General features: G+C 67.2%; 109 protein-coding genes (2 of these 109 cut by a window edge). 37 read left to right on the plus strand and 72 right to left on the minus strand.

Annotation, left to right across the window (positions count from 1 at the left end; genetic code table 11):
- The 3 genes in view from ACI3KT_RS09190 to iolC are tightly spaced (at most 10 nt apart) and all read right to left on the minus strand, a layout consistent with a single transcriptional unit that may run on beyond the window.
- Positions 1-145, minus strand: partial view of a CoA-acylating methylmalonate-semialdehyde dehydrogenase gene (locus ACI3KT_RS09190; RefSeq protein WP_307292848.1) — the 5' portion only. It extends 1,409 nt beyond the left edge of the window; only the first 145 of its 1,554 coding nucleotides appear in the window; it begins with the start codon at positions 143-145; its stop codon lies beyond the left edge, outside the window.
- Positions 146-155: 10 nt separating this feature from the next.
- Positions 156-1,055: a deoxyribose-phosphate aldolase gene (locus tag ACI3KT_RS09195; protein ID WP_292904586.1), complete on the minus strand. Its 900-nt coding sequence runs from the start codon at positions 1,053-1,055 to the stop codon at positions 156-158.
- Between the two features lies 1 nt (position 1,056).
- Positions 1,057-2,013, minus strand: a complete 957-nt coding sequence (iolC, locus tag ACI3KT_RS09200) for a 5-dehydro-2-deoxygluconokinase (protein WP_404903774.1) — start codon at positions 2,011-2,013, stop codon at positions 1,057-1,059.
- Positions 2,014-2,172: 159 nt separating this feature from the next.
- Between iolC and ACI3KT_RS09205 the strand changes: the two genes are divergently transcribed.
- Together ACI3KT_RS09205 and cycA are read left to right on the plus strand one after the other, a co-directional pair.
- Positions 2,173-2,934 carry a GntR family transcriptional regulator gene (locus tag ACI3KT_RS09205; RefSeq protein ID WP_292904582.1) on the plus strand — a complete coding sequence of 254 codons (762 nt, stop codon included), beginning with the start codon at positions 2,173-2,175 and terminating at the stop codon, positions 2,932-2,934.
- Positions 2,935-3,040: 106 nt separating this feature from the next.
- On the plus strand, positions 3,041-4,489 hold the full coding sequence (gene cycA / locus ACI3KT_RS09210; RefSeq protein ID WP_404903776.1) for a D-serine/D-alanine/glycine transporter: 1,449 nt from the start codon (positions 3,041-3,043) through the stop codon (positions 4,487-4,489).
- A 10-nt stretch (positions 4,490-4,499) separates the two neighbouring features.
- Here cycA and ACI3KT_RS09215 read toward each other — a convergent pair whose 3' ends face one another.
- The 3 genes from ACI3KT_RS09215 to ACI3KT_RS09225 form a co-directional block, all read right to left on the minus strand.
- On the minus strand, positions 4,500-4,934 hold the full coding sequence (locus ACI3KT_RS09215; protein ID WP_404903778.1) for a DUF2871 domain-containing protein: 435 nt from the start codon (positions 4,932-4,934) through the stop codon (positions 4,500-4,502).
- A 76-nt stretch (positions 4,935-5,010) separates the two neighbouring features.
- Positions 5,011-5,634 (minus strand): response regulator, encoded by a 624-nt coding sequence (locus tag ACI3KT_RS09220; protein ID WP_404903780.1) that lies wholly within the window; start codon positions 5,632-5,634, stop codon positions 5,011-5,013.
- Positions 5,631-6,899, minus strand: coding sequence for a sensor histidine kinase (locus ACI3KT_RS09225; RefSeq protein WP_404903782.1), 1,269 nt, complete (start codon positions 6,897-6,899; stop codon positions 5,631-5,633). Before ACI3KT_RS09225 ends, ACI3KT_RS09220 begins: the two co-directional genes overlap by 4 nt.
- Positions 6,900-7,022: 123 nt before the next feature.
- Here ACI3KT_RS09225 and ACI3KT_RS09230 point away from each other — a divergent pair, with 123 nt between their 5' ends.
- The 7 genes from ACI3KT_RS09230 (at position 7,023) to ACI3KT_RS09260 (ending at position 13,466) form a co-directional block, all read left to right on the plus strand.
- On the plus strand, positions 7,023-8,009 hold the full coding sequence (locus tag ACI3KT_RS09230; protein ID WP_404903784.1) for an aldo/keto reductase: 987 nt from the start codon (positions 7,023-7,025) through the stop codon (positions 8,007-8,009).
- A 150-nt stretch (positions 8,010-8,159) separates the two neighbouring features.
- Positions 8,160-8,813, plus strand: coding sequence for an IMPACT family protein (locus ACI3KT_RS09235; RefSeq protein ID WP_404903786.1), 654 nt, complete (start codon positions 8,160-8,162; stop codon positions 8,811-8,813).
- A gap of 142 nt (positions 8,814-8,955) precedes the next feature.
- On the plus strand, positions 8,956-9,870 hold the full coding sequence (locus ACI3KT_RS09240) for a J domain-containing protein (protein WP_292904568.1): 915 nt from the start codon (positions 8,956-8,958) through the stop codon (positions 9,868-9,870).
- A 91-nt stretch (positions 9,871-9,961) separates the two neighbouring features.
- Positions 9,962-10,426, plus strand: coding sequence for a heme-degrading domain-containing protein (locus ACI3KT_RS09245; protein WP_404903788.1), 465 nt, complete (start codon positions 9,962-9,964; stop codon positions 10,424-10,426).
- Positions 10,423-11,301 (plus strand): TolB family protein, encoded by an 879-nt coding sequence (locus ACI3KT_RS09250; protein ID WP_404903790.1) that lies wholly within the window; start codon positions 10,423-10,425, stop codon positions 11,299-11,301. The genes ACI3KT_RS09245 and ACI3KT_RS09250 overlap by 4 nt, the downstream gene beginning before the upstream one ends.
- 186 nt (positions 11,302-11,487) lie before the next feature.
- Entirely contained in the window at positions 11,488-11,910 is a 423-nt protein-coding gene (locus ACI3KT_RS09255) for a Fur family transcriptional regulator (protein WP_404903792.1), read from the plus strand.
- 71 nt (positions 11,911-11,981) lie between these two features.
- Positions 11,982-13,466: a catalase gene (locus ACI3KT_RS09260; protein WP_292904560.1), complete on the plus strand. Its 1,485-nt coding sequence runs from the start codon at positions 11,982-11,984 to the stop codon at positions 13,464-13,466.
- A 141-nt stretch (positions 13,467-13,607) separates the two neighbouring features.
- On the opposite strand, the gene ACI3KT_RS09265 is transcribed toward ACI3KT_RS09260, so the two are convergent.
- On the minus strand, positions 13,608-14,021 hold the full coding sequence (locus tag ACI3KT_RS09265) for a winged helix-turn-helix transcriptional regulator (protein ID WP_404903794.1): 414 nt from the start codon (positions 14,019-14,021) through the stop codon (positions 13,608-13,610).
- Positions 14,022-14,101: 80 nt separating this feature from the next.
- Between ACI3KT_RS09265 and ACI3KT_RS09270 the strand changes: the two genes are divergently transcribed.
- A complete protein-coding gene (locus ACI3KT_RS09270; protein WP_404903795.1) occupies positions 14,102-14,467 on the plus strand; it encodes a DoxX family protein in 366 nt (121 codons plus the stop codon).
- A gap of 83 nt (positions 14,468-14,550) precedes the next feature.
- On the plus strand, positions 14,551-15,351 hold the full coding sequence (locus tag ACI3KT_RS09275) for an alpha/beta fold hydrolase (RefSeq protein WP_307292869.1): 801 nt from the start codon (positions 14,551-14,553) through the stop codon (positions 15,349-15,351).
- Positions 15,352-15,502: 151 nt separating this feature from the next.
- Here ACI3KT_RS09275 and msrA read toward each other — a convergent pair whose 3' ends face one another.
- A complete protein-coding gene (msrA, locus tag ACI3KT_RS09280; protein ID WP_307292871.1) occupies positions 15,503-16,039 on the minus strand; it encodes a peptide-methionine (S)-S-oxide reductase MsrA in 537 nt (178 codons plus the stop codon).
- Positions 16,036-16,512 carry a peptide-methionine (R)-S-oxide reductase MsrB gene (msrB, locus tag ACI3KT_RS09285; RefSeq protein WP_292904550.1) on the minus strand — a complete coding sequence of 159 codons (477 nt, stop codon included), beginning with the start codon at positions 16,510-16,512 and terminating at the stop codon, positions 16,036-16,038. Before msrB ends, msrA begins: the two co-directional genes overlap by 4 nt.
- A 143-nt stretch (positions 16,513-16,655) precedes the next feature.
- Here msrB and ACI3KT_RS09290 point away from each other — a divergent pair, with 143 nt between their 5' ends.
- Both ACI3KT_RS09290 and ACI3KT_RS09295 read left to right on the plus strand, forming a co-directional pair.
- Complete coding sequence (locus tag ACI3KT_RS09290; protein ID WP_404903797.1) at positions 16,656-17,471, plus strand: hypothetical protein; 816 nt, start codon at positions 16,656-16,658, stop codon at positions 17,469-17,471.
- A 57-nt stretch (positions 17,472-17,528) separates the two neighbouring features.
- Complete coding sequence (locus ACI3KT_RS09295; RefSeq protein WP_404903799.1) at positions 17,529-18,437, plus strand: DUF808 domain-containing protein; 909 nt, start codon at positions 17,529-17,531, stop codon at positions 18,435-18,437.
- On the opposite strand, the gene ACI3KT_RS09300 is transcribed toward ACI3KT_RS09295, so the two are convergent.
- A complete protein-coding gene (locus ACI3KT_RS09300; protein ID WP_404903801.1) occupies positions 18,431-19,414 on the minus strand; it encodes a Gfo/Idh/MocA family protein in 984 nt (327 codons plus the stop codon). The genes ACI3KT_RS09295 and ACI3KT_RS09300 overlap by 7 nt on opposite strands.
- 271 nt (positions 19,415-19,685) lie before the next feature.
- Here ACI3KT_RS09300 and ACI3KT_RS09305 point away from each other — a divergent pair, with 271 nt between their 5' ends.
- Positions 19,686-20,918, plus strand: coding sequence for a hypothetical protein (locus ACI3KT_RS09305; RefSeq protein WP_307292882.1), 1,233 nt, complete (start codon positions 19,686-19,688; stop codon positions 20,916-20,918).
- 94 nt (positions 20,919-21,012) lie between these two features.
- Here ACI3KT_RS09305 and ACI3KT_RS09310 read toward each other — a convergent pair whose 3' ends face one another.
- Positions 21,013-21,903 carry a serine hydrolase domain-containing protein gene (locus ACI3KT_RS09310; RefSeq protein WP_366821219.1) on the minus strand — a complete coding sequence of 297 codons (891 nt, stop codon included), beginning with the start codon at positions 21,901-21,903 and terminating at the stop codon, positions 21,013-21,015.
- Between the two features lie 132 nt (positions 21,904-22,035).
- Between ACI3KT_RS09310 and ACI3KT_RS09315 the strand changes: the two genes are divergently transcribed.
- Together ACI3KT_RS09315 and pnuC are read left to right on the plus strand one after the other, a co-directional pair.
- Positions 22,036-22,545 (plus strand): GNAT family N-acetyltransferase, encoded by a 510-nt coding sequence (locus ACI3KT_RS09315; RefSeq protein ID WP_404903803.1) that lies wholly within the window; start codon positions 22,036-22,038, stop codon positions 22,543-22,545.
- Positions 22,542-23,249 (plus strand): nicotinamide riboside transporter PnuC, encoded by a 708-nt coding sequence (pnuC, locus tag ACI3KT_RS09320; protein ID WP_404903805.1) that lies wholly within the window; start codon positions 22,542-22,544, stop codon positions 23,247-23,249. Before ACI3KT_RS09315 ends, pnuC begins: the two co-directional genes overlap by 4 nt.
- 164 nt (positions 23,250-23,413) lie before the next feature.
- Here the strand turns inward: pnuC and ACI3KT_RS09325 are convergent, their stop codons facing one another.
- The 6 genes from ACI3KT_RS09325 to ACI3KT_RS09350 are packed head-to-tail and all read right to left on the minus strand — an operon-like array spanning position 23,414 to position 29,075.
- A complete protein-coding gene (locus ACI3KT_RS09325; RefSeq protein WP_292904534.1) occupies positions 23,414-24,169 on the minus strand; it encodes an amino acid ABC transporter ATP-binding protein in 756 nt (251 codons plus the stop codon).
- On the minus strand, positions 24,166-25,032 hold the full coding sequence (locus ACI3KT_RS09330; protein ID WP_404903807.1) for an amino acid ABC transporter permease: 867 nt from the start codon (positions 25,030-25,032) through the stop codon (positions 24,166-24,168). The genes ACI3KT_RS09325 and ACI3KT_RS09330 overlap by 4 nt, the downstream gene beginning before the upstream one ends.
- Positions 25,029-25,871 carry an ABC transporter substrate-binding protein gene (locus ACI3KT_RS09335; RefSeq protein WP_292904530.1) on the minus strand — a complete coding sequence of 281 codons (843 nt, stop codon included), beginning with the start codon at positions 25,869-25,871 and terminating at the stop codon, positions 25,029-25,031. Before ACI3KT_RS09335 ends, ACI3KT_RS09330 begins: the two co-directional genes overlap by 4 nt.
- Before the next feature lie 32 nt (positions 25,872-25,903).
- The gene (locus tag ACI3KT_RS09340; protein WP_307292896.1) at positions 25,904-26,356 is read right to left on the minus strand and encodes a cupin domain-containing protein; all 453 of its coding nucleotides are present in this window, start codon (positions 26,354-26,356) and stop codon (positions 25,904-25,906) included.
- On the minus strand, positions 26,353-27,645 hold the full coding sequence (locus ACI3KT_RS09345) for an amidohydrolase family protein (protein ID WP_404903809.1): 1,293 nt from the start codon (positions 27,643-27,645) through the stop codon (positions 26,353-26,355). Before ACI3KT_RS09345 ends, ACI3KT_RS09340 begins: the two co-directional genes overlap by 4 nt.
- Positions 27,642-29,075 (minus strand): adenosylhomocysteinase, encoded by a 1,434-nt coding sequence (locus ACI3KT_RS09350; RefSeq protein ID WP_404903811.1) that lies wholly within the window; start codon positions 29,073-29,075, stop codon positions 27,642-27,644. Before ACI3KT_RS09350 ends, ACI3KT_RS09345 begins: the two co-directional genes overlap by 4 nt.
- Before the next feature lie 291 nt (positions 29,076-29,366).
- On the opposite strand from ACI3KT_RS09350, the gene ACI3KT_RS09355 reads away from it, so the two are divergent.
- A complete protein-coding gene (locus ACI3KT_RS09355) occupies positions 29,367-29,573 on the plus strand; it encodes a hypothetical protein (RefSeq protein WP_404903813.1) in 207 nt (68 codons plus the stop codon).
- 10 nt (positions 29,574-29,583) lie between these two features.
- On the opposite strand, the gene ACI3KT_RS09360 is transcribed toward ACI3KT_RS09355, so the two are convergent.
- Entirely contained in the window at positions 29,584-30,345 is a 762-nt protein-coding gene (locus ACI3KT_RS09360) for an N-acetylmuramoyl-L-alanine amidase (RefSeq protein ID WP_404903815.1), read from the minus strand.
- A gap of 34 nt (positions 30,346-30,379) precedes the next feature.
- Positions 30,380-31,048 (minus strand): nucleoside/nucleotide kinase family protein, encoded by a 669-nt coding sequence (locus tag ACI3KT_RS09365; protein ID WP_404903817.1) that lies wholly within the window; start codon positions 31,046-31,048, stop codon positions 30,380-30,382.
- Between the two features lie 45 nt (positions 31,049-31,093).
- Between ACI3KT_RS09365 and ACI3KT_RS09370 the strand changes: the two genes are divergently transcribed.
- The gene (locus ACI3KT_RS09370) at positions 31,094-31,318 is read left to right on the plus strand and encodes an RNA-binding S4 domain-containing protein (RefSeq protein ID WP_404903819.1); all 225 of its coding nucleotides are present in this window, start codon (positions 31,094-31,096) and stop codon (positions 31,316-31,318) included.
- Positions 31,319-31,333: 15 nt separating this feature from the next.
- Here ACI3KT_RS09370 and ACI3KT_RS09375 read toward each other — a convergent pair whose 3' ends face one another.
- Positions 31,334-31,855, minus strand: coding sequence for a hypothetical protein (locus ACI3KT_RS09375; RefSeq protein ID WP_404903821.1), 522 nt, complete (start codon positions 31,853-31,855; stop codon positions 31,334-31,336).
- A 38-nt stretch (positions 31,856-31,893) separates the two neighbouring features.
- Positions 31,894-32,460: a dihydrofolate reductase family protein gene (locus tag ACI3KT_RS09380; RefSeq protein WP_404903822.1), complete on the minus strand. Its 567-nt coding sequence runs from the start codon at positions 32,458-32,460 to the stop codon at positions 31,894-31,896.
- Positions 32,461-32,663: 203 nt separating this feature from the next.
- Here ACI3KT_RS09380 and ACI3KT_RS09385 point away from each other — a divergent pair, with 203 nt between their 5' ends.
- Positions 32,664-33,347, plus strand: a complete 684-nt coding sequence (locus ACI3KT_RS09385; RefSeq protein WP_404903823.1) for a histidine phosphatase family protein — start codon at positions 32,664-32,666, stop codon at positions 33,345-33,347.
- A gap of 37 nt (positions 33,348-33,384) precedes the next feature.
- Positions 33,385-34,170, plus strand: coding sequence for a DNA/RNA non-specific endonuclease (locus ACI3KT_RS09390; RefSeq protein WP_404903825.1), 786 nt, complete (start codon positions 33,385-33,387; stop codon positions 34,168-34,170).
- A 15-nt stretch (positions 34,171-34,185) separates the two neighbouring features.
- Here the strand turns inward: ACI3KT_RS09390 and ACI3KT_RS09395 are convergent, their stop codons facing one another.
- The 12 genes from ACI3KT_RS09395 to idi all read right to left on the minus strand — a co-directional run bounded on the left by ACI3KT_RS09395 (position 34,186) and on the right by idi (position 43,909).
- On the minus strand, positions 34,186-34,359 hold the full coding sequence (locus ACI3KT_RS09395) for a hypothetical protein (RefSeq protein WP_404903827.1): 174 nt from the start codon (positions 34,357-34,359) through the stop codon (positions 34,186-34,188).
- Positions 34,356-35,336 carry a zinc-binding dehydrogenase gene (locus tag ACI3KT_RS09400; protein ID WP_404903829.1) on the minus strand — a complete coding sequence of 327 codons (981 nt, stop codon included), beginning with the start codon at positions 35,334-35,336 and terminating at the stop codon, positions 34,356-34,358. The genes ACI3KT_RS09395 and ACI3KT_RS09400 overlap by 4 nt, the downstream gene beginning before the upstream one ends.
- Positions 35,333-35,770 carry a MarR family winged helix-turn-helix transcriptional regulator gene (locus ACI3KT_RS09405; RefSeq protein WP_404903830.1) on the minus strand — a complete coding sequence of 146 codons (438 nt, stop codon included), beginning with the start codon at positions 35,768-35,770 and terminating at the stop codon, positions 35,333-35,335. Before ACI3KT_RS09405 ends, ACI3KT_RS09400 begins: the two co-directional genes overlap by 4 nt.
- A 78-nt stretch (positions 35,771-35,848) precedes the next feature.
- Positions 35,849-37,186 (minus strand): cryptochrome/photolyase family protein, encoded by a 1,338-nt coding sequence (locus ACI3KT_RS09410; RefSeq protein WP_404903832.1) that lies wholly within the window; start codon positions 37,184-37,186, stop codon positions 35,849-35,851.
- A gap of 16 nt (positions 37,187-37,202) precedes the next feature.
- A complete protein-coding gene (locus ACI3KT_RS09415; protein ID WP_404903833.1) occupies positions 37,203-38,381 on the minus strand; it encodes a ferrochelatase in 1,179 nt (392 codons plus the stop codon).
- Between the two features lie 21 nt (positions 38,382-38,402).
- On the minus strand, positions 38,403-39,263 hold the full coding sequence (locus ACI3KT_RS09420; protein WP_404903835.1) for a prenyltransferase: 861 nt from the start codon (positions 39,261-39,263) through the stop codon (positions 38,403-38,405).
- A complete protein-coding gene (locus tag ACI3KT_RS09425) occupies positions 39,253-39,555 on the minus strand; it encodes a lycopene cyclase domain-containing protein (protein WP_404903837.1) in 303 nt (100 codons plus the stop codon). The genes ACI3KT_RS09420 and ACI3KT_RS09425 overlap by 11 nt, the downstream gene beginning before the upstream one ends.
- Positions 39,552-39,899, minus strand: coding sequence for a lycopene cyclase domain-containing protein (locus tag ACI3KT_RS09430; RefSeq protein ID WP_404903839.1), 348 nt, complete (start codon positions 39,897-39,899; stop codon positions 39,552-39,554). The genes ACI3KT_RS09425 and ACI3KT_RS09430 overlap by 4 nt, the downstream gene beginning before the upstream one ends.
- Positions 39,896-41,443: a phytoene desaturase family protein gene (crtI, locus tag ACI3KT_RS09435; protein ID WP_404903841.1), complete on the minus strand. Its 1,548-nt coding sequence runs from the start codon at positions 41,441-41,443 to the stop codon at positions 39,896-39,898. The genes ACI3KT_RS09430 and crtI overlap by 4 nt, the downstream gene beginning before the upstream one ends.
- Positions 41,440-42,309 carry a phytoene/squalene synthase family protein gene (locus ACI3KT_RS09440; RefSeq protein WP_404903843.1) on the minus strand — a complete coding sequence of 290 codons (870 nt, stop codon included), beginning with the start codon at positions 42,307-42,309 and terminating at the stop codon, positions 41,440-41,442. Before ACI3KT_RS09440 ends, crtI begins: the two co-directional genes overlap by 4 nt.
- Positions 42,306-43,355, minus strand: coding sequence for a polyprenyl synthetase family protein (locus ACI3KT_RS09445; RefSeq protein ID WP_404903845.1), 1,050 nt, complete (start codon positions 43,353-43,355; stop codon positions 42,306-42,308). The genes ACI3KT_RS09440 and ACI3KT_RS09445 overlap by 4 nt, the downstream gene beginning before the upstream one ends.
- Positions 43,352-43,909: an isopentenyl-diphosphate Delta-isomerase gene (gene idi, locus ACI3KT_RS09450; protein WP_292904490.1), complete on the minus strand. Its 558-nt coding sequence runs from the start codon at positions 43,907-43,909 to the stop codon at positions 43,352-43,354. The genes ACI3KT_RS09445 and idi overlap by 4 nt, the downstream gene beginning before the upstream one ends.
- Positions 43,910-43,988: 79 nt before the next feature.
- On the opposite strand from idi, the gene ACI3KT_RS09455 reads away from it, so the two are divergent.
- The gene (locus ACI3KT_RS09455) at positions 43,989-44,561 is read left to right on the plus strand and encodes a MarR family winged helix-turn-helix transcriptional regulator (protein WP_404903846.1); all 573 of its coding nucleotides are present in this window, start codon (positions 43,989-43,991) and stop codon (positions 44,559-44,561) included.
- 6 nt (positions 44,562-44,567) lie between these two features.
- Here ACI3KT_RS09455 and ACI3KT_RS09460 read toward each other — a convergent pair whose 3' ends face one another.
- Positions 44,568-46,109, minus strand: coding sequence for an SDR family oxidoreductase (locus tag ACI3KT_RS09460; RefSeq protein WP_404903848.1), 1,542 nt, complete (start codon positions 46,107-46,109; stop codon positions 44,568-44,570).
- A 172-nt stretch (positions 46,110-46,281) separates the two neighbouring features.
- Here ACI3KT_RS09460 and ACI3KT_RS09465 point away from each other — a divergent pair, with 172 nt between their 5' ends.
- From ACI3KT_RS09465 to ACI3KT_RS09480, 4 genes are read left to right on the plus strand one after another with little or no spacing between them, the layout of a single operon-like run.
- A complete protein-coding gene (locus tag ACI3KT_RS09465) occupies positions 46,282-47,631 on the plus strand; it encodes an MFS transporter (protein ID WP_404903850.1) in 1,350 nt (449 codons plus the stop codon).
- A gap of 2 nt (positions 47,632-47,633) precedes the next feature.
- The gene (locus ACI3KT_RS09470; protein WP_404903851.1) at positions 47,634-48,419 is read left to right on the plus strand and encodes an SDR family NAD(P)-dependent oxidoreductase; all 786 of its coding nucleotides are present in this window, start codon (positions 47,634-47,636) and stop codon (positions 48,417-48,419) included.
- Positions 48,419-48,859, plus strand: coding sequence for an RbsD/FucU domain-containing protein (locus ACI3KT_RS09475; protein ID WP_404903853.1), 441 nt, complete (start codon positions 48,419-48,421; stop codon positions 48,857-48,859). Before ACI3KT_RS09470 ends, ACI3KT_RS09475 begins: the two co-directional genes overlap by 1 nt.
- Before the next feature lie 7 nt (positions 48,860-48,866).
- Positions 48,867-49,628 (plus strand): IclR family transcriptional regulator, encoded by a 762-nt coding sequence (locus ACI3KT_RS09480; RefSeq protein ID WP_404903855.1) that lies wholly within the window; start codon positions 48,867-48,869, stop codon positions 49,626-49,628.
- Between the two features lie 48 nt (positions 49,629-49,676).
- Here ACI3KT_RS09480 and ACI3KT_RS09485 read toward each other — a convergent pair whose 3' ends face one another.
- From ACI3KT_RS09485 to ACI3KT_RS09510, 6 genes are all read right to left on the minus strand, one after another.
- Positions 49,677-50,330, minus strand: coding sequence for an MBL fold metallo-hydrolase (locus tag ACI3KT_RS09485; protein ID WP_404903856.1), 654 nt, complete (start codon positions 50,328-50,330; stop codon positions 49,677-49,679).
- Between the two features lie 44 nt (positions 50,331-50,374).
- Positions 50,375-51,241, minus strand: a complete 867-nt coding sequence (locus ACI3KT_RS09490) for a carbohydrate ABC transporter permease (RefSeq protein WP_404903858.1) — start codon at positions 51,239-51,241, stop codon at positions 50,375-50,377.
- Between the two features lie 56 nt (positions 51,242-51,297).
- Positions 51,298-52,185 (minus strand): carbohydrate ABC transporter permease, encoded by an 888-nt coding sequence (locus ACI3KT_RS09495; RefSeq protein WP_404903860.1) that lies wholly within the window; start codon positions 52,183-52,185, stop codon positions 51,298-51,300.
- Positions 52,185-53,495 carry an ABC transporter substrate-binding protein gene (locus ACI3KT_RS09500; protein WP_404903862.1) on the minus strand — a complete coding sequence of 437 codons (1,311 nt, stop codon included), beginning with the start codon at positions 53,493-53,495 and terminating at the stop codon, positions 52,185-52,187. The genes ACI3KT_RS09495 and ACI3KT_RS09500 overlap by 1 nt, the downstream gene beginning before the upstream one ends.
- Positions 53,496-53,665: 170 nt before the next feature.
- The gene (locus tag ACI3KT_RS09505; RefSeq protein ID WP_404903864.1) at positions 53,666-55,462 is read right to left on the minus strand and encodes a glycoside hydrolase family 35 protein; all 1,797 of its coding nucleotides are present in this window, start codon (positions 55,460-55,462) and stop codon (positions 53,666-53,668) included.
- Positions 55,459-56,703 carry a Gfo/Idh/MocA family protein gene (locus ACI3KT_RS09510; RefSeq protein ID WP_404903866.1) on the minus strand — a complete coding sequence of 415 codons (1,245 nt, stop codon included), beginning with the start codon at positions 56,701-56,703 and terminating at the stop codon, positions 55,459-55,461. Before ACI3KT_RS09510 ends, ACI3KT_RS09505 begins: the two co-directional genes overlap by 4 nt.
- Positions 56,704-56,818: 115 nt before the next feature.
- On the opposite strand from ACI3KT_RS09510, the gene ACI3KT_RS09515 reads away from it, so the two are divergent.
- Positions 56,819-57,934, plus strand: a complete 1,116-nt coding sequence (locus ACI3KT_RS09515; RefSeq protein WP_404903868.1) for an ROK family protein — start codon at positions 56,819-56,821, stop codon at positions 57,932-57,934.
- A gap of 46 nt (positions 57,935-57,980) precedes the next feature.
- Here ACI3KT_RS09515 and ACI3KT_RS09520 read toward each other — a convergent pair whose 3' ends face one another.
- The 7 genes from ACI3KT_RS09520 to ACI3KT_RS09550 form a co-directional block, all read right to left on the minus strand.
- A complete protein-coding gene (locus ACI3KT_RS09520) occupies positions 57,981-60,470 on the minus strand; it encodes a discoidin domain-containing protein (protein WP_404903870.1) in 2,490 nt (829 codons plus the stop codon).
- A 174-nt stretch (positions 60,471-60,644) separates the two neighbouring features.
- Positions 60,645-61,397, minus strand: coding sequence for a sugar isomerase domain-containing protein (locus ACI3KT_RS09525; protein WP_404903872.1), 753 nt, complete (start codon positions 61,395-61,397; stop codon positions 60,645-60,647).
- Positions 61,398-61,416: 19 nt separating this feature from the next.
- Complete coding sequence (locus ACI3KT_RS09530) at positions 61,417-62,676, minus strand: hypothetical protein (protein WP_404903874.1); 1,260 nt, start codon at positions 62,674-62,676, stop codon at positions 61,417-61,419.
- The gene (locus tag ACI3KT_RS09535) at positions 62,670-63,623 is read right to left on the minus strand and encodes an N-acetylglucosamine kinase (RefSeq protein ID WP_404903876.1); all 954 of its coding nucleotides are present in this window, start codon (positions 63,621-63,623) and stop codon (positions 62,670-62,672) included. The genes ACI3KT_RS09530 and ACI3KT_RS09535 overlap by 7 nt, the downstream gene beginning before the upstream one ends.
- Complete coding sequence (locus ACI3KT_RS09540; protein ID WP_292904478.1) at positions 63,620-64,435, minus strand: carbohydrate ABC transporter permease; 816 nt, start codon at positions 64,433-64,435, stop codon at positions 63,620-63,622. Before ACI3KT_RS09540 ends, ACI3KT_RS09535 begins: the two co-directional genes overlap by 4 nt.
- Before the next feature lie 89 nt (positions 64,436-64,524).
- Entirely contained in the window at positions 64,525-65,451 is a 927-nt protein-coding gene (locus ACI3KT_RS09545; RefSeq protein WP_292904477.1) for a carbohydrate ABC transporter permease, read from the minus strand.
- On the minus strand, positions 65,448-66,725 hold the full coding sequence (locus ACI3KT_RS09550) for an ABC transporter substrate-binding protein (RefSeq protein ID WP_292904475.1): 1,278 nt from the start codon (positions 66,723-66,725) through the stop codon (positions 65,448-65,450). The genes ACI3KT_RS09545 and ACI3KT_RS09550 overlap by 4 nt, the downstream gene beginning before the upstream one ends.
- Before the next feature lie 190 nt (positions 66,726-66,915).
- On the opposite strand from ACI3KT_RS09550, the gene ACI3KT_RS09555 reads away from it, so the two are divergent.
- Positions 66,916-67,701, plus strand: coding sequence for a GntR family transcriptional regulator (locus ACI3KT_RS09555; RefSeq protein ID WP_292904473.1), 786 nt, complete (start codon positions 66,916-66,918; stop codon positions 67,699-67,701).
- A gap of 99 nt (positions 67,702-67,800) precedes the next feature.
- The gene (locus ACI3KT_RS09560) at positions 67,801-70,788 is read left to right on the plus strand and encodes a beta-N-acetylglucosaminidase domain-containing protein (protein WP_404903878.1); all 2,988 of its coding nucleotides are present in this window, start codon (positions 67,801-67,803) and stop codon (positions 70,786-70,788) included.
- Positions 70,789-70,895: 107 nt separating this feature from the next.
- Here ACI3KT_RS09560 and ACI3KT_RS09565 read toward each other — a convergent pair whose 3' ends face one another.
- From ACI3KT_RS09565 to ACI3KT_RS09610, 10 genes are all read right to left on the minus strand, one after another.
- Positions 70,896-72,131, minus strand: coding sequence for a serine hydrolase domain-containing protein (locus ACI3KT_RS09565; RefSeq protein WP_404903880.1), 1,236 nt, complete (start codon positions 72,129-72,131; stop codon positions 70,896-70,898).
- Between the two features lie 26 nt (positions 72,132-72,157).
- A complete protein-coding gene (locus tag ACI3KT_RS09570; protein ID WP_307293013.1) occupies positions 72,158-72,967 on the minus strand; it encodes an SDR family oxidoreductase in 810 nt (269 codons plus the stop codon).
- Between the two features lie 70 nt (positions 72,968-73,037).
- Positions 73,038-73,253 (minus strand): hypothetical protein, encoded by a 216-nt coding sequence (locus tag ACI3KT_RS09575; protein ID WP_307293014.1) that lies wholly within the window; start codon positions 73,251-73,253, stop codon positions 73,038-73,040.
- Between the two features lie 67 nt (positions 73,254-73,320).
- Positions 73,321-74,829: a sulfatase gene (locus ACI3KT_RS09580; RefSeq protein ID WP_307293016.1), complete on the minus strand. Its 1,509-nt coding sequence runs from the start codon at positions 74,827-74,829 to the stop codon at positions 73,321-73,323.
- 25 nt (positions 74,830-74,854) lie between these two features.
- Positions 74,855-76,507 (minus strand): sulfatase, encoded by a 1,653-nt coding sequence (locus ACI3KT_RS09585; protein WP_404903882.1) that lies wholly within the window; start codon positions 76,505-76,507, stop codon positions 74,855-74,857.
- A complete protein-coding gene (locus ACI3KT_RS09590; RefSeq protein WP_404903884.1) occupies positions 76,504-78,261 on the minus strand; it encodes a sulfatase in 1,758 nt (585 codons plus the stop codon). The genes ACI3KT_RS09585 and ACI3KT_RS09590 overlap by 4 nt, the downstream gene beginning before the upstream one ends.
- Before the next feature lie 19 nt (positions 78,262-78,280).
- Positions 78,281-79,147 (minus strand): ATP-binding cassette domain-containing protein, encoded by an 867-nt coding sequence (locus ACI3KT_RS09595; RefSeq protein ID WP_404903886.1) that lies wholly within the window; start codon positions 79,145-79,147, stop codon positions 78,281-78,283.
- Entirely contained in the window at positions 79,144-80,952 is a 1,809-nt protein-coding gene (locus ACI3KT_RS09600; RefSeq protein WP_404903887.1) for a dipeptide/oligopeptide/nickel ABC transporter permease/ATP-binding protein, read from the minus strand. The genes ACI3KT_RS09595 and ACI3KT_RS09600 overlap by 4 nt, the downstream gene beginning before the upstream one ends.
- Positions 80,949-81,890 (minus strand): ABC transporter permease, encoded by a 942-nt coding sequence (locus ACI3KT_RS09605; RefSeq protein ID WP_404903889.1) that lies wholly within the window; start codon positions 81,888-81,890, stop codon positions 80,949-80,951. Before ACI3KT_RS09605 ends, ACI3KT_RS09600 begins: the two co-directional genes overlap by 4 nt.
- A gap of 54 nt (positions 81,891-81,944) precedes the next feature.
- On the minus strand, positions 81,945-83,504 hold the full coding sequence (locus tag ACI3KT_RS09610) for an ABC transporter substrate-binding protein (RefSeq protein ID WP_404903891.1): 1,560 nt from the start codon (positions 83,502-83,504) through the stop codon (positions 81,945-81,947).
- A gap of 179 nt (positions 83,505-83,683) precedes the next feature.
- Between ACI3KT_RS09610 and ACI3KT_RS09615 the strand changes: the two genes are divergently transcribed.
- From ACI3KT_RS09615 to ACI3KT_RS09635, 5 genes are all read left to right on the plus strand, one after another.
- Positions 83,684-84,280, plus strand: coding sequence for a helix-turn-helix transcriptional regulator (locus ACI3KT_RS09615; protein WP_404903893.1), 597 nt, complete (start codon positions 83,684-83,686; stop codon positions 84,278-84,280).
- A gap of 199 nt (positions 84,281-84,479) precedes the next feature.
- Positions 84,480-85,289 carry a formylglycine-generating enzyme family protein gene (locus ACI3KT_RS09620; protein WP_404903895.1) on the plus strand — a complete coding sequence of 270 codons (810 nt, stop codon included), beginning with the start codon at positions 84,480-84,482 and terminating at the stop codon, positions 85,287-85,289.
- Positions 85,286-85,648, plus strand: a complete 363-nt coding sequence (locus ACI3KT_RS09625; protein WP_404903897.1) for a YidH family protein — start codon at positions 85,286-85,288, stop codon at positions 85,646-85,648. The genes ACI3KT_RS09620 and ACI3KT_RS09625 overlap by 4 nt, the downstream gene beginning before the upstream one ends.
- On the plus strand, positions 85,645-85,995 hold the full coding sequence (locus ACI3KT_RS09630) for a DUF202 domain-containing protein (protein ID WP_404903899.1): 351 nt from the start codon (positions 85,645-85,647) through the stop codon (positions 85,993-85,995). Before ACI3KT_RS09625 ends, ACI3KT_RS09630 begins: the two co-directional genes overlap by 4 nt.
- Before the next feature lie 39 nt (positions 85,996-86,034).
- Positions 86,035-87,195 carry an alpha/beta hydrolase gene (locus ACI3KT_RS09635; RefSeq protein ID WP_404903901.1) on the plus strand — a complete coding sequence of 387 codons (1,161 nt, stop codon included), beginning with the start codon at positions 86,035-86,037 and terminating at the stop codon, positions 87,193-87,195.
- A gap of 6 nt (positions 87,196-87,201) precedes the next feature.
- On the opposite strand, the gene ACI3KT_RS09640 is transcribed toward ACI3KT_RS09635, so the two are convergent.
- Entirely contained in the window at positions 87,202-88,506 is a 1,305-nt protein-coding gene (locus tag ACI3KT_RS09640; RefSeq protein ID WP_404903903.1) for an MFS transporter, read from the minus strand.
- A 134-nt stretch (positions 88,507-88,640) separates the two neighbouring features.
- Between ACI3KT_RS09640 and ACI3KT_RS09645 the strand changes: the two genes are divergently transcribed.
- The 3 genes from ACI3KT_RS09645 (at position 88,641) to ACI3KT_RS09655 (ending at position 91,892) form a co-directional block, all read left to right on the plus strand.
- Positions 88,641-89,909: a TetR/AcrR family transcriptional regulator gene (locus ACI3KT_RS09645; protein ID WP_404903905.1), complete on the plus strand. Its 1,269-nt coding sequence runs from the start codon at positions 88,641-88,643 to the stop codon at positions 89,907-89,909.
- A 22-nt stretch (positions 89,910-89,931) separates the two neighbouring features.
- Positions 89,932-90,765, plus strand: a complete 834-nt coding sequence (locus tag ACI3KT_RS09650; RefSeq protein WP_404903907.1) for an SDR family NAD(P)-dependent oxidoreductase — start codon at positions 89,932-89,934, stop codon at positions 90,763-90,765.
- Positions 90,766-91,022: 257 nt separating this feature from the next.
- Positions 91,023-91,892: an aminoglycoside phosphotransferase family protein gene (locus ACI3KT_RS09655; RefSeq protein WP_404903909.1), complete on the plus strand. Its 870-nt coding sequence runs from the start codon at positions 91,023-91,025 to the stop codon at positions 91,890-91,892.
- Between the two features lie 388 nt (positions 91,893-92,280).
- On the opposite strand, the gene ACI3KT_RS09660 is transcribed toward ACI3KT_RS09655, so the two are convergent.
- From ACI3KT_RS09660 to ACI3KT_RS09705, 10 genes are all read right to left on the minus strand, one after another.
- On the minus strand, positions 92,281-93,051 hold the full coding sequence (locus tag ACI3KT_RS09660; protein WP_292904467.1) for an SDR family NAD(P)-dependent oxidoreductase: 771 nt from the start codon (positions 93,049-93,051) through the stop codon (positions 92,281-92,283).
- Positions 93,052-93,097: 46 nt separating this feature from the next.
- Positions 93,098-95,350, minus strand: coding sequence for a glycoside hydrolase family 3 C-terminal domain-containing protein (locus tag ACI3KT_RS09665; protein ID WP_404903911.1), 2,253 nt, complete (start codon positions 95,348-95,350; stop codon positions 93,098-93,100).
- A complete protein-coding gene (locus ACI3KT_RS09670; RefSeq protein WP_404903913.1) occupies positions 95,347-97,845 on the minus strand; it encodes a family 78 glycoside hydrolase catalytic domain in 2,499 nt (832 codons plus the stop codon). Before ACI3KT_RS09670 ends, ACI3KT_RS09665 begins: the two co-directional genes overlap by 4 nt.
- 64 nt (positions 97,846-97,909) lie before the next feature.
- The gene (locus tag ACI3KT_RS09675) at positions 97,910-99,268 is read right to left on the minus strand and encodes an MFS transporter (RefSeq protein WP_404903915.1); all 1,359 of its coding nucleotides are present in this window, start codon (positions 99,266-99,268) and stop codon (positions 97,910-97,912) included.
- A 183-nt stretch (positions 99,269-99,451) separates the two neighbouring features.
- Positions 99,452-100,453, minus strand: coding sequence for a LacI family DNA-binding transcriptional regulator (locus ACI3KT_RS09680; RefSeq protein WP_404903917.1), 1,002 nt, complete (start codon positions 100,451-100,453; stop codon positions 99,452-99,454).
- Between the two features lie 373 nt (positions 100,454-100,826).
- Positions 100,827-101,789 (minus strand): alpha/beta hydrolase, encoded by a 963-nt coding sequence (locus ACI3KT_RS09685; RefSeq protein WP_292904461.1) that lies wholly within the window; start codon positions 101,787-101,789, stop codon positions 100,827-100,829.
- 63 nt (positions 101,790-101,852) lie between these two features.
- The gene (locus tag ACI3KT_RS09690) at positions 101,853-103,058 is read right to left on the minus strand and encodes a family 1 glycosylhydrolase (protein ID WP_404903919.1); all 1,206 of its coding nucleotides are present in this window, start codon (positions 103,056-103,058) and stop codon (positions 101,853-101,855) included.
- Between the two features lie 17 nt (positions 103,059-103,075).
- The gene (locus ACI3KT_RS09695; RefSeq protein ID WP_292904457.1) at positions 103,076-105,409 is read right to left on the minus strand and encodes a glycoside hydrolase family 3 N-terminal domain-containing protein; all 2,334 of its coding nucleotides are present in this window, start codon (positions 105,407-105,409) and stop codon (positions 103,076-103,078) included.
- Positions 105,410-105,522: 113 nt separating this feature from the next.
- Positions 105,523-106,875, minus strand: a complete 1,353-nt coding sequence (locus tag ACI3KT_RS09700) for an MFS transporter (protein ID WP_292904455.1) — start codon at positions 106,873-106,875, stop codon at positions 105,523-105,525.
- 186 nt (positions 106,876-107,061) lie between these two features.
- Complete coding sequence (locus tag ACI3KT_RS09705; RefSeq protein ID WP_404903921.1) at positions 107,062-108,078, minus strand: nitrilase-related carbon-nitrogen hydrolase; 1,017 nt, start codon at positions 108,076-108,078, stop codon at positions 107,062-107,064.
- A gap of 284 nt (positions 108,079-108,362) precedes the next feature.
- On the opposite strand from ACI3KT_RS09705, the gene ACI3KT_RS09710 reads away from it, so the two are divergent.
- Complete coding sequence (locus ACI3KT_RS09710) at positions 108,363-109,283, plus strand: helix-turn-helix domain-containing protein (protein ID WP_404903923.1); 921 nt, start codon at positions 108,363-108,365, stop codon at positions 109,281-109,283.
- 85 nt (positions 109,284-109,368) lie between these two features.
- On the opposite strand, the gene ACI3KT_RS09715 is transcribed toward ACI3KT_RS09710, so the two are convergent.
- The 4 genes in view from ACI3KT_RS09715 to ACI3KT_RS09730 are tightly spaced (at most 57 nt apart) and all read right to left on the minus strand, a layout consistent with a single transcriptional unit that may run on beyond the window.
- Positions 109,369-110,220, minus strand: a complete 852-nt coding sequence (locus ACI3KT_RS09715; RefSeq protein ID WP_404903925.1) for an ATP-binding cassette domain-containing protein — start codon at positions 110,218-110,220, stop codon at positions 109,369-109,371.
- Positions 110,217-112,019, minus strand: a complete 1,803-nt coding sequence (locus ACI3KT_RS09720; RefSeq protein WP_404903927.1) for an ATP-binding cassette domain-containing protein — start codon at positions 112,017-112,019, stop codon at positions 110,217-110,219. The genes ACI3KT_RS09715 and ACI3KT_RS09720 overlap by 4 nt, the downstream gene beginning before the upstream one ends.
- A complete protein-coding gene (locus tag ACI3KT_RS09725; protein ID WP_292904445.1) occupies positions 112,016-112,957 on the minus strand; it encodes an ABC transporter permease in 942 nt (313 codons plus the stop codon). The genes ACI3KT_RS09720 and ACI3KT_RS09725 overlap by 4 nt, the downstream gene beginning before the upstream one ends.
- A gap of 57 nt (positions 112,958-113,014) precedes the next feature.
- Positions 113,015-113,163, minus strand: partial view of an ABC transporter substrate-binding protein gene (locus ACI3KT_RS09730; RefSeq protein WP_404903929.1) — the final stretch only. 1,372 nt of this gene lie beyond the right edge of the window; the window shows 149 of its 1,521 coding nt (coding positions 1,373-1,521); its start codon lies off the right edge, out of view; the stop codon is at positions 113,015-113,017.

The following is a 113,163-nucleotide window of genomic DNA, read 5'->3' on the forward strand; positions in this document are numbered from 1 at the left end:
CGATCACGGCTCCGGTCGCGGGGTTGAAGACGTCGGCCGTGCGGCCGCTCCTCGAAGGCCGCGGCGCCCCGTCGATCCAGTGGCCGATCTGCGGCGCATCCGTGATGGCGGCGGTCGTGTCGGCGTTCGTCGTCTCGATGGTCATGGCGTGCTCCTCAGATCAGTGCGGGGTGGACGAGTCGGGCCGCGATGTCGACGGCCGCAGCGACGTCGCCGTCGGGCGGGTAGAGAAGGGTGCGACCGGCGGTGAGCCCGCGCACTCCGGGGAGGGACAACGCGTCCTCCCATGCGGCGAAGGTCTCGTCGGGGTCGTCGGGCGAGTCGCCGCCGAGCAGCACAGTCGGCATGGTCGTCGCCGCCATCACACGCTCCATGTCAGCGACGACGGGCAGCTTCATCCAGGTGTACGCGCTGCTGCCGCCGAGGCCGGCGGCGATCGCGATCGAGCGGATGACAGCGTCCGGGGTGAGGTCGTTGACGACGTGGCCGTCCTTCCACTCGCTCACGAAGGGCTCCAGCATGATGGGCAGACGAGCGGCGGCCGCCTGAGTGACGGCACGCGCGGTGGCCTCGAGCGTCGCCGAGGTCCCCTCGTCGTCGAAGTTGATGCGCATGAGCGTCTTCGCGAAGTCGAGGCGGGAGTCGATCAGGCTCTGCACGTCGTAGCCGGTGAAGCGGTCGTCCATCTCGAAAGATGCGGAACGGAGGCCGCCCCGGTTCATCGAACCGACCACGACCTTGCCGTCGAGCAGACCGAGGGCCGCGAGATCGTCGATGATGTCGGGTGTGCCGAGCACGCCGTCGACCCCGGGGCGGGAGAGTGCCGTGGCGAGACGGTCGAGCAGGTCGTACCGGTCGGCCATCGCCGTCGCGTCGGGTCCGACCGCGAGCGCGCCCCTGGCCGGGTGATCGGCGGCGACGATGAACATCCGGTCGTCATCGCCGAGGATCTCGCGTCTCGTGCGCGCACGCAGCGCGTCGACGATCTCGTGAGGGCGTCGGGAGCGCACCTCGCGCAGCCGGGCGAAGTCGGATGCGGTCAGCATGCCGCCCATGTCAGTTCTCCCCTGCCATCACCGCGTCGACCTCTGCCGTCGTCGGCATGGCCGTGGAGCATTCGAGGCGCGAGGCGACGATCGCCCCGGCCGCGTTCGCGAACCGGATGATCCGCTCGAGTTCCCAGCCGCTCAGCAGCCCGTGGCACAGCGCTCCGCCGAAGGCGTCGCCCGCGCCGAGGCCGTTGACGACGTCGATGATCACCGGAGGAACTTCCACCTCTTCCTCACGGGTTTTGGCGAGCACGCCTCGGGGCCCCTGCTTCACGATCGCGAGCTCGATCCCGCGATCCAGCAGCGCGTCGGCGGCGCGATGCGGGTCGGTCTCGCCCACCGCGATCTCGCACTCCTCGCGATTTCCGACGGCCACCGTGACATGATCGAGCACGGCGTCGACCTGAGCGGATGCCGATGCTGGATCGCTCCAGAACATCGGCCGGTAGTCGAGATCGAGCACCGTGTGCTTGGCGCGGCCTCGCGCCGCGAGCGCTGCGAGGTGTGCGGAACGGCTCGGCTCCTGACTGAGGCCAGTGACCGTCAGCCACAGCAGATCGGCCGCACGCACGGCCTCGAGGTCGAGCTGGTCTGTGTCGATGTTCAGGTCGGGCGCTTTCGGATCCCGGTAGAAGTAGAGCGGGAAGTCGTCGGGTGGGAAGATCTCGCAGAACGTCAGCGGCGTCTTCAGCAGTGGATCGACGGCCACGCCGGCGCGATCGACACCGAGACGGTCGAGCTCGCGGTGCAGATAGCGGCCGAAAGGATCGTCTCCCACACGGGAGACGAGGGCCGGCCGGCGACCGTGCCGAGCGGCTGCGACTGTCACGTTCGCCGCGCTGCCGCCGAGGTACTTGCCGAAGCTCGCCACGTCTTCGAGGCCGACCCCGCTCTGGAGCGGATAGAGGTCGACTCCAAGGCGTCCCAAGGCGATGATCTCGGGTGCATCCTGCGTCTCGGTCATGAGCCCGAACACCTCTCTGTACGACGGCATCCGCTTCGATGCTCGAATGTCCTAACAATAGCACATGGGCCCTTCGATGCAAGGGATTCGGCGATGGCACATGCGGACGTAAGATTGTCGGAACATGACCCCGTGAACGCGCGGGGCGGGGAGGGAACGATGGCCGGCGAAGAGCCCCATTGGCCGGACGAGCTGTTCGCCGACCTCGATCGCACCGGCCCCGTGCCGCTGTATTACCAGGTGTCCAGCCGCCTCGAAGCCGCCATCCACTCCGGGGCGATCCCCGCCGGCGCGCGCCTCGAGAACGAGATCGCGATCGCCCAGCGCCTCGGCCTGTCCCGGCCGACCGTCCGCCGCGCGATCCAAGAGGTCGTCGACAAGGGCCTGCTCGTGCGACGGCGCGGCATCGGCACGCAGGTGGTCCAGGGCCAGGTCACGCGTCAGGTCGAGCTCACGAGCCTCTACGAGGATCTGCAGGGCTCGCATCACGAACCGGGAACACGCGTGCTCGCCCACGAGGTCGTCCCCGCGACGGACGCGGTCGCGATCGGCCTCGGAGTCGCCGTCGGTGCGGACGTCGTCTACATCCGCCGTCAGCGCAGCACCGACGGGCTGCCTGTCGCCGTGCTGGAGAACTACCTCCCCCCGGAGTTCCGCGACATCACCACCGACGACCTCGGCACCCGCGGGCTGTACCAGATCCTCCGCGCGCGCGGAGTGACGATCAGGATCGCGAAGCAGAAGATCGGCGCCCGTCGTGCCGAGGGCGACGAGAGCGAGCTGCTCGACATCGACGACGGCGGCCCCGTCCTCACGATGGAGCGCATCGCCTTCGACGACTCTGGCAGAGCCATCGAGTACGGCCACCACTGCTACCGCCCCGACATGTACAGCTTCGAGACCACCCTCGTCGCGAAGTAGCCGATCCGGCTGACCTTCGGCGGATCACCCCGGTGACGGCATCCGCGTGCATTAGCCTGCACACCGTGCCCGCTCGCGGGCTGCAGCCGACGACCGGAGGACGACAGTGACGAATCAGCAAGCAGGGGGAACGGCGACGGGAGCGGGCGAGGAGGAGCACCTGCGGCGAGCGCTGAGCAACCGTCACATCCAGCTGCTCGCGATCGGCGGAGCGATCGGCACCGGCTTGTTCATGGGCAGCGGAAAGACCATCTCGGTCGCCGGGCCCTCGGTGATCTTCGTCTACATGATCATCGGGTTCATGCTCTTCTTCGTGATGAGGGCGATGGGCGAGCTGCTGCTGTCCAACCTCAAGTACAAGTCCTTCAGCGACTTCGCGAGCGATCTGCTCGGTCCGTGGGCCGGGTTCTTCACCGGCTGGACCTACTGGTTCTGCTGGGTCGTCACCGGCGTCGCCGACGTGATCGCGATCGCCGGATACACGGATGCCCTGATCCCCGGCATCCCGCTGTGGATACCCGGGCTGCTCGTCATCGTCATCCTGCTCGCTCTGAACCTGCCAACGGTCGCCGCGTTCGGCGAGATGGAGTTCTGGTTCGCGCTGATCAAGATCGTGGCGATCGTCGCGCTGATCATCACGGGTCTCGTGATGATCTTCACGGGCTTTCAGCACGACGCGGGCACGGCATCCTTCGCCAACCTGTGGGATCACGGCGGCATGTTCCCGCACGGCTTCATGGGCTTCGTCGCCGGCTTCCAGATCGCGGTGTTCGCGTTCGTGGGCATCGAGCTCGTCGGCACGGCCGCGGCCGAGACCAAGGATCCGGAGCGCAATCTGCCCAAGGCGATCAACGCGATCCCGATCCGCGTGCTGCTGTTCTACGTCGGCGCGCTGATCGTGCTGATGGCGGTCACCCCATGGACCGAGTACGTCGCCGGGGAGAGCCCTTTCATCGCGATGTTCGCCCTCGCCGGGCTCGGGATCGCCGCGACCGTCGTCAACCTCGTGGTGCTGACCTCGGCGATGTCGAGCGCGAACTCCGGCATCTACTCGACCTCGCGCATGGTGTTCGGCCTCGCGCAGGATGGCGACGCCCCGCGCATGTTCGGTCGGCTGTCGCGGCGCAAGGTGCCGCAGAACGCATTGTTCCTCTCTTGCATCCTGCTGCTGTCCGGCGTCGTCCTGCTGTACGCGGGCAAAGACATCGGCACGGCCTTCGACATGGTGACCACGGTCTCGGCCGTGTGCTTCATGTTCGTCTGGACGATCTTCCTGATCAGCTACATCGTGTACCGCCGCACTCGGCCGGAGAAGGCGGCATCCTCGAGGTTCCGGATGCCGGGCGGACTGTTCATGCCCTACGTGGTGCTCGCGTTCTTCGTGTTCATCCTCTGGGCGCTGACGACGCAGCCCGACACGCTGACCGCACTGCTCGTGACGCCGATCTGGTTCGCGCTGCTCGTGGTCGCCTGGCTGTTCGTGCGCAGGTCTCCGCACCACATCTCCCGCCACGAGGCGCATATCGCGCACCTGCGCGACGACTCGACGGAGTAGCGGCGCGGGATCAGGCGGATGCCGCGACCGCAGGCTTCGCGGCGAACAGGCGTGTGCGCAGGGCGAGGAACAGCAGCACCATGCCCGCTGAGAGGAGGATGTGCCCGGTGCCGGCGATCCCGGAGATCATGGCGGACGAGTCCTGACCCAGCACGGTCAGGCACCCGTGCCACACGAGCATGGCCGACGTGAGCACGAGTCCGGCGTTGTAGATCCAGAAGAACCAGCCGAACAGGCGGCTCTCGCTCAGCGCGAACGCCTTCTCGAGCAGCAGCACGATCAGCAGCACGACGAAGCCGAGCACCAGCAGGTGCGTGTGCACGAGTCCGAGCTGTGTCGCCTGCCCCTCCGGGAAGCCGTTGGCCTTGGTGAACTCGCGATAGAAGAGTCCGGAGAGCACGCCGGCGAGCATGTAGGCGAACGCGGCGTAGAAAAGCTTGCGCATGAGGGGTGTCCTTTCGAGGCTGATTCCAGACTCGCCGGACTCGCCCGCGCCCGGATCCATCGAACGGTTGACCCGATCAGAGGATGCCGGTGTCGCGCGCGATCGCGATCGCACGGGCGCGGCTGTCGGCGCCCAGCTTCTCGAAGACGTGCACGAGGTGCGTCTTCACGGTGGCCTCGGTGACGAAGAGGGTCTTCGCGATCTCGCGGTTCGACGATCCGGTGTCGAGCAGCCGCAGCACGTCGAGCTCTCGATCGGTGAGCCGCACCCGAGGCGCCCGCATGACCTCGACGACGCGCTCGCTGAGCTCGGGAGTGAGCACGAGCCCGCCCGCCGCCGCCTGACGGATCGCCTGCACGATCGCCTCCGGTGCGACGTCCTTCAACAGGTATCCGGCAGCGCCCGCCTCGATCGCTCCGAGGATCTCGGCATCGCGATCGAAGGTGGTGAGGATGATGACGGCGGGAGGCGGATGCTGCGCCCGCAACGCCGCCGTCGTCTGCACGCCGTTCATACCGTCACCGAGGCGCAGATCGCACAGCACGACGTCGGGATGGAGATGCCGGGCGAGCGCGAGCGCCTCCTCGCCCGACGCCGCTTCCCCCACCACGTCGACGTCGTCGCGCCGGTCGAACAGCGAGCGCACTCCTGCGCGGACGATCGGATGATCGTCGACGAGCAGCACGCGCACGGCGGTCATGATGCGTCCCCGTCATCCGGGCGATCCGGTCGCCCGGGCGCCGAGCTCCTGGGTCCGAGCGGCACGTACGCCGAGAGCGCGGTGCCGTCACCCGGCGCGCTCTCGACGTCGAGTCCGCCGCCGAGTTCGCGCAGCCGGGCGCGCATGGCTCGCAGACCGTAGCCGCCGCCGAGCCCTCCGGCTTCGAGTCCCGCGGGATCGAAGCCGCCTCCGTCGTCGACGACGTCCAGACGAACGGCGTCACCGGCGTCCGCCAGCGTCACCACCACCCGGGAGGCGGCCGAATGCGAGCGCACGTTCGCGAGGGCCGACTGCGCGGTGCGCAGCAGCGCGACCTCGGCGTCGAGGCCGAGAGCCGGCAGATCGTCCGCCTGCAGGGTCGCCGTGATCCCTGCTTCCTCCGACAGCCGCACCAGCATCCTCTCGAGCGCGTCTCCAAGCGCGGTCTGCTCGAGCTCCGCCGGCATGAGATCGTTCACGATGCGGCGGGCGTCGGCCAGCCCTTCCGCGGCGAGCGCCGCGATCTGCTCGAGCGCGCGGGCGGTGTCGGCATCCGCCTCCCTCGCCATCCGCGCCAGCATTCCGATCGACGCCATGCTCTGAGCGACCGTGTCGTGGATGTCGCGCGACACCCTGGTTCGCTCGGCGCTCGCCCCTGATTCGCGCTGCGTGCGTGCCAGCTCGTCCTGCAGCGCGGCCATCTCGTCCTGCGTGGCGACCAGCGAGGCGATGAGCCGGCGTCGTTCGCGCGCGTCGCGCATGAGTTCGAGGTAGCCGCGCGAGATGCCGAGCGCGAAGACTCCGCCCACGAGGGGCCCGATCACGTTCGCGTAGCTGGTCGTGCCGTGATGCAGCACCGGGGCGGCGATGACGACCGCCAGGATCAGGATGCTCAGGGCCGCAGCCCACCGCATCCGCAGCACGAATCCGGCGAGCAGCCACAGGGCGAAGGCGAGCCAGACGTACTCCGGCGACAGCGCCACGGCGCCGAACCAGATCAGCGTGAGTCCGAGCAGCCAGCCGGCGGCGAGGCGCCGGTCGTCGGTGCGATCGCTGAGCAGCAGCCCGCCCCCGTACCAGCCGAGGAAGACGAGGCTGATCGCGAGCACCCACGGCAGCGGCACGCCGTCGAGGGCCGCGCGCCACGACCCGATCGCGACGAGCACCACCGTGATCCCAGCCTGGCCGATCCGCACCGAACCGATCAGCCCGGCCCAGGTGCGCACGCGCACGGGCTCGACGGCGGAACGATCGTCAGACGGCATCCTCACATTCTTCCCCCGCGCGGGTCGACGCGCCTCCATCGATCGGTTGAGGGGTTCCATCAGCCCCTCCCACGAGCCGGTGCACCGGGCGTAGCGTCGACTCACACGACGAAGGGACAGTTGATGCACACACGCACACTCGGACAGGGCCTCGAGGTCTCGGCGGTCGGGCTCGGCTGCATGGGGATGTCGCAGAGCTACGGACCGAACCCCGGCGACCGCGGAGAGATGATCGCGGTGCTGCGCTCGGCGCTGGACCTCGGCGTCACGTTCTTCGACACCGCTGAGGTCTACGGCCCCTACGTCAACGAGGAGCTTGTCGGCGAAGCCCTCGAACCGGTGCGCGACCAGGCGGTGATCGCGACGAAGTTCGGCTGGCGCATCGAAGGCGGCAAGAGCACGGGCCTCGACAGCCGCCCTGAGCAGATCCGCCGCGTCGCCGAGGAGTCGTTGCGGCGCCTGCGCACCGACGTGATCGATCTGTTCTACCAGCACCGGGTCGATCCGGCGGTGCCGATCGAAGACGTCGCCGGCACCGTGGCCGAGCTGATCGCCGAGGGCAAGGTGCGGCACTTCGGACTCTCAGAGGCCTCGGCTGAGACGATCAGGCGAGCGCACGCCGTGCAGCCGGTGACCGCGCTGCAGAGCGAGTACTCGCTGTGGACCCGCGACCCCGAGGAGACCGTGCTGCCCGTGCTGGGCGAACTCGGGATCGGCTTCGTGCCGTTCAGCCCGCTCGGCAAGGGGTTTCTCACCGGAACCGTCGACCAGAAGACGCCCTTCGCGGACGGCGACATCCGCGGCACGATCCCCCGCTTCAGCGAGGAGAACCGCGCAGCCAACCAGGCGCTCGTCGACCACGTCGCCGGGCTCGCGACGGCCAAGGAGGCGTCACCGGGGCAGATCGCACTCGCCTGGCTGCTCGCCCGCGAATCGTGGATCGTGCCGATCCCCGGCACACGACGCACGGCGCGCATCGCTGAGAATGCGGGGTCGACGGGCGTCGCGCTCTCGGCCGACGAGGTCTCCGACCTCGACCGACTGGCCGCCACGATCGGCGTGCACGGCGACCGTTACAACCCGCAGCAGATGTCGTTCGTCGAGCGCTGACGCGACAACGCCCGGGTGCGTCGCCCGGTTGCGTCGACGTCACGTGAACTCGCCGAGCGCACGAGATCTCGACGTCGACAGATCGTGCGCTCGGCGAGGTCGCGTGCAATCGGCGCGGACCGCGGCATCCCGCGGCGGTAGCGTGGCCGGGTGAGCACAGACCGCCGGTATCCCGCCACGATCGCCGCGGCCGTCGAGAACGAGCTGATCGTCAAGAAGTCCCGCTTCATCGCCCGCATCGAGCCGGTCTCGGATGCGGCGGACGCGGATGCCGTCATCGCCGGCATCCGCAAGAGGTTCTGGGATGCCAGGCACAACTGCAGCGCGATGATCACGGGTCTGCTCGGTGACCAGGCGCGGTCCTCGGATGACGGCGAGCCCTCGGGCACGGCCGGCATGCCGATGCTCGAGGTGCTGCGGCGGCGCGAAATCACCGACGTCGTGGCGGTGGTCACCCGGTACTTCGGCGGAGTGAAGCTCGGCGCAGGAGGCCTGGTGCGCGCCTACTCCACGGCGGTCTCGGAGGCCCTGGATCTCGCTAACCTCATGCGCCGCGAATCGCTCACGCAGGTGAGCGTCGACGTTCCGCACGGGGATGCCGGGCGCTACGACAATCTGCTGCGCGACTGGGCGGGCCACCACGGCGCCATGCCGGGCGAGCCGCGATACGCGGCGGCTGCCACTCTGGAGCTGTGGGTTCCCGCGGCGGAACTCTCGGCCCTCGCAGACGAGCTCGCGGCAGCATCCGCCGGTGCGGTCGCACCCGTGGTCGGAGTCGAGCGCATCGTCGACGTCGCGGTGTGAGAGTGCTCGACGTGCCGAGTGCACGGCCGGGCGCCGAGTGCACGGGTTCCTGACGTCACCAGGGGGTGCGCTCGACAGCATCCCGTGCACTCGGCACCGAAGATCGCCGGATACGCTGGATTCCGCGGTCGGAAGGAGCGAGATGTTCGACAGCCCGCTCTCGGCCTCGGCGTACGAGGTGCTCGGCGTCGACCCCGCGGTCGACCACGACGAGCTGCGACGCGCGTACCGGCTGCGCCTGCGGCAGACGCACCCCGACACGGGCGGCGACGCCGCCGTGTTCATCCAGGTGCAGCACGCGTGGGAACTCGTCGGCACGCCCGAGAGCCGCGCGGCGTACGACCGCGGGCACGGCTTCGCGGAAGAGAACGAATGGAGCGGATGGCGCGTGCAGACCGTGCGCGCCGACACCCGCCCCCGCGCACGTTCGTATGGGCAGCCCGGCGGATGGCGCAGGGAGCGCTATCTCACCCTCATCCGCGAGTGGGCCGGGATCGGCGCCGAAGTGCCGGACCCTTACGACCCGGCGCTCGTGCGCCAGGCGCCACGGGAGCTGCGGCGACTGCTCGCCGATGCACTCGCCGAGGAGGCCACGGCCCGCACCGTCGCCGACCTCGGCATGGGCTTCACGGTCTGGCACGACGTCGCCGCCGGATCCGACCCCGAGGAGAAGCTCGACCATGTCGTGCTCAGCCCCTCGGGCCTGTACGGCGTGATGTCCGAGGACTTCGGCGGAGTCGTCGGCTTCCGCCGCGGCGAGATCACGGGTCCGAGCCTGGGAGTCCGCGCGCCGATCACCGCCCTGCTCGCGCGCATGCGCGTCACCGCACGTGCCGCACGCGTGCGGTTCGGCGGCGCGATCGTCGTGCTCCCCGATGACGACCTCGTGCAGGCCGTCACGCCGATGGGCACGGTGCGCGGCGTCCCGGTCGTGGTCGTGCGCCGCAGTGCACTCGGCATGGTGCTCCGCCAGGGCGTCCCCGGAGTGCGGGCGATCGGCGGCAACGAGCTGTTCGACGTGCGCACACGCCTGCAGCAGACCGTGCGCTTCGTCTGAGCGCTGCCCGGCATCCGCCTTCCCCCCACTCTTCCGCCTTGCGCACCCGACGCGATAGCGTGCGCTGACGACGTTCGCCGAGGAGGCATCGATGACCGATCTGATCAGCGTGTTCGAGCAGCAGGAGCGGGAGCTCGTCTTCGACGGCTTCGACCACGCCGACGCCTGGCGGCTGGGCACGCGCATCACCGAGATCGCTCAGGCGGCAGGTCACGGCGTCGGCATCGACATCCGCCGCCCCGGGCTCATCCTGTTCCGCGCGGCGCTGCCCGGGATCACGCCCGACCAGGAGGTCTGGATCGCTCGCAAAGCGGCGCTCGTCCTGCGGATGGAGACGAGCAGCGCTCTCGTGGACGCCCGATTCACCGCGGCCGGCATCGACGCGGCCGGATCCGGCTGGCTGGGAGACGACTACGCCATCACGGGCGGTTCGGTCCCGATCCGCGTGCGCGGCGTGGGAGTCGTCGCGGCGGCGACCGCGTCGGGCCTGTCCTCGCAGGACGACCACGACCTCATCGTCGAAGGCATCCGCTCCCACCTCGCGGAGCGGGCATGAACCGCGGGCGCGAGCTCCGACCGGGCCAGACGTGCCGCATCCGCGTGTGGGAGCGGGAGACCGGCGGCATCCGCACCGTCTTCGAGTCGAGCGATCTGCTCTACGAGGCGCCGAACTGGACCGACGACGATCACCTGCTCGTCAACGGCGACGGCAGGCTGTGGCTGCTGCGCGTGGACGGATCGACGGCGCCCGAGGAGATCAGAGTCGACGGCCTGCCCGACGCGAACAACGACCACGTGCTCGCGCCGGATGGCGAGACGGTGTTCGCCTCGGCGAACGACTGGCATATCTGGCAGGTTCCGGTGGCCGGAGGCGCGGCGCAGCGCGTGACCGCCGACGACGGGGCGATGCACTTCCTGCACGGGGTGAGTCCCGACGGTCGCCGGCTGGCGTACGTGCGGCTGCAGCCGGAGGGCGAGAACTGGTGGGCGTCGGCGACGATCCACACGATCGGCGTCGACGGGCGGGATGACAGGGCGGTCACGACGCATCCGGGTCCGGCGGACGGATGCGAGTGGACGCCCGATGGCGAATGGATGCTGTTCAACACCGAGCAGTTCTCGCCCGGCCACGCCCAGATCGCACGAGTACGGCCCGACGGGTCCGAATTGACGCAGCTCACCTTCGACGAACGGGTGAACTGGTTCCCGCACACCTCCCCCGACGGCGAGGTGGCGGTTTACCTGAGCTATCCGCCGGGCACGACTGGGCACCCCGCCGACCTGCTCGTCGAGCTGCGGCTGGTGTCGACCGACGACTGGGGCACGCCGAGGATCCTCGCCGCGCTCGAGGGCGGACAGGGAACGATCAACGTGCCGAGCTGGGCGCCCGATGGTTCGGCGTTCGCCTTCGTGGACTATCCGATCGGCTGATCCTTCCGCTCCTCGGAGCACTGGGGCGACGAATCACGGTCCCGGTGACGATCCACGGATTGATTCGGCGAGAGCATCCGCTTTTCGTCACCCCGTCCGTGATTCGTCGACTCTCGGATCCCCCGTCCCCAACCGACATGCCGATACTTCTTTTGAACGGCTAAAAATAACGTGTACAGTCGAGACATGGACACCGACCTCGACACCGCGCTTCGCGACGCGGGACTGAGGGCGACCGCAGGCCGGGTCGCCGTTCTCGAGGTCCTCGATTCCATGGCCCACACGGATGCCGAGCGGGTCTACCGCGCGGTGTCTGACTTGCTGCCGACCACGTCGATCCAGTCGGTGCACAACATCCTCGCGGACCTGACGACGGCGGGTCTCATCCGCCGGATCGAACCGGCAGGTTCCGCGGCGCTCTACGAGCGACGCATCGGAGACAATCACCACCACGTCGTCTGCACCTCCTGCGGGGCGATCGGCGATGTGGACTGCGTCACTGGAGTCGCGCCGTGCCTCACCCCCTCGGACACGGGGGGATTCACCGTCCAGACAGCAGAAGTCACCTTCTGGGGCCTGTGCCCCAGTTGCCAGAACGTCGCCCGGTAGCGTGACGCCCGCCACCCGCCCTCCCCAGAAGGGCAGGGGTGTTCGTCGCGCCCGTGCGCAGAAGGAGAATCATGACCGAGCCCACCACCACCCAGACCGGCACCCCGGTCGCGAGCGACGCGCACTCGCTCACGGTCGGCGCAGACGGCCCCACCGTTCTGCATGACCGATACCTCGTCGAGAAGCTCGCCTCGTTCAACCGCGAGCGCGTGCCGGAGCGCAACCCGCACGCCAAGGGCGGCGGCGCGTTCGGCACGTTCACCGTGACTGAAGACGTGTCGGCCTACACCCGCGCCGCGGCGTTCCAGCCGGGTGCCGTGAGCGAGACGCTGCTGCGCTTCTCGTCGGTCGCCGGCGAGCAGGGTTCCCCCGACACCTGGCGCGATGTGCGCGGCTTCGCGCTGCGCTTCTACACGAGCGAGGGCAACCTCGACATCGTCGGCAACAACACTCCGACCTTCTTCCTCCGCGACGCGATGAAGTTCCCCGACTTCATCCACTCGCAGAAGCGACTCGGCGACTCGGGTCTGCGCAACGCCGACATGCAGTGGGACTTCTGGACGCTCTCCCCCGAGACCGCCCACCAGGTCACCTACCTCATGGGCGACCGTGGTCTGCCGGCATCCTGGCGTCACATGAACGGCTACGGCTCGCACACCTATCAGTGGGTCAACGCGGCGGGCGAGCGCTTCTGGGTGCAGTACCACTTCCTGTCGAAGCAGGGCGTGGAGCGGATGGATGCCGCCGAGGCCGAGAAGCTCGCGGGCTCCGATGCCGACTACTACCGCCGCGACCTCTTCGACGCGATCGCGCGGGGCGACAACCCGTCGTGGGACGTCTTCGTGCAGGTCATGCCGTACGAGGAGGGCAAGACCTACCGGTTCAACCCGTTCGACCTCACCAAGACGTGGTCGAAGAAGGACTACCCGCGAATCAAGGTCGGCACGTTCACGCTCGACCGCAATCCGGAGAACTTCTTCGCCGAGATCGAGCAGGCGGCGTTCTCACCGGGCAACCAGGTTCCCGGCACGGGCATCTCGCCCGACAAGATGCTGATGGCGCGCGTCTTCGCGTACTCCGACGCACAGCGGTACCGCATCGGCGCGAACTACAACCAGCTGCCGGTCAACCAGCCGCACGCAGCCGAGGTGCGCAACTACATGCACGAGGGCCAGATGCAGTACCGGTTCAACCCGGCCGAGCACCGCGTGTACACGCCGAACTCCTTCGGCTCGGCCGGCGGCCCCGTTGCGGATCCGGTCGCCGGTGCAGAGGCGAGCTGGGAGTCCGACGGCGAGCTGATGCGCGCCGCCGCGACGCTGCGACTCGATGACGACGACTTCGGCCAGGCCGGCACGCTGTACCGCACCGTCTTCGACGACGAGCAGCGCGCCCGCTTCCTGGAGACGCTCACCGGTCAGGGCCGCAGCATCACGATCGATGCGATCCGCGAGCGTTTCTTCGAGTACTGGACGAACGTGGATCCGGCGCTCGGCGAGTCGCTGCGTCAGACGGTTCCCGCCGGCGACCTCGATCCCGAGCTCGCCGGGGTCTGAGTCCCGGCCGTTCCTGCCGCAACCACATCGGGGGACGGCACGCCACATCGGGGGATGTTTCTACGGATTCGTCCCCCGATGCGGCGTGCCGGCCCCTTGGGTGCGAACACATGCCGGCCGGGGAGGCCCCCGACCCACGCCCTACGGCCGCGCATCGTACTCGGCCCGCGCCTCTTCGATCGCCGGGTGATTGGCGAGCGCCCAATCCCCGATCGTACGAGCCATCGGGATGAGCGTTCTGCCGAGTTCGGTCAGCTCGTACTCCACGCGCGGCGGAACCTCGGCGTACACCGTGCGGTTGATGAGACCGTCGCGCTCGAGCTGGCGGAGCGTGAGCGTCAGCATCCGCTGAGAGATCCCGGGAATGTGCTTGAGCAGCTCGCTGAACCGCAGGCGATCGCCGCTCAGCGTCGCGATGAGCAGCAGCGACCACTTGTCGCCCACCCGGTCGAGCACGTCGCGAATGGCACGGCCGGCGCCGTCATCGACCGAGCACGAGCTCTCGTAGGCGGGGAACCCCGCAGTGTCGCACCCATCGCTGTGCGTCAGTGACATCGATGTGCCTTTTGCACGCGTCATCCGATTGCTCCATTCTTGGTTACTGATCGTAACAAAGAAACAGAACGGAACCTCGGATGCTGATCGCACTCTGGATCGTCAACGGACTGCTCGCCCTCGCCATGCTCGGCGGCGGCGTCATGAAGGTCCTCACCCCGAAGGCCGCCCTCGCCGAGAAGGGCATGGCCTGGACCGAGGACTTCTCGGCCGGCAGCATCAAGGCCATCGCGACCCTCGAGGTCGTCGGCGCACTCGGCCTTGTCCTCCCCCTGCTCACCGGCATCGCTCCGATCCTCACGCCGCTCGCGGGCACCGGCCTCGCCATCATCATGGTCGGCGCGACCGTCGTGCACCTGCGCCGCAAGGAGCCCTTCGCTCCCGCCCTTGTGCTGGCCGTGCTAGCCGTCGCGAGCGCCGTGCTCGGTTTCATCGTCGTGCTCTGAGTCGAACTCGACGCACCGCGGCGGATCTGCGGCAGGAGGCCCGGCGCAGAACCGGAGACCGGATGCGGGGGCATGATGGATCCGTGGCCGTTCCTCTCGCAGACCTCACCTCCATGCCCGCACCCCAGCAGGTGTACGCCGCCGATGGCACGAGCCTCGCGACGTACACGTGGGGCGATCTCGACGCTCCGGTCGTGGTCGCCGTGCACGGCTTCGCCTCGAACGCGCGCGACAACTGGGTCCTCACGGGGTGGGTCCGTGAGCTCACCCGCGCGGGCTATCGCGTCCTCGCGCTCGACCAGCGCGGCCACGGCCTCAGTGAGAAGCCGCACGAACCGGGCGCGTACGGCATCCGCACCCTCGTGACCGACGTCGAGTCCGTTCTCGACACCTACCTCGTCGACGATGCCCTCTACGTGGGGTACTCCCTCGGCGCACGCGTCGGCTGGGAGGTCGTGCGCGATCTACCGCACCGCATCGGCCGTGCAGTGCTCGGCGGCGTACCCGACGGCATCCCCCTCGCCCGGCTGAACCTCGACCAGGTGCGCGCGTACATCGCCGACGGCACGCCGGTCAGCGACCAGACCACGCAGAACTACATCGCCCTCACCGAGCGCGTCCCCGGCAACGACCTGCAGGCGCTCGTCGCGCTGGCCGAGGGCATGCGGGCCTCGGGAACGATCGATCCGGACCCGGCGGATGCTCCCGCGCGCCCCATCCTGTTCGCGACGGGCTCGAAGGACGCGATCATCGAAGGATCGAAGGCACTCGCATCCGCCGCACCGAACGGCACGTTCTTCGAGATCCCGGATCGCAACCACTTCAACGCCCCGGGATCGCGGGCCTTCAAGGAGGCCGCGCTCGCGTTCCTCGCCGAGGCCTGACCCTTCGGAGCGTGCGCAGAACCTCGCGCACGCGCCGAAGGAGATCACGCGTTCAGAAGGAGCCCTCAGCCGAATCGGTCCTTCCGAACGTGCGATCTCCTTCCGAACGCGGGGGCGGCCCGCGGCGGAATTCCTCCGGCGCCCGCCGAGATCAGACCTCGGCGCGCTTCGGCAGCACCCATCCCGCACGCGGGAAGTGGCACGTGTAGCCGTTGGGGTAGCGGATCAGATAGTCCTGGTGCTCGGGCTCGGCCTCCCAGAACGCGCCGGCCGGCTCGATCGTGGTGACGGCCTCGCCCGGCCACAGCCCGGAGGCGTCGACGTCGGCGATGGTGTCGCGGGCGACGGTCTCCTGCTCGGGAGAGAGCGGGAAGATCGCCGAACGATAGCTCGACCCGATGTCGTTGCCCTGACGGTTCAGGGTCGACGGATCGTGGATCTGGAAGAAGAACGCGAGGATGTCGCGGTACGTCGTGACGGCGGGGTCGAAGACGATCTCGACGGCCTCGGCGTGACCGGGGTGGTTGCGGTAGGTCGCGTGGTCGTTCGATCCGCCCGTGTAGCCGACCCGGGTGTCGAGCACACCGGGCTGGCGGCGGATCAGGTCTTCCATGCCCCAGAAGCAGCCTCCGGCGAGGACGGCGGTCTCGGTGCCTGGTGTGCGGGTGATGGTTCCGGTGTCGGTCATGACTGCTCCTCAGAGATGTCGGAAGTGGTGTTCGTGAACAGGCCGCTGTATCGACCGTAGCCCTCCTCTTCCAGGCGGGATGCCGGGATGAAACGGAGCGCGGCGGAGTTCATGCAGTAGCGCAGGCCGCCGTCTTCGACCGGTCCGTCGTCGAAGACGTGCCCGAGGTGGCTGTCTGCGCCGGTGGAGCGCGCCTCGGTGCGCGTCATCCACAGCGTCCGGTCGGTGCGGGTGGTGACGGCGTCCGCGTCGATCGGCTTCGTGAAGCTCGGCCATCCCGTTCCGCTGTCGAACTTGTCGAGGGAGGAGAACAGGGGCTGGCCCGAGACGACGTCGACGTAGATGCCGTCGTCGTGGTTGTCCCAGTAGGCGTTGCGGAACGGCGGCTCGGTGCCGTCGCGCTGCGTGACCGTGTACTGGGAGTCGGTGAGGGCGGTGACCGCCTCGGGCGTCTTGCGGTACTCGTTCGACATGATGCTCCTTGTCTGACGCAGCTGGCTGCGGCGTCATAGAGAAGAACGGATGCCGGTGCCGTTTTGGTCCCGCGGGACTGGGAGCGCGCTGTGAGTTTCGGCGGGTCGCTGGCTGAAGACCTCGGCGTGAGACGATGCCGGGGATGGATGCCGCACTCGACGACGAACTCCGTGTGCTCCGTGCACGCGCCTACGGCCCGGCCGCTGACATCGCCGGCGATCCTGCCGCAGCCATGCGGCTGCGAGAACTCGAGGATCTCCGCGCGCAGGCGCAGAGCGCGGTGCAGATCGAGACGGCACCGCCTCCCCTCGCTGAGGAGGCATCGGATGCTGCAGCCGAGGCCGCCATCGCAACGGTTCCCGTCGTCGATGCCCCTCTCGCGCATGGCCCCGTTCTGGTCGAGCAGGAGGGGGAGCATCCGATCACCGGGTCGCGCTCGTTCCTCCTCCGGCACCGACGAGTCCTCTGGCTCTGCTCGGTCGCCGCTTCCGCAGCGGCCGCGGCGGCCATCACCTATGCAGCCGTCTCGTTCTCGCCGGTCACGGTGTCGTCGAACGCGCCCCAGATCGCCACTCTGACGCCGAGCCCGCTGAGCGAGATCCCCATCGGATTCTTCGGACTGACGGAGGATTCACCTGTCTGGGACTTCCACGGTCTCACCTTCTTCGTCGGCGCGAGCGGACTCAACGGCGCGGTGGGCGACCCCTGCCTCAACGTGTTCGAAACGGATCAGCTGCCGACAGCCGAGGAGGTCTCCTCGGGCTCATACGGCTACGGCGGCATCTCCTTTTCGGCGTGCCAGGCGGGAGCATTCCCCGCGACGATCGAGATGCCGCTCGACGGTCCCGCCGGTGACATCGTTCCCTCATCCCTGCGAACGCGGTTCCCCGAAGGCAAGGCCCTGCAGTTCGTGCTCGACGGGGATCGCATCGGGGTCTTCTTAGACAGCGGCGACTGAGCCCGTCACAGGCGTTGGATAGAGTTGCTCCCCGACACACATCACAGGGGGACGCTCATGTCGGTTGGATTGCTCGCTGTCGTCGACGACATCCTGAGTGCGGCGATGAAGGCCTCGGCCAAGGCCGCAGGCGTCGTGATCGACGACGCCGCGGTGACCCCGCAGTATGTGCAGGGCATCACCCCCGCCCGCGAACTGCCGGTGGTGGGCAAGATCGCCCTCGGCTCGCTCGCGAACAAGTTCGTCATCATCATCCCCGTGGCGCTGCTGCTCACGGCGTTCGCGCCATGGGTGCTGCCGTATCTGCTCATCGTCGGCGGCCTCTACCTCTGCTTCGAGGGCGCCGAGAAGGTGCTCGAGTGGTTCGGGGTCCAGCACGGGCACGAAGACGAGAGCGCCCGCGACGAGAAGAAGCTCGTGCTCGGCGCAGTGCGCACCGACCTCATCCTGTCCACCGAGATCATGCTCATCTCGCTCGCGAGCCTCGACAAGGGCCTCGACATCTGGATGACCCTCGCGATCCTCGCGGTGATCGCCCTGATCATGACCGGCGTCGTCTACGGCGCGGTCGCCCTGCTCGTGAAGATCGACGACATCGGTCTCAAGATGGCCACCAGCTCCGACAAGCGGATCAGTCGCAACGGCACTCGCCTCGTGAACGCGATGCCCGCGGTGTTCCGCTTCATCAGCATCCTCGGAACGGTCGCGATGCTCTGGGTCGGCGGTCACCTGCTTCTCGTGAACCTCGGCGAGGTAGGAGTGCATTTCGGCGCCGACATCCTGCACGGCATCGAGCACGCGCTCGAACCGGCTGGTGCGGTCATCGTCTGGATCGGCGACACCCTGTTCTCGGCGATCGCGGGGCTCGTCGCCGGCTTGATCATCGTCGGCATCGTGCTCGGTATCGGACGGATGGTCGGCAAGAAGGTCGAGTTCCACGAGGGCGAGGAGACGCCCGCTCACTGACGTCGGGCGGCCTCGAGCCAGCGTGTGCTGATCTCCGCGATCAGCGCGGAGTCGACCCACGGCATCTCGGGCGCCTCGACGCGCCCATCGATGAGCGCGCGGGAGACGGCATCCGCTTCGGCGGCCATGGGCTGCACCGTGGGCACGGTCACGATCTTCTCCTCGCCGTCAGCGCGGAGGATGAGCGAGGAGGGGCTCTCGGTGCGACTCCCCCATGCGTAGGGCAGGACGATGTCACCCCGCTCGCAACTGATCACCGCGGCTCCCGGCATCTCGCGGATCACCGCTGTGCGCAGTTCCACAGCCAGGTCTCCGATCGCCAGATGCGCCGTGGTGTCGGCATCCACACCGTTCACCCATTCGGCCTCGACATCGCCGAACTTCACGCGCTGATCCCCACGGCCCGTCATCCTGGCCACCTCGACCGCGAGCGATGTCGGGTAGCAGCCGACGTCGAGGATCGCCCCGCCGGCGAGCGTCGGATCGAAGGCACGCCCGGTCCGAGCCGGATTGTTCCCACCGAACCCGGCAACCACTCCGTGCACCTCGCCTAGTTCGCGGTCGACGAGGAGCCGACGCAGCAGATCGGCGAACGGGCCGAAGCGCTGCTTGAACGCCTCGACGAAGGGCACGCCCGCACGGGCAGCGGCGTCGAGGACCCGTCGCGTGTCGGCGGCCGTCGGTGTGATCGGCTTCTCGCACAGGACGGCCTTGCCCGCCTCGAGGGCCTCGATCGCGAGAGCGGCGTGGGCGGTGTGCACGGTGCCGATGTACACGGCGTCGACGTCGTCGCGCGCGATGACGTCGGAATAGGTGCCGGATGCCGCAGCTCCGTGCTGTGCGGCGAAGGCGGCCGCGCGATCGGGGTCGGAGCTGCCGACCGCGTGCAGCACGCCGAGGCTCGAGCTGCGCAGCCCGGTGACGAAATCGGTGCTGATGACTCCGGGACCGAGCACGGCCCATCGTGTCTTCGTCATCGTGCTTCTCCTTCGGATGGTCCGGTCGCTCGCCGGGTCGCTCGGCCTGCGATGTCGGGGCGCTGAAGCACTTGGCTCAAGGAGAGCATAGGCGGGCCATGCGGCTCCCGGATGAGTCACCGGGCGAGTGGGCGCGCTGAGCGGGGCTCCGAGCGGGGCGGATCGATGCGGGCAGATCGATGCAGAGCGGACCGATGCAGGGCCAGCCGAGCGCGGCGCCGACCGGGGGCCGAGCGCGGCAGGTCCGACGGTGGCCGGTATCCTCGGCTGCATGTCATCCGCACGTCGTCGCCCGTCTCCGCGAGCAGGGGCGACGGCCGCGCCATCCGCCGTCCGTCGCGATGCCGACCGCTGGTTCCGTGAGCAGGGGCTGCCGACCTTCGTGCCCCTGCGGCGCTGGTTCACCGATCTGCCGCGACGCGTCGCTCCGCTGCTCGCGTGGGTCACGGTGGCGATGTTCCTGCTCACCGGCGGTCTCGACGTCGCGATCTCCGCGGCTCTCGAGCTGTCGGATGAGGACGAGACGATCGTCGCGGTGGTGGTGCTGATCCTTCTGCTGCTCGCGCTGGCGCTCGCATGGATCGCGTTCCTGCTGGTGCGGCTCGCCGTGCGGCGGCTGCCGACCGGCCCGGGCACGGCTGTCGCGGCATCCGTCATCGTGCTGTGTGCGGCCGCACTCGTCGCCGGCGGCTACGCCCTGGATCGGCAGGCGACGGTCAGCCCGGTGTTCGAGACCATCGTGATCATCGCGGTGTGCGTGCTCGTCACCGGCATGGGCGGCGGCGCGCTGATCTCGTGGGCCTCGAGGCTCGCCGTGCGCAACGCCTCGGCGATCGGGCACATGGCGTCGATCGCGCTGCCCGTGATCCTGATGCTCGTGGTCTTCGCGTTCTTCTCCGCGGAGGTCTGGCAGATGGCATCCGCCCTGCACGGCAGTTCGCTCGCGCTCGTCGGCCTGGTCATCGGCGCCCTCGCGACCATCGTCGTCCTGCGTGTGAGCGCAGGCGAGATCGACGACGAGACCTATGCGCCGACGGCCGAGCAGCGGGCGGCTCTCCTGAAAGACACCCCGGCCGAGCGGCTCACCTCGGCCTCAGGCGCCCGGCAGGCGCTGCGCTGGCCGCAGCGCGTGAACATCCTGCTCGTGATGACCTTCGCGCAGCTGCTGCAGGCGCTCTTCTTCGCCGCTCTCCTGTGCGCGCTGCTCATCATCATCGGCTCGGTCGCGATCCCGGTCGGAGTCGTCGAGATCTGGGTCGGGCCGGGCAGCGCCGCGCAGCCGCTGCCTGTCGAGCCGCTCGTAATCGGCGGAGCACATCTGCCCGTCACGGTCAACCTCATCAAAGCCGCGGCGCTCCTGTCCCTGATCGCGACGCTGCCGTTCATCTTCTCGGCCGTGAGCGAACCGCGCTACCGCGAGCGGTTCTTCGACCCGATCATGGTCGACCTGCGCCGCGCGATCGTCGTCCGCGATGCGCTGAGCACCCGGGGACGCGCGGCCTGAGCGGATGCCGCGATCCCGCGCGGGCGGCGAGACACCGCCTTCGCGCGGTGACGCACCCCTCCGCGCGCGAGACACCCGCCGTGGCGTGGTGTCTTCATGCGCGAAGAGGTTTCTCGGCGTCGAGGCCGCGCAGCGCATCCGCCGCGATCTCGGCGAGCCGGTGGTCGCGGTTCTCCTCGTGCGCGGTGATCGTGACGACGGCATCCGCCTCCTCGTCGACGATCACGTACTGGCCGTAGAGCCCATCGAGCCGCCATGTTCGGCCTGGCCCCTGCCAGACCGCGAGACCGTAGTTCGCGGAGTCGCCGTCGGCACCCGTCGGCACCCACTGCGAGTGCATCCGCTCGACCCAGCCGCGGCTCACGAGTCCGCCGCCGCCGTCGCGCAGCACCCGCCCGATCCGCGCCAGTTCCTCGGTCCTCAACTCCAGCCCGCTGCCGCCCACGACCCAGCCGCGCGGACACCTGTGCCACTGCGGATTGTGGATACCAAGCGGCTCGAACAGCCGGGGCATGAGCCAGTCGCGCACGTCGCCGACGATTGCGCCCAACATCCGCATCGCCGTATAAGTGCTCGCGTCGGAGTACTGGAAGATCGAACCCGGCCCACGCGTGGGCGCACTGAGCATCTCCACCGCAAGATCCGGAGACGTCACCGGTTGACTCCCGAACCACGTGAAGTCGATGCCGCTGGTCATCGTCAGCAAGTGCTCGAGCGTCACACTCTCGACTCCGGAACCCGGTGCGGGCACGGTGACGAGATCGAGCGCCGGGGTGTCCAGCGACAGCAGCCCCTCGTCGATCGCGATGCCTGCGGCGAGCGCGCTGACGCCCTTCGACACCGAATACAGGTTCTCGCGGTCATCGCTGCGCCACCGATGCCCGGCCTCGTGGTCGCCGATCAGCACGTGCAGACCGTAGGCCCCGAGGTGCTCGGCGTCGATTCCCGCCACGATCTCGTCGCGCACGGTCGTTGCGTTCGTCATTCCCTCATTCTGACTTCCGGTCGCGACTTCCCGCACACGCCCGTGGCGCGGTTCCGACGCAACAGAATTCAGGGCGAACCCCCACCCCTGCTACCGTCGGCGATGCGCGCCCCACGCACAGAGGAGACCGCCGTGCACATCAGAGATGCCGAGATCGCCGATCTCGAGACGATCACCGAGATCTACAACGACGCCGTGGCCAACACCACGGCGATCTGGAACGAGCGTCTCGTCGACGTCGACGATCGCGCCGCCTGGCTCGCCGATCGTCTGCGCGCAGGCTACCCGGTGCTGGTGGCATCCGACGACGACGGCGTGCTCGGCTACGCCACGTTCGGCGACTGGCGTCCGCACGACGGCTACCGGCACACGATCGAGCATTCGGTCTATGTACGCTCCGACCAGCGCGGCCGCGGCATCGGCAGGGCGCTCATGACCGAGCTGATCTCGCAGGCCCGCACGATCGGCAAGCACGTGATGGTCGCGGCCGTCGAGAGCGACAACGCCGGCTCGATCGCCCTGCACGAGCGGCTCGGCTTCGTCGAGACAGGGCGGATGCCGCAGGTCGGCATGAAGTTCGGCCGCTGGCTCGACCTCACCTTCCTGCAGCTGATCCTCGACGCCCGCCCGACCCCCGCATGAACCTGTTCACCTGGCTCGTCGAGCTGTTCAATTCGACCTGGTCACTGCCCGGTGGCCAGACGCTGCTCGTGCGCGAGGTCGTCGGCAACGTCTTCGGACTCGCGAGCGCGCTGGGCGGCATGCGCCGCAAGGTGTGGGCGTGGCCGGTCGGCATCGTCGGCAACGTGCTGCTGCTGACCGTGTTCCTCGGCACTATCCTGAACCCCGATCACGAGCTGCCGAGCCTGCTGGGTCAGGCGGGGCGCCAGGTGATGTTCATCACGGTCGCGATCTACGGCTGGGTGCGGTGGCGTCAGGCGGCATCCGATGGCGGGCAGGTGACGCCGCGCTGGGCGCCCTGGAGCGCCCGCATCGGCATCGTGCTCGTCATGGTCGTCGGCACCGTGGCGCTGACGCCCCTGTTCCGGGCGCTCGGCTCGTGGGAACCGGTGTGGGCGGATGCCTGGACCTTCGTGGGATCGCTGATGGCGACCTACGGCATGGCGAAGGGCTGGACCGAGTTCTGGCTGATCTGGATCGCCGTCGACGTGGTCGGCGTGCCGCTGTTGTTCAGCTCGGGCTTCTACGCCACCGGCTTCATGTACGTGTTCTACGGAGCCTTCACCGCGATCGGATTCGTGGTGTGGGTGCGCGCGCAGGCGAACGCGAAACCCCGCGTCGACACGATCATGCCCGATCCGCGGCCGCAGAGCCCCGAAGCCTGACGCATCCCCGCATCCGTTCCGACTCGGCCGTCGTCCGCGCGCCACCAGGATGCCGACGCCCCACCAGGATCCCGACGCGGATTCGATGGTGGTGCGTCACGAGCGGGGTGGCGCGCGCACGGCTCCCCGCATCCGCACGCGAAACGTCGGGCGAACGCGAGAACTCAGTGCCGCACGCGCGAGAGGAACTCGACGGTGGCGGGATGCTGCGGAGCGTCGAAGAGCTGCTCCGGCGGTCCCTGCTCGACGAGCACGCCCTCCTTGAGGAACACCACGCGGTCGGCGACCTCGCGGGCGAAGGACATCTCGTGCGTGGCCATCACGATCGTGGTGCCGCGGCGCTTGAGTTCGCGCACGAGGTCGAGCACCTCTCCGACGAGCTGCGGGTCCAGAGCGCTGGTGATCTCGTCGAGCAGCAGCACTTCGGGTTCTGTGAGGATCGCGCGCACGATCGCGACGCGCTGCTGCTGACCCCCGGAGAGCCGGTCGGGGTACTCCCCCGCCTTCGCACCGAGGCCGAGCGTCTCGAGAAGCTCCAGGGCGCGCGCACGCGCATCGGGCGCACGCCATCCGTGCACCTTGCGCGCTGCGAGGGTGATGTTCTCGAGCACCGTGAGATGCGGGAAGAGGTTGAAGTGCTGGAACACGACGCCGATGCGGGCGCGGATGCTGTCGGCATCCGCCCTCGGATCGGTGATGTCGTCGCCGCTGAGGAAGATCTGCCCGTCGTCGACGCGCTCGATGAGGTTCATGGTCTTCAGCAGGGTCGACTTGCCGGAGCCGGAGGCCCCGATCAGCACGACCACCTCGTGACGGGCGACCGCGAGGTCGAGCCCGCGGAGCACGTCGTGGTCGCCGAAGCGCTTGCGCACGCCGCGGGCCTCGATGACGACAGCACCATCGGACGGTACAGGGCTCATACGACTCCTCCGGCCTGCTCGCGCCTGTTGAGGCGGGCCGTCACAGCATCCGTGAACCGGATCATCGGCCAGCTGAGGGCGATGAAGAACAGGCCCGCGACGACGTACGGCGTGTAGTTGTAGGTGTCGGCGACCTGCAGCTGCGCGGCGCGGACCGCGTCGATCACCCCGAGCACCGAGATCAGTCCGACGTCCTTCTGCATCGACACGAAGTCGTTCATGAGGGCGGGCACGACCTTGCGCACGCCCTGCGGGATCACCACGATGCGCAGGGTCTGCGCGTGGCTGAGACCCAGCGAGCGCGCGGCGACCCGCTGCGAGGGATGCACGGCCTCCATGCCGGCGCGAAGCACTTCGGCGACGTACGCCGAATACGTGACGATGATCGCGATGGTTCCCCAGAACGCCGGAGGCATCCGCGGGAAGATCATCAGCGCGGGGATGCCGTAGCCGATCAGGTACAGCACGATCAGCAGCGGCACGCCGCGGAAGAAGTCGGTGTAGGCCGCGGCGAGCGCGCGCAGCGGGAAGAACACCGGGCCGCGCAGCGAGCGCAGCGTCGCGAGCAGCGTGCCGAGGACCGCGACGCCGATCGCCGCGATCACGAGCACGAGCAGGTTGGTCAGCAGGCCCTGGAACACCGGACCGATGCTCTGCAGCGCGATCTTCGGGTTGAAGAACGTCTGCTGCACGACGGTCCAGCCCGGCGTGTTCACGACGACGATCACGGCGACCGCCACCAGCACGAGGCTGCTGAGGAACGCGATCAGCACCGAGCGCGTGGTGGCTCGGCGCCGCAGAGCGCGGCGCGACAGCTCGAGCTCGCTCGGCTGCCACGCCGTCTCTGCGGAGAGGCTCGTCACTTCAGAACGGGGACGTCGACCGCGTCGCTGAGCCACTTCTGCTGCAGCTCATCGAGCGTGCCGTCTTCGCGCAGCGCGTCGACCGCATCGGACACGGCCTTCGTCAGGGCCGAGCCCTTCGGCAGCACGACGGCGAACTCGTCGCCGCCGTCGGAGCTTTCGAACTGACCCGTGACGGTCGAGTCGTCGACCACGGCGCCGGTGATGTAGAACGCCCCGGGCAGGTCGGTGATCATGGCGTCGATCTGGCCTGCCTGCAGTGCGAGCACAACGTCGTCGACCGTGTTGAACACGCTGAGGTTCGCGTCTCCGAGCTGCTCCTTGGCGACCGTGTAACTGGTGGTGCCGGCCGCGACACCGACCTTGGCCTTCTTCAGCTCGTCGATCGTGGTGGCGGATGCCGACGACGAGCTGTTCAGCGCCACGACGGCCTGAGTGGTCGTGTAGTACGGGCTCGAGAAGTCGACGGCGTTCTTGCGCTCGTCGGTGACCGAGAACTGCTGGATGTTGATGTCCCAGTCCTTCGGACCCGGCGCGATCGCCGCGTCGAAGCCGGTGCGCACCCACTCGATGTCGGAGGAGTCGAAGCCGAGCTGCTCGGCGACCGCGTTCGCGACGGCCCCCTCGAAGCCCTTGCCGTTCGAGGGATCGTCGTCGACGAACCAGGGCTCGTAGTCGGGCTCGCCCGTAGCGATCGTGAGCTTGCCGGCGGTGACGGTCTGAAGTTCGCCGTCAGCGGCCGTGGATGAAGAAGAGGGGGTGCCGGCGCAGGCGGCGAGGGTGACTGCGGCGACGACCGCGATGGCGGCGGCCGCGGCGCGGCGGAGGGTACGGGGCACGGTCGCTCCTGAGGTGTGGTGGGGTAGATGTCTCACGGGAGAGTGTTCGAGTTCTGATCAAGAGTAGGCGACGCGGCGAGGCGCCAATCGGCGAAATCGAAACCTGGAGACACGAAGCACGACACCAGGACCTCGCTGTCGTCGAGCGGGCGGGCCGCCTGCCAGACGCCCGCCGGCACGAGCACCTGAGCGGCATCCGTCCCGCTCAGCACGATGGTCGACGCCGCCCGCGGCTCGGCGCCGTCACCGCCGAGACTCAGCTCCAGCCTGCCGGGACCGTGCCACAGCCACAGCTCGTCGCTCGTGACGACATGCCACTCGCTGCGTTCGTCGGCCTGCAGGAGGTAGTGGATGCAGGTGCCGGCCGGGCGCGGGCCGTTCGGCGTCTCGACGGCCAGCGGGCTCGTCCACGTGCGACGGAACCAGCCGCCTTCGGGATGCGGGGCGAGGTCGAGCCGGTCGGCGGTGGCGGGGCGTGCGGTCACTGAGTCGCTCCTGTCTGGAGGGGGAAGTCGGATGCCGCGAAGCGCACTTCGCCCGCGACGATGGTCGCCGCGGCGCGTCCGGCGCCCGCTTCGACGAGTTCGGGAATCGCGTCGGCACCGGCCGGCACATCGAAGAAGGTGAGGTCGGCGAGGGCGCCGACAGCGAGGTAGCCGGTGCGGTCCGGACCGACGTCGATGCCCATGGCGTGGGCTCCGCCGAGTGTGGCCGCGCCCAGCAGGCGGGCGTGCAGGTCGCGGTCGGTGTAACCCTGCGAGCGCGCGATGCGGGCGAGCGCGGCGACGTCGCCGAGAACGTCGAGCGAGGGACTGGACGACAGCGAGTCGGTGCCGACCGCGATCGGGCTCCCCTCGCGCAGGTAGGCGGCGATCGGCGGCTCCTCGAGCCCGATCACCGCGTTCGACCGCGGGCACAGCGCCACCGTCGTGCGGCGCTCGCGGAGGATCGCGCGGTCGCGCGCGCTCATGTAGACGCCGTGCGCGATGTGGCAGTCGGGGCCGAGCACGCCGAGCTGGTCGACGAACTCCGTGGCGCTGGTGCCGAAGCCCGCCTCGCGGAGCTCCTGGAAGCTCGCAAGACCGGCGGTGTGCCACGCCTGCGGATGCTCGTGCGCGAACTCGCTCTCGAACGCGGCCTCACCGAGATGGATGTGGATGCGTCCGCCGCGCTCGCGCACGATGTCGGGGATCTCCAGCAGCGGCTCGATGTCGAGCGAGTAGGGCGCGTGCGGCGAGAGGCCGGTTCCCGGCGGTGTGGGAAGCGCGTCGAGCGCCTGCTCGACCTGTGCGCGACCCGTGCGGGCCCAGTCGGCGTTGGTCCAGCTCATCACCTCCCAGTAGGTGATGCCGTGCAGTCGGGCGTCGTGCAGGGCGGAGGCCGCCGCGGGGTCGGTCACGACGTCGGCGACGGCGGTCGTGCCGGAGCGGAGTGCCATCTCGGCGCCGGCCGCAGCATCCGCTCCCCAGTCCCTGCCCGCCTCGTATACCGGGTCGAATGCCTGCACCCAATCGTCGAAGCCCGTGTACTGACCACGACCGACCACGGCCATGCCCGTGTACTGCAGGTGCGTGTGCGCGTTCACGAGCCCTGGCGTGAGCACGCCGGGCCAGTGGACCTCGTCGTACGCGAAGCCGCGTTCGGACAGCGATCGCCGCACCCACGCTCGCTCGCCGACGTGCATGATGCGTCCGTCGCGCACCGCGACGGCGCCGTCCACGATGGGCGGGGCCGTCACCGGGACGACCAGGCCAGCGGAGTAGACGGTGATCATGCCGAGGTCTCCTGCTCGCCGGCTGCCGCCAGGTAGCGGCGCGACCGCCACTCGCTCTGCGCATCGCGCTGCTCCCGGCTGGGCGTGTCGATGGTGTCGCCTCGGGCGTCGAGTGCGGCGCGGGCGATGGCCTGATCGGCCTCCGGGGGGAACGGATGCAGGCCCGCGGGCAGATCACGGGTGAGCAGCTGCTCGACCGCGCCGAGCTGCACGGCGAAGGAGAGGTCCATGATCTCGATCGGGTTGCCCTCGGCGGCCGCGAGGTTCACACAGCCTCCCTGGGCGATCAGCAGGGCGCCGTCGGCGACGCGGTCGAGGTGCACGCCGACCGGTTCGAGCACTGAGACGTCCACGTCGACCTCCCCGGGCACGCCTCCCGCCACCGCGACGATCTTCGCCGCAGTCAGGGTCGCGGTGTCGACGGTGTGCGGAGCGCCGGTCGCCGAGATGACCAGGGCGCCGTCGGCGAGCTCCGCCAGCGGACCGATCCGGTGACCGTCGTGCGCGGCGCGCAGCGCGCGCACGGGGTCGGTCTCGGCGACCGCGATCTCGACGCCGAACGCACGCAGATGAGCGGCGACGCCTTCGCCGACAGGGCCGTAGCCGATCACGACGGCGGGCTGATCACGCAGGCCGATGCCGGCCCCGTCGAGCACGTCGGCGATCGCGAACACGCACGACTGGCCGGTGCCGTAGCGGTTGTCGAACGACGTCTTCATGGCCGCGTCGTTCACGGCGATCACGGGGATGCCCAGCAGCCCGCTCTCCTGCATCAGGCGCAGCGGGGTGAGACCGCTCGTGGTCTCCTCCGCGGCGCCCTTCACCGGTATGCCTTCTTCGTGCGCGAGACGGATCAGGTGCGAGCCGTCGTCGAGCAGCAGATCGATTCCCCGGTGCAGGAACGCCACGGCCGCAGCCCGCTCCTCAGCGCCGCTCAGAGCAGGGTCGCCGTCGACGGGGATGCCGCGGTCACGCAGCACCTCGGCCACCTCGACATCGATCTCGTCGGGGTGGGCGTAGACGACGACCTCGGCGCCGGCATCGCGGAGCAGCAGGGCGAGCTGGGCGGTCTTGGGCTCGAGAACCATCGCGATGCCGATGCGGATGCCGCGCACGAGGTCCTGTTCGCGCAGGCGGGCGGCGATGAGCGTCGAGACAGGCATGTGCGCCCCGGCGTTGTCGACGCGCGCCGCCGCGGTCGTGCGGGCGGGCAGCGGGGCGCCGTCGGCGAGGATCTCATCGGCCCGCCCCGGTGCGAACGTCACCGATCCGGTGCCGAGGCGGGCGCCGAGGGCGGGGAGCAGCCTGCGGAGCTCATCTGCGACAGCATCCGTCCCCTCCACCGAGAACGTGCGTCCGGCGACGAGCAGGTTGGTCTCACGGGCGAATCGGCGCACAAGTCGCTCGGCTGTCGTGCGCGGGTCGGTCACCGCTCAATCGTATTGCGCCGGTCGGGTCGCTCGACGCCCGCGCTGCGGCTGCCGACCATCGCGATGCTGACACGTCTCTGCGAGCGTGCAGATCGAACCCGCCCAAGGTGCATCTACCCGGTAAGGATGCTCCCGGCCCGCAGCCTGTCGAGGGTGGCCGCCCGTTCGAGCCGGACCGGGTCCGGGAGACGCACGGCGCTGCGGGCGCTGTCGGCGTCTCCGCCTCTCGTCGAGCGTGGGGAGCCCCGCCAGTACCTGGCTCCGCGTGCGCCCGTACGCTTCACTGGAGGCATGAAGACCGACACGATCCGAACTGTCGCATGGGATCCACGGGCGGAGGTGCGCGCGTTCTTCGCGTACCTGTTCGAGCGCGCTTTCCTGCCGTTCGCGCCGCTGTCGCTGAGTGTGCCGGTCGAGATCTCCCGGCGCGAGGAGGCGGTGCGCGCCGCATCCGTCGATCCGGCTCCGCTCGGACCCGAGCAGGAGCGCCTGAGCTGAAGCACCCGTGTCAGCGCGCTGCGAAGATCTCGCGTGCACGGGCGACGATGTCGTCCAGCCGAGATTGCAGGTACGGTCCGGGGCATTCGGTCCCCGTCCAGGTCTCTCGGTGGCTGATGACGTGCTCTCTGTCGATCGTGAACGACACCGGCACACCGTCCAGGGTCTTGCCGTCGTAGGTCGCGAGCCACGCGATCATCTGTGCGAGCTCTTCCAGCTGAGCCGCCGTCACGGCGTAGTCAGGCGCTCCGGTGGCGTCCAGAGTCTCCACTGCCAGCGACCGCCAGTTCCAGTCGGCGCCGGTCGATGACGGCTTCGCACCAGGGCGGATGAGCTCGAAGACGGACCCGTCGTGCCGCAGATAGAAGGTGGGCGCGGAGGATCGCTTGTTGCAGCGCGAGAGGAAGTCCAGCTGCTCATGGGTCGTACCCGTGTGGTGGATGATGAAGCGGTCGATGATCGGCGTCACCTCGTGGTGGTCGCTTCCTGCGATGTCACGTGGCGACCGAGATGTGGGGTGCCTGCAGTCCTCGAACCCCAAGGGGGCTTCGAGACCTTTGACTGCACGGTCGTAGACGGGTTCGTACTCCGTCAGCCCCCTCGGATTGTCCGGGTCCACGGGCGTCGTCGCGCCGTGTGGGCCCACGGGGATCGCGGAGAGCAGGATTCCCGTGGCGGTCACGGCGATGCCCGAACCCGCCGCGATCAGGAAGCGCCGACGCGTATGCGCCGAGGGGCGTTCGGCAGAATCGGGTGCGGCGGAGTGCTCCATCTGCCCATCTAACACGCTCCCTCGAGCGCCTGCCCTAGAGGATCCGCCAGCTGACGCCGTCGACCTCGAGATCGGCGTGCGCCCTGGCCTGCTCGATCTGCACAGCGTTGGCGCCGTCGACCTCGCGCGCCCAGGCGCGCGCGCCCTCATGCGAGCGCCCGTGCCGCATGTGCCGATCGATCAGCCGAGCCTCGCGCTCCTCAGCAGAGGCGACGCAGAACCAGACGGCATCCAGGCGATCACGCACACGGTTCCACGGCTCAGCGGCCGCGAGCAGGTAGTTGCCCTCGACGATCACGGTCTGCACGTGCGGTCCGATGGCGATCTCACCCGCCACTCCCTCGTCGACGTGGCGGCGAAAGCTCGGCGCGTAGACGACATGGTCGGTCTCGACGCGGACGCGGTCGAGGAGAGCGAGGAACCCCCAGCCGTCGAAGGTCTCGATGGCGCCCTTCCTATCGCGGATGCCGAGGGCGTCGAGCGTCGCGTTGGCGAGATGGAACCCGTCCATCGGCAGGTGGGCCGCCCTGCCGGGAGCTCGGGCCTCGAGACGCGCGACGAGCGCCGCGGCCAGCGTGGTCTTGCCCGCGCCGGGGCTCCCGGTCACGCCGACGAGGCGGCGGGATCCGTCGCCTCGGGGGATCCTGGCGAGGAGCGCATCGAGCGCGGCATCCGTCATGTCCGCCAGTCTCGCACCGCTCACGATCCTGGTCCCGCCGGAGGATCGGAGCCGACTAGCATTTCAGTCATGATGGCCACCTCGATCGACGACATCTCCATCGGCGGCGAGATGATCCGCCTCGGACAGTTCCTCAAGTTCTCGGGCCTCATCGACACCGGCGGTGACGCCAAGGAAGCCATCATCGACGGCTACGTGAGCGTGAACGGTGAAGAGGAGCGTCGTCGCGGGCGCCAACTGCACGATGGCGACCTCGTCTCGTTCGAAGGCCGCACGGCACGCGTCAGGCCCTGAACGCGATCCGGCCTGTCACTGCGCCGGCAGGCATCCGCCGTCCATGATGTACCCGCCGGCCTCGATGATCAGGGCGTCAGCCGACACCTCGCCGAAGATGCATCCGCCCTTCGGGCCGACCACGCCGAAGGCGACGCCGCGCTGATCGCCGATCGTCTGGGTGCTCGTGAGGCCGGCATCCGCCATGACCGCGACGACGGCGTCGGTCGAGATGTCGCCCGAGGTTCTCAGGGTGTCGAGAGCGGGCCGCACGTTCTCGATCGCGTCTTCGGCAGCGGTCCTGGTCTCGTCTGAGATGTCCATCCGCTGCCGATAGGTGTCGTTCTGCGCCATCGACTGTTCGGGGTCGTAGGGCGCGCATTCAGGAGGGAGTTCGACGCCCTCCACCTGCGGACACGCGGCCGTCGGCGTCGGCGACGCGGATGGTGTCGAACCCGCCTGCGGGCTCGCCGTCGCGCATCCGGCCAGCACCAGCGCCGTCGCACATGCGAGTGACGCGAACGCGCCCCTCGACCTATCCCCCCGGATGCCGATCATCCGCCCATGCAACCACACGCGTCGCGGCGGAGGAAGGGTCAGCGCCCGGGCGGTCCCTCGAGAACGGTCGGAACATACTCGAGCAGCTGCGTGCGCATGTCGAACGTGCGCGCCTCGACCAGTTCGAGCGCGACATCGGGATAGCCGTCGAAGATCCTCTCCTGACCGGTGGCGCCCGTGATCACCGGGAAGATCACGACCCGATACCGGTCGACGAGTCCTGCGGTCAGCAGCGACCGGCACAGCGATCGGCTGCCGATGGTGCTCAGCGGACGGTCGGACTCCTCCTTCAGCCGGCGCACCGCCTCCACGGCATCCGCCGCTATCAGTGTCGAGTTCTCCCACGCGAGCGGCGCCTCGAGAGACGACGAGAAGACGTATTTGCGGATGCCGTTCAGCACGTCGGTGCCCGGCTCGCCCTCGGCGACGAGCTCCGACATCACGCGGTAGGTGGTCGCGCCCATCAGCAGGGGCTGATCCTTCTCGGGTCGGGTGTCGAGCCACTCGAGGTACTCCGGACTCTCCATGCCCCACCACCCGGGCCAGCCCACCGCCGAGCCGTAGCCGTCGAGCGAGCAGATGAAGTCGACCGTCAAAGTCTGCATGTCGTCTCCTTCGATCCGGCCAGGTGGAACGACCCGAGCCGAGCGGATGCCGTCGCGCAGGAGTCTAGATCGGCGGGTCGACCCTCGAAACCCCTATCTGCGAACACGCTGGCGAAAGAACCTCGGCCCTTTGTCGATAAGAGCTGCAACAGCGCCGAGGTCGCGTTCCTCAACCGGCGACTCGACGAGATGAGGGCCGCACCGTGACCGAGAAGCACTACCGTGGCGGTGTGGATGCTCCAGACCCGCTGCCCGATCACCCCGCCCCCGACAACCCGCAGGGCAAGCTCGTGCTGCTGCGCCACGGCGAGACCGAGTGGTCGCGGACCGGCCTGCACACGGGACGCACCGACATCCCGCTGACTCCGCACGGCGAAGAGCTGGCCCGGGCGGCGGGCAGGCTGGTACGCGGATACGACTTCGGGCTCATCCTGACTTCGCCGCTGCAGCGGGCGCGGCGCACGGCGGAGCTGGCGGGCCTCGACGCCGAGGTCGATCCGCTTCTCGTCGAATGGGACTACGGCGGGTACGAGGGCCGCACCACGGCAGACATCCGCGCGGAGCTCGGATACAACTGGACGGCCTTCAACCACGGAGTGATCCGCGGCGAGACACCCGGTGAGACCGTCGAAGAGGTCGCCGCGCGCGCATCTCGGGTGCTGACCAGGGTGCTACCGGCGATGGCCGACGGCGACGTCGCCCTGATCGCGCACGGGCACTACCTGCGCATCCTCACCGCCGTGTTCCTGCGGGAGGCGCCGCGATTCGGCGCCCAGATCACCCTCGATGCCGGCTCGGTGTCGGTGCTCGGCTTCACCAGGGAGCAGCCGGCCATCCTCGCCTGGAACCACGGGCCCGAGCTGCCGCTGAAGCCCTCGGAGTCCTGACATCTCCTTTGTCGGCGGTGTCGGGCACGATGGTCGCATGGCTGACGGATACGACCCCGGGTTCCTCACGACCTCTCTCCCGCTCCCCCGCCCCGCGGACATCACACGCACGCTCGACTACCCCCGGTTCACGGTGCTGCTCGATCCCTCTCGGCGACTGGCGGCGGCGACCGGGGTGAACATCGAAGGCTCGACGCTGCGCGATCTTCCCCGTGCCGGCGAATGGCGCCTCGACCCGAGGATCGGCGACGACGAGCAGACCGGCCCCGCCGTGTACGCGCGCAACGATCTCGACCGCGGTCATCTCGTACGTCGCCGCGATCCCGGCTGGGGAGCGGTCGACGACGCCCGCGCTGCCATGGAGGCGACGTTCTTCTACCCGAACGCGGCTCCGCAGGCCGCAGGGTTCAACCAGTCGAAGGAGCTGTGGCTCGGCCTGGAAGACCATGTGCTCGCGTACGCCGAGGCGACGGATCAGCGCATCTCGGTCTTCACGGCGCCGGTGCTCGGCCCAGAAGACCCGCCTTATCGCGGCGTCCGCATCCCGTTGAGGTTCTGGAAGATCGCCGCCTGGCAGGGGGCCGAGGGGCTCGCGACCGCCGGTTTCCTCCTCGACCAGAGCGAGCTCATCGACACCCGTGACGACCTGCTCGCCCCTGCGCCGCTCGGCGCCTTCCGCACCTTTCAGGTGCCGGTCGCCGAGATCGCGAGGCTCACCGGGCTCGATCTCGGTCGGATGCCGGCGGGCGACGTGCTCTCGGAGAGCGCCGTGCGGGCGGGGGAATGGCAGATGCTGTCGTCGGTCGACGACATCGTGCTCTGAGTGCGTCGTCAGCGATCAGCGTTCACCGTCATCCGGACCGGGATCGGGCTCGCCCATCCGTCGATCGCTCGATGATCGTTCGGGCGACTCGCTCACGGCCGCGGTGACGGTGCTCGCGGTCTTCGCGCTCGAAGATCCCCGACGCGCGAGGAAGTCCGCGTGGGCGATCTCGAGGGGAGGGATCATCACAGCACGACGACGCCTTTACCGCCTACGACGCCGGCTTCCATGTCGCGATGGGCCTGGACGATGTCGTCGAGTGCGTACGTGCGGCCCACGGGGACGGTTGCACGGCCGTCGGCGACCGCATCGAGGAACTGCTGAAGCGTGTCCGCTCCGAGGTCCGCGGCCTCTCCCGAATACGCGGTGAGACGGACGCCGTTCGGCAGCCAGTCCATCGGGTAGAACTCCTCGATGCTCCACCGGTTCGACAGCATCCCCGTGAAGCAGACCGTGCCGCCGGGTCGCACGGCACGCAGGGTGTCCCGCATGGCGTCGACCCCGACCAGCTCGATGGCGCCGTCGACTCCTCCGGGGAGCAGCCGACGAATCTGTGCCGCGACATCTCCGTCGTCGACGAGAACATGATCGACACCGACGCTCTCCAGGAGCGCACGGGCGGCTTCGCGGCGGGTGGTCGCGTACACGGTCATGCCATGGAGCTTGGCGAGGACCGCCGCCGCGAGCCCGATCGACGAGGTGCCTCCGCGGATCAGGATGCTGTCGCCGGGTTTCGCCTCGAGACCGATGTCGAGCGAGCCGTTGGCCGTCTGCAGCATCTCAGGAACCGCGCCCAGCACGTTCCACGGCAGGGAGCTGCGGAACGGGATCGTCTGCGCCGCGGGAACGACGACGTACTCCGCGTAGCCGCCATCGAACTCCCGCCCCATGCCGCCCATCATCGTGACGACCTGGGTGCCCCTGTCGAACTCGCCACCGGGAGCGTCTTCCACGATCCCCGCGGCTTCGATGCCAGGGATGCGCGGGAACGATCCCGAGTACGCCTGACCGTTCCGGAAGTGCAGTTCGGACTGGTTGAGCCCGAACGCGTGCACTTTGATGAGCACCTGCCCGGGAGCCACCGTCGGAACAGGACGCTCGCGGATCTCAAGGACCTCCGGAGTGCCGGGTGCAGTGACGACGACCGCCCGCATAGTCGTGGTCATGCGAGCACCCCGCTGCGTGCGGCGACGGCGCGAGCGCCGATGCGCGTCAACGCCTCCGACAGGACCTCGATGTCCGAGTCCTCCCCGAGGAGTTCCGCGATGACCTGCTGCGCCACCCGCTCAGCCGAGGCGCGAGCGTCTTCCCCGGATCGGGTGAGAGCGACCAGCGAGGAGCGCCGATCATCGGGATTCGGTCGGCGAACCGCCAGACCGTCGCGCTCAAGACGGTCGATGAACTTGCTGGCGGCGCCGACCGTGATCGACAGAGCATCGCTGACATCCTGCACCCGCACTGCTCCGTCGTGGCGGTGCACGGTCTGCAGTGCCATCAACGTGCCGAGACCCACGCGGTCAGACCGCAGGAGCTCGTGCTCGACCGCGTTCCATACGTCGGTCTCGACTCTGACGAGAAGCTCGAAGAAGTTCATGCTCATGAGAACTACATTACTCGTAAGAGTATTCCTGGGAACATAAATTCTGCGCCGTCTAGATCGAGGAGCGGCGCTCCGCAGTCATCGCGCGCTCTTCACCTCGTCGTAGGCGCGGAGCGCCGCTCGACGGGTCTCCCGCAGGTCGACGATCGGCTCGTCTCGGCTGTCTGCGGCCCAGCGGTCGATGTACCGACGCTGCGGATCGAACTTCTCGGCCTGGAGCACGGGGTTGAACACGCGGAAGTAGGGTGCGGCATCCGCGCCCGACCCCGCGACCCACTGCCAGTTGAAGGGGTTGCTCGCAGCATCCGCGTCGACCAGGGTGTCCCAGAACCACTGCTCGCCGATCCGCCAGTCGATGAGCAGGTTCTTCACGAGAAAGGAGGCGACGACCATGCGGACCCGGTTGTGCATGTGGCCGGTCTCCCACAGTTCGCGCATTCCGGCATCGACCAATGGCACCCCGGTGCGTCCGCGTCGCCAGGCACGCAGCGCGCCCTCGTCGAGAGGAGGCCAGGGGAACCGGTCGAACTCCGGCCGAAGGTTGCGCGTGGCGAGGTCGGGGAAGCGGTCGAGGGTGTGCCAGGCGAACTCCCGCCAGCCGAGCTCCGTGAGGAACCTGCTTCCGCCCTCGGCCGCGACCGCCTCGTGCCACACGGTGAACGGGCTGAGCTCTCCCCAGCGCAGCCGCGGCGACAGCATCGACGTCGCCTCGAGACCGGGTTCGTCACGAGCCCGGTCGTAGTCGGCGAGCCCCTCGCCGACGAACCTCCGCAGCTGTCGGAGGGCGGCCGGCTCCCCCGGCTCCCACGCTGCCGCGAGACCTCCGGCCCAATCGGGCGCGTACGGGCGCAGCTGCCAGTCGTCGAGGTCGTCGGACGGGACGCGCGCGCTTCCCGCCGCGGCCGAGGGAGGAGCCGGCAGCGGCGCACGCGGAGCCGGACGGTTCTGGCACGCACGCCAGAACGGGGTGAACACCGAATAGTGCCCTCCGCTTCCGGTCGTCACCGTCCAGGGCTCATGCAGCAGCGACGCGGCGAAGGAGGCGACCTCGTTCCCCTCCGACCGCAGCCGTCTCTTGATCTCCGCGTCGACCAGCCGTTCCGGCGCGCCGTAGCGGCGGTTCCAGAAGATCGCGTCCGCCTCGGCCTGCGCGGCGACTTCGGGCACGATGCGCGTCGCTTGCCCTCTACGCAGCACCAGCGGGATGCCGAGATCGCGCAGCCCGCCGGCGAGAGATGCGAGCGAGTGGTGCAGCCACCATCGCGCGGCGCCGCCGAGCGGACGGATGCCCTCCGACTCCTCATCGAGGACGTACAGGGCGACGACCGCTCCACCTCTCGCCGCCGCGGCCGAGAGAGCAGGATTGTCGGTCACGCGCAGGTCGTCGCGGAACCACACCAGACTCGCCCGGGTCATGGACGACCGCTCCGCGTCATGGCGCGACCCCTGCAGCCGCGGGCTTGAACCCGGCCCTGACGTTCTCGCAGCATCCGGGTCGGCACACGTCGAACCATGGTCCGAGCGGCGTCACCGCCGGGCGCTCTGCAGGATCCACCGCGGCGATGCGCTCTTCGATGAGGTCGACGACGCCGGCCACGAACACGCGGTCGGCTCCGGGAGTCGCGGCGCGGACAGCCTGGATGCCTGCGGACGCAGCCGCCTCGAGCGCCTCGGTGTCCAGATCCCACAGCACTTCCATGTGGTCGCTCACGAACCCGATCGGCGAGATCGCGATGGCCGTGACGCCTTCGGCAGGCAGCTCTCCGATGCGGTCGCAGATGTCGGGCTCGAGCCACGGTTGCGACGCCGGGCCCGAGCGCGACTGGTACACCAGCTCCCAGCCGATGCCGTCGAGCCGCGCATCCCGACGGACCACCCGCTCCATGACGGCGGCCGCGACGGCGAGATGCTGCGCCTCGTAGGCCCCGCCGGGTCCGTAGTCCCGATCGCGCGGCCCAGAGCGCTGCGCGTCTGCGGTGGGGATCGAGTGGGTGGTGAACAGCACGCGGATCGCGCCGGCATCCGCCCCCTCCTCCAGGAACCCGCCGAGCGCCGCCGCGATGCTGTCGACGAAGGAGTCCACGAAGCCGGGGTGATCGAAGAACTGGCGGATCTTGTCGATCGTGACCGTGCCGCCGAGCTGCGTCTCGTCGAGTGCTCGCGCGAAGTCCTCGCGGTACTGCCTGCAGCTCGAGAACGAGCTGTAGGCGCTCGTCGCGAAGGCGAGCAGCCGCGTGCAGCCGTCGTCCGCCGCCTGCTGCACGGCGTCAGGCAGGTACGGCGCCCAGTTGCGGTTTCCCCAGTAGACGGGCAGGTCGAGTCCGCGTGCGGCGATCTCGGCCTCGAGTGCGGCTTTCAGCTGCCGGTTCTGCTCGTTGATCGGGCTGATGCCGCCGAAGTGACGGTAGTGGTGCGCGACCTCCTCCAAGCGCTCGTCGGGGATGCCGCGCCCACGAGTCACGTTGCGCAGGAACGGGATGACGTCATCCTGCCCCTCCGGACCACCGAACCCGGCCAGCAGGATCGCGTCGTAGCGCTGCGGTGCGACGGCGAACGGCTCTCCGACTGCGCAGGCCGGCGAGGCGTGGGGAACGGACGATGCAGATGTCATGGTGACCTCCAGGTTTCGGGTTCAGTCGGCGCGGATGACGGACCAGATGAGCAGCATGGTGACGAGGAAGCCGCACAGGTAGTTGATCCAGAGGAAGTGCCGCCAGCCCCGGTTCGCGGCACCGGACTCCGCGTCGCTCACGCGGGCGAACGGTGCAGCCGCGCACAGATACGGGATAGCGAGCGCGGCGGCCCACGCGGCAGGGTCACCGGCGGTGAGCATGAGCAATGCGGCGAGGCTCCACAGCGACATCGCCAGGCGCACCGTGCGAGCGGCGCCGAGGACGGTCGCGATGGACGCGATTCCTCCTTCGCGATCGGGGATCACGTCCTGCACGGCGCCGAAAGCGTGGCTCGCCATCCCCCAGAGGAAGAAGGCGATCAGGATCGTTCCCGATCGAAGGTCGGGAACTCCGCCGGCGAGCAGGATGCCGTAAAGAGCGGGGCTGACGAAGTGCACGCTCGATGTCACCGAGTCGAGGACCGGCACCTCCTTGAACCGGAACGGCGGCGCCGAGTAGGCCACCACGGCGAAGAGACTCACCGCCAGCACGGGCCAGGAGATCGCGGGTCCCAGCACCACGAGCGCGATCACGAACGGAAGACAGATGCAGAAGGCCGTGATCAGCACGATGCGATGACGACGAGGGTCGAGCAGTGCGCCCTCGACGCCGCCCTTGCGGGGGTTCGCGAGATCGGAGGCGTAGTCGAAGACGTCGTTCACGCCGTACATCGCGAAGTTGTACGGGATCAGGAAGAAGATCGTCCCGATCACGAGCGCCGCATCGATCTCGCCCGCGACGAGCAGGTACGCGGCCGCGAACGGGAAAGCCGTGTTGATCCAGCTCAGCGGCCGGGAGGCGGTGAGCAGCTCAGCGATCATCGCGGCTCCGCAGTCTCATCCAGAGCGCAGGCAGCATGATGACGGCGGCCAGCGGATAGGCGAAGTCCTCGATGGGGGCGAGTCCGATCGTCGGGCCGAGAATCCGGGCGTCCGCGTAAGTGAAGAGCCCGGCGGCGATCATGACGGTGTCGAACACCGCGGTGAGGATCAGCAGGACGAGAACGCCGAGCGCCAGGGGGCCGGCGCTCACGCGACGGACGCCGCGGCCGAACACCGCGGCGAGGACCACCGCGAGCACCAGGAACACGGCCGCGAGCAGAAGATACGTCATCCCCGCCTCCTCGGTCCCGGCCGACGAGACGCGGCGCGGCGCAGCAGGCGGTCCGCGCCGAGCACCAGCACCATGGTGATCTCGCACAGGAACAGCAGGAAGACGGGCTCTTCGATCGGAAGCTCGGGGGCGATCATGACGCCGGTGAGATACGGCGCGTCGCCGCGCGCGAAGATGCCGAGTCCGATGCCGGCGAGATCCCAGACGAGGAAGAACGCCAGCCCTGCGGCGAGCACCAGGAGCGCCTGTCGCCACGAACGACCGAGGAAGAGCCGGAACCGCAGGTCGACCGCGACCACGAACGCCGATGCGGCGAGGAGGCAGAGCAGGTAGATCGCGCTCATGACGGCACCGCCAGGGGACCCGACGAACGGTCGCCCCGCACGCGCTTGAGCACGAGCTCCGCGCTGATCAGGCACATCGGCAGCCCCACCCCCGGGATCGTCGTCGCACCGGCGAGCAGCAGCCCGTCGACCCCGCGGGCCTTGGTGCCGCCGCGGAAGAACGCGCTCTGCCGCAGGGTGTGCGCCGGGCCGATCGCGCCGCCGCGCCATGAGCCGTACTCGCGCTCGAAGTCGGCAGGGCCGATCGTGCGCCGCACCGTGATGCGCTCGGCCAGGTCGGGGACGCCGGCCCACGAGGAGATCTGGGCGATCGCGGCGTCCGCGATCCGCTCCACCTCCGCCCCACCCTCGCCGTCTTCTCCGCCGGCGCCGATCGTCGTGTCGGCGGGCACAGGGATCAGCACGAAGAGGTTCTCGTGCCCCTGGGGTGCGACCGATGCGTCTGTCGCACTCGGGCGGCAGACGTACAGCGAGGCGGGATCGGGGATCCGCGGATCGGCCCCGTAGATCGCGTCGAACCCCTCTTCCCAGTCCTCGGCGAAGAACAGCGTGTGATGTGCGAGCTCGGGGAGCTCGCCTCTGACGCCCAGCAGCGCCAGGACCGCGCCGGGGCCAGGGTCGCGGCGCTTCCACCAGCGGATGCTGTGATGCCGATGCCGCGGCTCGAGCAGCTGCTGCTCGGTGACGTGCAGGTCGGCCGTCGAGACGACCCGCTCTGCGGTGAAGACACGTCGCGTGCCATCCGACGAGAGGGCGTCGACGCCGCGCACGCGCCTCCCCTCGACGATGATGCGGGTGACGCGGTGCCCCGTGAGGACCTTCACGCCCTTCTGCTCGGCGAGCCGGGCGATCGCGTCGATCACCGCTCCGAAGCCGCCTCGCGGGTACAGGACCCCCTGATCGACGTCGAGGTGGCTCATCAGGTGATACATGCTCGGCGCCGCCGCCGGTGAGGTGCCGAGGAACACCGAGAGGTACCCCAGCACCTGCTGCACGCGGCGCGAACCGGAGTGGGCGGCGATGAAGCGGTCGAGCGGTTGCCCCAGCAGGCGCAGCAGGGTCGGCAGGCGTCGTAGCGTCTCCCGATCGGCGACACCGCCGAGGGTCTCGAAGTTCGTGTAGAGGAACCGCCTGGTCGCGATGTCGTAGGTCTCGGCGGCGGAGTCGAAGTACGTCCGCAGCGGAGCAGCGGATGCCGGGTCCAGCCCGATGATCGCCTCTCTGGCGTTCTGCGCCGGGAGGTCGAAGGGTTCGGCGTCGCCTTCGAAGTACACGCGGTAGCCGGGGTCCAGACGCACCAGGTCGAGCTGCTCGGCCGCCGAGGTCCCCAGCATCCTGAAGAAGTGATCGAACACCTCGGGCATCAGGTACCACGACGGACCGGTGTCGAACGTGAAGCCGTCCTTCCGCCAGGTGCCCGCTCGACCGCCGAGCTCGTCGCGCGCCTCGAGAAGCGTGACATCGTGACCGTCCTGCGCGAGGAGCGCGGCCGTGGCGAGGCCCGAGATCCCGCCGCCGACGACCACGATCGTCTCACCCGTCATCGGCCGCTCCGGCCGACGAGGGCGCACAGGAGAACCCAGGCTTTGACAGACGCCGGCACGGAGATCCGATGCCGGCTGATCTCCGCGGCGGGCGTGGCCGAGAGCCGCTCGTTCAGCTTTTCGAACAGCCCGGCGGCTGCGCTGGTCGCCCGCCGTGCTCGGGGCGGCAAGGCGCTGATGGCACGCCGCGCGACGGCGAGATCGGCCGCGATGTCCGCCACCACTGCATCCTTCTGCTCCTCGCCGAACCGCTCCGGCCCCACACCGGGGAGATAGCTGCGCCCCAGACGATCCCGATCGTCGGCGAGGTCCCGCAGGAAGTTGACCTTCTGGAACGCGGCTCCCAGCCGCCGCGCCCCCTCTTCCGTCTCGTCGCTGATCTCGCCGCCGGGGCGCTCCTGCATGAAGACCCGCAGACACATCGAACCCACCACCTCGGCCGAACCGTGGATGTAGCGGCGATACGCCGCATCGTCGAAGACGGCGGGAGGGGCGATATCCGTGCGCATCGAGTCGAAGAAGTCCGTCACCAGCGCGGGTGCGATGCCGGCTTCGCGAGCCGTGACGGCGAAGGCGTGGACGACGAGGTTCGCGCTGAAGCCGCGGCGCATGGCGGCGAGGGTCTCGGCTTCGAGGGCGTCGAGCACGGTCCTCGTCTCACCGGCATCCATCCCCGCCTCCGCCGCCGGCCCGTCGACGATCTCGTCGGCCACGCGCACGAGCGCGTACACGTCGGCGATGCCCGCGCGCACCCGCCTGGTCAGCAGCCGGCTGGCCAGGCCGAACGAGGTCGAGTAGGCGCCGATGACCCGGGCCGACGACGTCCTCGCCGTCCGCGTATAGAGCGCGAGCCCGCTGGCGGTCACGACTCGCGCTCCGCACATCGCCGTGCGAGCGGGATCAGCTCGGCTTTCAGCTGCTCCGGCAGTCCCGACTGCTCGATGCGCTCGCAGGTCTTCTCGCACTGTCGCGACAGATGCAGTTCGACGCGCGCTCGCGCGCCGCTCTCGGTGAGGGCGCGCCGCAGCCGGTCGGCGGCATCCGCATCGAGCGACCGGCGGCCGAAGAGGTGACGTACGTCCTTCCACGGCTCGCTGCCATCGGCGTAGGCGATCAGAAGAGTCTGCTTGCCCTCGCGCAGGTCTCCGTCGATCGGCTTGCCGAGTGCTGCAGCCGAGCCGAAGACGCCAAGCAGGTCATCGCGCAGTTGGTAGACGAAGCCCAGCATCGTGCCGATCTCGGCGAGCTCGGTCTCGGCCTGCGCACCGGAACCCGCAAGCAGCGCACCGGCTCGCAGCGGCGCCGAGAACGAGTAGACGGCCGTCTTGTCGTGCATCATGCCCGTGATCTCGGGGATCGTGACGTCCACTGCGCCGAGGGCGAGGCCGACATCGGCGAGTTCACCCGCCGCGGTCGAGAACAGGCATTGGTCGATGAGCTCGTGCAGGGCCGTCCGGGCCTCCGACGGGATCCTAGCGATCACGGAGTGCGCGGCGCTGATGAGCAGATCACCGGCGAGAACCCCTGACGCGTCGCCCCAGGCCGTCGCGGCGTCAGACGCGAGGCCTCGATCGAGAGCATCGCCGACGAAGGCGCCCTGAAGATTCGGGCGTCCTCGCCGCACGAGATCCCCGTCGAGGACGTCGTCGTGCAGGAGGAATGCGGTGTGCAGCAGCTCGAAGGCGAGAGACGCCGCCACCGCGTCGTCGTGCGCGTCGCCCCCGAGGGCGTTGTGCGCGAGGAGGAGCAACCGGGGCCGGATCCGCTTTCCCCCGCTGCACGCCAGGCCGATGCGCTCCCAGAGGCGTCGGTAGGAGGGACCGGCAGTGGATGCTCGCGAGATGCGCTCGGCCAGCAACCCGTCGAGCGCGGCGTCCACCGCGGCGAGCGCCTGCCGTTCGTCGGTGATCATCTCTGCCGCTCCATCAGGGGAAGGGCGCCGGGGATGCCGGACATCTGCTCGAGCTGTTCCACGAGCCACGGGCTGAACGCCCACGGCGCGAGCCGCGCCGACTCGACCAGGGCTTCGGGTTCGACCCATCGCGCATCCATCGCCTCGTCGGGGTTGCAGACCGGGTCGCCGACGGCGGTGGCGACGTACACCGGGCAGATCTCGTTCTCGACGATTCCCGAGACGTCGACCGCGCGGTAACGGAAGTCGGGCAGCACGAGTCTGACGTCGCGCAGCGTCACGCCCAGTTCGTCGCCCGCACGGCGGTCCACCGCATCCGGAACGGGCTCGAACGGCTGCGGGTGACCGCAGAAGGCGTTGGTCCAGGTGCCCGGCCACGTCTTCTTGCCCAGAGCGCGCCTGGTCACGAGAACGCGCCGTCCGTCTTCGTGGACGAGGTGGCACGAGAACGCGAGGTGGAGCGGGGTATCGGAGTGGTGCACCTCCGATTTCAGGGCGGCGCCGATGCCGCTGCCGTCATCGCTCAACAGCACGACGCGCTCCTGGCTGGTCATCCCGCACCTCTCGTTCAAAAGTGTTTCACCAAGTTAATAGTATTCTTGGCGTACTTTCAAACCGGATTAGTATCGAGTCATGCGCAAGCCCGCCGAGGACGCGGCCCCTCCGGCCATGTCTCTCGTCGACCCCCGGGTGATGGACCCCGATCACGAACTGGTCAGCAGAGACCACCTGTCAGCGGGCGAGATCGACGAGATCGTCGCCGTGCTGGAGGCGATGAGCCTCTGGCGAGAGCGAGAGAGGGCGATGAGCGACGAGGCGCGGCGGTACATGCGCCTCGGCGACACCGACATGAGGGCGCTGCGGTTCCTCATCGCCGCTCAGCGCCATGGCGTCGTCGCCACCCCGGGGTCGATCGCGGCGCACCTGGGCATCTCCCCCGCCGCCGCCACGAAGCTCGTCGACCGACTCGAGGCCGGAGGTCACATCCGCCGCATCGCGGACACGGGTGATCGTCGGCGCACGTCGATCGAGGTCACCGAGTCGACGAAGGCGTCGGCGAGAGCATCCGTCGGCCGCAGTCATGCCCGACGCTTCGACGCCGTCGCCGGTCTCTCACCGGACGATCGCCGTGCCGTGCTCCGATTCTTCGACGCCCTCGTGAGCTCGTCGACGTGGACGGGGCCCGACGACGCCGCGCACCGGTGACGACGCTCACTCCCCGTCGGCCTCGGCTGCGGCCGTGATGCGCGCCGCCATCCCCGCGAAGATGAGCCCGTGGAACGGCAGCACTGCCAACCAGTACAACCGCCCGCTCAGCCCCTTCGGGAAGAACACCGCCCGCTGCTCGTAACGAGCGGCGTCACCATCACGAACGGCACGCAGCTCGAGCCACGCCTCCCCCGGCACTCGCATCTCCGCACGCAGGCGCAGCAGGGATCCGGCATCCGTCACGTCGACGGCCTCGACACGCCAGAAGTCGATCGCGTCACCCACGCGGACCCTCGTGCGGTTGCGTCGACCGCGCGTGAGCCCCACGCCTCCCATGACCCGATCCATCCATCCCCTCGTCGCCCAGAGCAGCGGCGACGAGTACCAGCCGTTCGCGCCGCCGATCCCGAGTATCACCGCCCACAGCCGTTCGACCGACGCGGATGTCTCGAGCTCTCGCCGATCGGCGAAGACCGCACGCCCCGCCCACTCAGGATCGCTCGGCAGAGGATCGCTGGGCGCACCCGACACCTCGGCGTCCTGCCAGCTCGTCTCGACCATGTCGGCGTCGAGACGCCCCAGCGCCAGACGCACGGCACGGCGATAGGGCGTCAGCCCCTCGTCGGGTGGCGGGATGAGAGCATCGATGTCATCGCTCTTCACGACGCATTCGTTCTGCAGGGAGGCCACGAGAGGCCGGGCGATCGCGTGGGGAACGGGTGTGACCAGGCCCACCCACAGCGATGCGAGGCGAGGCGTGAGCACCGGCAGAGGGGCGATCGCACGTTGCGGAAGATTCGCCTCGACGGCGTATCCGTTCATCATCTGCCCATACCTGAGGATGTCCGGACCGCCGATGTCGACGGTGCGGTTGACGCCGGACGGTACGCGAGCGGCGCCCAGCAGATAGTGCAGCACGTCGCGCACGGCGATGGGCTGGATGCGATTGCGCACCCACTTCGGCGCCGGCATGTAGGGCAGGACCTCGGTGAGATGCCTGATCATCTCGAACGAGGCCGACCCCGACCCGATCACCACGCCCGCCTGCAGCACGAGTGCCGGAACGCCGGACCTCATCAGGGTCTCTCCCACCTCGACGCGCGATCGCAGATGCGGAGAGAGCTCGACGTCCTCGGGATGCAGTCCACCCAGGTAGACGATCCGCCGCACTCCGTGCGCCTTCGCTGCGCGGGCGACGACGCCCGCCGTCCGCCGATCGGCCTCCTCGAAGTCCTTGCCCGCTCCCATCGAGTGGATGAGGTAGTAGATCACGTCGACATCGCGCACGGCACGGCCGACGGCCTCTGCGTCACCCGCATCGCCCTCGACGATCTCGCAGTCGTCACCCCACGGCGAGGAGGCGACGCGAGCGGGATCCCGCGCCAGCACACGAACCCGGTACCCCGCGTCGATCAGCCGCGGTGTCAGCCGCCCTCCGATGTAGCCGGTCGCTCCGAGTACGAGCGCCCGGGGCGGTGTTCCGTCGTCGCGGGGCATGGCGCGCAGCGCCTCTTCGCGCCCGGTCGGATACGTGAGTTCGGTCATGGGCCGAGCGTAGGCCGCGGTGCCGACTCCAGCCAACGTGTTGACATGGCGGCAGATACCCCACATGTCATAAGCGGTGCGGTGCATCTATTGCACTAGCAGTGCAATAGATGTACATTGAAGCTTCGAGCAAAGCCGCTCGTGTCCATCGACACTGCGCCAAGGGAGCCTCATGTCGAACGTCGTCAGTCCACCACCGACCGCGCTGGATCGTGCAGTGCGCAAGGCGCGATGGCGCATCCTTCCTCTCATCTGCCTGCTGTACTTCATCGCCTACCTCGACCGCAACAACGTCGGCTTCGCTCGAGAGGCGATGAGCACCGACCTCGGCCTCACCGCTTCGGCATTCGGCCTCGGCGCCGGCCTCTTCTTCATCGGGTACACGCTCTGTGAGATCCCCAGCAATGCCGGCATGCACCGATTCGGCGCCCGACGATGGATCTCACGGATCCTGATCCCCTGGGGCCTGCTGTCCATGGGCACCGCGTTCGTCGTCGACGACACGTCTTTCGCCGTGGTGCGCTTCCTGCTGGGGATCGCCGAGGCGGGCTTCTTCCCTGCAGTCGTCTTCTACTTCACCCTCTGGTTCCCCGTGCGCGAACGAGCCGCCGTGCTCGGCGTGTTCGTGCTGGCTCAGCCGATCGCCAACATGATCGGAGCGCCCCTCAGCGGAGCTCTCCTCGAGCTCGACGGGCTCGGTGGCCTGCACGGCTGGCAGTGGATGTACCTCATCCAGGGCCTGCCTGCCGTACTGTTCGGCATCGTCGTCCCCTTCCTTCTCACCGACCGACCGTCCGCCGCGCGGTGGTTGACGCACGAGGAGAAGGCCGCCCTCGAGACCGTGATCAGCGACGACAACTCTCGTGTCACAGCACCGAACCACCGGTTCTTCTCCGCTCTCAAGGACCCGCGGGCCTGGGCGTACGCACTGCTGAACTTCGGCATGGTCCTGGGCATCTACGGACTCGCATTCTGGCTGCCGTCGATCGTCGAGGAACTCGGCGACTTCTCACCGTTGCAGCGCAGTCTCGTCGTGGCCATCCCCTATGCGGTCGGCGCCTGCTTCGTGCTGTGGTGGAGCAGACGAGCCGATCGCACAGGGAAGCGCGCATGGCACGTCACGATCAGCCTCTGCGTCGCGGCAGCCGGGCTGCTCGGAGCGGGCTCGTCGCTCACGATCTCGCCCGTGGCGGCGATGGTCTCGCTCTCCGTCGCCGCGATCGGCATCTACACGGCGATCGGCCCGATGCTCTCGATGTCGGCCAGCCTCTTCTCCGGCGCGGCCGCCGCCGCCGGCATCGGCCTCGTCGGCGCGGTGGGGAACATCGGCGGCTTCGTCTCGCCCGTGGCGGTCGGGTGGTTGACCGACCTGACGGGCTCGACGCAGGCCGGAGTCCTGATGCTCGCCGGGGCCCTCGCTCTGACCGCCCTCGGAACGTGGCTGTTCGCCGGTCGCCGTCCCGAGGGAGACACCACGCTGGCCCTGAGGCCGAGCGACACCATCACGAACTCGGAGGCATGACCATGACCAACTCACTCGAACACGACCGGACCGCAACGCTCGAACTGAGCGGACGAACGGCACTCGTCACCGGAGGAGGCGTCGGTATCGGCGCCGCCATCGCTGAAGAGCTGGCGCGCCGGGGCGCGCGGATCTTCATCACCTACCGCTCTCACGAGCCTGACGCGATCGCCCTCGCGCGTCTCCGGACGCCCGAGGGCCAGGAGGCCACGGCGCTTCGCGTCGATCTGACGGTCGAAGACGAGGTGCAGCGCCTGCACGACAGCGTCGCCGCCGCGGGAAGACTCGACATCCTCGTCCATAACGCGGGAGGACTCGTCCAGCGGTCGGCGATCGTCGACATGCCGTACGAACTCTTCCGTCGCGTGCAGGTGCTCAACGTCGACTCCGTATTCCTCGTGACGCACCACCTGCTCCCCTTGATGAGCGAGGGGGGACGCATCGTCACGGTCGCCTCGCTCGCCGGGCGCAGCGGCGGGCATGCCGGCGCCACCGCGTACGCCACGGCGAAGGCGGGGCTGTTCGGCTTCACGCGGGGACTCGCCGGCGAACTCGCTCCGGCGGGAATCACTGTCAACGCCGTCGCACCGGGGTTCATCGAAGCGACACCGTTCCATGACACGTTCACCACGGCCGCCTCGAAGAGGGACACCGTCAACGCGATCCCTGTCGGTCGTGCGGGCAGTCCCGCCGACGTCGCATCCGCGGTCGCCTGGCTCAGCTCGCCGAGCTCATCGTTCACGACCGGCGTCGTTCTCGACGTCAACGGCGGACAGCACTTCAGCTGATGCTGCGCACGCCGATCACCCACCCGGAAGTGCTGCACGCCCTGGCACGTGCCGGCCATGGGTCTCTCGTGCTCATCGCCGATGCGCACTTCGCGGCGGCGACAGCCGTCAACCCCCGAGCTGTCGTCGTGCACCTCGCGCTCACCTCCGGCTCGCCGCTCGTACCGGGGGTGGCCGCGCTCGTGGGGGCGACGATCGAGATCGAGGCGGTCACATCGATGGCCGCTCCCGACGAGGCGTTGCGTGCCGTCAGCCGCGAGACGAACTCGGTCTTCGGCGAGAAGCCGCACGAGTACGTGTCGCGGTCGGAGTTCATGGCGCTCACCCGTTCGCCGGATCTCGCACTGTGCATAGTCACCGGTGACACGCGGAGGTTCGCGAACGCCATCCTGCGAGTGGGCGTCACCGTTGAGCGCAACCCGGAGTCAGAACCGGCATGATCAGTACATGAGTTCGACCGTTTCCCGCGCGATCACCATCTTGGAACTGTGCAGCGCCGAGCCGCGGAGCGCCGGAGAGATCGCGACGATCCTGGGGGTGCATCGAACCACCGTGTTGCGCACGCTGCTCACGCTGCAGGAGGCGGGGTTGGTGCGCCAGACCCGACCCGGAGTGTTCGGCACGGGCTTCCGCCTCGCGGCTCTGGCGAAGTCGGCCATGGCGCACTTCGACCTGCGCGGGATCGCGCATCCCCATCTGAAGGCGCTCAGCGACGAGTTGCGCCTCACCGTGCAGTTCGCGGTGCTCGACGGCGACCGCATCCGTTACGTCGACAAGATCGAGCCTCACGACTCGATCGTGCTGAACACCGAGATCGGCGGCGACGTGGTGGTCAGCACCGCCGGCGTGGCCAAGGCGATACTGGCGCACGTGCCGAGCGAGATCCGACGCACCGTGCTGGATCGGGTGACTTTCCCGGCCTACACCGCGCGGTCGTTCACCGATCGTGAGAGCTACGAGCGAGAGCTGACCCGCGTCCAGGAGCGTGGCTGGGCAGTCGACGACGGAGAGTACGACGACCTGTCGAACTGCATCGCGGCGCCGGTGCGCGATCACGCCGGTGAGGTCGCCGGCGCGGTGTCGGTCACCGCCTTCCGGAGCCGGGTCGATCTCGATCAGCTCCGCGATCACCTCGACACCCTGCTCGCGACGACGGAGGCGATCAGCCACCAACTGGGCTATCGCGGCGAGGCGCCTGACGGAGATTGATGGAAGGCACGCGGAGCGGCTTTCACCGCCCTGCCGTCCCGCGGCCCGCTATGCCTGAAGGTCTCGCAGCAGATCAACGGATTGGCCGCGACCGATTCGGCGATAGTCGACCTCTCCTATCAGCCCTCCGAGCACCCGGTCGTTGAGCGCCAGACCGGCTTCGCTCAACTGCGCTTCGTGGATGGGGATCGCCACCCGGGGGTCGACCGCACGGACGTAGTCGACGACGTCGGTGAAGTTCAGCCAGGGAGCGGCTGCAGGAAGGAACAGCACCTTCACGTCAACGCCGGGCGGCGCCGGAGTGAACGAGTCACCGGGATGCAGGTACTCGCCGTCGATCAGATACGCGATGTTCGATTCGGCCGGAAGGTCGCGATGGATGACGGCGTGGACTCCACCCAGGGTGCGGATCTCGAAGCCGGCGGCGTCGAAGACCTCACCTGGCGACACTGCATGGATGCGGTCGCGGGCGACTCCGGATGATGCCAGCAGAGCGGCGACCTCCTCATCGCCCCAGACCGGAGCGCCGATCTTCGCCACTGCCGCGACATCGAGATGGTCGGGATGAGCGTGGGTGATGAGCACGGCATCCGCTCGATCCAGTCCGTCGGTGTCGCTGAAGACGCCGGGATCGATGACGAGCCGCCTGCCGTTCTTCTCGAGCGAGACGGCGGAATGCCCCCAGAGCTGCACATCGGTCATGGTCCGCGCCTTTCGTTGCGTCCGGGTCCCGGTTGGACTCGGCTCTACTTGTTGGCCCCGAGGGTCGCCCCTTCGATCACCCGGCGCCCCAGCCACAGGAAGACGACCACGATCGGCCCCACGAGCAGGACCACGCCGGCGAAGAGAGCACCCCAGTTGGAGGTGTACTGCAGTCCGTAGTACATGTTGAGCAGGGCCGCCGGGAGAGTCCTCATCGCGCCGTCCGGCACGAGGAACAGAACAAGGAGGGTCTCATTCCACGCGCCGATGGCGGTGATGATCGCGACAGTCGTCACCGGTCCGCGTGCGATCGGCAGCATGATCTTCCGGAATGTGAGCCACGGCCCTGCCCCATCGAGCTGCGCGGCTTCCTCGAGAGATGCGGGCAACGATCGGAAGAAGGATGTGAGGACGAACACCGTCCACGGCGTGGCGGTCGCGGCGTAGAAGACGATCAGTCCGATTCGCGGATCCCACCACCCGGTCACCCAGTCGATCATGAACTGTCCGACGTTGTTGTTGACCACGAAGTACGGGATCAGCACCGTCTGCATGGGCAGCGCGAGACCCATCGCGAAGTAGGTCGTGAGGCGAGACGCCGTGCGATCCATCCGGCGCGCAAGCCCGTACGCCGCCGGCACCGAGATCGCCATGACGATGAGGAGAGTGGCAGCCACGAACACGAGCGTCGTCAGCGTTGCCGTGCCGAATCCGGCAGTGTCCCACGCAGTGGCGTAGTTCTCGAAGTGGAGCTCGGTCGGCAACGCGAAGGGCCCGAGGAGGATGTCGCGCGTCGACTTGAAGCTGGTCATGACCACCCATGCGAGCAGGCCCAGGTTGAACAGCACCCATGCCCAGACGGCGACCTTGATCGCTGTCGGAACGATGTGATCCCCGAGCAGCCGCCCCACTTTGCGAAGCGGAGTCTCTTCCGGGCGAACCCAGGGTGTGTGCGGAATCGTCGAGGTCACAGTTCGAGGGCCTCTCTCTGAGTGAGGCGTCGGGTGAGCCACACGAGAACAAGGGACAGGAGGAACATCACGACACCGATGGCCGAGACGACCCCGAGGCGCGGCATGCCGGAGGGATCCTTGAACGCCATGTACTGCTGGATGGCGACGGTGCGCGCCGAGACCGGCACACCCGAGTTGGCGCTGCCTGTGAAGGCCAGCACGATCTCGAAGACCTTCAACGACCCGATGACCCACAGAACGGAGCAGGTGGCGAAGACGTCCCAGGAGAGCGGGATGGTGATCATCCTGAACGCCTGCATCTTGGTGACGCCTTCGAGCGAGGCGGCTTCGTACAGGTCGTGCGGGATGTTGTCGACAGCGGACATCAGCAGAATCACGTAGAACCCGGCCGCAGACCACGCAAGGCCCGCGATGATGCAGCGGAACACGAGGTCAGGGCCGAGCCACGACTGAGGCGGGAGACCGATCCACGAGAGCACCTGGTTGAGCGCGCCCCGCGAATCGAGCGCAAAGCTCAGGGCCGCGCCGATCGCGATCGGGGAGATGATGTTAGGCAGATAGACCACCGAGCGGATGAATCCGCGCCCCTTCATCTCGCGCAGCACAGCCATGCAGGCGAACGCGATCAGGAAGACCAGGATGCCGCCGACGATCGCGAGCACGATCGTGTTGATGAACGACTGCCGGAACGCCTCGTCGGTCAGGATGAACACGTAGTTGTCGACACCCTTGAAGGTCGCGGCGGTACCCAGTCCGCGCCAGTCGAAGAAGCTGATCGCCGCACCGTAGACGGCGGGAGCGACGAAGAGAACGGTGTACACGAGGACTGCGGGCCAGATGAAGGCCCGCAGTCCCCGCTTACGAGAGGTGGTGCTGTTCACTACGGAGTGCCGCTCGCGATGTAGGCCGCGGTCTTCTCCTTGCCCTGAGCGACGAACTGCTCGGGCGTGATCTTGCCGAAGACGAGCTGGTCGTCGAGGGCGAGAAGAACGTCGGTGTACCAGGTGGGCGCGTTCGCGGCCGCCGTGTCCATGTAGCCGGTCGTCGCGGTGCTGGCGAGGACCGATTCCTGCATGGCGGCCAGAGAGTCGGGAGCCTTCACATCCGATCGGGCCGGGATGTTCAGCGCATCCGTGCCGATCTTCTCGATGTACTCCTTCTGAACCAGGAACTCGACGAACTTCTTCGCGCCTTCAGGGTTCTTGCCCTTGGCGTTCACGGTCCATCCGAGCACGTTGAGCTCCTCGACCGACTGCGAAGAGTCACCGTAGGCGGGGAATGGGAACGTGCTGAGAGCCGTGCCCTCGGGAACGACGGACTTGACTTCGCCGGCCAGCCAGGAGCCGTTGAGGTCGAGGACGTAGTCGCCCTGCGCCCAGGCGCTCTGCGCGTTCGGGTAGCGGGAACCCTCGTAGCCGTCCTGGAAGTACTCGCGGATCGATGCGACCTCCTGAGCGGCGGCGAGTACGGCCGGGTCATCCCACGCGTCGGTGGTCTTGCTGAGATCCAGAATCGCGCCGGGGCCGTGCGAGCGCAGCATGAGCCAATAGAACCACAGCACGTTGTACGACGCGTTGCCGCCTTCCTGCGCGATCGGCACCTCGCCTGCCGCCTTCAGCTCGGCGAACTTGGCCTTGAGCTCGTCCCACGTCGCCGGAGCGTCCGTCGCAAGCTCGGGGTGAGCAGTCGCGTCGAACCATACGCCGCCGGAGAGGATGGTGTGCGGGATGAAAGCGACGCCGTCGCTGTCGGATGCCGCTGCCAGGACGGATTTGGGGTAGACCGATTCGATGGTCGAGTCCTCGCCGAAAGGCGTCGCCGACAGGACGTCCGACAGGTCTTCGATCAGGCCCGCCTCTCGATAGGCGGGGACGTGGTCGGGAGCGTTGTCGAACAGATCGGGACCGTTGCCGGTGGACGATGCGTTGATGATGTCGGCGCTTCCGCCGTTGCCGAGCTCCTTGATGTCGACTTTGATGCCGCTCTCCGCTGTGAAGGCTTTGGCAGCCTCCGCGAAGATCTTCGCCTGGGGAGTGTCGGCCGGCCAGGAGGTCAGGTAGGTGATGCTGTCATCGGAGGATCCGGAGGCGTCGCCGCCTCCGGTCTTCTGACCACAGCCCGAGAAGACGATCGTGGCCATCGCAACGGTGCCGATGGCGATCATGGACTTACTGCGTCGCGACAACTTCATCGCGCGCTCCTTCCTGTCGGATACTGCTCGTGTGTTCGGGTGAAGTCGAGGCCTTCTCGAGAGCGGGGAGATCGGGCTGCGGTGCCTCTTGAAGGCAGTATTACACAAGGACCCTATGTAATACAACCTTTGGTTTAAAACGCTGTTCAGGGGAAGAATCCGAAGCACTCTCAGTGCGAGGTGTATTGCTCCACAGGGCCGAGATCAGGACAGTCCAAGATGGCAAGCGCTTCCCCGGCTTCACCCATCGACAGGATGTCGATCTCATTGTCTCCGGGGACCCACAACGGAGCCGGCGCATAGAGCGTCTGCTGCGGGCCTCGTCGGTCGAGTCGCCCGAGCAGAAACCCGTTGAGCCGCACGTACACCTTCTCCCACCCGGGCAGGGAGAGGAAGGCGTCGGCGACGGCCTCGCAGTCCACCGTCACGCCGTAGAGCCCCGGGATTCCGTCACCCTCGGACGCCAGTCTCGTCGCGCCGACAGCCGGAACCTCGTCGACCGACTGTAAGTCGACGGCGTACTGCCGCCACCCGTGCACCAAGCGCGAAACACCGTGTGCGTCGACACTCACCCCACCGAGGAGCCCTTTGCGCTCACCGACATGTCGGCCGAAGTTGACCCTGCCCTCGTTCTCGACGACGACGGACAGCGCCGCTGTTCGTCGCTCGCCGCTGAGCCCGTACCCGTCGTCCGGCATGTTCCGATCAACGCGATGAACGAGCTCGCCGTCGAGGAACACCCACGCGCGATCTCTGGGTTCGTGCACCCGGAGCACGCTTTCCCCCTGAGGGATCAAGATCGTCGATTCGTACAGCGTCACGCCGGCCGGTTGCCTCAGCTCTTCCTGCGCGAGCGGAAGAGCTGAATCGGCGACGACCGATGCGATCCCCCGCAAAGCGGTGAGCAGAGGCGCACCTAGCCGGATGGGAAGAACCCGCGGGGTCTGGACCGGGAGGGGCGGAGGGGGCGCGGGAGCACGGCGCCCGCTCGTCTCGGTGAAGAGTTCGCGCAGCGCCCAGAACTTCTCACGCAGTTCTCCCGCCTCCCCGATCGGTGCGTCGGAGTCGTACGACGTGACGGTCGGGAGAAAAGTCTGGTGATCGATGTTCGCCCCAGGCCAGGTGCCGAAGCTCGTGCCGCCGTGCGCCATATAGATGTTGACGGATCCGCCGGCATCGAGCAAGGGCCGAACAGCGGCGACGACGTCCGCAGCCATTCGCGCGTTGTGGCTCCGTCCCCAGTGGTCAAACCAGCCTCCCCAGAACTCTGCGCAGAAAATCGGCTGACCGGGTCGGCGCCGCCGGAGAACGGCGATCGCTTTCGCGGCGCCACTGCCGAAGTTCGCCGTGACGTCCACCTCCGGCAAAGTGCCGCTGTCGATCATCAGGTCAGTGGGACCGTCCGACGTGAACAGCGGAACGTCGATGCCGCGAGCGCGCAATCCATCGTGAAGATGCACGAGATAGTCGAGGTCGGATCCGAAGGAGCCGTATTCGTTCTCCACCTGCACCGCGACGATCGGCCCCCCGTTGGTCCGCTGCAGCGGCACCAGCAGGGGAAGGAGCTCGTCGAACCATCTGTCGACCGGCGCCAGGAAATGCGGATCGCTCGTGCGCAGGGCCACCGGATGGTCGTAGCCCAGCCAGGTGGGAAGGCCCCCGTTGTCCCACTCGGCGCAGATGAACGGGCCTGGCCGGACGATCACTCCCAGACCGTTCGTCTCGGCGAGACGGATGAAGCGCACGACGTCGCGCCAGCCTGCGAAGTCGAACTCTCCTCGGACACGCTCATGGAAGTTCCACGGGATGTACGTCTCGACCGTGTCCAAGCCCATCGCCGCGAGTCGCTCAAGGCGATCCCGCCACTGATCCGGGTGCACCCGGAAGTAGTGCATCGCTCCCGACAGAACACGGCCTTGATCGATCCACCCCGAAGCGCGGCCCCGCTCGTCGCCGCTGCTCGTCATACGGTTACAGCCTCTGCCAGCTCGCGGGAGCGCTCTGCAGCCCACACGAGCCTGTGCGATCCGAAGCTCTCACGCGCGGAAGAGACCTGCGTGGTGTCGCGCGTCGACACCGCGCGCAGGAAGGACTCGACGAGACGTCCATCCGCACCCCCGTGACCATCCGCCGCGCTCGCCCCGCCTGTCGGCATCGTGTCGACCACGCGGGTATCTCCCGTCGCGAAGTCGAAGATGGAAAGGATCTGGCCGTCTCCCTCGATCGAACCCGCGGTTCCGAAGATCCGCGTCTTCCGGAAGTCCAGTTGAGTGAAGGCGACGGCGGTGAACGATGCCGTGGATCCGTCATCGAACTCGAGGTTGACGACCTGGTGATCGGCAACATCGTTCTGGCCGTTGTAGACGCATTCTCCGTACGGCCCGTCTTCGAGAGCCTGACGGACACTGTCCTTGGTCGGCGAAGGAGTGATCACCTGGAGCGGCCACACCTGGTACGCCGGGTCGTCGAGGAATCCTCCGTAGATCTTCGTCGCCGAGTACGCGCAGGTGTCCTGCAGAGGGCATGTGACACAGCGGTCGGTGGCCGCAGCCGGCTTGTTCTCGGGCCGGAACCAGTAGAGCCCGCCGAAGGATGAGACCTTGGTCACCGCTCGACCGGAGATGTACGACAGCCAGTCGAGATCGTGCGAGGACTTCGCCATCAGCATCGAGCTCGAAGAAGCCTCACGCCGCCAGTTCCCCCGCACGTACGAGTGCGCGAAATGCCACCAGCCGATCGGTTCGAGGTGCTCGATCGACACGATCTTCCCGATGGTTCCGGCATCCAGGATTCTCTTGAGCTCTCGCGTGTAGTCGCTGTATCGCATCACGTGGCCGACGGCCATGATCACCCGAGACTCCTCGACGGCGTCGACGATCAGCTCCGATTCCGCTTCCGTCGGCGCCATCGGCTTCTCGAGCAGGATGTCGTACCCGGCGCGGGCGAACGCGATGGCCGGTTCGGAGTGCGCGCGGTCCTGGGTGGCTATCACGACGGCGTCGGATATCCTCGGGGCGGCGAGCAGATCCTCCCAGGTCGTGAAGACCGCGTCATCCGGCAGCGAGAACTCTTCTGCGAACATCCGACGGCGCTGGGGATCGGGCTCTGCGACGGCCGACACGGTCCCCTCCCCGCGGGCTGCCAGTCGTGCATAGTTGGTTCCGCGTGCGCCGGCTCCGACGACGGCGATGCGTACGGGCGTGGGCATGGCACTCCTCTGTGAAACTTCTCCCCGCGCGGCGGCGGTCTTGCGTTAATATACAGGAGCCTTTCATATTAGGGCAATGGCCGGTCCTGGGGCGGTGAGATCCATACTTGATAACGTGCAATACCTAGATGGCAGCGAAGTCGCCACCCTGCGCTGGATCAACGAGCGAGCCGTCCTGAGAACCCTCATCGATTCGGACCAGGATCGGTCCGTCACGGACATCGCCCGGGCGTGCAATCTCAGCCGACCCACGGTGGAGGGCGCCCTCGCTCAACTGATCGACGATGACTGGGTCATCGAGTCGCCACCGCGCACCTCGGGAAACGGCGCAGGACGGCCAGCGAAGCGATACGAATTCGCCGACCACTCACGCGTGGTGGTCGGCGTGGACCTCGGACCGCACAATGTCGTGTGCAGTGTCGCCACGATGCGCGGCGAGGAGCTGGCCACCTTCCGAATCTCCGACCTGGATCTCACCGGCGGGCAGGACGCGCTCGACGCCATGCAGGACTGCCTGCGTATTGCGCTCGGCGAAGCCGGCACCACCGCGGAGCGCATCATCGCCCTTACTGTGGGCCTCCCCGCCATCGTCAGCTCCGCGGGCGACATCGGCCTTACGGTCGTGGTCCCCGCGTGGCAGGAGTTCAGGCTGTCTCAGCGCATCCGCGATGCGTTCCCGACCGCTGATGTGCTCTTCGAGAACGACGCCAAGCTCGCGACCGCCGCCGAGCATGCGTGGGGAAGCGCCACAGGCGTGACAAGCGCCGTCAACGTCATCGTCGGCCGCCGCGTCGCCGCCGGCGTGATCAGTGAAGGTCGACTTCTCCGAGGGACCCACGGCGGAGCGGGCGAGATCGGCGCGTTCTCCGCCACACGTTGGGACGGCGTCTACGACCGCTTGGCGGGTGATGCCGGATCGATCGAGGAGACATTCGCGAATGCCGCGGCCGGCGGAGCAGACGCACGACAGCGCCTCCACCACTTCATTCTGGATCTGGCCCAAGGCGTCGCGGCGCTGTGCCTCGTGATCGATCCCGAGGTCGTCGTCATCGGCGGCGGGGTCGCACAACTCGGAGACCGGCTCCTCCGCCCGCTCAGGGATGCCGTCAACGAACTCACCCTGTTTCCGGTCGAGCTCCGCGCGTCCAGCCTGGGGCACTCGGCGGTCGCCCGCGGGGGCGTCGCGCTGAGCCGCGATCACGTGGCCCGATCCGTGCTGCGCATCACGTGAAGAGTGGGGGCGGCGAGCCGCGCTCGTCGCCCCCACCGCTCATTCGCTACTGAATGACGATGTCGTTCACCGCGACGTGACCCCATGTCAGATTCGCGCTCGAGAACTGCACTTCGAAGCGCGTCGCGGTCACCGGAGCGGAGAACGTCAGCGTCCGCGTCTCCACTGCGGCCGTGTTGGTCGACCATGTGACCGCCGTAGTGGGCAGCACGGTCTGCCACGTGCCCGTGTCGCCGTTGAGCGCCTGCACGAACAGCTGAGTGGGCCCCTGGCCCTGCCCGAACGCGGCTTTCACCGTGATCGAGGTCGCCGTCACCGGTGCACCATCGATCTGCAGGTACCCGAGGGTCGACCCCTCCGACGCCCAGGAGGTGGCGGGGTTGTTGTCGACGATCGCCGCCGTGGTGTTGGTCGACGAGAGCTCACCCATACTGGTTGCCGCGATGCCGCGGTAAGAGGCGAACACCTCGTTCAGAGCCACGTGGCCCCAGGTGAGGTTGCCGGCCTTCACGACGAGCCGGATGCGCTCGGTCGTCACCGCCGCAGGCAGTATCAGCCGCTTGAATTCGACCGCGGCGCTGTTGGACGACCATGCGATCGCGGCGTCGGCCAGCTTCGTGTCCCAGCTCGTCCCGTTCCACGTCTGCACGTCGACGGTCGTCGGCCCCTGTCCTTGACCGAAGGCCAGAGCCAGTGTGACCGCGTCGATCAGTCGGGGCTCGCCGTACTGGATCGTGACGTCTCCGGGAAGCGCAGCCCCGTTCGCAGCCGCCCACGATGTCGACGCATCTCCATCCGCTACGTTCGCCACAGATCCGGCCGACGCACCGAGGCTGGTCGACGCCGTCGCGCTCACCGCATGCTGCACGGCGCCCAGGTCTACCGCCCCGACAGGAACCTTCGTGTCGAGAGCATCCTTCGCCTGTCCCCATTCCGCGACGCCCTTGTTCCGCACCGGCGAACCGGAAATCGGGGCGAAGGCGGCGAAGTAGGTGCGGAACTGCGCGGGCGTGATGTAGCCGCTCGCCGGCAGGGCAGCTGAGGTGTTCGCCAGCTGAGGATCACCGACGACGGCGTTGACGTCGTTGGCGGCCGGAGTCGTGCCGGCCGTGCCGTTCCAGTAGAGATTGTGCGAGTACGGCGTGACGGCCTGCCCGGCCACGTTGTAGGGCGCGTTCGACGGGTTGTAGATGATGTTGTCCGCCACAGCCTGCGAGCGCGCGATCGAGTTGCTCGTGGTGTCGGTCGCGACGATGCCGGTCAGCGGCTTCGGCGCTCCGTTCACTCCGGGAGCTGTCAACGTCGGCCCCGGGGTCGCAGATGTCCAGATGGTGTTGTTGTGCGCCCGGGTTCCACCGCAGCCCGACAGGAAACGGAAGATCAGACGCTTGTCGTTGACGCTCAGGTTGTAACGCACCTGGCTCTGATACGCCGAGATCAGGCACATGAAGAATCCGCCGTTGTTGCTGTCGCTGATGTTGTACTGGACCACGCTGTTCTGCGTGCCCATGTCGGCGTCGAACGCCTGGCCGTCGGCGTTCGAGTAGATCCCTTCGACAGCGGTGCGCCGCACGGTGTTGTACTGCACGACGATGCCCTTCGTGCCCTGCCACCAGATCCCGACGTTTCCGCCGCCGGCGAGGAGCTGGTGACTGGCGGCACGGTCGACCGTGTTCCACTCCACCAGAGCGTTGTCGGCGTACTGCGGGGTGATGCCGCCACCGGTCACATCGTGAACGTAGTTCTGATCGATCCACAAGCCCGTGAACGCCTTGCGAGTGGATGAGATCTCCGACGTCGGGATCCCTGTCTCTGCAGAGTAGATCTCGCAGCCGCTGCACCAGGTTGTGAACGTCGAGATGCCGTAGGCGTTGATGTCGCCCACCTCGTTGCCGGTGATCCGCGCACCCGAGAACCAGGTGGCCACGCTGTTGCCTCGCACGCCGATCGTGATGCCGCCGGCGCCGATACCGCCGGACTTGCCCTGACCATCGACGAGGTGGACGTAGTTGTTGCGGATGACGATCCCCTGGACCTCGCCGATGTCCTTCGCCTCGACGTAGATTCCGCGACGGATGTCGGTGGTCGACGTCGTGAAAGCGGCGGAGTTGGTGACCTCCAGATTCTCAACTGTCACGTACCGCGCGTTTCGCACAGTGACCGCGTTGGTGACAGCAGCATTCCCGTTGATCCGCGGCTTTCCCGTCCCGTAGGACCCGAGCGTGATCGGCGCCGTCGCGTTTCCGGACGACGTGATCGTGACGCTGCCGGTCCACGCCGCCCCGCCCTTGAGGAGAATGCTGTCCCCCGGAGCGAAGCTCGACGCCGTGACTTTGTCGAGCGACTTCCAGGGAAGCGCGGCGCTCGTTCCGGCATTGCTGTCGCTTCCTGCGCCGGCGTCCACGTAGTAGGTCGTCCCCGCGGCCTGCGCGGGAGCGGCCGCGATAAGCGAGGACCCCAGGACGGCGAAGAGAATCGCCGCGGCGATCCCTCCTCTGCGCCTGCGGCGCGTGGGATCGAGAGTGGTGTTGCTCATGGCCTGCCCTTCGTTGGGACTGATCTGACGCGATCAGATTACACAAGGGCATTTCATAAATACAAGAGTGGCGGCCTGCAGAGCCTCCCCAACCCCGGACCGGGCTGCGTCGTTCTCGTCTGGATCGGTACCGGCCTCACCGGATCGCACACCGATACCGACTCGACCGCGACCTCACGGTTCGATCGGTCTGACCCTCGAGCCGTAGGCGGTGTACAGCGCCGCATTGTGCGCGTCTCCCTCGGGAAGGTTCGCGGAGATGAACACCGGGGCGGCGCCGGTGGCCCGCTTCAGTTCACGGGTGATCCCTTCGGCGAGCATCTGTGCGATGAGGATGCCGGTGAGGTTCGACACCGCGCCGATGCGCACTCCGTCGCCGAGATCGATGGTCGCATCGCCCGCCGGCGCGCAGTTGTCGATGACGACATCCGCCTGGTCTGCGAGGTTTCGGCCCGCGTCGTCCCTCGTGGCGACGCTCGCGTTGTGGATCAGCGAGGTGATCGCGACGATCGGATGACCATGGGATCGGGCGATCGCCGCCATCTCGACGATCGCGGCGTTGATGCCCGAGTTGGACACGATGACGAACGCGTCCTCGGGCTGCGGCGCTGCGAGCTCATAGATCCGCGCCGCCAGTCCAGGAGTGCGCTCGTATTTGGGATCGAGGATGTCGGCCGCGGCGACGTCGCCGAACAGCACCAGGTCCTTGACCGCCATCATGCCTACAGCGGCGAGTCCCCCTGCCCGCCCGGCGAGCTCGAGCGTGACCGCCCGAGAGTGGCCCGTTCCGAACGCCTGCACGATGCCGCCGCGGCGGATCGCCGCGGCGAGCAGTGCGGTCGCCTCCGAGATCGGCGCCCGCTGGGTGTCGAGCACCCGACCGATGTGGTCGAGAGCGGTGGCGGGATACTCGAGGTCGGTCATCATGTCTCCTTCACGAGAGCGGTCATTTCACGAGGGCGGTGGCTGTGTCGGCATCCGACAGCAGTCCGAGCGCTGTCGCGACGATCGCTTCGCCGCTTCCTTCAGCCACCGGACTGACCACGGTCTCGTAGCTCAGCGGCGCCTCCCGGTCGGGGACATAGCCGAGATAGCCGTTGGTGTAGCCGAGGACGATCGTCGGATGCGCGGGATTGCCATCGCGGATCTGCTCGGCCAATCCGAGATACAGCTCCGCAGGAATCGCGACGAGCTGCACCTCTCCGAGTGCACAGACTTCGATCGTGACGCTGTGCTGCGAAGTCGACAGCCGCGCGCGACTCTCTTCGGCGATCGCGATGCCCTGCTCGAGCACGATCTGTCTGCGCGCCGAGAACGGATCCCGGTGCGCCGGCCGATCATCGGCGGTCGCATCGGGAGTCCGAGGTCGCGCCGGAAGATCGAGCGTCGTGGCGAGCGGTGCCGTGAGCGTCGCGTCGGCCTCCGAATGGCGCTCATCCGCGCCCTCGGCGATCGCAGAGCGAACGGCATCCGCGATCCGTGCGGCGAGCCGGTTCACCTCAGCCGTGTCCCTCGCCTGTCGCGTCGTCCGGGTGCTGATGTCACCCGCCGCTCCGGTCGCAGCGACCACCCACTCGGCGTCGCGTGCGAGCGCCCGCCGTATCCCGCCGGTGAGATCCGCACTCGCGAGTCTGTTGTCTGGCGGAAGCACTGTGGGGTGCACCGGAGAGATGACCAGCATGCCCCGGATGCGCGGGCTCTCGTCGCTCGGGGCCATCTCCTCCACGATCAGGACGTCGATGGGCACTCGAGGGGTCTCGCCGGGGGGAACATTCCGGCGGCCGGCGACTCCCGAGACGACGCTGCGCACGGCGCGCACCCGCCCCGGGGCTTCGGCGGCGATCGCTCTCCGCATCGCGATGAGAGAGGACCGGACGACACGATCGGCGAGCGCCTTCGGGGTCGCCGCCCCGCCCGGGTAGCATCCGGCCTCCGGGGTGGAGTGCGCATGGGTGGCAGACACCCACACGTCCGACACGCCGAGATCCGTGGCCGCTGCGCGTATCCGCGCCACCAGATCGGTGTTCACGCAGATGAGGTCGACGACGAGAAGCACCAGCCGTGAGGAATCCCCTTCGACGCTGACGGCATGCACCTCGAGCGGCTCGATCGATCCCAGCACCCCTTCCGTCCGATCGATGTATCCGCCGAGCTGTTCGCCGAGCACCACGCTCAGCGTCGCCTTTCCGTGGCCGAGCTTCAGCAAAGCCGCTCTCCTTCCCAGGCGCGAATGGCCTTCTCGTAGAGGCCTGCAGATCCTCCGTGCGCCCGCTGCTGTGCGAGGCGGATGCCGCCGGCGAGGGCGTCGCCTCTCGGGGCTGCGAGGAAGAGGCCCCGCGACCCCAGTTCACGCCCGACCGCCTCGCGGAACGACGCGTTCACGGCGAGCATCCTGCCCGAGTAGCTGATCGGGAGTCCTGGAGCGTGGGCCGCGGCCGAGACGATCGTCTCGGCGAGCTCGATGGCCGCGTCCTGCAGGATCGACGACGCGGCGCGATCACCGGTCTCGGCCGCCTTGGCGACCTCGAGGGCGAACGCGGCGACGGACGGCGTCGACGTCGAGCCGTCGCGGTAGAACCGCTGGAGGGCGGCGATGGAGACGTCGCCGCCCAGCAGTCGTCGGAGCTCTGCGGAGAGCGAGGTCTCGACGGCGGTACCGTCGATCGCGCCTGCGGCCGCTCTCAAGCCCGCGAGTCCGATCGCGTATGCGCTGCCCCGATCCCCGAGTATCGGCCCCCATCCGTCCACCGACGTCGCCGCGCCGTCTTCGTCGATGCTGAGGACGATGCTTCCGGTCCCGGCGCACACGACCGTGCCCGGGCCGTCGACCGCGCCGGCGTGGGCGAGGATCGCGTCATCGAGCAGCAGAACGGTCGCGTCGAGTTCCCGCTCGAGAGCTGACGCCAATGCCGAGCGCTCTGCCGGCTCACCGGGAACTCCCGTCAGGCCGAGGACGACGGCGTCGAGAGCCTGCTCCGTTCCGGCCTCCGCGTCTTCGCGGGCTGTCCGCACCGACGACAGGATGGCGGCGTGGTCGGCCGCCTCGCCGGAGTACACGAACCCCGGTCCGCTTCCCTCTGATTCGCCGGTGTCTCCGACGATGCGCATGCGCAGGCCCGATTTGCCCCCGTCGATGGCGGCGACCGCGCTCACTTGCTGATCCCCGCGGTCAGGCCCGACATGATCTGCTTGGAGGCGAAGGCGAAGACGATGGCAAGCGGAAGCAGCGCGATGATCAGACCCGCGAACAACGTGCCCCTGTCGGCCGAGTACTCACCGAAGAACTGGGTCAAGCCGACGGGGATCGTGTACTTGTCGGTGTCTCGCAGGAGGACGAGCGGATAGAAGAAGTCGTTCCATGTCGGCGCGAACTGGAAGATCGTGACCACCGCCAAGGCGGGCCGCACCAGGGGAAGGATGACCGACCAGAAGATGCGTCCGTCGTTGGCGCCATCGAGGCGCGCAGCTTCTTCCAGCTCGACCGGAAGTCCGCGCATGAATCCCATCAGCACGAACATCGTGAAGGGGATGCCGCTGGCGGCGTAGAGCAGGATCAGTCCGAGATGGGTGTCGACCAGCCCGCCGGCCTGGAACATGTAATAGATCGGCAGGAGCCCCAGCTTCGCGGGGACCATCAGCCCGGCGATGAAGAAGGCGGCCAGAAATGCCCGTCCACGGAACACTCTTCGGGTGATGATGTACGCCGCGGCGACCGAGACGCTCACGCACAGCGCCACCGAGCAGATGGTGATGAACACGGAGTTGACGAAATACGTCCCCAGCGACGCGGACTCCCACGCACGCACGTAGTTGGACAGATCGAAGCTCGTCGGCAGGGCGATCGGATTCTGCAGGATCTCATTCGTTGGCCGGAGGGATCCGAGGAGCACGAGCAGGATCGGCCCGAACGCCACGCCCGCGTAGATCCAGAGCACCGCCTGAACCGCGAGACGGGTGCCGAGCATCCTCCTCCTGCGCGTGCGCGTCGGCGCAGCGAGAGTAGGCGTGGGCGGCGAAGCCTGTGAGGGACCCGTCCGCACGAGTGTGGAAGTCATCACGCCTCCCGGCGTCGCAGAAGTCGTTCGAGAGCGATCGCCACTCCGAACACGAGGATGAACATGAGCACGGCCATGGCCGAGGAATCCCCGATGGCGTTGGTCCCGCCGTCGAAGGCGAGCCGGTAGTAGAGCAGTCCGAGCACATCCATCGACCCGGACGGCCCGCCGTTGGAGCCGCCAAGCGCGTAGACGAGGTCGAAGATGTTGAAGCAGCCGATGAAGGTGAGCACCGTGATGACACCGACAGCCGGCATGATCATCGGGAACCTCACCGCCCAGAACAGCCGCCAGCTGGAGGCGCCGTCCAGTTGACCCGCCTCTTCGAGTTCGGCCGGGATGCCGCCGAGCGCCGCTCCGAAGATCAGCAGCGGACCGCCGATCCACTGCCAGGCGTTGATCAGTATGAGCACCGGGAGTGCGGTGCTCGGCTGCCCCAGCCAGGGAAGCGCCAGCGCATCGAGTCCCACGGCCCGGAGCGCCTCGTTGATCGGCCCGAACGTCGGGCTGAGGAGCATCGCCCACAGATATCCGACGATCAGCGGGCTGAGCAGGTAGGGCGTGGAGTACAGCGTCTGGAACACCCGCTTGCCGCGTCTGGTCCGGTGGAGGAGTACCGCGAGGCCGAGGCCGATGGTGTTCTGGATCGCCATCGTGCCGACGAAGAAGAGGACGTTGTGCCACAGGGCGGAACCGAGCTGCTCGTTGACGGGGTAGCGCGTGAACAGCTCGACGTAGTTGCCGAGACCGACGAACGCATCAGGCGTCGTCCCCTTCCAGGTGAAGAGGCCGTAGACGAAGGCGGTGAAGATCGGGACGATGACCAGAACGGTGTACAACACGAGAGCGGGGCCGCTGAACAACGCGATCCACCCGAACGAGACATGCTCGGGCGAGTATCGGCCCCGCGCTCGTGTTCGCATCATGAGCGAGGTGTGAACCACTGATCGATGCCCTGCTGGATCTTGCCCGCCGCAGCGGCCGCATCGATCTCATCGAGGATGAGGCTCGAGAACGACGAGGAGGCGAGGTCCCAGGCCCCGGGGGTGCCCCCGGAGAAGTAGGCATAGGTGATGTAGGGACTCGGCTCGGCCGCGTACGCATCCACCGCTTCAGCGAGCAGCGGGTCCGACGGCGTCACGCCCGGGACGGGCGAGATCTGCGCGAGCTCATCGGTGAAGGCCTGGCCGAAGTCGGCGGTAGCCATCCACTGCACGAGCTCGAGCGCCGCGTCCTTGTTGTCGCTGGCGTTCGAGACGCCGAAGGATCCGTCGACGTATCCGGGCACTGGAACGCCGGAGCCGTCGGGAGCCGGCGCGTTGAAGATGCCGAGCTCGAGATCGGGGTTCGCTTTGCGGAAGTTGGCGAGCTCCCAGATACCACCGGGGAACGCCGCTGCCTTCCCCGATGTGAACAGGGCCTGCGCGTCTTCGTAGCTGGTGCCCTGGTAGGCATCGCCCCAATAGGCGCGAGTACTCGTCCACGCGTCGACCGAATCCACCCACGGCGCATCTGTGAATGATGCTTCGCCGTCGAGCATCTTCTCCAGGTACGGGGTTGCGCCGTAGGTGCCGGCGCCGAAGATCTCCTGCTCGATCGGCAGCATCCACGTGTCGGTCACGGTGTTGGCGAGAGGCGTGATTCCCGAGGCCTTGATCTCGTCGAACGCGCTGATCATCTCGTCCCAGGTCGTGGGCTCTTCGATCCCGAGCTCGTCGAACACGGCCTTGTTGTAGATGACGTGCAGCGTCTGGATCGCGAACGGAACGCCGTACACCGCACCGTCGGAGACGCCGCGGGCACCATCCAGGACAGACGGCGAGAAGTCGGCGAGGTCGGCGACCTCGTCATCGAGCGCGACGAGGTCTCCCGACTCCACCAGCGGCTGCAGCAGTCCGTACGAGCGCAGCTGGGCGACATCCGGGCCGCTCGCGTCCTTGAGCCCGGTCGACAGGATCGTGTCGTACTCGGTGTTGAGATAGGGCACGTACTCGACGGTCACGCCGGGGTGAGCGTCTTCGAAGGCGGTGAAGATCTTGTCGTACGTCTTCGCGTCCTCCTGCCTCCATCCCCATACCGTGATCGTGGAGTCGTCTCCGTCCGCGCCTGCGGGTCCGGCGCTCGGCGCGCATCCGGCGAGTACGAGTGTGCTGACGGTCAGTGCTGCTGCCGCGAGCGTGGCCTTTCTGAATTTCGACATCGTGCTCCTCTTGGTGGGACTGCTCCGAATCGAATTCGGCGGCAGTGGTGAGGCGGTGCTTGTTGGGGTGGGGCCACAGTAATACTGGTCTATACCGTTTGTCAACGGTGCCGGTATAGACCAATCTCCCACCCCACCGGCCTAAGATGACTCACTACGCGCGCAAGCGCACGAGAAGGGGCTTTCCACGGTGGCACGGTCCAAGCATTCCGACGGCGGCGACGAGATCGGCCTGCTGGCAGCGCAGGTCGGAGACGGCGACGGCGAACCGGGCAAGGGCGAGCAGATCCGCAAGGCCCTCGCGGCCTTCGCCGCATCCTCTCGGCCCGACACCCTGCTGCCCTCCGAGCGGGTGCTCGCCGAGCAGTTCGGCGTCGCCCGGATGACGGTCCGTGGCGCTATCGACAGCCTGGAATCCGCAGGTCTGGTCCGCCGAGAGCCTGGCCGCGGCGCCTTCGTGCAGCATCCGCGATTGGCCCATTCGGAGATATTCCGTTCCTTCACAGAGGACATGCGGTTCCGCGGAATGGAGCCGGGCGCACGCGACTTCGTCGCGCGGCTCGAACCCGCGTCCGCAGTGGTCGCAGCGGCGCTCGACCTCGCCGAGGGCGACCTCGTCGTGCGCATCGAGCGCGTCAGGACTGCCGACGGCACGGCGATGGCCTACGAGACGACCAACCTCCCCGCCTCGCGTTTTCCCGATCTGCTCGCCAGGATGTCCGAGACCGATTCCCTCTACGAGGTGCTCGACCGCGCTTACGGCGTGCGCCCGGAGAACGCCGAGCAGACGGTCGCGATCGACAGACTCTCCCCCGAAGACGCGGTGCGCCTGGAGACGGACGCCGGCGAGCCCTGCTTCGCCATCGAACGCAAGGCTCACGACAACATGGGCAAGACGGTCGAGTTCGGCCGGTCGCTCTATCGGGGAGACCGCTACGTCATCGAGATGCACGTGGGTCGCGCCGCCGACGGATGAGCCCGGATCCGGGAACACCCTTGACAGCCAAACTGCTCTAGACCAGTATCTGGCGTAAGTGCCGCAATCCGTGCGGCCCCGCCAGAAGGGCGCTCTCCCATGAAGTCCTCTCCCCGTCACCTCCGCGCGCGGAGCAGAACAGCCCTCGGGCTGATCGCGTCCGCAGCGCTCGTCGGAGGGCTCGCGACTCCGGTCGCAGCCTCCGCGCTCGAGACCGCACCATCCGGCGTCGTCTCCCCCACCACCACCACAACCGTCGCCGCTGCCGCCGCGACCGGGCCCGTCATCTGGCCCCGGCCGCTGCAGCTGACCTCTTCCGGACAGCAGATGACACTGCCGTCGAGCGTCACCCTCGTCGCCCCGAACGGCGCCGACCCCGCAGCCGTCGCCCTGACCAAGTCGCTCCTCACCGCCACGGGCACCTCGGCGACGGTGGCGAGCACCGACCCGGGGTCCGGCGCGACCGTGTACGTCGGCGGACCCGCGGAGAATTCTGCGAGCGCCGGCGCACTGACAGCCCTCGGCGCCACCGGCCCAGGCGGTCTGGCCGCAGACGGATACGTCCTCGCGGCCGGGACCGATGCGCAGGGCCGCATGCGCATCGTGCTGTCTGGCGTCGACAAGACCGGCACCTACTACGCCGCACAGAGCCTGCGGCAGGTCCTGTCGACAGGCTCGACCGGGAGCAAGGTCTGGAAGCTCACCGTCCGCGACGCGCCGGCTTTCAAAGTCCGCGCGGGGATGCAGTCGTTCTACAGCGATCCGGACCACTGGTCGCTCGACCAGGAGAAGTCTCACATCGAGTTCCTCGCCCGGAACAAGATGGACACCTACTTCTACGGCCCCGCACAGGATCTGCACACCGGCAACCTGTGGTCCACCCCGTACTCCGCCACCGACCTCACGAAGATCCAGCAGATCGTCGCGCTGAGCGCAGCACGGCACGTCGAGTACATCTATCGCGTCTCGCCGCAGGCCCCGATGGCCCCCGCGCTCGGCATGTGCTTCTCGACGCCCGGTCAGACCGATCTGCTCATCGATCGTTTCGAGCAGCTCTGGACGGCGGGAGTCCGCCAGTTCACCGTCGCCTGGGACGACATCGCCGACGACTTCGGCTGCGCGGCCGACAAGGCCGCATACGGAAGCGGGACCAGCCCTCTGGGCACCTCCGACCAGGCCCTGGCGTCGCTGCAAGCCGGGGTCGTCAACGAGGTCCAGGCGTGGCTCGACACCAAGACGGGCGCTCGCCCGCTCCTGGTGGTCCCCACCGAGTACCACGGCACGCAGGTGAGTCAGTACCGCACGCGCCTCGCCCAGCAGCTGACCCCCAAGGCGACGCTGTTCTGGAGTGGGCGAGAGGTCATCTCACCCACGATCCCGCTCGGTGAACTCACGGATGCGGAGACCGCGTTCGGAGGACGATCGCTCGCGATCTGGGACAACTATCCGGTGAACGACTACGCCGACCGGTTCGACGCGGATCGGCTGCTGCTCGGGCCGCTGGAGGGTCGAGACAAGACTCTCGCTGCAGCCAGCGAGGGCATCTACTTCAACGCGATGAACGAGGCGGAGTTCTCGCAGCTCGCCTTGTTCACCGCAGCGGACTTCGCGTGGAACCCGACCGCGTACGACGCACCGTCCTCCTGGGAGGCCTCGGTGGCCGCGTTGGGCGGCTCTCGAGCCGCGGCACTGCGCGCCTTCGCGGAGAACAACTACGCATCGTCGTTGAGCTCCGTCGAATCCGCGGGGATCGGCGCGAAGATCGCTGCGTTCCGCGCGGCGTGGCACGCGAACAGCGGCGTCCCCGCCGCGGGAGTCGAGCTCACGGCTGCCTTCACTGCTCTCAAGAACAGTGTCACGACCCTCCGCGAGGCCGGCGCCAATCCTCTTCTGAAAGCGGAGGGCGGCCGCTGGTTCGACAAGGCGAGCCTCTACGGTCAGGCCGGAGAGCTGGCGGTGGCGGCTCTGGTCGCTGAGAGCGCGGGCGACACCGCGACGATGAACCAGAAGCGCACGCAGCTGGTCGCGCTCGTCGCGCAGATCAGCGCCAATGAGGCCCGGGTGGGGGTCGGCGTGCTCGACCCGTTCCTGTCGTTCGCACTGGCGCGAGGAACAGAACTCGGCGACCTCGCCGGCACTGGGCGCTCGGATCTGCTCGGAGTGATGGCAGACGGGACCCTCAAGGCGTACCCGAACGTCTCCACCACGAGCGGACAGTCCAACCAGGACGGCGCGACGTACTTCGGCGACGTGTCGTACACCGTCGGCTCCGGATACTCTTCTGCGCGACTGCCCATCGTCGGCGAGTTCTGCGGTGATCGGCAGCTCGACATCATCCAGGTCGAGTCGACCGGCGCGCTGAGGTATCGGGCCAATTCCGGGTCGTTCGCGAACCTGTACGCGTCACCGGTGCAGATCGGTCAGGGCTGGCAGGGCAATCTGAGCCTGAAGGCGACCGACCTCAACGCCGACGGACGGGCCGACCTGCTGGGTGTGCTGGCCAACGGCGACCTGATGGCGTACCGCAACACCGGGTGCACGAACAACGTTCCGGCGTTCACTGATCCCGGAGTCAAGGTCGGGCAGGGATGGTCTTCGGCGCAGCTCCCGATCGTCGGCGACCTGTGCGGCGACCGCGATTCCGACATCCTGACCATCGACGGCACCGGAGCGCTGCGCGCATTCGACAACAGCGGGACGTTCTCGGGCTCGATGTTCTCCACGACGGGGCTCATCGGAACCGGCTGGACGGGCACTCTGAAGCTCGAGGCCGTCGAGCTCAACGGCGACGGCCGCGCTGACCTGCTGGCCGTCCTCGGCGACGGGAAGCTGTTCGCCTATCGGAACACGGGATGCACAGGCGGAATCCCGACCTTCGCCCCTCGCGTCCAGGTCGGGTCCGACTGGAGCGCATCGCGACTGCCGATCGTCACCGATCTCAACGGCGACTCGCAGGCCGATCTGCTCACGACCGACTCGGCGGGCACTCTGCTCGAGTTCGTCAACACCGGCGTGTTCACCGGGAACATGTTCACGCCGGCCAACCGTGTCGGCCAGGGGTGGCAGGGAGCCCAGTTCATCCTCTGAGCATCCTGTTCTACTCGGAACATGGGCGGCGGGGCGCGTGCCGAAAGGCGCGTTCCCCGCCGTCGGGCGTTCACGCTCTGGGCGCACTGATCGATCACGGTACGGACTCAGGGGAACGCAGACAGATCTGACTTGAGGGCGCGAACGAGGCGATCGGCACGGCGGTCCATCAGACCGAAAGAACGGTTCGTGTTGTACGCGAAGCCGATCTGCTCGTCCGCGTCGGCGAACACGAGTTGCCCGAGCGCACCGTCATGCCCGAAGGAATGGCTTGACAGCAGAGGTCGGTCGATCGCCCGGCGGAGCATGAAGCCGGACGAGAACATCGCCGTGGGCGAAGAGACCCCTCCCCAATGGGGTACGTCTGTCGGTGCGTCGAGGATGGCATCGACGGACTGATCGGACAAGAGTCGCACACCATCGATCTCTCCGACTGCAGCGGCGAACAGCCGAGCCAGCGAGGAGGTTGTGGCGACGACTCCCGCGGCTGGCAGTCCGGCCTTGATGACGTCGATGTCGTTGAAAGCCGTTTCCGGCTTCCAGAGTGCGGTTCCCATCGTCACGGAGCGCATGACCTCGGGGCGGATGCGCATCTTGCGTACGTGCGCCAGCACCCGCAATGGGATCTTCGCAGGGTTCTCCCGGGGTGCTGGCCGGGTGACCGCCAGCCGATACGTCTCGCGCGCCGGCAGTCCCAGCCAGAGGTCCAGGCCGAGGGGCGCGCGGAGTTCGCGCTCGATGAGGATCCGAGGATGCTGTCCTGTTGCTCGTCGTAGGATCTCGCCGACCAGCCACCCCCAGGTGAGGGCGTGGTAGCCGAACTGCTGCCCACTGGGCCAGAGCGGTTCCTGATCCTCAAGGGCTCGAATAACGGGTTCCCAGGCGAGAAGGTCCGGAAGGGCGAGATCCGAGTGGAGTGAGATCAGGCCCGCGCGGTGGTCGAGGACCTCGCGGATGGTGATGCTCTGCTTCCCGTTCCGCCCGAAGTCCGGCCAGACCGACATGACCGGAGCGTCGATCTCCATCTGGCCGGCGTCGACGAGTCGATGGATGAGAAGCGCGAGAACTCCCTTGCTGACGGAGAACGCGGTGGCAAGAGTGTCCCGTCGCCACGCACCGTCCTCCGTCGGTTGCGCGCTTCCGCTCATCAGGTCGACGACCTGCCGACCTCGATGGTAGATCGCGAGCGAATGCCCGGCCAGATGGTCCGCGCTGATCGCAGCGAACTCGTCGCGGACGCGTGAGAACGTCGTCTCGGCGTCACCGCGGATCATCATCGGGAGCACGCCGCCTCCCGTCGTCGACTTCGCCGCGGTGGGGACGGCTGCCCGTGCAGATCGCACCGGTCCAACAGAACGGCCGTCACGCGTCAGCCACGTCGGCCGACGAAGTGGTCCATCGTGCGGTTGACGCCGAGAGCGTTCATGATCGCGTCGAATCCGCGAACCGGGAACATTCGTCCGCTGGGCAGGAGCCGGACCGCTCCGGGCATGATCAGCTGCTCCTTGCCCCGGCTCACCGCTGTGAGGATCTTCTCCGCCACCACGTCTTCGTCGAGGATCGGAAGCAGGAACGGGTACTTCGTCTTGACCCCTTCGAACATGCCTGTGTTGACGTAGAACGGGCACACGATCAACGTGCGCACCGAGCTGCCCTCGGTGCGAAGCTCGGCACGCAGCGATTCGTTGAATCCGAACGCGGCGAACTTGCTCGCCGAGTAGTCGGTCTGCCGGGCGACCCCCACCAGCCCTGCCGCGCTGGCGACAGTGACGACGGTGCCGCGGTCGCGCTGCAGCATTCCCCCGAGAAAGGCGCGTGTCATCCAGTAGAGACTGAGCGTGTTCACGGCGAATGTGCGCTGGATCGCGTCGGGATCGGAATCGAGGAGCCGCTTGCCCGTGACGATCCCGGCGTTGTTGATGAGGATGTCGACTGTGCCCGTGTCGGCCGCCGCCGCGTCCACCGCCGCCCGGTCGGTGATGTCGATGGTTCGCACCTGCGCCTGCCCGCCGAACGATCGGATCTCGTCACGGACCTTGGTGCCGCGTTCCTCTGAGAGGTCCCAGATCGTGACGCGAGCGCCGCGCCGCGCCGCGCCGATCGCCATCAAACGACCGATACCGCTGCCGGCTCCGGTGATCAGCACGTGCGAGCCCGTGAATCGGACACGGTTGTTCATGTTCTCTCCTGTCGGTCAGAGCTTGTGGACGACCCGCCGCCGATAGGGCGCAACCGCACGCTCACGGCGCTCAGAGCCGATTCAGGGCATCTCGCAGCGCTGTGACGCGCTCGGGATCGCCCGCCCCAGCGGCGAAGGCGAGAACGCTGTCGACACTCATGCCGTATGCCATCTGAATCATGGGGTGCTCCGGCAGTTCAGGAAGCAGCTCATCGATGACTGCCCGCGCATCGGGCGCGTCCAGAAGCACGCGCAGCGGGGTGGTTGAAAGATCGTAGGTGGCCATGTGATTCTCCAGTCGATGTGATGGGTGGGTACTGCGAAGTGATATAGGGCGCGATGCTCCCCGCTGGTCAGGAGCTCGAACGGATGTGTGCCACGTACATCTCCACCATCGCGAAGAGTTCGGCGTCGTACGGCCCCCATTCCGGACGCGGGGTGTCCGGTCCGACGTACGGCTCGTCCGCATAACGGCCCTGATACTCGGCGAGCTTGACCTCGAGCTCGGCTTTGATGCCCGCGTAGCCCGGGTCGTCGGCGACGTTGCGCACTTCGCTCGGGTCGCTCTTCAGATCGTAGAGCTCCCACTCGGGCTCGAACACGGTGTGAGATGCGCCGGGAACATCGAGGCCTGCGCCGTAGTAGTAGATGAGTTTGTGATCGGCCGTGCGGATGCCGTAGTGCGCGGGTGCCGCGTGGATCGGATCGTCATGCTCCCAGTACCGGTAGTACACGGCATCCGGCCAGTCCTCCACCTCCTCGCCCCGCAGCAGGGAACGGAAGCTGCGCCCCTGAGACGTGGGAAGAGCCTCGGCGGCGTCGACCCCGCAGATGTCGAGGAAGGTCGCGGCGAAGTCGACGTTCGTGATGATCGCATCGCACGTGCTGCCCGCTTCGATCTCGGCCGGCCAGCGCATCAGCATCGGCATCTGCAGCGACTGATCGAACATCAGGCGCTTGTCGAACCAGCCGTGGTCACCGAGGAAGAAGCCCTGGTCCGAGGTGTACACGACGAGCGTGTTCTCGGCCAGACCGCGTTCCTCCAGGTGGTCGAGCAGCCGGCCGATGTTGTCGTCGATCGACTGGATGCACTGCAGGTAGTCGCGCATGTAGATCTGGTACTTCCAGCGCATCCGCGCTTCGCGGTTCTCCGGTCCGCGCAGGTGCTCCGGCACCTCCTGCTTCAGGTCCTCGGAGCCCATATCGTCGGCGATCGTCATCCGGACTCCGCGCACCGCCTTGCTGCGCGTCTCGTAGTCGTCGAAGAACGTCTCGGGCTCGGGGATCGAGCCGTCCGCGTACAGGTGCTTGTGCTTCTCGTCGGGAACCCATGGTCGATGCGGCGCCTTGTGGTGCACCATCATGCAGAACGGCTCGTCTTCACCGAGCGAATCGATCCAGTCGAGGGAGAGGTCGGTGACGATGTCGGTGGCGTAGCCCTGCACCGGCCGGGCGCCCGTTTCATCGATCATCATCGGGTCGACGTAGTCGCCCTGGCCTGGGAAGATCTTCCAGGCGTCGAAGCCGCGTGGAAGCGCCGTGCCGTGCTCGCCCAGGTGCCATTTGCCGAACATCGCGGTCTTGTAGCCGCTCTGCTGGAGGACCTCGGGGAAGGTCGGCACGCGATAGTCCATCTCGGTCCAGATCGAGGAGACGCCGTTGACGTGACTGTACGTCCCGGTCAGGATCGTCGCTCGCGACGGACTGCAGATCGAGTTCGTGCAGAACACGGCGTCCATCCGCATGCCCTCGGCGGCGATCCGATCGAGATGAGGGGTGTGGTTCACTCTGCTGCCGTATGCCGAGATCGCATGCGCCGCGTGGTCGTCGGACATGACGAAGATGACGTTCGTTCGAGTCATGATCTTCTTTCGAGGTTTGAGCGAATCAGGAAGGGCTGGCGACGAGTTCGGCGGCACTCGGCTCGTATCCGAGTCGCCACGCCTTCACCCACACGGGAGCGAGCACTGGCACAGGTTCGGAGTAGATCGTCCAGATGGAGCCAGTGCCAGAGGGCATGCCGATCTCGCGTTGCAGTGGGCCACGCGGTCCGCTGGCCGACGGCTCGTGGTCCGTCCACGCAAGAATCGCTCCTTCGGTCTCGCAAGACGCGATGAGCAGGCCATCGCGGATCTCAGCGATCGGCTTGGATGTCGCCCGGTGGACACCGCCAGGGCGCCACTGCTCTTCGAGAACCTCCTCCGGTACGGCGCCGAGGTCGCCGTACCGCTCGATCCACGCATCCAGCGCGGCGCGAAGCCGGGTGAGGTCGCGTCGGTTGGCCGGCTCCGCGACGAGGTTGACCAGCTCATGAGGATCCACCACGATGTCGTACAGCTCTTCGCGGGGCTTGGATTGGGCGACGACGGCGCGCTGTGCGGCTGTCATGGTCGTCAGCGCTTCCCCCCGCGCCCGTTGCTGGCACTCGTCGGACGCGAGCTTGCGGAACGCGGCCCACGTCGACAGCTGATCGGAGTAATCGGTATGGATCATCGCCGGCTTGTCCGGATGGTAGTTCCTGATATAGCGGAATCGGTGATCTCGGACGGTGCGCGACCGATCCTCCGCCTCGCCCTGGCGGTCCCGTCCGCCATAGGTGAACTCGTTCGGCTCGGTCACCACGGCGCCATCCACACCGAAGAGCGGCACGCCGTGCATGAACGAGGGCACGTCGATGCCCGCCAGCGCGAGCATCGTGGGAGCGAGATCCATGGTGTGCACGAGGCCGGAGGAAGTCGCGGCCTCGGGGAGATGTCCCGGCCAGCTCACGAGGAGCGGCTCTCGCAGCCCCGCTTCACCGGCCCAGCGTTTGGCCTTCGGCATCCCCTTGCCGTGGTCGCTCCAGAAGACGACGATCGTGTCATCGAGGAGTCCGTCTGCTTCGAGCTCATCGAGGATCTGTCCTGCCCAGTGGTCCATCTCGGTGATGAGGTCTGCGTAACGGGCCCAGGCCGTGCGGAACACCTCGTCGTCGGGATAGTACGGCGGGATCGGCGCCGCAGCAGGGTCGTGCCGTTCGGCGTCGGTGACGTGGCTCGTCGCGGCGGCGAAGGCGTCGTCCTCGAGGTACAGCTGAGACTCATGCGTGCTCATCCCGTGGAACATGGCGAAGAACGGCGTGTCCGCAGTCGGGCGGTTTCGCCAGTGCGCGGCCGGGCTGCAGTCGTCGAAGACGACCTCGGGCAGGTCGACCTGAAAATCGGTGAACCAGTTGTTGGTGCAGTAGTAACCCGCTTCTCGGAAGATCTCCGGCAGAAGACGCACCGTCGGCGGAGGGACAGCCTTGGAACGCATGTGCATCGTGCCGATGGCTGTCGGATAGCATCCCGTGACTATCGCCGAGCGAGCGGGAGCACAGATGGGAGCCGCCGCGAATGCGTTGTCGAATCGCACTCCGCGCGCGGCAAGAGCATCGAGATTCGGCGTGTGCGCGTACTCGGCACCCGGCCAGATGCCGGCGTAGCATCCGAGGTCCGGATTGATGTCGTGAGTGCTGATCCAGAGGATGTTGGGCCTGATGACGCCAGATCCCTGACTCACGACACGACCGCCGCTGCAGTCGTCTGCGCAAGATCGTCAGCCATCTCCCGCAGCTTCGTCGCCGACACCCCGCCGACCGCAGCGATACCCATGATGCTCGCCATCGGGGTCGCGGTGATCAGCTCTGTCGTGACGAGCCAGGGAAGATGCCGCTCGAGCACCTCGCGGGTGACCCCGTCGGCGAGCAGCGCCTGCACCGGCGCCATGAGAAGCTCCCTCGCCGGCAGTTCGGCGAGATCCGGGAGGGGCTCGGCGATCTTCAACGCGCGATCGAGATCGACGGCCGCACGCAGATGTTCGGCCGTGACATCGCCGTCAGGCAGCCCGAGCCGGGTGAAGATGCTGGGAGGGGCGTCGTTCTCTCGAAGAAGCGAGATGAGCAGCTCGATCATCCGCTGCTCGACCTCGTCGTCGACGATCGGCGTCGTCTGACCGGGATCGGTCTCGAGATCCCACAGCAGGGTGCCGTGCTGCCAGGAGTTGATGCGGAAACCTCCGACGGAGTCGACCCGCATGGTGCGCAGGCCCTTCGTGAAGGAGAACGGCGCCGCTGGTTCCCACTCGGCCAGCTCTGAGACGGAGAAGCGGCTGCGCATGTGCGTCGGCATGAGGGTGTAGTCCTCGATCGGGCCGTTGGCCGGATCGACGCTCGCCCGCATGTAGACGTAGCGGCCGTCGGTCACGTTGACATGACCGCCGTGGATGCCGAACAGCGCGCCCTCCTTGCCTCCTTCGAGCGCGAAGTCCTTGCCGAGCATGTCCTCAGTCGGCTCGACGCCGAAGAAGCGCAGCATCGTCGGCGCGATGTCGATCGTCTGCGCCAGCTCACCCCGACGAACATCGGCGCCGCCCGTGCGCGGATCCCAGAGGAACATCGGCAGGTGGACGAGTTCGTTGAACCACGGCTGCACCGACTTCGCCCACCAGCCGTGCTCGCCGAGCAGGAAGCCGTGATCGGTGTTGACGAGCAGCATCGTGTCCTTCCACATGTCGTGCTCGTCCATGAAGTCCATGACCCGACCCAGCGAGAAATCGCACATCGAGACCAGCGCGGCATACTCGCGCCGAGCCTGCTCGACCTGATCCTGCGGCTCGACGACCTTGTTGTACCCCGGCCAGTCGACCACGGGGCCTTCGTAGTCGCTCGGGTACAGGTCGCGGTACTTGTCGTGCGCGAAGAAGGGCTCGTGCGGATCGAACAGTTCCAGCTGCAGCATCCAGCGGTCGGCATCGACATTCGTCTCGAGGAACTCGACGGCGGCGTCGACCGTCCGCGTCTGCGTGTGCTCGGCCTCCGTCGACATGTACTTGCGGTTGACCGCATCCTGCGTCTTCAGCACGGCCGGGAATCGAACGCCGCGCAATGCGTCGGCGTCGCCCTTCCACGGGTCGCCCTCCTGCCCGCGGAAGAACTCCCAGGTGTTGTAGCGCGTGTGATACGTGGCGCCGCCGTCCTCCCAGTAGTGCTGGTGATCGGTGACCAGATGCGTGTGCACCCCTGCGTTCTTGAGCATCTCTGGCATCGAATCGTCGAACGGCTCGAGGGGTCCCCAGCTGCGGTGCAGGAAGTTGTGTCGCCCCGTGTGCATCTCACGCCGAGCCGGCATGCACGGCATGGACCCGGCATAGAAGTTGTCGAACGTCGCTGCCCTGTGCGCCAGCCGGGCGAAGTTCGGGGCGTCGACGAAGGTGTCACCGTACGGCGGCAGCATGTGCCGGTTGAGGCTGTCGAACATCAGGATGATGGCGCGCATGGTGGTCCTTGCTTTCCTGTCACACCTTGAGCGTGACCGTGCTGGTCGATTCTCGGTTCTGGCTTGCGAGCAGTGCGTGCCGTTCCGCGCGGCGCTTCGCCTGCAGCGCGGGATTCGGCACCGGTGCCGCGAGGAACAATCGCTGGGTATACGGATGCCGGGGGTTCGTCGTCACCTGTTCCGCGTCGCCCCACTCCACGATCTCGCCGTGGTACATCACCGCGACGCGATTGCTGAGATGACGGACGACGGCGAGGTCATGTGACACGAACAGGTACGCGACACCGGTGTCGTCCTGGATCTCCTTGAAGAGCTCGAGGACTCGCGCCTGCGTCGACAGATCGAGCGCCGACACCGGTTCGTCGCACACGATGAGCCGTGGTTGCAGGGCGAGCGCACGCGCGATCGCCACTCGCTGGCGCTGCCCGCCGCTGAACTCACGGGGCAGTCGTTGGGCGGCGTCGCCGGGAAGGCGCACCTGGTCGAGCAGCTTGCGAACCCTCGCGCGGGCGTCCTTCACGCTGACGTTGCGGACGGTGAGCGGCTCCATGAGGATCTGCTCGATCGTCATGGAGGGATTGAGTGACGTGTACGGGTCTTGGAAGACCACCTGGATGTCGTGCCCGAGCGCTCGACGCTGCCGCGACGAGAGGTGGGCGATATCGCGGCCGTCGTACTCGATGGTCCCGTCAGTGACCGGCGCCAGCCCGAGCAGTGCCCGTCCGAGCGTGGTCTTGCCCGAGCCGGATTCTCCCACGAGGCCCACGGTCTCACCCGCCTTGATGTCGATCGATACGCCTTTGAGGGCGCGGAACGGCTTCTTGCGGAAGCCCTTGGCCGGGTACTCGACCACCAGATCGCGGATGTCTACGAGCGTGCCGCTCACGGGAGGACTCCTTCGGGTTGCCTCGGTTCGGAAGACGCCGGCTCCATCTCCTCCAGCACGGCGTCGAACAGGGACTGCGTGTAGGGATGCTCCGGGTGCTCGAAGAGGTCGTTCACCGGTCCGGTCTCCACGATCCGTCCTGCGCGCATCACCGACACCGTGTCGCAGATGTCGGCGACCACTCCGAAGTTGTGCGTCACGAGGATCATCCCCATGTTGCGCTCGCTCTGCAGACCTCGCAGAAGGTCCAGGACATCTGCCTGCACCGTCACGTCGAGTGCGGTGGTCGGCTCATCGGCGATGAGCAGGTCCGGATCGCACGAGACGGCGCCGGCGATCAGCACGCGTTGCGCCATTCCGCCCGAGATCTGGTGCGGGTAGGCCGCGAATGTCCGCTCGGGGTTGGGAATTCCGACTCGGCGCAGCAGATCGAGAGCCCGGCGCTTCGCCTCGCCCTTCCCGATGCCGAGCTTCTGGCGCATCGGCTGCACCAGCTGACTGCCGATCGTGAAGCTCGCATCGAGGTTCGACATCGGCTCTTGCGGGATGTATGCGATCTTCAACCCGCGCAGGCCGTTCATCTTCGCGGGGCTCGCAGCAGCGAGGTCTTCGCCTTCGAATTCGATCTGACCGTGGACGATGCGGCCTCCCTCCGGCAGGAGCCGGAGAACCGCCCACGCGGTCTGCGTCTTTCCGGAACCGGACTCGCCGATCAGACCGTGCACCTCTCCGCGGTGCACCCGCAGCGAGACGTCTTCGACGACGGTCTTCACGGTGCCGTCATCCTGCCCGTATCCGACAGCGAGGTCCTTCACATCGAGGAGGACATCCGCGTCCTCGAAGTCGTGCCCAGCACCGTGGCGCACGACGGGCTCCGACGCGACGCGCGTCACGGCTTCAGGAGTGCGCCGGCTGCGGCGCTGCGGGGCGTCGCTGCGCTCCAGAGTGTCTCTCAGCCCGTTGGCGAGAAGCACGAGGCTGAGGCAGGTCAGACCGATGGCGAGGCTCGGCCAGAGCATGAGGATCGGGCTCGTGTAGAGGTTCGAGAATCCTTCGTTGAGCATGCCGCCCCAGGTCGCCAGAGACAGGTCGCCGAGCCCCAGGAACTCGAGCCCCGCTTGGATCGAGATCGCCAGGCCCATGACGAAGGCGGCTTGGACCAGCGCGGGCCCACGGACCACCGTGAGGATGTGCCGGGCGATGATGCGCCGGTCGCTGAGACCCGAGACCCGTGCGGCATCGACGTAGAGCTCATTGCGGACCGCGCTCACTGTCGAGTAGACCAGGCGGTAGCTCGCCGGTGACAGCAGCACACCGAAGATCACCATCGATACCCAGATCGAGGGGCCGACGACGGCGCGTGCCGCAAGGAGCACGACGATTCCGGGCAGAGCCTGGATGATGCCGACGATCCAGGCGGAGGTGGCCTCGAACCACTTGCCGTAGTAGCCCGCGACGAGTCCGCTGGTGATGCCGAGGACCGACGCCACAGCGATGGCGAGCACTGCTCCGGCGATGCTGAAACGCGTCGCGGAAAGCAGACGGGAGAGCACGTCGCGCCCTGCGCTGTCGGTGCCGAGAGGGTGATCGGCGCTGATCGGGCCGAACACGGCGGCTGCCGATGCCGTATCGGGGTCGTGCGGAGCGATTGCCGGTCCGAAGATCGCGAGGAAGGCGACCAGCAGGAGGAAGCCGAGCGCGATGGCAGGAAGCGGCTTCTTCAGGAGTCGCCACAGAGTTCGAGACGAGCGGGAAGCGATCGGCCGAGCCTCGCCGGCGATCTCGACGCCCTGGGGATCGATCATGACAGACGCACCTTCGGATTGAGCCACCCCTGAGCGAGGTCGACGAGGAGATTCAGGATGACCACGAGGATCGCAGTGACCACGACGAGGCCCATGACGAGAGGGATGTCCCCCTGCGAGGTGGCCGTGACCGCGACCTGCCCCATCCCGGGGATGGCGAAGATCTGCTCGATGATGACGGCGCCACCGATGAGACCGACGAACTGCACGCCGAGCACGGCGAGACCGGGCCCTGCGGCATTGCGGAGCACGTGCTGGAAGAGTACGGAGGGTGCGTTCAGGCCGCGGCTGCGCAGAGTTCTCACATAGTCGCCGCGCAGCGAATCGATCATGGACCCACGGATCTGCTGCGTGACGCCGGCGATGCCACCGAGCGCCAGCGCCGTGATCGGAAGGGTGATCGAGCTGAGCCAGCCTGCAGGTGAGTCCGTGAACTGGACGTAGCCGGTGGGCTTGAACCATCCGAGATTCACGGCGAAGACCAGGACGAGTCCGAGAGCGACGAGAAACGCCGGGATCGCCGTCGCGAGCAGAGAGAGAACCTGCACTGCCGTATCGATCCATCCGCGGCGTGTCGCGGCGAGGGTGCCCAGGATCACCGACACGAACGCGACGACGACGATCGCACCGAAGACGAGTGAGAGTGTGACGCTCAGTCGGCTGAGGATGGCATCACTCACCGGCTGGCTTGTGAACCACGACGTGCCGAGATCGCCGCGGATGAGACCGGACGCCCAGGTCAAGAACTGCTGGGTCAGCGGCTGATCGAGCCCCAGTTCCGTCGCCTTCTGCGCGACGGTCTCGGGCGAAGCATCCTCTCCGAGCATGCGGCGAGCGATGTCTCCGCCCCCGGCATAGAGCAGGGCGAAGGCGATCACGCTGATGGCGATCACGAGGACGATGCCCGAAGCGACGCGTCGAGCGATGAACGAGAGCATATGCGAGTCTTTCGAGAGGGTCGGATGGGGCCGGGCCGGCCCCATCCGACGTCGTCACTGCTTCGGGACGAAGTTCCAGAGGTAGGGGTAGGAGTTTCCGCTTTGGGGCTCCACCGACGTCTTGGCATCGGTCGCGTAGTTCAAGTCCGGGCGGTACCACGGTGCGAACCAGGCTTGTTCGACGATGTACTCGTTGAGTTCCTTGGCCGCAGCCTCCGCCTCTTCCTCCGTGCCGGATTGGATCGTCGCGGCGAGCTCTGCGACGGTCGCGTCCTTGACGCGGAACGGGTTCCACCCCGAGGAGGGAAGCAGGTCGAGGGTCACCGTCTCCCATGACGTGGGCGCCGTCTTGAGCATCATGACGGTGCTGGCGTACTTCGCCGCGAGCAGGTCTGAGAGGAAGCTGGTCGGAGTGACACCGACCTCTTCGACATTGATCCCCACATCCGACAGATACTGCTTCACCAGCGCGTAGGTGGCCGGGGCGAAGCCGGATGATGTGGGCATCTTGAGCGTGATGTCGCCGGCTGCGTACCCGGCTTCCGCAAGAAGCTCCTCCGCCTTCTCCGGATCGTAGGAGTAGAAGTCATCCAGATCCTTGACGTAGCCCGAGGAGTCGGGAGAGAAGATCGAGGACGTGACCTTCCCGTTGCCCTGACCGACGGACTCGAGCAGCGCCTTTCGATCGAACGCGTAGTTGATCGCCTGGCGGACACGGACATCGGCGAGTGCGGGCTCGATGGCCCCATCGCGATCGAAGAGCAGCAACCCGAAGAAGTTCAACTGCTGGGTTTGCACAGTGAGTCCCGCCGGTTCCAGCTGCGCGATCATCGCGCTGTCCGAAACGGGCGCGCCATTGATCTGCCCGCCTTTGAGGGCGTTGAGGACCGCCGTCGGTGTGGTGTACACGTTCATGACGACCTTCGCGTAATGCTGACTCTCCGGCGCCCAGTAGTCGGGGTTCTTCGTGAAGACGTACGCCGAGCCGACGACGGTCGCCTTCGTGTCGAGGACGTACGGCCCGGAGCCGACCGGGTTGGTCTTCTCATCAGCCGCGTCGAAGGTCGCCGGGCTCTGCTGCAGACCCGGATTCTGCGTGAGGAACGACAGCAGCGAAGGGTTCGGAGAGTTCAACGTGAGTTCAAGCGTCGTGGCATCCACAGCCTTCGCATCAGCGAGCGTCGCCAAGTAGCCCTTCTGGGGAGAGGTCCCATCGCGGAATCGCAGCAGGTTCAGGGCTGCAGCCGATGCGTCGAACTTCGTGCCGTCGGTGAACGTCACGTCGTCGCGGAGGTTCAGGGTGAGCACCGTCATGTCGTCGTTGTACGACCAGTCCGTCGCCAACCACGGTACGACGGTGCCATCAGGCTCGGCGTGCAGGAGCGTGTCGTACACCGCCTGGAGGTAGGGCGATTCGTTGGACCAGGGAGCGTTGTTCGCGGCGAACGTCGTAGACGCGACGATCGTCCCGATGGTCAGTGTTCCCGTTCCCTGGGTGGACTCTGCGCTCGATACATCCGAGTCCGGCCCTGCGCCGGCACAGCCGGACAGTGCGAGTGCTGTGATCGCCATCGCCGACACAAGCGCGGCGATGCGTTTCTTGAAAGTAAACATCGATGTCTCTTCCGGTGCGTGAGGTCCACCATGGACCGTCCTTTGCGGTGACGCTAACAGGAATCCGACGAGTATTCAACAAATCGAATAGAAATGATTTGATTTGTTGAATACTTGGATGAACGCGCTCCAGGAGATCTACGCTGGTCTCAACAGCGAAGCTGACCGATTGGACTCGCATGAAGCTCGAGCACCTGCTTCTGGGCATCCTGCTCATCAAGCCGCGAACTGGTTACGAGATCAGTCGCTACATGGAGATGGAAGGCGTGTTCATGCGCCCCCGCACCCACATGAGCCAGGTGTACCGCTCTCTGGCGCAGATGGCCGAACGCGGCTGGGTGAGCTTCGCCGTCAGTACCCGCCCCGGTGCGCAAGACGCCAAGATCTATCGGACGACGCCGGTAGGCCGCGACGTGTTCATGTCCTGGTTGACGAGCGACTACCGTCCGACTCTTGAAGCAGTGAACTACGAGTTCCGAGCCCGGATGTTCTTCTCCGGGTTCCTCGGCCCCGACGCCCTGCTCGCCTTGATCGAGATCGAGATCGACGCCAGGAAGAGGCAGATCAGCAAGTACCGCTACCGCGATCGGACCATCGAAGCAGACCCGGACTCGTCGTTCGACATCGAACTGGTGACACTGGTGGAGGACCACCACCACGAGGGGGGCACGGCGGCGATGGATGTGATGATCGGGCGCCTCGAGAAACTTCACAAGTTGATCACCGAGCACGCTCGACGGGGGGAGGCCACGGATGCCGGAAACCAGAGCTTCTGAATCAGGCGCGCGAATGCTCCCCCTGGTCGGCGCGACGTCCTCTGCCGGCGGTGAGGCCCTCTGCAGCGGCGGGTGCAGTTGCGGCATGCCCGGCCGCGCCCAGTTCGAAGCGTCCGGATCGGCGCCGTCAGCAGGGTCTCCCGCCACGGCTGGTTCGCATTCGATCGCGCAGGTTCATGTCCCGAGCGGCGCCTTCACCATGGGCGACTCTTCAGGCGACGAGAATCGTGGCGACGGCGAAACGCCGTTGCATCGGGTTGAAATCGAGGCCTTCGACATCGATGCGACGACGGTGACGAACGACGACTTCGCGCGCTTCGTCGCCGAGACGCGGTATGAGACGGAGGCCGAGACGTGGGGGTTCTCGGCGGTCTTCCATCTCGCGGTGTCAGCTCCTGAGGAGGACATCATGGGTCCCGCTGCCGGCACCCCCTGGTGGCTCGGCGTTCGAGGCGCTGACTGGGCCCACCCCGACGGACGGAACTCGAGCGTGGAGGGGCGTGGAGACCATCCGGTCGTGCACGTCAGCTGGAACGACGCGCTCGCGTACTGCGACTGGGCAGGGCGCCGACTGCCTACGGAAGCCGAGTGGGAGTACGCGGCGCGCGGCGGAATCGCCGACGCGAAGTATCCGTGGGGCGACCAGGAGGTCGACGACGGCGGCTGGCGCGCGAACATCTTCCAGGGCGAGTTCCCCCGACGCAACACCGGGGAAGACGGCTGGCTCACGACCGCGCCCGTCCGCACCTTCGAGCCCAATGGATACGGCCTCTGGCAGCCGGTCGGCAACGTCTGGGAATGGTGCGCCGACTGGTTCGACCCACGCTATTACGCGACGTCACCGGTGAAGGATCCGCAGGGGCCGCCACGTGGTGCCGCACGGGTTCTACGCGGTGGGAGCTATCTCTGCCACATCTCTTACTGCAACAGGTACCGCAACTCGGCACGATCGTCGAACACACCGGATTCGTCCATGGGCAACGCCGGATTCCGGACGGTCGCCCTATGACCCGGCCCCGGTTCCCCCGATCGGTCTTCGAACGCGGAACCGAACCTGACGCTCGTTTCACGCTGGCCAACGAGCGCACGTTCCTCGCATGGATCCGGACCTCGCTCGCCCTCGTCGCTGGCGGCGTGGCGCTCGAAGTCCTCGGGCTGGATCTGAACTCCGCGTTCCGGCTGAGCGCCGCCCTGGTCCTGGTCACGGCAGGCGTGCTCACCCCGGCCATGGCCTGGTGGGGATGGGCGGCCACCGAGCGTGCGCTGCGCCTGCACGAACCGCTGCCCGCGTCTCGCATGGCTCCGCTGCTCGGGGTCGCGGTGACGAGTGCCGGCGTGCTGATCCTCCTTGCGATCCTGATGCCATGACGCAGCTCTTCGATCCGGGACTGCAGCCGGAGCGGACCGAGCTCGCTTGGCGACGCACCGCTCTCGCCTTCGCCGTGGGGTCGCTCGTCGCATTGCGACTGCTGCCGGCGGCCTTCGAGAACGGGTGGTGGTCACTCGCCGGAGTGGCCGGGCTCGCTGCATCCGCACTGGTGTGGGTCATGGCGCGAAGCCGCAGCCGTGCCGTGAACTCGGTGCTCGCCGCCGACGGAGACCATGCATCGATGCCCGGAGCCGGGGTGCTCGCGACCCTGATGGGGCTCGCGATCGCCGCGGGTCTGGCCGGGGTCGCGATCGTTGTCGCGGTCTCTCTTCCCTCGCTCTTCTGACGGGGAGATGACAAACGATGAGCGAGAGAGCGGACCACGATGAACCGAACAGCGAGACCCCGACCGATCTCACGCCGCAAACGTGTGCTCGCCTGGATCGGCGCGAGTGCGGCTCTCCTGCTGCTGGCAGGAATCGCCGTCGGGGGCGTGCTGCTGTGGAGGGCGTCGGACCTTCTCGTGAAGCCTGTGGACACCCAACCCCTCGGCACGAGCATCGTCGAGGCCACCGCCGACACGGTGACGCTTCCGGCGGAAGCAGCAGCGACATCGCCAGGCGTGTTCGGGCTCGACTGGGAGTGCGGCGACGATATCTGCCACGGGCTGGTCGGGGAGATCCTCGAACTGTCCGATGAGCAGGTGACCCGTGTTCTCGACGCGTCGTCGGTTCCGCCGGTGGGGGCCAAAGCGAAGGTCTCAGTCACGGTGTACGACGAAGACCCGAAGGCGGCTCTGAACCTTGATTTCGAGGAGGTCCACTACTCCTCCGAATGCGGGCCCATGCCCGCATGGTTCGTACCCTCGACCGGGTCGGTCTGGGTGATCCAGGTCCACGGTCTGGGCGCAGGACGTGCCGCCGGTCTTCGTTCCATGCCGGCTCTCACCGGGGCGGGCCACCCGGTTCTCGACATCACCTACCGCAATGACCCGGGTGCGCCGGGCGATGAGAACGGCGGTCGCCAACTCGGAGTGGCGGAATGGCGCGATCTCGAAGCCGCAGTGCAGTACGCGCTCGACAACGGGGCGAGTGGCGTGGTGCTGTTCGGCTTCTCGATGGGAGGCGCGGTGGTCGAGCAGTACCTGAATCGCGCGGAGGACACGACCGCCGTCCGTGGCGTGATCCTCGATTCACCGGCACTGGACTTCGATGCCGCTCTCGACCACGTCGTCGCAGGCTTGGGCCTCCCGGGCTGGATCGCTCCGATCGAGCGGGCTATCGTCGAAAGCCGATCCGGCGTTGCGTTCGCCGACGCGGATTCGCTGGCACAGAATCTGGCGAACGGCGGGCCTCGACAGCCGGTGCTGATCTTCCACGGAACACGAGATTCCATCATCCCCTTGGCCTCCAGCGAAGAATTCGCACAGGCCTGGCCCGAAGAGGTCGAACTGGTCGTGGTCGACGACGCCATCCACACCGGGGCATGGAACACCGACCGGGATCGATACGAGACTCATATGCTCACGTTCCTGGCCCGGCTCTAGCGGGCGTCACCTCACCCCTCGGATGCGATAGACGGCGAGACCACCCGCCAGCGCGATGACTGCGCCGAGGAGGTACCAGACGCTGTATCCGCCGATCGCGGTGGCGCTGCCCACGGCGATCACGAACGGGGCGATGGCCGGGCCGACCGACTGCGGAAGGCTCGAGGCGAGACTGAGCAGTCCCAGGTCTCGCGCACGCTCCCGCGCATTCGGGAGCACCTGAGTGCTGAGCGCCTGATCGACGGCGGTGAACGCCCCGAGCCCGAGCCCGACGACTCCCTGACCGATCAGCACGATGCCAAGCGAGGGCGCGAGTGCCAACAGGACGAGCCCGAGAGCCATCACTGCACCCGCAAGAGCGACGAACGGACGTCGTCGGCCGATTCGGTCAGACAGCGCTCCCCCGATCGGAGCAGAGATGCACAGGCAGACGACCGAGACAAGATTGGAGAGCAGGACCGCGTGCGCGGTCTCCACTTCGGTGTAGCCGAGCTTCTCACTGAGGAAGAACGGAAAGAACGTGGAGATGCCGGCGTAGCCGAACATCACGAGGAAGCGCACCACCATCGCCCAGGTGAAGTCGGGGTTCTTGCGTGGGTCGAATGCGAACGAACCCACGACATCGCGGACCCGGAATCGCGGCGTCTCTCCGATAAGAGGAGGATCATCCAGCTTCAGGCAGAGAGGAAGAGCGAACACGACGGCGAGGAGCCCCGGCACGAGGAAGCGCAGGAAGTCGTTCGGGATGAGCGCGGCGATGACGCTGCCGGCCAGAATCGCCATCGGCACGGCGACCCCCGCGATTCCCGATACCCGTCCGAGTCGGTGGTGGGGCACGTTGTCCGGAACCAGTGCTGCGACGGCAGTGGCAGCGACGCCGAAGCTCGCCTGCACGACGCACCATGTCGCAAGAACCAAGGGAACGGTCTCCGCAAGCCCCAGTAGACCGAGTCCGACGGTTCCGGCGAGTACACCGCCGACGATCCAGGGTCGGCGGCGACCGAATCGAGACCGAGTCCGGTCCGAAAGCCTCCCGGTGAGGGGATGGATGAGGAGCGCGACGAGTGCACCGCTGCCGGTGACGAGACCGATGGCGCCGGTGGCAGCTGGGACAGACCCCGTGATGTGCTGCAGCTTGAAGGCGAGGGAGAACATGACCGGGGCCATGATGGCGATGTAGATCCCGAAGTTCGCCAGCACGTACAGCGTGATGAACCCTCGAGGCTCCCGATCGACCGAACCGATGCCGTGCGCGGGTTTCGCATCCGCGTGGACGCTCACCGGGGGTGAGCCGAACGATGGCTGTGTCATTGCGCGCCTTCCTGTCGTCATTGACCTGCGCACACACTATCCCCAATCCGGACCACGTGGTAACAATTACTCGAGATCTCGGTTACTGTGGGAATCACACGACCCCCAAAGTGACGACCAGGAAGGAGCATGGCGTGGAGTCCACGACTTCGCCGCGTCGGTACGCGAACGGCATCCTCACGAGGAACCGGCTCCTGGACGCAGCGTCGGAGCTTTTCGCGAATGACGGATTCCGGGCGGTCTCCCTTCGCGATATCGCCGCCGAAGCGGGCGTGAGCCATGCTGGGCTCCTCCGCCACTTCGCTTCGAAGGAAGCCATCCTCACCTGCCTGATCGATCGATTCGACAACGTGAACGAGCACTGGGAGGCAGAGCGCACACACGCGACGGAGCATCCGACCGCAACTGACGTCCTCGACATCGCCGCACGCAATCTCAGAGTTCCCGGAGCTGTCGAACTGCTGACGTCGCTCGCAGGAGAAGCGACCAGCCCACAGCACCCGGCTCATGACTACATGAGGGAGCGCTATCGCCGCGCCCGGGCTGCCACCGCCTTGGCCGTGCCGGATGCGATGCCGACGGCGCCAGAGAGCACGACGTCCACAGCGACTCGCTTTCTGGCTCTCTGGGACGGTCTCCACATTCAGCATCTCTACGACCCCGAGGCCGTCGACGTCGTCGAGGGCCTCGCCGACCACCTGGGCGCGACGCCGCCGCAACGACGACGAGCCCCCTCGTCGCCACGCTCGACAACGCGGGCCGGCGACCTGAATGCGCTGCCGCGCGACGCCGGCTACGCCGCAACGCAGGAGAGACGGGCCAGCATCGTCGACGGCGCCGTCATCCTCTTCGCACGACAAGGGTTCCACAACACATCGCTGGCGGCGATCGCCGAGTACGCAGGCGTTCCCAAATCGTCCCTGCTGCGGTACTTCCCGACGAAGGAGCACCTGCTCACCGCGGTTCTCGTCGCACGCGACGATCATGGCCTCGCCTCGGCCCGCGCCCAGTCGTGGTCGGCGCGCGAGCATTTCGCCAAGATCATCGAAAGCGCCCGCACTGCGGTCGAGGCCGAACCCGGTCTCATCGCGTTCTTCACCGTGCTGACCGGCGAAGCTCTCGCCCCCGAGCATCCTGGGCACGACTACATCCGCTTCCGGTACCGGCGGGCGCGAAGCTACTTCACGGCGCTGTTCGCCGAAGCCGCCGACGAAGGCCTCCTCGCACCCGGTCGTGACCCGGCCCGTGAAGCGACGAACTTCCTGGCGATGTGGGACGGATTGCAGATCCAGTGGCTCTACGACCCCGAAGACATCGATATCCCCGGTGCCCTTTCCGCGCACCTGCACACGGTCTTCACACTCCGCGCACTCCCCGCGCAGCCCGAACGAGATGAACAGTGATGTTCACAAGAATGGAGCAACTATGCCCACCCTCTCCGATCTGAACGGACGAACCGCAGTCGTCACCGGTGCAGCGAGCGGCATCGGCGCCGCCCTGGCCATCGAGCTCAGCGCTCAGGGGATGAACCTGGTGATCGGCGACATCGACGGGGACGGCGTGAACGCGCTCGCGAGCCGGCTCCGCGAATCGGGCGCTCGCTGCCTGCCGATGCAGGTCGACATGAGCGATCCGGGGGCAGTGCAGGCCTTTGCCGATGCGGCGTTCGCCGAGTTCGGATCGGTGGAGCTGCTCTGCAACAATGCCGGCGTTCTGTTGTTCGGGAAGGTCGCCGATGCTTCCCTCGGCGATTGGCAGTGGCTGTCCGCCGTCAACGTGCAGGGGCTTCTCAACTCGCTCCACTCGTTCCTCCCCCGAATGCGCGCACAGGACGGCTGGAAGCACATCGTCAACACCGCGTCCACGCACGCGTTCTTGGACAACCCGCAGGGCAGCGCCCTCTACACGGCTTCGAAGCAAGCGATCGTGGGGATCACGACAGGCCTGCGATATGAGCTCGCATCCGAAGGCGTCCTGGTCACGTTGCTGTGCCCGGGTCAGGTCTCGACGAGGATCCTGGATTCTCAGCGCAATCGGCCGTCTCAGTTCGGTCCCCGGGCCGCCGATCCTTTCGGGACGGGTGTGATCCCCTTCGGCATCACACCGGATGAGGTCGCCAAGATCGCCGTCGCCGGCATCCTCGCCGAGTCTCCTATCGTCTTCGCTCTGGAGGAGAGCACGCGCGAGCACTTCCGCTCGCAGGTGCGCAACGCCTGGCAGGAGGCCGACCACGCGCTCGCCTCACCGATCGGAGTGTAGAAGACGCCGACGCGCTGACGTCATGCGCCGACCGTCGATGCAGCGCGTCGGATGCTGGCGATCAACCCTGGATTCTGCAGCTGCTATCCGGACCCTTCAGGCACGGATTGAATCCTCGGACCGCCCGGCTTCGTGCCCACGTCGCGTGCCCGATTGAGGACAAGTCCGACGAACAGCACGGCGGGATACGCTTGGTCGCGAGCCCTTGGCTCCGAGGACTATTCGTTTCGGTCGCGATGAAGCGGTGGCGAGGAAAGATGATCGATATCGACGAGCCCCTGGTGGCCGAACTCATATCGGAGCAGTTTCCGCACTGGAGCGCACTGCGCATTCGCGCGGTTCCGCAACAGGGGTGGGACAACCGGACGTTTCGCCTGGGAGATGACCTGTCCGTGCGGTTGCCCAGTGGCGAGGCCTATGTCGCGGCTGTCGAGAAAGAGAAGCGCGCGCTCGAGTTCCTCGACGGGAAGCTTCCGGTTCCTGTCCCCGGTGTCGTGGCAGTCGGAGTGCCAAGCCGGGACTACCCGCTTCCTTGGTCCGTACGTCGATGGTTGCCCGGTAACACGATCGATGAGAATTCGCTGATCGATCGGGTCTCCTTGGCCGTCGATCTGGGATCCGTGTTGCGCGCCCTGAGATCCCTCCCGACAGGTGCGGGCGCCTCAGCGGGACGACATTCCTTCTACCGCGGCTGTCATCCGAGCGTGTACAGCGATCAAGTGCAGATCGCCCTCGATCGCCTGGGCGACGACGTCGATGCGGAACGGTGCCGAGAGATCTGGCTCGCCGCGACGACGTCTGCGTGGGAGTCCGAGCCCGTCTGGTTTCACGGAGACGTCGCCACCGGGAACCTGCTTGCAGAGGACGGAAGACTCTCGGCGGTCATCGATTTCGGCACATGCGGGATCGGCGACCCCGCATGTGATCTCGTCATCGCGTGGACGTACTTCGATGACGAGGCGCGTGCGGCGTTTCGCGAGTCGGTCGGTCTCGATGATGCAACATGGCAACGCGCGCGAGGATGGGCTCTCTGGAAAGCACTTGTGACCATGTCGGACCAGTCCAGCCCAGATCCCGGGAGATCTCAGCAGCGTGTGCTGGCCGAAGTCCTGTCCGCAGCGCCCTAAGTGTTCGCCGAGTTCAGCCGGAATCCGCAGGTCAGTGTAGGTTCCGGATCCAGATGGCGAAGATCTGGCGGTTTCCGCGCTAGTTGGCATCGATCCGGGCGGCTGCGTTCCAGGCTAGATGGCGAAATCCTACGTTGGAATCACCAGCCCTCCTCAGGCTTCCGAGCGCGCGAAGTTGGCACGCCCGGAGGCGCGTCAAGGTTCCGGCGCGGTTCGGCGCCCAGGCTGCGTCGCGGTAGCCGTGCAGGTCCCGCTCCGACAGCCACCGCTCGACGACCAACTTTGGTGCACGTTGGGAAGCGCGCGTCCGCTGTGTGTCGAGTCAATCCCGCGACTCGGGACACCTGTAAGGCCGGGTATTCCGGAGACAACTGAGATCACATCCCCGTCACATGTGTGCGCCGCCATCGATGCGGATCTCGGTTCCCGTGATGAAGGCACCGTCGTCGGAGATCAGGGTTGCGATGATCCCCGCGACGTTCTCCGGCGTCCCTTGAGAGCCGTCGCCGAGGCGAGCCTGGAGGTTGGTGAACAGAGACCAGTCGGTGTCGGCCGGAAGGTTCTGCGCGGTGGTGCTGGTGATTCCGCTCGTGATACCGCCGGGGACGACGCTGATTGCTCGCAGCCCCTGCTTGGCGTACTCGAGAGCGATGGAGTGGGTGAAGGCTGCAATAGCGCCCTTCGACGCGGAGTATGCGGCCATGTAGGGGTGGGCGAAGAACGCGGACGTCGAGGCGAAATTGATGATCACACCGCCGGGGGTCGCGATCAGACTCGGCAGAGCTTCGCGGGTGACCAGGAACGTCCCCGTGAGGTTGACGTTGATGATCTTGTTCCACCGTTCCAGGGTGACCTCGTGTGTGTGGTCTCCGAAGAGGATGCCGGCGGCATTCACCAGCGCGTCGAGCGACCCGAACTCAGCAAGGACTGCGGCAACCGCTGTCTTCGCCGACTCTTCATCAGAGATATCGACGCGGTGGGTGAACAGGCGGTCCCGGTGCTCTGCTGGCACGCTGTCCGCGAGAGCGGCGAGCGTGTCGTCGCTGAGGTCGAGGGCGGCGACGCGCGCACCCTCGTCGAGAAGACGCAGCACCGTGCCGCGTCCGATTCCGGAGGCAGCACCGGTCACGATGATGGATTTGGTGTCGAGGCGGGGCATGATGATTCCGTTCAATCGAGGGTGAAGATGGCCGTTGCCCGGCCGGTCACGCGTTCGCGGGTTCGTCCGTACTGAGGGCCATGAGCTGCTCCAGCATCTCGAGGGGAAACGCCCCATTGGTGAAGGTGAGGAACTGCTGCATCGGCATCGACTCGACCATCTTCAGGGCATCAGGATTCTGCTCTGCCTGCTGCGCCTGCTCCTCGGTCAGCCCCTCGGCCATTCCCGCCATGAGGGCGGGTCCGACGACCGGGTGCGCGAACCAGTCGCCGACTGTCGATGCCATCGTGAGGGCACGGACGACGACGTCTCCCTCCAGCGTGACGGAGTGTTCCGCAACGATGGTGGACACGTTCTCGCCGACCTGGATACGGTATTCCCCCGCCGGCACCACCCACTGACTCAGCTCGACGTCCCAGTACGCGAATGCCCGTCGACCGAGCGTGAGTTCGACGGTCTCCGTGTGGCCGGGTTCGAGGCTGATCTTTGCGAAGGAGCGCAGCTCCCGCGCGGGACGGCGGACAGGACCTGCGTCGGTGGCAACGTAAAGTTGCACCACGTGCTTGCCGGTCCTCGTGCCGGTGTTGGTGACGGTCACGCGGACGGTCACGGCGTCCGAGCCGGCCTGTTCGATCTCCAGTCCGGTTGTCGCGAATGTCGTGTAGGAGAGTCCGTGTCCGAACGGGTACCTCACCGGAATGCCTGCAGTCTCGTAGTGTCGGTACCCGACCATCACGCCCTCGCCGTAGCGGACATGTCCTTGCTCGCCAGGGAAGTTGTTCCAGCTGGGGTTGTCCTCCAGGCGCAGAGGAATCGTCTCCGCGAGATGCCCGGAAGGATTCACGACTCCGAACAGCACGTCTGCGATGGCCGATCCGCCGGCCTGTCCGAGAAGCCACCCTTCGACGATGGCATCGACGTCGTCGTGCCATCCTTCGAGGGAGACCACGCCGCCGTTGGAAAGGACCACCACGGTGCGGGGAGCGACCGCTGCGACCGCTTTGATGAGATCGATCTGAGCGGCAGGCAACTGCAGTGTCTCGCGGTCGAAGCCTTCAGATTCCTCGCGGTCGCTCAGGCCCGCGAACACGATCGCGATGTCTGCACGTGCAGCGGTTGATGCTGCCTCTGCGCGGCGAGCGTCCGTATCTTCATCGCCGTCGGCGAGGAGGAACCCGGTGGCGTACTCAACGGTGATGCCGCGCTCGAGGGCGTGGTCGCGGATGGTGTCCAGGGCGGCATCCGTGCGCGTGGCATTGATGTGGGAGCTGCCTCCTCCTTGGAACCGCGGGTCCGTGGCGAAGGGGCCGATCACTGCGATCCGCGAGACGTCGGCAACAGGCAGCGCGTCGTCTTCGTTTTTCAGAAGCACGATGGAATCTGCAGCCAGCGTCCGTGCCAGGGTGTGGTGGGCGTCCACCTCCAACGTCCCGTTCGACGGTGTGGGCCGCGCGGCGAGTGCAAGCACGCGGCGCACGGACTCATCGACCACCCGCTCATCCAGCGTGCCGTTGCGTACGGCATCGACGATCTCCTGGTCCGTGCCGCCACCGTTGCCGGGCATTTCGAGGTCCATACCCGCGGCGACGCCCGCGACTCGGTTGCTGACTGCGCCCCAGTCGGAGACGACGGCGCCTTGGAATCCCCATTCGGTGCGGAGCACGTCGGTGAGCAGCCACCGGTTCTGAGACGCGTACACGCCGTTGATCTTGTTGTACGAGGCCATCACCGTCGCGGGTGCGGCTTCGGTGACGACCCGCTCGAACGCGGGAAGGTAGATCTCACGAAGGGTGCGCTCGTCGACATCGGCGCTGATCCGCATCCGCTCGTGCTCCTGGTTGTTCGCGGCGAAGTGCTTCACGGAAGCGCCCGGGCCCACGTCCTGCATGGCGTTCACGTGAGCTGTCGCCAGTACGCCCGAGAGCAGGGGGTCCTCCGAGTAGTACTCGAAGTTGCGCCCGCACAGCGGAGAACGCTTGATGTTCACGCCCGGGCCGAGGACGACCCCGACCCCGAACGCGAGTCCCTCACGCCCGACCGCTGCGCCGACCTGCGCGGCGATCTGGGGATCCCAGCTGGATCCGACGGCCACCGCCGGCGGGAAGCAGGTGGAGGGCAGGGCGTCATTGATTCCGAGGTGGTCGGATTCGGCGTCCTGGCGACGGATGCCGTGCGGCCCATCGGTGAGGACGATGGATGGGATCCCGACCTCGGGGATGGGCTGCGAGGACCAGAAGTCCTGCCCGGAGAGGAGAGAGGCCTTCTGCTCGAGGGTGAGCGTGCTGATGTCGACAGTCATGCGGGAAGTCCATTCGAGGAGGTGATCAGTGACGCTTCGATCTCGGAGCGGAACTTCGTGGAAGCGCCGGGGACATAGTCCAGGAGGGTGCCGATGGGCAGTGCTGCAGCTTCCGGGGCTTTCGCATCCAGGGGGATGCCCGGGTAGTGGCGGGCGAACACGTCGGTGAATGCACGCCAGGCCTTGGCGTCATCGGCGACTTCGCGCAGCGTCGAGGTCAACGACAGCGGGATACCGTTGGCATCCTCAGCAATCTGGTACGCCCAGTGGTGATGTCCGGCACCGACGGGCACGCTCAACTGCTCCGGATGCCAGGGAAGCACGACGTCACCGGTCGTTCCTTCCGGAATCGTCACGTCCACGGTGGCCTGGTCGCCGTCCTTCGCCCAGGCGACGGAGATGTCGCCGTATCGAGTGGTGTGACGCAGCCGTGCAGAGGTGAGCTCTCCACCGGGCTGCGGCGCGATCCTCACGGCGCGGTATCCCGGTTCGGTGGCGGTGAGGCCTCCGATGGTGCGGTGCATCCAGTCGACCACAGCGCCCAGAGCGTAGTGATTGAGGGAGGTCATGCCGCTGGGGTTGATGCTGCCATCGGGGCGCACCGAATCCCACCGCTCCCAGATCGTGGTCGCACCCATCGTCACCGGATAGAGGAAGGACGGGGCGCTGGTCTCCAGGAGCAGCAGGTACGCCTCGTCCAGGTGGCCGGTGGCGGTGAGTGCGTCGGTGACGAGCGGGGTCCCCGCGAAGCCCGTGGAGATCCGGTACCCGGCACGGGCGACGATCTTCGCGAGCTGGTCTCCGGCGTGCGCCATCTGGTCCGCGCTGAGCAGATCGAACGTGACGGCGAGGGCGTACGCTGTGGCGCTCTCGTTGACCACACGACCCGTCGCCGTGACGTATTCGTCGAGGAACGCGGTCCGGACGCGTGCGGCCAGCGAGGCGAACTCCGCGTGGTCATCGGCGCGTCCGAGGACCTGGGCCGTGTCCGCCATCTCGCGGGTCGTGCGATACAGGTACGCGGCCGCAACGAGGTGTCGGTCCGTCTTGCCCCCCGCAGGGTTGTCGGCGGGAGCATCCGGGTCTAGCCAATCCCCGTACTGGAAGCCGGAACTCCACAATCCGTCGTCGTCGAGAAGGTCGGCGACCTGGCGGATGAAGGTCGTCATCGAGTCGTAGGCGTCGGAGAGGATGCTCTCATCTCCGTACTCGCGGTACAGAGTCCAGGGCAAGCTCACCGCGACGTCGCTCCACAGGGCCGTCGGAGATGACGGCGTGGACAGCACATCAGGCACGACCCACGGCACGAAACCCTTCTCCTGCTGCTCGACCGCGAGGTCTTTCAGCCAAGACCCCAGCACGCCGCGGACGTCATACAGGAACGCCGCTGTCGGTGCGAACGCGTTGATGTCGCCGGTCCAGCCCAGCCGTTCGTCGCGCTGGGGGCAGTCCGTGGGCACTCCGACGAAGTTGTCACGCATCGACCACACAGCGTTGGAATGCAGTTGATTCAGCAGCGGGTTCGACGTCTCCAACCAGCCCGTTCGCGTCATATCGGAGTGGACGACCACGGCGCGCACACTGTCGGCCGTGAGCTCGCCGGGCCAGCCGTCGAGCTGCAGGTAGCGGAATCCGTGGAAGGTGAACCGGGGTTCCCATTGCTCGACGCCATGCCCGCGGAGCGTATAGGAATCGGTGGCTTTCGCCGTGCGCAAGGTCTCGAAGTCGGCTTCACCGTCCACCATGACCTCCGCGTGACGCAGCGTGATGGTGGTGCCCGTCGTGCCCTTGACCCTCAGACGCACCCAGCCGGAGATGTTCTGTCCGAAATCCACGACGGTGCGTCCCGTGGGCGTCGTCAAGATGTCGACCGGCTCGAGCTCCTCGATGCGACGAATCGGTTCCGCGACGGGCGAGACAAGCGATTCCAGTGGCCAGTCGACCTCTTCCGTGGTCCCCCACTCGCTGTCGTCGAATCCGGGGAGATCCCATCCGACCGGTTCCAGGCGAGCGTCGAAGGTCTCCCCGTCGTAGATGCTGTTCTCTCGCACCCCGCCCGTGCTGGCGCTGAACTCGGAGTCGGTGCGGATGACATCGGCAGAGCCGTCCGGGTATTCGAGCTCGAGCTGCAACCAGAGAGCAGGACGCTCTGCGTAGTGGTTGCGTCGGTCCTCCCATCCCAGACGACCCAGCGCCCACCCTTCGCCCAGGACGGCTCCGAGAGCGTTCGCACCGACCCGGATCTGGTCGGTGACCGTGTGGGTACTGACCACCAGCCGGTGCCGGTACGACGTCCAGCCCGGCACGAGAACCTCATCGCCGACGACCGCCCCGTTCAGGTGCGGCTCCGCGAGCCCGAGCGCAGTCACGTGCAGGGTCGCCCGGACGGGCTGCTCCCTGACGTGGAACTCGCGACGGAGATAGGACGCGGGCTCATCCGTTACGCCGGTCGTGGACGTGGGTGTGATGAACGCGGCGGTCCAAGCTGTGGTCATGGTCGGGACTCTCCTGGGATGACGAGGCGTGGGTTGGGTCGAGATGAACGGAACGCAGTCAGCGCTACTTCACGCCGCGGATCCGAAGCACGACGAGACCACCGGCGGCGGTGAAGACAGCGGCGACGATGTAGAGCAACAGGTAGTTCTTCTCGCCGGCTGCGGTGACGCCGATCGCGAGGAAGATGGGAGCGATGAGCGGAGCGACCGCCTGTGGAAGGGACGTTGCGAAACCGATGATGCTCATGAATCGTCCGGTGTCCGTCTCTCGCGCGGGAAGCACGTCGAGGATCAGCGCTTGGTCGACGGCAGCGAAAGCTCCGATACCCACCGAGCACAGCAGCGACCCGGCCATCAGACCCACGATGTCCGTGGACAACGCCATCGTGATGGCACCGGCCCCGAAGAGGATGCCTGCCGCAGTGACGAAGACGCGACGACGACGCAGCTTGTCCGACAGGAACCCGCCGCCCACCGCACCGATGGTGGTCGCGCCGATCCCCAGAAGGGAGAGGACGGCAAGTGTCGGTGCCACCTCAGCGACCTCCACACCGAGGCGCTGTGCGAAGAAGAACGCCGTGAACGTGGTGTTGAGGGTCAGACCGAAGTAGAACAGGAACCGTCCCAGCCACGCCCATGCGTAGTCCTGATGCCGACGCGGGTTGAAGAGGAACTTGCTCAGCAGCGTGCCGATGTGCAGACGCGGCTGGCGAGCCATGGTGCGGCTGTCGCTCTCGCGGATGAAGAGCACGAAGAGCAGGACGAACACGATCCCGATGAAGCCAGGGATGAGGAAGAGCAGGATGTTCTGGGTGGCGAAACCGCCGGCGACCACAACACCGACGACCGGGGCCACCTGGGTGGCGAATCCGGTGAGGCCGGCGACCTTTCCGCGCTGATGCTCGGGGAGCCTATCCGCCATGGAGAACAGGAGGTTGTTGAGTACCTGACCCCACCCGATCTGCGCCAGCACCCATCCAACACCCAGGAGCAGGACGCTGGGGGCGGTCGCCATCACCAGCAGCGACACCATTCCGAGGATCGCACCACCGATCATGTACGGGCGGCGGCGCCCGAGACGGGAGCGAGTGCGGTCACTCGCCACGCCGAGGAACGGCGAGGAGATCATCGCGGCGAACGCGCCGGCCCCGGTGATGTAGGCGAGGAACTCCTGGTTGTTCGGCGCGAGTTCAGCGATTCGAATCGACAGTGAGATCGCCAGCGGGGTGATGAACGCGACGAAGACGCCGAACTGAGCGAGCACCATGAGCCAGATGTACTTCGCGCCAACGGGAGCGAGCTCTTCGGCCGAGGGGATCTCGACGTTGAAGGTGTTCAAGTCCGCAGCCGGTGGCACGGGTGCCGCCTGGGCGGAGGCAGGAACGAGGGGTTCTGCGTATTGGTGATCAGCTGGCTGATTCATGAAGACTCCGTTGTCTGTGCGGCAACACTAACCGCGTCGGGTTACACGCGTACTTGCACGCGCTAGTGACAAGTGAACGCTACTATGCATCACTAGCGCGTGCAAGTAGCTCCCGCTCCGACTACCCACGTCTGAGACGGGGCGCACGGCGCGCGACTTCGGAATCGAGAGAATCTCGTGGCGTCAGGCCTGGGCGCCGGTGGATGCGCGGGCGATGAGGGTGGCGGTGAACTCCGGTCCCGCGGCAGGAGGCGCGGTCCCGTTGATCGCGCTCAAAGCGAGGGCCGCCATGTGCCGCCCCAGCCCGGCCGTATCGACGCGGATGGTGGACAACTGCGGGTGAACCATCGAAGCGGTCGGGGTGTCGTCGTGCCCGATGACCGCCAGGTCCTGGGGAACCGCCATTCCCACCCGCAGCGCGGCGCCGACGACGGTGGCGGCGATGTCATCGTTGTACGCCGCCACCGCCGTCACTCCATCTGCTCGCCACGAACTCAGGACATCGGTGACATCCGAGTCGGCATGGTCGACGTCAGCGCGCGTGAGAGGCTCCAGTGACAGAGCGACCGCGGCCTCACTGGCTCTGCGGAAGCGACTCTCCACCAGATCGGCGAGGCGCGGGTCTCGCGCGCCAGCAAAGAGGATGCGCCGGTGGCCGTGCGCGGCCAGATGCGCGATCTGCAGCCTCGGCCCCTCTTCAACCCAGCCCTGGTCAGCAACCACTGCCTCTGGATCAGGGACGATGCGGGAGATGCCGGCGGCGCGGATGCCGGCGATCTGTTCGTCAGATAACGGTTGCAGGGACATCACCACATCCGGTTGCAGCACTTCCCACAACGGGCGTGCCGCTCCCGTGGGGTGGGGCGTGTAGGTGATCAGGGCATAGCCGGCTTCGTCGAGCGCGAGAGACGCTTCTTCGATATTGCGCCGGAGGCTGAAGTCCATCGGCCAGTCGGGCAGCACCACCATGACGAGTTGCGATCGACCACTCGCCAGAGCACGAGCGGCCGAATGCGGCCGGTAACCCAGCCGTGCCGCCTCCGCGAGAACCCGCTGCCGCGTTCCCTCCGGAATCGTCTGACCCGGGGTGTCATTGAGAACGAAACCAACGGTGGCACGCGAAAGCCCTACCGACTTCGCAACATCCGCTGCTGTCGTCCTACGCTGCTTGGGCTGTACCCCCACGCTCGAGCCTCCCGGTCTGCCCGCATGCGCGCGCTAGTGCTGAATCTAGCATTCCGCCTGTGGCGGCGGAGAAGTGCAACGCAGTGCCTGGGTCCAAGAACGCGTGAGCTGTCCGTGCTGCGGCTCGGGCTCGGTGCCAAGCAACTCTCGCCTGTCAGCACGCACGTAGTGGGCGTGCAGGCAGCGCGCCGGTCTCGCCGCCCGCAACCGCGTTGAGAGGCTTCAAAAGCGACCTCCCCGCGATCACCCCGGGGCGAGCGATCATTGCAGCCAACCCGCCCCGAGCAGAAAGCCGACGCGATCGCTCACACCACCCATCAGTGCTCGGGACCACCGCCCGAGCACTGATGCGAATAGTGCGTTCTCGGACTGGCTACGCACGCGCCCAGACATCCTCCAAGAAGCGGCGCACCTGTTCGATCTGCTCGCGGTCCTCAGGAGCCTGCCCCATGAACATGCCGTGCAGCGCGCCCTCCCAGACGTGCAGCTCCGCGCGGACGCCGGCACGGAGAAGCTTGCGGTGGAGTCGCACCGTGTCCGAGAGAAGGAAGTCTCTCGTTCCGGCAGTCAGGATCGTCGGGGGGAAGTCCTCCGTGAACGTCCCGAACAATGGCGAGATGTACGGCTCGGTGAGTTCATTCCCGTTTCGGTACAGCTCGAGCATGTTCTCGAAGCGACCAGGGAGCGCGAAGGCGTTCGTGGTCCAGGTGTCACCGGCCAGGGTGAAGTCCACGCACGGAGAGATGAGGACCGCGCCGGCAGGCATGGGCAGGCCTTCATCACGCGCTCGCAGGAGCAGCGCCGTCGTGAGGTTCGCTCCCCCGGACTGCCCGCCGATCGCGATGTTCTCCGGTTTGTGCGTTCGCAGGAGGTGGCGATACACGGCAATGCAGTCGTCGAGGCCGGCCGGATAGGGGTCCTCGGGAAGCTGCCGGTAGTCCATCCCCCAGGTCCGCACTCCGATGTTCGCGGCGATGAGCTGCGTGGAACGACGGGCAGTCGCCCCGCCGCCGTAGGTGAAGCCGCCGCCGTGGATGTAGAGAAGCACTCGCTCGTCATCGCTGCCGAGACCCTCGGGCTCGGCGACGAAGAACTTGGCGCCGTCGACTCCGGCTGGCTCGACCGTCGCGATGACGTCGGTCGCGACGGCTCCGGTCGTCGCCATGGCCAGGGCTTCGACCGTCGCCGGGTCATCGGAAGCGGCTGCCTCTCCGAGAGCGCGCCACGCTTCGACATCGTCGGGTGCGGGATCGGGTTGCTGAGGCATCTGTGCCACCCACGCCAACAGGCCTTGCGCCTCGGGACTGATGGTGGTGGGAACGGGAAAGTCGGTCATGTTCGGTCTCTTTCGCTTGGAGAGTGGGGATGTGTGCCGATCAGGCTGGCGCCGTCTCGTGCGTCACTTCTTTTCGGCGGCGGCGCGCTGTCCGAGCCAGGACAGGCTCGGTTTGGGAGTGCGCACGAAGGTGGTCCGGTCGACGGCGATGAGCCCGAACGTGGGTCCCCAGTGGCCCCATTCGTAGTTGTCGAGGATGCTCCAGTGCAGGTAACCGCGGACGTCGATCCCATCGGCGACCGCTGCGGCGAGTCCGGCTAGGGCCTCGTCCGTGTAGGCGATGCGGCGGGTGTCGTCTGCCGTCGCGATTCCGTTCTCCGTGACGAGAATGGGCACGTTCGCCAGCTCTGCCGCGTGGCGGACGGCCATGCCGAGGGCGTCAGGCCGGTAGGCGGCGCCGGTGAGTGAGTTGTCCGGGTGCGGAGGGTGCGGCACGAGACCGTTCTCGTCCACGGACTGGGACGAGTACGCCTGAACGCCCAGGAAGTCATCCTCGCGGGATGCCTCGAGGTAGAGGTCCTCCCAGTCGTAGCGCACTGCGGTGAGCTTGTCTTCGTTGCCTGACGTGGCGGTGAGGGCGAGACACGCGACGCTCCAGCCGACCTTCGCACCGGTGCCTTCGCGAAGCGTGTCACGCACGGCCCGGTGCAATTCGATGAATCTCCTTCCGATCTCCGGATCCGGGTCGGGAAGGCTCGCAGCCCGCGCACCGCTGTTCTCTTCTTCGACGGTGGGGCTGACCCAGTCTCCGGCGTCTCCGGCCTCGAAGACTTGCTGCGCTTTGAGCATCATCGACAGCATGTTCGGTTCGTTGAAGGTGATAATCCATTCGACGTCCGTGAGGATCGGGATGACGGTGTCGATGTAGGTGCTCCACCGCTCAAAGGCCGTCTCGCCGGTCCAGCCGCCCTCCTCGGCGAACCACAGCGGGATCGTGAAGTGGTTCAGGGTGATCACTGGGGTGAGGCCCAACTCGAAAGCGGTGTCGATCATGCGCCGATAGTGGGCGAGTTCTGCCCGCGAGACGTGGCCAGCTCGCGGTTCGATGCGCGCCCACTCGATGCCGAAGCGATAAGTGTCGAGTCCCGCGTCGGCGAGCAGCTGCATGTCCTCGCGGTAGCGGTGGTAGCTGTCGACGGCGTCGCCGCTGGGCTCGAGACCGGGGATGTTCCCCTCGTTCTTCCACCAGTCGCTGGCGAGGTTGTTGCCCTCGATCTGGTGCGGTGCAGAGGAGGCGCCCCACAGGAACCCCGCTCGGAAGTCGGACATCTGCATCTCCTGCTTTCTCATCGAATATGGGCCGGGGTGATGATGAGGGTGGCGTCGAGCGCGGTCGCCGACGACGGGCCGATGCCGAGTTCGATTGTCGTGGCGTCCTGAGTCTCAGTTCTCGTGGCGGCGCTCCAGTAGCGCAGCTGCTCCGGACCGACAGGGAAGGTGACCGTGCGCTGCTCACCGGGGCTGAGTGTCAGGCGCTCGAACCCCTTGAGTTCGCGGATCGGGCGGGACGAGGCGCCGTACCTCTGGTGGATGTACAACTGGGCCACTTCATCTGCGGTTCGCTCCGAGGTGTTACGAATATCGACGGAGACCAGCGCGGTGTCGCCGACGGCCATCGTGGCCCGGTCGACACGGAGGTCGGAGTACTCGAACTCTGCGTAGGAAAGGCCGTGCCCGAAGGGGAATAGCGGCGTGCTCTCCTCTTCGAAGTACCGGGTCGACTGCTCCTGAGGTTCGAAAGTCCGCAGGTGCGAGTAGATGAGCGGCACCTGTCCGACGTGGCGCGGCCAGGTGAACGGCAGTCGGCCGGCGGGCGAAGTCTCGCCGAGCAGGATCGAGGCGACAGCGTCACCCCCACGGGTGCCGGGGTACCAGACCTGCAGGATCGCCGAGACGTGCTCGTTCGCCCAACGAAGGTCGAGAGGACGGCCCGACACGACGACGAGGATGACGGGTGTGCCGGTGGCGGCGATCTTCTCCAGCTGCTCCTGCTGGCGGCCGGGCAGGTCCAGCGTCGAGGTGGAGGCCTTCTCACCGGCCTGGTTCTGTCGTTGACCCACGACCACCACGGCGATGTCGGCTGCGGTAGCGGTAGCCACCGCGCGCTCGATCTCAGCGTCGTCATCCCAGTCCTCTGGAGTAGGGGTGATGGTCGGGTCGGCTCGATCGAAAGCGGAAGGGAACTTCCGCTCGAGGATCCCCGCCCCTGGCGCGTGCACGACTGCGGCGTCTCCGAGCCGGGAGCGCAGACCGTCGAGGATCGTGACGGTCTCCGCGGTGTCGTGGTCGAAGACCCACGGGCCGAGCATGTCGCGCTGACTGTCAGCGAGCTGCCCGATGACCGCGACCGTGCCGAGACGCTCCGCCGACAGCGGGAGAGCACGATCGGCGTTCTTGAGGAGCACGAAGGACTGTTCCGCGGCGAGCTGAGCGACCTCGCGATGTTCGATCGCGTCGAGCACTTCGTCGACGGTGGAGGCGTCGGCGTAGGGCTGCTCGAACAAGCCCAGGCGGAACTTCGCCTCGAGCACCCGACGAACAGCGGTGTCGAGGGCGCTCTCGTCGATGAGCCCTTCGGCGACGGCGTCAGGGAGGCGGGAGAACGCGGCATCCGAAATCGCCATCTCCATGTCGAGTCCGGCCTCGAGGGCGCGAACCGCTGCGTCCGTCAGATCCTTCGCGAAATGCTGCGTCTCCAGCGAGCGGACGGCGTTCGCGTCGGAGACGACGAAGCCATCGAATCCCATCTCGTCGCGCAGGATCTCGGTGAGCAGCCACCGGTTCGCGGAAGCCGGCACGCCGTTGAGATCCATGTAGGCGCCCATCACATTCGCCGCACCGGCCTCGATCGCCGCGCGGAACGGGGGAAGGTAGACATTGCGCAGCTCGGAATCGGAGACTTCGGCGTCGTCGTAGTCGCGCCCGCCACGGGCGGCACCGTAACCGGCGAGGTGCTTGGGACCGGCGAGGATACGGTCGTCGGCGAGGTCTCCCTGAAAGCCGCGGACCTGGGCCGCTGCGACGGCGGCACCGAGTACCGGGTCCTCTCCGGCGCCCTCGACGATTCGTCCCCAGCGAGGGTCGCGGGCGATGTCGATCATGGGCGCGAACGTCCAGTGGATGCCGACGGCCCGCGCTTCGCGGGCTGCGACCGTCTGCGACTGCTCGATGAGATCCGGGTTCCAGCTCGCGGCAAGGGCGATCGGGGCGGGAAGGATGGTTCGGAAGCCGTGGATGACATCGAAGCCGAACAGGAGCGGGATCCCGAGACGGGTCTGCTCGACGGCGATCTTCTGGAGCCGGGTGGTCAGGCTCACATCCGTGACGAAGAGGACGGACCCGACCTTCCCCTGCTCCAGCGCAGTTTCGACCGCTACGGGCTGGTCGAGGAAAGCACGGTGCTCGGGGGGAAGCGCGTCGATGTCGAAGTCCGCGGGGAGCTGCGGAACTCCGAAATGGAAGTACTGGGTGAGTTGCCCGGCCTTTTCTTCGACGGTCATCTGCGCAAGGAGATCGTCGACGCGGAGCGAGACGGGCGCGTCGACGTCGCGGTAGAGCGGCGTGACCATGCGACTCTCCGGAAGGGCGGACGCCGGTGCAGAGAATGGGGTGTTAGTCATGCTTGATCCTTCGTGGTGAGCGCATACGCCGCCCTGTTGTGTTTCGATTCATCGACGGTCGATGCGCGACACCGGTGGGAGTGAAGGTCGTCGCGCGAGAGCGCAGCGACGGTTCAGCGCACGCTCCTCACCTTCCACTGCACGATGATTCCGGCGACGATGGTGAGCCCGGCGGCGACCAGGAAGAGCAGGCCGTAGTTCTTTTCGCCTTGACTGACGCCGATGAGAATCAGAGGAGCGGCGAGCAGAGGGGCCACCGCCTGTGCGATCGACCCGGAGTATCCGTTGATGCCGAGGAAGCGACCGGCGTTGTCGTCTTTCTCTGGCAGCACCATGAGCACGATCGCCTGGTCAACGGACGAGAACACACCCAATGCGAGTCCTGTGAGGCATGAGCCGAAGAGGAGAACGGCGAAGTCGGTGCCGCCAAAAGCGAGCGTGATGGATCCCGCGGTATAGACGATGCCCGATCCGAGGACAAAAGCACGGCGGCGCTTGAGCTTGTCCGAGAGGAACCCTCCGAGGAGAGCTCCGGCGCCGGTGACGGCGATGCCGATCGTCGAGAAGACGATGATGACGCTTCCGATGTCAGCGACCTGGCCGCTCGCGGTGAGGCGAGAAGCGAAGAACAGCGAACTGAAGGTCGACGCGAAGGTGACGCCGGTCATGAACAGCAATCGGGCTAGCCAGTTCCATGCGAAGTCCGGGTACTGGCGCGGGTTGAAGACGAAGCTCCTGAGCAGCTTTCCGCCACTGATCTTGTCCTCGAACACCGCGTCCCTGGAATCACGCTCTTTGACGAACAGGACCCAGGCCATCATCGCAAGCAGACCCACACCCCCGGGCACGAGGAACACGAGGGCGTTGTTGCCGATGAAGGAGCTGGCCAGAGCGATACCCGCGACCGGCGCGACCATCTGGATGAATCCGGACATCCCGGCCACACGACCGTACTGCGACTCGGGCAGACGATCCGCCTGCGACTGGATCAGCGTATTCATGCTGCCGTTCCAGCCGATCGCGGCGACGATCCACCCGACGAGCAGAACCGGCACGTTGGGAGCCTGAGCGATCACGACCAGACCGGCGAAGCCGATGAGGGCAGTGCCGAAGGCGAAGGGGCGTCGGCGGCCGAAGCGCGAACGTGTCCTATCGCTCCAGAGGCCAGCGAGGGGGCCGACGATCGTCGTCACGATCGCGCCGATACCGATCACGTATCCGAGCACCTCGACGTTCGACGGTGCCAGTTCCTGGACGCGCAGCGACAGAGTGAGGCCGATCGGTGCCACCAGCGCCACATAGGCGCCGAACATACCGAGAAGCAGGAACGTGACGTAGCGGCGCGAAACCGGCGTGCGCACCGTGCCGGTCGGTGTGTTCTCGGCCTGAGTATCCGCGACGAGAGTCTCCTGGGCCGGTGAAGCGGGCGCCCCCGCCACGGCAGACGAGAAGGGATTGTCGGACATCGTGACTCCTTTGTCGTCCGGTGCTAGCCGGAAGGGGATGAACTTCCACGTCATTGTCACGTGATAACGAGTAGTAGACCACGCCAGGTGTCACGTGTCAATTCGCGCCCGGAAGCGCCCTCGAATGCAAAGTGAGCTGATGGCCCGCTGTGGTGGCCCCACATAACGAACCCCCGAGAGCGAGTTCTAGGGACGCTTGCCGTTCGCCGGAATCTTGAACGGCTTGGCGTCGTAGCCTGTCTGTGCGTGTACGACGGTTGCCCGGTCGACTGTGGCGTAGACGATTCCTTCGACGTCCGGCGCCAGATCGGGACCGTCCGAGACCGGCTCGCCGCTGGGCAGGAAGATCCGCGTAGAACCTCCGCCCGGGAGCAGACTCGCGCGGTCAGCCGCCGACAGGTTCAGCGACGCGATGTACGGAGCCGTGGCGATGGTTGAGGGAGCGAGGGTGAGGACCCCGCCCTCCCCCGCGTACTGCGCGCTGGATTCCATGCTGGTGATCGCACTCATCTGCCACACGTCGGGCAGCAGGCCGAAGTGCGGCCACGCCGCCACATGGATCTGCTCGTTCTGGGTATACATCGCGTCACGAGCGAGCGGGCGTCGGTTCTCGTTGCAGCTCAACGCGCCGATCCGGCCGACCTTGCTGGGCACGACGGTGAAGTCGTCGCCGTCTCCGGAGGTGAAGATGTCCCACTCGCGACCGGAGGGCTTCGCCTTCCGGCGCTTGAGAATCGTCTTGCCCTTATCGTCGATGACCCACATCCCCATGTACATCCTGTTGCCCTTGCGCTCGCTCAGGCCGAGCACGACATGAATCTTCAATCGCTTGGCCGCTTTCTCAAGTTCTCGGTGTTGCGGACCGCCCGCGACCGGAGAGGCGTTGAGGTATCGTTTGATGAACGGAGCCCGGTAGGCCTTGTCGCCGAACCACATGAAACTGGGATACCCGGGCAGCCAGGTTTCAGGGAACGCGATGATGTCGGCGCCGTTCTGGGCCGCGGTGGCCATCAAGGCAATGGTCTTCTCGACCGTCTTGTCCATGTCGAACCAGACCGGCTCAGCCTGTACTGCGGCGACCTTGAAGGTCGACTTCGATGGATCGGGTTTGACGCTGGACTGAGGAAGGCCGCTCGACGCGACACCACGGAAAGACGCCGCGGCCGAATCTGTACTCCCCAACCCCACCATGCCGGCGGCCACGGCCACAGCCGAAGTCGCAAGGAACCCGCGGCGTGAAACTCCAGTGGGAGGCTTGTGCATTTGTTCTCCTTCAATCGACTGCCGACAGCGGCATGAGGCGGGGGAGCCCGGTCGTTCTCGAGTTCCGACCAGTTGAGGCTTTCAGTCGACGTCCGCGTCGGTCTATGACGAAACGAGCGAGGAACCGGGCGATTTCTGCAGCTCGCCGTACGGCTTGGAGGATCGAAACAAGATCCTTATCCGCCCGCAACATGTCGGCAACGATGCGTGTGCAGGCTCAGATCATGGGACGTCTACGAGCAGCGGATGCGGTGGAATGGGAGAACATCGTCTCTGAGCAGATCGTTCCCCTGCGTCTCTCGCGGACAGGAGATTCCTTCGCCGCCCGGTTCGAATCGCACGCGCTCGCGTCGCAGGTTTCGGTCTTCAAACTGGCCACGGGTCCGGCGCTCGTCGAGCGCACATCGGCTCTCGCGAAGCACGCCGATACCGACGATGTCTTCCTTGCCGTGCAGACGCACTCGGCAGGCTTCCTTTACCAAAACGGTCGGAGTGCGGAGATGGTGCCCGGCTCCGCGTCCGTGTTCGATCCCCTCAACCCCTACGCGTTCGACCACCGGCTCGGACGACAGAAGCAAGTAACACTCCGGATAGGGAGGGGTCTGCTCGGTCTGCGCCAGGCTCAGATCGACGAGCTTGCCGCAACGCTCATACGCCGAGACGACCCCCGGTTGAGGATGTTGTCGACCTTCGTGCTCAGTCTCTGGGACGACATCGAACTGATGGATGGAGACATGCGCGCGGAATTGGGAGAAGTTGCTACGAAGATGGCTTCGCAGCTGCTGAGGGCCGACGGCCGCGCGGAAAGGTCAGTGACCGGCCCTATGCACGACAAGCTCACACGCTATATTCGCCAGAACCAATCCGACCCTGAGGTGTCTGTTGCGACCGTCGCACGAGCCCACCACTTGTCGATTCGCTCGGTATACGACGCATTCGCGAACGCTGACACGACGCCTGCTCACTACCTCCGCAACCAACGCCTTGCACGCGCAGCGACCATCCTTTCGCGCCCAAGCACGTCCACACTGGCTGAGGTCGCGACTGAGTGCGGCTTCCTCGACGCAGCGACGTTCAGCCGCGCGTTCAAAAGGCGCTATCAATTGTCGCCAGGACACTACCGGAGAGAGTACGGACGGTTGTAGCACCAGGACGACTGCCACTCGCCGGGATGCTCGAAGCGAGCGGATCACGGATGCACGAGGCGAGTGTGGGTGAGCCGTGGACCTTTCAACGTGACTGAGTCACGACGTTCGTCGTGGTCACGCGCAGCGTCCTCCGCAACTCGCGCCGCTCTCGTTGGCGATCAGGGTCGGCTGTCGGGGAGGCCAGGAGCAGATTGCGGGTGTATTCGTTCTGCGGATTCGACGTGACGTCGGCCGCGGATCCTGTCTCGACCAGTTCGCCCTGGTACATAACGGCGATGCGATGGCTCACATGGCGCACTACCTGCAGATCATGAGTGATGAAGAGGTACGCGACTCCCGTCTCGCGCTGGATATCGATGAGGAGGTCGAGCACTCTGGCCTGGGTGGTGAGATCGAGAGCAGAAACGGGCTCGTCGCAGACGATCAGTCGGGGTCTGAGCGCGAGAGACCGGGCGATGGCCACGCGCTGCCGTTGTCCGCCACTGAACTCCCGCGGATACCGGCGTGCGGCGTCCGCCGGCAGCCCGACCTTGTCGAGGAGCGAGCGCACTGAGCCGCGCGCGTCGGCGGCCGTGGCGCCCTGGGCGACGAGGGGCTCAGCGAGGATATCCGCAATCTGCATCGCCGGGTTCAGCGACGAGTACGGGTCTTGGAAGATCACCTGAATGTCCTTGGCCAGCGGGCGTCGGCGCTTCGCACTCAGATGGGTGATGTCGGCGCCGGCGAACCGGATCGCGCCGGCCGAAGGCTCGGCAAGCCCGAGGACGGCTCGACCAAGCGTTGTCTTGCCCGAGCCGGACTCCCCGACGAGCCCCAGCGTCTCGCCCGCCGCGATCTGCAGGGTGATCCCGCGGAGGATTTCCGGCGGCGTGGCCCGAAGGCCCACGCGCGGGTAGTGGAGTCGCAGATCGGAGACCTGCAGCAGAGTGTTCATCGAGTGAGCTCCTGGGGGGACGGCGCGTCGGGGACTGGCACGGGGTCGGTGCGGACGGTCTCTTCGTCGAGGATGGCGCCGACGAGTTCGCGGGTGTACTCCTCAGTCGGGCGGTGGAAGATGTCGCGCACTGCGCCCGTCTCCACGACGCTTCCGTTCTGCATGACGACGACCCGGTCGCAGAGGTCTGCAACGACCCCGAAGTTGTGAGTCACCAAGAGGACGCCCATTCCGAGCTCTCTTTGCAGCCCACGCAACAGATCGAGGATCTCAGCCTGCACGGTCACATCGAGAGCAGTGGTCGGCTCGTCGGCGATCAGGAGCTTCGGGCGGCCGGCAACGGCCCCGGCGATGAGGACGCGCTGCGCCATTCCTCCGGAGATCTGATGCGGGTAGGATGCGTAGACCCGCGCGGGATCGCGGATCCCGACGCGTTCGAGAAGCTCGAGAATGATCGCCTTCGCCTCCCGCCGCGACATCGCGGAAAGCAGCCCTTCGATCAGCTGGTTGCCGATCGTACAAGACGGATCCAGGTTGGACATGGGTTCTTGCGGGATGTAGGCGATGACGCCTCCGCGCAGCCGCCGCATCTCCTTGGGGGAGACGCCCAGGAGGGATTCGCCGGCCAGGCTGAGGACGTCCGCCTCGACTCCGGCTTCGGGAGGGAGCAGGCCGAGGATGGAGAACGCCGTCTGGGTCTTGCCCGATCCGGATTCCCCGACCAGACCCACGACTTCTCCTGGAGCGATGTCGAGTGACACTCCGTCGACGACGTACTTCTCGCCACCGTCGGCCTGGGGGTAGCGGACCCGTAGATTGCGCACCGACAGCAGCCCGGAGGACGCCGTCGCGATCTCGACGCTCGAGGACGCCTTGCGCGCGAGCGGTGGGGTGCTCGTCTTCCGGCGCACCGGCATCTGGGGGCCGGCCAGTGCGTCCCGGTAGGCGTTCCCCAGCAGGATGATCGAGCCGGTCAGGAGCGCGAGGAGAAGAGAAGGCCAGACGAGCTGCTCAGGGTGCAGGTAGATGTTGGCGAAGGCGTCGCCGGTCATGCTGCCGAAGCTGGGCACCAGGGTGGATCCCAGGCCCAGGAAGGCCAGTCCCGCCTGAATGCCGATCGCGCTGCTGGCGAGGAACGCCACCGAGATGATGATCGGTCCGCGGACGATGAAAAGGATGTGGCGAGACAGGATCCGTCGGTTCGAGAGCCCCGCGACCCGCGCGGCATCCACATAGAGCTCGGAGCGCACGCCGACGACCATGTTGCGCACCAGCCAGTATGTCCCCGGTGCGAGGAAGATCCCGAAGATCACCATCATCACCTGGTAGGACCCGCCCGTGACGGGGTAGAGGACCAGGACGAGCACGAGCGCCGGGAAGGTCATCAGAAGGTTGAAGATCCACGAGGTGACCGCGTCGGTGGTGCGGCCGATGTAGCCGCCAATGAGGCCGAACACCGTACCGATCACGACCGACACCCCGGCGCCGATCGCGCCGGATATCAGCGAGACGTTGATGGAGAACAGGAGTCGCGCAAGGATGTCGCGCCCGTACTGGTCCCCGCCGAGAAGGTACCCCGGCGTGCCGACAGGCGCATTCACGGCATCCAGCGAGCTGAAAGCCGGGTCGTGCACACCGAACAGTGGTGCCGACTGCCCCAGCACGACGATGGCTGCCAGGGTAATCAGCGCGCCGATGCCGAGCGGGTTGCGCAACAGGCGGCGGAAGGCACCTGCCCGCTTGGGGGAAGCGAGGTCCTCAGAGGGGACGACAGCGTCGAGTTCGTTGGGGGTGCTCATGAGACACGTGCTTTCGGGTTGAGCCAGCCGCTGACGAGATCGACAAGCAGGTTCACGACGACGACGAGACAGACCGCGAAGAGGGTGAGCCCGAGCATGATCGGCAGATCGCCCTGAATCGTCGCGGTGTATCCGAACGTCCCGTATCCGGGAAGGGCGAAGATCTTCTCCACGAACAGCGCAGCGCCGAAAAGACTGATGAACAGGAGCGAGAACGTGGTGAACGCGGGACCCGACGCGTTGCGCAGGGCGTGGCGGAGAAGGATGGACCGCTCCGAGACGCCCCGGCTGCGCAGCGTCCGGACGTAGTCCTTGCTGAGCTCGTCGATCATCGATCCGCGGATCTGCGCGGACAGCGAAGCAATGCCCCCGATGGACAGCACGATCGCGGGAAGCACGATCGAGGCCAGCCACTGGGGCACCGATTCGTCCGGTGGGGTGTAGCCGACGGCCGGTACCAGGCGGAGCGTGATCGCGAAGATGAAGACGAGCACGATGCCGAGGATGATCCCGGGGAAGACGTTGGAGATCGTCGCAATCGCTTGGATGACGACGTCGAGGGTGCCGCGACGGGCAGCTGCGGCAACACCGAGGACGACGCTGATCACGAGAGTGATGAGCATTGCGAAGACGACGACCGAGAGGGTCACAGGCAGCCGGCTCGACATGGCGTCCACGACGGGCTCACTCGAGAAGTAGGAGCGTCCGAGATCACCGGTGAACAAGCCGCTGATCCAGGTGAAGTACTGCTCGAGGACGGGTCGATCGAGCCCGAGCTGCGCGTTGATGGCGGCGATCTGCTCGGCCGTCGCCTGCGGGCCGGCGAGGTTGTTCGCGACGGGCACCCCGGCGGCGTGGACCAGGAAGAACGTGATGGCGGTGACGATGAAGATCAGGACGAGTCCTGCTCCGAGTCTGCGCAGAATGTAGGTGATCATGTGAGCCTCCGGAGGGCGCGGGAACGGGTTCCCGCGCCCCCGCCGGTGTCGGTTCGGTCAGCTCGCCGGCTGGTAGGCGAGCAGGGAGATGCCGATCGAGACCGGCGGCGTGTACGTCACGTCCTTCGACGAGACCCAGATACCGGCGGCGGCGTTCACCGGGGCGAACCAGGCCTCATCGACGAAGTACTTGTTCACCGCGCGGA

Origin of the sequence: Microbacterium sp. ZW T6_19, assembly GCF_044987465.1 — a bacterium.
GTDB lineage: Bacteria > Actinomycetota > Actinomycetes > Actinomycetales > Microbacteriaceae > Microbacterium > Microbacterium natoriense_A.

Coding starts and splice junctions, on each gene's coding strand:
- ACI3KT_RS09195 (WP_292904586.1), bottom strand. CDS start 1,055: ATGGGCGGCATGCTGACCGCATCCGACTTCGCCCGGCTGCGCGAGGTG.
- iolC (WP_404903774.1), bottom strand. CDS start 2,013: ATGACCGAGACGCAGGATGCACCCGAGATCATCGCCTTGGGACGCCTT.
- ACI3KT_RS09205 (WP_292904582.1), top strand. CDS start 2,173: ATGGCCGGCGAAGAGCCCCATTGGCCGGACGAGCTGTTCGCCGACCTC.
- ACI3KT_RS09215 (WP_404903778.1), bottom strand. CDS start 4,934: ATGCGCAAGCTTTTCTACGCCGCGTTCGCCTACATGCTCGCCGGCGTG.
- ACI3KT_RS09220 (WP_404903780.1), bottom strand. CDS start 5,634: ATGACCGCCGTGCGCGTGCTGCTCGTCGACGATCATCCGATCGTCCGC.
- ACI3KT_RS09225 (WP_404903782.1), bottom strand. CDS start 6,899: ATGCCGTCTGACGATCGTTCCGCCGTCGAGCCCGTGCGCGTGCGCACC.
- ACI3KT_RS09230 (WP_404903784.1), top strand. CDS start 7,023: ATGCACACACGCACACTCGGACAGGGCCTCGAGGTCTCGGCGGTCGGG.
- ACI3KT_RS09240 (WP_292904568.1), top strand. CDS start 8,956: ATGTTCGACAGCCCGCTCTCGGCCTCGGCGTACGAGGTGCTCGGCGTC.
- ACI3KT_RS09245 (WP_404903788.1), top strand. CDS start 9,962: ATGACCGATCTGATCAGCGTGTTCGAGCAGCAGGAGCGGGAGCTCGTC.
- ACI3KT_RS09250 (WP_404903790.1), top strand. CDS start 10,423: ATGAACCGCGGGCGCGAGCTCCGACCGGGCCAGACGTGCCGCATCCGC.
- ACI3KT_RS09255 (WP_404903792.1), top strand. CDS start 11,488: ATGGACACCGACCTCGACACCGCGCTTCGCGACGCGGGACTGAGGGCG.
- ACI3KT_RS09260 (WP_292904560.1), top strand. CDS start 11,982: ATGACCGAGCCCACCACCACCCAGACCGGCACCCCGGTCGCGAGCGAC.
- ACI3KT_RS09265 (WP_404903794.1), bottom strand. CDS start 14,021: ATGTCACTGACGCACAGCGATGGGTGCGACACTGCGGGGTTCCCCGCC.
- ACI3KT_RS09270 (WP_404903795.1), top strand. CDS start 14,102: ATGCTGATCGCACTCTGGATCGTCAACGGACTGCTCGCCCTCGCCATG.
- msrA (WP_307292871.1), bottom strand. CDS start 16,039: ATGACCGACACCGGAACCATCACCCGCACACCAGGCACCGAGACCGCC.
- msrB (WP_292904550.1), bottom strand. CDS start 16,512: ATGTCGAACGAGTACCGCAAGACGCCCGAGGCGGTCACCGCCCTCACC.
- ACI3KT_RS09290 (WP_404903797.1), top strand. CDS start 16,656: ATGGATGCCGCACTCGACGACGAACTCCGTGTGCTCCGTGCACGCGCC.
- ACI3KT_RS09295 (WP_404903799.1), top strand. CDS start 17,529: ATGTCGGTTGGATTGCTCGCTGTCGTCGACGACATCCTGAGTGCGGCG.
- ACI3KT_RS09300 (WP_404903801.1), bottom strand. CDS start 19,414: ATGACGAAGACACGATGGGCCGTGCTCGGTCCCGGAGTCATCAGCACC.
- ACI3KT_RS09305 (WP_307292882.1), top strand. CDS start 19,686: ATGTCATCCGCACGTCGTCGCCCGTCTCCGCGAGCAGGGGCGACGGCC.
- ACI3KT_RS09310 (WP_366821219.1), bottom strand. CDS start 21,903: ATGACGAACGCAACGACCGTGCGCGACGAGATCGTGGCGGGAATCGAC.
- pnuC (WP_404903805.1), top strand. CDS start 22,542: ATGAACCTGTTCACCTGGCTCGTCGAGCTGTTCAATTCGACCTGGTCA.
- ACI3KT_RS09325 (WP_292904534.1), bottom strand. CDS start 24,169: ATGAGCCCTGTACCGTCCGATGGTGCTGTCGTCATCGAGGCCCGCGGC.
- ACI3KT_RS09345 (WP_404903809.1), bottom strand. CDS start 27,645: ATGATCACCGTCTACTCCGCTGGCCTGGTCGTCCCGGTGACGGCCCCG.
- ACI3KT_RS09355 (WP_404903813.1), top strand. CDS start 29,367: ATGAAGACCGACACGATCCGAACTGTCGCATGGGATCCACGGGCGGAG.
- ACI3KT_RS09360 (WP_404903815.1), bottom strand. CDS start 30,345: ATGGAGCACTCCGCCGCACCCGATTCTGCCGAACGCCCCTCGGCGCAT.
- ACI3KT_RS09370 (WP_404903819.1), top strand. CDS start 31,094: ATGATGGCCACCTCGATCGACGACATCTCCATCGGCGGCGAGATGATC.
- ACI3KT_RS09375 (WP_404903821.1), bottom strand. CDS start 31,855: ATGATCGGCATCCGGGGGGATAGGTCGAGGGGCGCGTTCGCGTCACTC.
- ACI3KT_RS09380 (WP_404903822.1), bottom strand. CDS start 32,460: ATGCAGACTTTGACGGTCGACTTCATCTGCTCGCTCGACGGCTACGGC.
- ACI3KT_RS09390 (WP_404903825.1), top strand. CDS start 33,385: ATGGCTGACGGATACGACCCCGGGTTCCTCACGACCTCTCTCCCGCTC.
- ACI3KT_RS09400 (WP_404903829.1), bottom strand. CDS start 35,336: ATGACCACGACTATGCGGGCGGTCGTCGTCACTGCACCCGGCACTCCG.
- ACI3KT_RS09405 (WP_404903830.1), bottom strand. CDS start 35,770: ATGAGCATGAACTTCTTCGAGCTTCTCGTCAGAGTCGAGACCGACGTA.
- ACI3KT_RS09410 (WP_404903832.1), bottom strand. CDS start 37,186: ATGACCCGGGCGAGTCTGGTGTGGTTCCGCGACGACCTGCGCGTGACC.
- ACI3KT_RS09415 (WP_404903833.1), bottom strand. CDS start 38,381: ATGACATCTGCATCGTCCGTTCCCCACGCCTCGCCGGCCTGCGCAGTC.
- ACI3KT_RS09420 (WP_404903835.1), bottom strand. CDS start 39,263: ATGATCGCTGAGCTGCTCACCGCCTCCCGGCCGCTGAGCTGGATCAAC.
- ACI3KT_RS09425 (WP_404903837.1), bottom strand. CDS start 39,555: ATGACGTATCTTCTGCTCGCGGCCGTGTTCCTGGTGCTCGCGGTGGTC.
- ACI3KT_RS09430 (WP_404903839.1), bottom strand. CDS start 39,899: ATGAGCGCGATCTACCTGCTCTGCCTCCTCGCCGCATCGGCGTTCGTG.
- crtI (WP_404903841.1), bottom strand. CDS start 41,443: ATGACGGGTGAGACGATCGTGGTCGTCGGCGGCGGGATCTCGGGCCTC.
- ACI3KT_RS09445 (WP_404903845.1), bottom strand. CDS start 43,355: ATGATCACCGACGAACGGCAGGCGCTCGCCGCGGTGGACGCCGCGCTC.
- idi (WP_292904490.1), bottom strand. CDS start 43,909: ATGACCAGCCAGGAGCGCGTCGTGCTGTTGAGCGATGACGGCAGCGGC.
- ACI3KT_RS09455 (WP_404903846.1), top strand. CDS start 43,989: ATGCGCAAGCCCGCCGAGGACGCGGCCCCTCCGGCCATGTCTCTCGTC.
- ACI3KT_RS09460 (WP_404903848.1), bottom strand. CDS start 46,109: ATGACCGAACTCACGTATCCGACCGGGCGCGAAGAGGCGCTGCGCGCC.
- ACI3KT_RS09465 (WP_404903850.1), top strand. CDS start 46,282: ATGTCGAACGTCGTCAGTCCACCACCGACCGCGCTGGATCGTGCAGTG.
- ACI3KT_RS09470 (WP_404903851.1), top strand. CDS start 47,634: ATGACCAACTCACTCGAACACGACCGGACCGCAACGCTCGAACTGAGC.
- ACI3KT_RS09475 (WP_404903853.1), top strand. CDS start 48,419: ATGCTGCGCACGCCGATCACCCACCCGGAAGTGCTGCACGCCCTGGCA.
- ACI3KT_RS09480 (WP_404903855.1), top strand. CDS start 48,867: ATGAGTTCGACCGTTTCCCGCGCGATCACCATCTTGGAACTGTGCAGC.
- ACI3KT_RS09485 (WP_404903856.1), bottom strand. CDS start 50,330: ATGACCGATGTGCAGCTCTGGGGGCATTCCGCCGTCTCGCTCGAGAAG.
- ACI3KT_RS09500 (WP_404903862.1), bottom strand. CDS start 53,495: ATGAAGTTGTCGCGACGCAGTAAGTCCATGATCGCCATCGGCACCGTT.
- ACI3KT_RS09505 (WP_404903864.1), bottom strand. CDS start 55,462: ATGACGAGCAGCGGCGACGAGCGGGGCCGCGCTTCGGGGTGGATCGAT.
- ACI3KT_RS09510 (WP_404903866.1), bottom strand. CDS start 56,703: ATGCCCACGCCCGTACGCATCGCCGTCGTCGGAGCCGGCGCACGCGGA.
- ACI3KT_RS09520 (WP_404903870.1), bottom strand. CDS start 60,470: ATGAGCAACACCACTCTCGATCCCACGCGCCGCAGGCGCAGAGGAGGG.
- ACI3KT_RS09525 (WP_404903872.1), bottom strand. CDS start 61,397: ATGATGACCGACCTCGAGTATCCCGCCACCGCTCTCGACCACATCGGT.
- ACI3KT_RS09540 (WP_292904478.1), bottom strand. CDS start 64,435: ATGCTCGGCACCCGTCTCGCGGTTCAGGCGGTGCTCTGGATCTACGCG.
- ACI3KT_RS09545 (WP_292904477.1), bottom strand. CDS start 65,451: ATGATGCGAACACGAGCGCGGGGCCGATACTCGCCCGAGCATGTCTCG.
- ACI3KT_RS09550 (WP_292904475.1), bottom strand. CDS start 66,725: ATGTCGAAATTCAGAAAGGCCACGCTCGCGGCAGCAGCACTGACCGTC.
- ACI3KT_RS09560 (WP_404903878.1), top strand. CDS start 67,801: ATGAAGTCCTCTCCCCGTCACCTCCGCGCGCGGAGCAGAACAGCCCTC.
- ACI3KT_RS09570 (WP_307293013.1), bottom strand. CDS start 72,967: ATGAACAACCGTGTCCGATTCACGGGCTCGCACGTGCTGATCACCGGA.
- ACI3KT_RS09575 (WP_307293014.1), bottom strand. CDS start 73,253: ATGGCCACCTACGATCTTTCAACCACCCCGCTGCGCGTGCTTCTGGAC.
- ACI3KT_RS09580 (WP_307293016.1), bottom strand. CDS start 74,829: ATGACTCGAACGAACGTCATCTTCGTCATGTCCGACGACCACGCGGCG.
- ACI3KT_RS09590 (WP_404903884.1), bottom strand. CDS start 78,261: ATGCGCGCCATCATCCTGATGTTCGACAGCCTCAACCGGCACATGCTG.
- ACI3KT_RS09600 (WP_404903887.1), bottom strand. CDS start 80,952: ATGATCGATCCCCAGGGCGTCGAGATCGCCGGCGAGGCTCGGCCGATC.
- ACI3KT_RS09605 (WP_404903889.1), bottom strand. CDS start 81,890: ATGCTCTCGTTCATCGCTCGACGCGTCGCTTCGGGCATCGTCCTCGTG.
- ACI3KT_RS09610 (WP_404903891.1), bottom strand. CDS start 83,504: ATGTTTACTTTCAAGAAACGCATCGCCGCGCTTGTGTCGGCGATGGCG.
- ACI3KT_RS09615 (WP_404903893.1), top strand. CDS start 83,684: ATGAAGCTCGAGCACCTGCTTCTGGGCATCCTGCTCATCAAGCCGCGA.
- ACI3KT_RS09620 (WP_404903895.1), top strand. CDS start 84,480: ATGGGCGACTCTTCAGGCGACGAGAATCGTGGCGACGGCGAAACGCCG.
- ACI3KT_RS09625 (WP_404903897.1), top strand. CDS start 85,286: ATGACCCGGCCCCGGTTCCCCCGATCGGTCTTCGAACGCGGAACCGAA.
- ACI3KT_RS09630 (WP_404903899.1), top strand. CDS start 85,645: ATGACGCAGCTCTTCGATCCGGGACTGCAGCCGGAGCGGACCGAGCTC.
- ACI3KT_RS09635 (WP_404903901.1), top strand. CDS start 86,035: ATGAACCGAACAGCGAGACCCCGACCGATCTCACGCCGCAAACGTGTG.
- ACI3KT_RS09640 (WP_404903903.1), bottom strand. CDS start 88,506: ATGACACAGCCATCGTTCGGCTCACCCCCGGTGAGCGTCCACGCGGAT.
- ACI3KT_RS09650 (WP_404903907.1), top strand. CDS start 89,932: ATGCCCACCCTCTCCGATCTGAACGGACGAACCGCAGTCGTCACCGGT.
- ACI3KT_RS09655 (WP_404903909.1), top strand. CDS start 91,023: ATGATCGATATCGACGAGCCCCTGGTGGCCGAACTCATATCGGAGCAG.
- ACI3KT_RS09660 (WP_292904467.1), bottom strand. CDS start 93,051: ATGCCCCGCCTCGACACCAAATCCATCATCGTGACCGGTGCTGCCTCC.
- ACI3KT_RS09665 (WP_404903911.1), bottom strand. CDS start 95,350: ATGACTGTCGACATCAGCACGCTCACCCTCGAGCAGAAGGCCTCTCTC.
- ACI3KT_RS09670 (WP_404903913.1), bottom strand. CDS start 97,845: ATGACCACAGCTTGGACCGCCGCGTTCATCACACCCACGTCCACGACC.
- ACI3KT_RS09675 (WP_404903915.1), bottom strand. CDS start 99,268: ATGAATCAGCCAGCTGATCACCAATACGCAGAACCCCTCGTTCCTGCC.
- ACI3KT_RS09685 (WP_292904461.1), bottom strand. CDS start 101,789: ATGACCGACTTTCCCGTTCCCACCACCATCAGTCCCGAGGCGCAAGGC.
- ACI3KT_RS09690 (WP_404903919.1), bottom strand. CDS start 103,058: ATGTCCGACTTCCGAGCGGGGTTCCTGTGGGGCGCCTCCTCTGCACCG.
- ACI3KT_RS09695 (WP_292904457.1), bottom strand. CDS start 105,409: ATGACTAACACCCCATTCTCTGCACCGGCGTCCGCCCTTCCGGAGAGT.
- ACI3KT_RS09700 (WP_292904455.1), bottom strand. CDS start 106,875: ATGTCCGACAATCCCTTCTCGTCTGCCGTGGCGGGGGCGCCCGCTTCA.
- ACI3KT_RS09710 (WP_404903923.1), top strand. CDS start 108,363: ATGGGACGTCTACGAGCAGCGGATGCGGTGGAATGGGAGAACATCGTC.
- ACI3KT_RS09715 (WP_404903925.1), bottom strand. CDS start 110,220: ATGAACACTCTGCTGCAGGTCTCCGATCTGCGACTCCACTACCCGCGC.
- ACI3KT_RS09720 (WP_404903927.1), bottom strand. CDS start 112,019: ATGAGCACCCCCAACGAACTCGACGCTGTCGTCCCCTCTGAGGACCTC.
- ACI3KT_RS09725 (WP_292904445.1), bottom strand. CDS start 112,957: ATGATCACCTACATTCTGCGCAGACTCGGAGCAGGACTCGTCCTGATC.